104 protein-coding genes and 1 tRNA gene (1 of these 105 running past the window's edge) are annotated in these 115,343 nt (G+C 65.7%); 52 read left to right on the top strand and 53 right to left on the bottom strand.

Annotation, left to right across the window (positions count from 1 at the left end; genetic code table 11):
- From iolE to JAO75_RS07340, 3 genes are all read left to right on the top strand, one after another.
- On the top strand, positions 1-754 hold the 3' portion of the coding sequence (iolE, locus tag JAO75_RS07350) for a myo-inosose-2 dehydratase (RefSeq protein ID WP_199047905.1). Its footprint begins 131 nt before the window's first position; 754 of the gene's 885 nt are visible here — the last part of the coding sequence; its start codon lies off the left edge, out of view; the stop codon is at positions 752-754.
- A gap of 12 nt (positions 755-766) precedes the next feature.
- Positions 767-1,570 (top strand): 5-deoxy-glucuronate isomerase, encoded by an 804-nt coding sequence (gene iolB, locus JAO75_RS07345; protein ID WP_199047904.1) that lies wholly within the window; start codon positions 767-769, stop codon positions 1,568-1,570.
- A gap of 70 nt (positions 1,571-1,640) precedes the next feature.
- Positions 1,641-1,838, top strand: a complete 198-nt coding sequence (locus JAO75_RS07340; RefSeq protein ID WP_199047903.1) for a hypothetical protein — start codon at positions 1,641-1,643, stop codon at positions 1,836-1,838.
- 65 nt (positions 1,839-1,903) lie between these two features.
- Here the strand turns inward: JAO75_RS07340 and JAO75_RS07335 are convergent, their stop codons facing one another.
- The 11 genes from JAO75_RS07335 to JAO75_RS07285 form a co-directional block, all read right to left on the bottom strand.
- Positions 1,904-2,356 (bottom strand): host attachment protein, encoded by a 453-nt coding sequence (locus JAO75_RS07335; protein ID WP_199047902.1) that lies wholly within the window; start codon positions 2,354-2,356, stop codon positions 1,904-1,906.
- An 87-nt stretch (positions 2,357-2,443) separates the two neighbouring features.
- Positions 2,444-3,478 (bottom strand): phosphotransferase, encoded by a 1,035-nt coding sequence (locus JAO75_RS07330; protein WP_199047901.1) that lies wholly within the window; start codon positions 3,476-3,478, stop codon positions 2,444-2,446.
- 5 nt (positions 3,479-3,483) lie between these two features.
- Positions 3,484-3,960, bottom strand: a complete 477-nt coding sequence (locus tag JAO75_RS07325) for a MaoC family dehydratase (protein WP_199047900.1) — start codon at positions 3,958-3,960, stop codon at positions 3,484-3,486.
- Entirely contained in the window at positions 3,957-4,787 is an 831-nt protein-coding gene (locus JAO75_RS07320; protein ID WP_199047899.1) for an SDR family NAD(P)-dependent oxidoreductase, read from the bottom strand. Before JAO75_RS07320 ends, JAO75_RS07325 begins: the two co-directional genes overlap by 4 nt.
- Positions 4,788-4,794: 7 nt before the next feature.
- Positions 4,795-6,435 carry a long-chain-fatty-acid--CoA ligase gene (locus tag JAO75_RS07315; protein WP_425523164.1) on the bottom strand — a complete coding sequence of 547 codons (1,641 nt, stop codon included), beginning with the start codon at positions 6,433-6,435 and terminating at the stop codon, positions 4,795-4,797.
- 40 nt (positions 6,436-6,475) lie between these two features.
- Positions 6,476-6,955 carry a PaaI family thioesterase gene (locus JAO75_RS07310; protein WP_199047898.1) on the bottom strand — a complete coding sequence of 160 codons (480 nt, stop codon included), beginning with the start codon at positions 6,953-6,955 and terminating at the stop codon, positions 6,476-6,478.
- A gap of 68 nt (positions 6,956-7,023) precedes the next feature.
- Entirely contained in the window at positions 7,024-8,190 is a 1,167-nt protein-coding gene (locus JAO75_RS07305; protein WP_199047897.1) for an ABC transporter substrate-binding protein, read from the bottom strand.
- Positions 8,191-8,305: 115 nt separating this feature from the next.
- Positions 8,306-9,013: an ABC transporter ATP-binding protein gene (locus JAO75_RS07300; protein WP_199047895.1), complete on the bottom strand. Its 708-nt coding sequence runs from the start codon at positions 9,011-9,013 to the stop codon at positions 8,306-8,308.
- Complete coding sequence (locus tag JAO75_RS07295) at positions 9,000-9,764, bottom strand: ABC transporter ATP-binding protein (protein WP_199048098.1); 765 nt, start codon at positions 9,762-9,764, stop codon at positions 9,000-9,002. The genes JAO75_RS07300 and JAO75_RS07295 overlap by 14 nt, the downstream gene beginning before the upstream one ends.
- Positions 9,757-10,773 carry a branched-chain amino acid ABC transporter permease gene (locus JAO75_RS07290; protein WP_199047893.1) on the bottom strand — a complete coding sequence of 339 codons (1,017 nt, stop codon included), beginning with the start codon at positions 10,771-10,773 and terminating at the stop codon, positions 9,757-9,759. The genes JAO75_RS07295 and JAO75_RS07290 overlap by 8 nt, the downstream gene beginning before the upstream one ends.
- Positions 10,770-11,636 (bottom strand): branched-chain amino acid ABC transporter permease, encoded by an 867-nt coding sequence (locus tag JAO75_RS07285; RefSeq protein ID WP_199047890.1) that lies wholly within the window; start codon positions 11,634-11,636, stop codon positions 10,770-10,772. The genes JAO75_RS07290 and JAO75_RS07285 overlap by 4 nt, the downstream gene beginning before the upstream one ends.
- Positions 11,637-12,067: 431 nt before the next feature.
- On the opposite strand from JAO75_RS07285, the gene JAO75_RS07280 reads away from it, so the two are divergent.
- Positions 12,068-13,360, top strand: coding sequence for a TetR/AcrR family transcriptional regulator (locus JAO75_RS07280; RefSeq protein WP_199047888.1), 1,293 nt, complete (start codon positions 12,068-12,070; stop codon positions 13,358-13,360).
- Here JAO75_RS07280 and JAO75_RS07275 read toward each other — a convergent pair.
- The 3 genes from JAO75_RS07275 to JAO75_RS07265 form a co-directional block, all read right to left on the bottom strand.
- Complete coding sequence (locus tag JAO75_RS07275) at positions 13,258-14,256, bottom strand: alpha/beta fold hydrolase (protein WP_199047887.1); 999 nt, start codon at positions 14,254-14,256, stop codon at positions 13,258-13,260. The genes JAO75_RS07280 and JAO75_RS07275 overlap by 103 nt on opposite strands.
- Positions 14,257-14,274: 18 nt before the next feature.
- Positions 14,275-16,344 (bottom strand): 3-hydroxyacyl-CoA dehydrogenase NAD-binding domain-containing protein, encoded by a 2,070-nt coding sequence (locus tag JAO75_RS07270; RefSeq protein ID WP_199048097.1) that lies wholly within the window; start codon positions 16,342-16,344, stop codon positions 14,275-14,277.
- Positions 16,345-16,426: 82 nt separating this feature from the next.
- The gene (locus JAO75_RS07265) at positions 16,427-17,629 is read right to left on the bottom strand and encodes an acetyl-CoA C-acyltransferase (protein ID WP_199047885.1); all 1,203 of its coding nucleotides are present in this window, start codon (positions 17,627-17,629) and stop codon (positions 16,427-16,429) included.
- A 262-nt stretch (positions 17,630-17,891) separates the two neighbouring features.
- On the opposite strand from JAO75_RS07265, the gene JAO75_RS07260 reads away from it, so the two are divergent.
- The 8 genes from JAO75_RS07260 to JAO75_RS07225 all read left to right on the top strand — a co-directional run bounded on the left by JAO75_RS07260 (position 17,892) and on the right by JAO75_RS07225 (position 26,219).
- On the top strand, positions 17,892-18,905 hold the full coding sequence (locus tag JAO75_RS07260) for an NADPH:quinone oxidoreductase family protein (protein ID WP_199047883.1): 1,014 nt from the start codon (positions 17,892-17,894) through the stop codon (positions 18,903-18,905).
- A 5-nt stretch (positions 18,906-18,910) separates the two neighbouring features.
- On the top strand, positions 18,911-20,575 hold the full coding sequence (pimA, locus tag JAO75_RS07255) for a dicarboxylate--CoA ligase PimA (RefSeq protein WP_199048096.1): 1,665 nt from the start codon (positions 18,911-18,913) through the stop codon (positions 20,573-20,575).
- A gap of 47 nt (positions 20,576-20,622) precedes the next feature.
- Positions 20,623-21,819, top strand: a complete 1,197-nt coding sequence (gene pimC / locus JAO75_RS07250) for a pimeloyl-CoA dehydrogenase large subunit (RefSeq protein WP_199047881.1) — start codon at positions 20,623-20,625, stop codon at positions 21,817-21,819.
- A gap of 120 nt (positions 21,820-21,939) precedes the next feature.
- Positions 21,940-23,088 carry an acyl-CoA dehydrogenase family protein gene (locus JAO75_RS07245; protein WP_199047879.1) on the top strand — a complete coding sequence of 383 codons (1,149 nt, stop codon included), beginning with the start codon at positions 21,940-21,942 and terminating at the stop codon, positions 23,086-23,088.
- Between the two features lie 12 nt (positions 23,089-23,100).
- Positions 23,101-24,342, top strand: a complete 1,242-nt coding sequence (locus JAO75_RS07240) for an acyl-CoA dehydrogenase (RefSeq protein ID WP_199047878.1) — start codon at positions 23,101-23,103, stop codon at positions 24,340-24,342.
- The gene (locus tag JAO75_RS07235) at positions 24,339-25,103 is read left to right on the top strand and encodes an SDR family NAD(P)-dependent oxidoreductase (RefSeq protein WP_199047877.1); all 765 of its coding nucleotides are present in this window, start codon (positions 24,339-24,341) and stop codon (positions 25,101-25,103) included. The genes JAO75_RS07240 and JAO75_RS07235 overlap by 4 nt, the downstream gene beginning before the upstream one ends.
- A gap of 69 nt (positions 25,104-25,172) precedes the next feature.
- A complete protein-coding gene (locus JAO75_RS07230; RefSeq protein ID WP_199047876.1) occupies positions 25,173-25,352 on the top strand; it encodes a YqaE/Pmp3 family membrane protein in 180 nt (59 codons plus the stop codon).
- Positions 25,353-25,886: 534 nt separating this feature from the next.
- Positions 25,887-26,219 carry a hypothetical protein gene (locus JAO75_RS07225; RefSeq protein ID WP_210340189.1) on the top strand — a complete coding sequence of 111 codons (333 nt, stop codon included), beginning with the start codon at positions 25,887-25,889 and terminating at the stop codon, positions 26,217-26,219.
- 439 nt (positions 26,220-26,658) lie between these two features.
- On the opposite strand, the gene JAO75_RS07220 is transcribed toward JAO75_RS07225, so the two are convergent.
- Positions 26,659-27,141: a MarR family winged helix-turn-helix transcriptional regulator gene (locus tag JAO75_RS07220; RefSeq protein ID WP_199047874.1), complete on the bottom strand. Its 483-nt coding sequence runs from the start codon at positions 27,139-27,141 to the stop codon at positions 26,659-26,661.
- A 192-nt stretch (positions 27,142-27,333) separates the two neighbouring features.
- Between JAO75_RS07220 and JAO75_RS07215 the strand changes: the two genes are divergently transcribed.
- On the top strand, positions 27,334-27,687 hold the full coding sequence (locus JAO75_RS07215) for a hypothetical protein (protein ID WP_199047873.1): 354 nt from the start codon (positions 27,334-27,336) through the stop codon (positions 27,685-27,687).
- A gap of 3 nt (positions 27,688-27,690) precedes the next feature.
- Here the strand turns inward: JAO75_RS07215 and JAO75_RS07210 are convergent.
- From JAO75_RS07210 to JAO75_RS07195, 4 genes are all read right to left on the bottom strand, one after another.
- Positions 27,691-27,767 (bottom strand) — tRNA-Arg (locus tag JAO75_RS07210).
- Positions 27,768-27,836: 69 nt separating this feature from the next.
- A complete protein-coding gene (locus tag JAO75_RS07205) occupies positions 27,837-28,592 on the bottom strand; it encodes a pseudouridine synthase (RefSeq protein WP_199047872.1) in 756 nt (251 codons plus the stop codon).
- On the bottom strand, positions 28,589-29,503 hold the full coding sequence (locus tag JAO75_RS07200; protein WP_199047871.1) for a class I SAM-dependent methyltransferase: 915 nt from the start codon (positions 29,501-29,503) through the stop codon (positions 28,589-28,591). Before JAO75_RS07200 ends, JAO75_RS07205 begins: the two co-directional genes overlap by 4 nt.
- 69 nt (positions 29,504-29,572) lie before the next feature.
- Positions 29,573-29,929 carry a hypothetical protein gene (locus JAO75_RS07195; RefSeq protein ID WP_199047870.1) on the bottom strand — a complete coding sequence of 119 codons (357 nt, stop codon included), beginning with the start codon at positions 29,927-29,929 and terminating at the stop codon, positions 29,573-29,575.
- A 204-nt stretch (positions 29,930-30,133) separates the two neighbouring features.
- On the opposite strand from JAO75_RS07195, the gene JAO75_RS07190 reads away from it, so the two are divergent.
- Entirely contained in the window at positions 30,134-30,418 is a 285-nt protein-coding gene (locus JAO75_RS07190; protein WP_199047869.1) for a hypothetical protein, read from the top strand.
- Positions 30,419-30,438: 20 nt separating this feature from the next.
- Here JAO75_RS07190 and JAO75_RS07185 read toward each other — a convergent pair whose 3' ends face one another.
- Positions 30,439-31,368: a DMT family transporter gene (locus tag JAO75_RS07185; RefSeq protein WP_199047868.1), complete on the bottom strand. Its 930-nt coding sequence runs from the start codon at positions 31,366-31,368 to the stop codon at positions 30,439-30,441.
- A gap of 260 nt (positions 31,369-31,628) precedes the next feature.
- Here JAO75_RS07185 and JAO75_RS07180 point away from each other — a divergent pair, with 260 nt between their 5' ends.
- The 4 genes from JAO75_RS07180 (at position 31,629) to JAO75_RS07165 (ending at position 35,567) form a co-directional block, all read left to right on the top strand.
- Positions 31,629-32,864, top strand: coding sequence for an MFS transporter (locus JAO75_RS07180; protein ID WP_199047867.1), 1,236 nt, complete (start codon positions 31,629-31,631; stop codon positions 32,862-32,864).
- 205 nt (positions 32,865-33,069) lie between these two features.
- On the top strand, positions 33,070-33,459 hold the full coding sequence (locus JAO75_RS07175; protein WP_199047865.1) for a septal ring lytic transglycosylase RlpA family protein: 390 nt from the start codon (positions 33,070-33,072) through the stop codon (positions 33,457-33,459).
- A gap of 151 nt (positions 33,460-33,610) precedes the next feature.
- Positions 33,611-34,429, top strand: coding sequence for a hypothetical protein (locus JAO75_RS07170; RefSeq protein WP_199047863.1), 819 nt, complete (start codon positions 33,611-33,613; stop codon positions 34,427-34,429).
- Positions 34,419-35,567, top strand: coding sequence for a hypothetical protein (locus JAO75_RS07165; protein WP_199047861.1), 1,149 nt, complete (start codon positions 34,419-34,421; stop codon positions 35,565-35,567). Before JAO75_RS07170 ends, JAO75_RS07165 begins: the two co-directional genes overlap by 11 nt.
- 49 nt (positions 35,568-35,616) lie before the next feature.
- Here JAO75_RS07165 and minE read toward each other — a convergent pair whose 3' ends face one another.
- The 3 genes from minE to minC are packed head-to-tail and all read right to left on the bottom strand — an operon-like array spanning position 35,617 to position 37,378.
- Positions 35,617-35,880: a cell division topological specificity factor MinE gene (gene minE, locus JAO75_RS07160; protein WP_036354060.1), complete on the bottom strand. Its 264-nt coding sequence runs from the start codon at positions 35,878-35,880 to the stop codon at positions 35,617-35,619.
- Positions 35,877-36,692 (bottom strand): septum site-determining protein MinD, encoded by an 816-nt coding sequence (minD, locus tag JAO75_RS07155; protein WP_190845117.1) that lies wholly within the window; start codon positions 36,690-36,692, stop codon positions 35,877-35,879. The genes minE and minD overlap by 4 nt, the downstream gene beginning before the upstream one ends.
- Before the next feature lie 17 nt (positions 36,693-36,709).
- Positions 36,710-37,378, bottom strand: a complete 669-nt coding sequence (gene minC / locus JAO75_RS07150; protein WP_210340188.1) for a septum site-determining protein MinC — start codon at positions 37,376-37,378, stop codon at positions 36,710-36,712.
- 442 nt (positions 37,379-37,820) lie between these two features.
- Between minC and JAO75_RS07145 the strand changes: the two genes are divergently transcribed.
- Positions 37,821-38,987 (top strand): TAXI family TRAP transporter solute-binding subunit, encoded by a 1,167-nt coding sequence (locus tag JAO75_RS07145; protein WP_199047857.1) that lies wholly within the window; start codon positions 37,821-37,823, stop codon positions 38,985-38,987.
- Between the two features lie 70 nt (positions 38,988-39,057).
- Entirely contained in the window at positions 39,058-40,560 is a 1,503-nt protein-coding gene (locus JAO75_RS07140) for a hypothetical protein (RefSeq protein WP_199047855.1), read from the top strand.
- 27 nt (positions 40,561-40,587) lie between these two features.
- Here JAO75_RS07140 and JAO75_RS07135 read toward each other — a convergent pair whose 3' ends face one another.
- Entirely contained in the window at positions 40,588-40,845 is a 258-nt protein-coding gene (locus JAO75_RS07135; protein WP_199047853.1) for a hypothetical protein, read from the bottom strand.
- Positions 40,846-41,026: 181 nt separating this feature from the next.
- Here JAO75_RS07135 and JAO75_RS07130 point away from each other — a divergent pair, with 181 nt between their 5' ends.
- The 4 genes from JAO75_RS07130 to JAO75_RS07115 all read left to right on the top strand — a co-directional run bounded on the left by JAO75_RS07130 (position 41,027) and on the right by JAO75_RS07115 (position 43,621).
- A complete protein-coding gene (locus JAO75_RS07130; protein WP_199047851.1) occupies positions 41,027-41,620 on the top strand; it encodes a helix-turn-helix domain-containing protein in 594 nt (197 codons plus the stop codon).
- Positions 41,621-41,630: 10 nt separating this feature from the next.
- A complete protein-coding gene (locus JAO75_RS07125) occupies positions 41,631-42,170 on the top strand; it encodes a GNAT family N-acetyltransferase (RefSeq protein ID WP_199047849.1) in 540 nt (179 codons plus the stop codon).
- A gap of 103 nt (positions 42,171-42,273) precedes the next feature.
- Positions 42,274-43,041, top strand: coding sequence for a sulfite exporter TauE/SafE family protein (locus tag JAO75_RS07120; RefSeq protein ID WP_199047847.1), 768 nt, complete (start codon positions 42,274-42,276; stop codon positions 43,039-43,041).
- A 127-nt stretch (positions 43,042-43,168) separates the two neighbouring features.
- Positions 43,169-43,621, top strand: a complete 453-nt coding sequence (locus tag JAO75_RS07115; protein WP_199047845.1) for a hypothetical protein — start codon at positions 43,169-43,171, stop codon at positions 43,619-43,621.
- Between the two features lie 61 nt (positions 43,622-43,682).
- Here JAO75_RS07115 and JAO75_RS07110 read toward each other — a convergent pair whose 3' ends face one another.
- The 3 genes from JAO75_RS07110 to JAO75_RS07100 form a co-directional block, all read right to left on the bottom strand.
- Positions 43,683-44,714 (bottom strand): cysteine synthase A, encoded by a 1,032-nt coding sequence (locus JAO75_RS07110; RefSeq protein ID WP_199047843.1) that lies wholly within the window; start codon positions 44,712-44,714, stop codon positions 43,683-43,685.
- 113 nt (positions 44,715-44,827) lie between these two features.
- The gene (locus tag JAO75_RS07105; protein ID WP_199047841.1) at positions 44,828-45,463 is read right to left on the bottom strand and encodes a DsbA family oxidoreductase; all 636 of its coding nucleotides are present in this window, start codon (positions 45,461-45,463) and stop codon (positions 44,828-44,830) included.
- Between the two features lie 46 nt (positions 45,464-45,509).
- Positions 45,510-46,430 (bottom strand): hydrogen peroxide-inducible genes activator, encoded by a 921-nt coding sequence (locus tag JAO75_RS07100; protein WP_199047839.1) that lies wholly within the window; start codon positions 46,428-46,430, stop codon positions 45,510-45,512.
- Between the two features lie 91 nt (positions 46,431-46,521).
- Here JAO75_RS07100 and JAO75_RS07095 point away from each other — a divergent pair, with 91 nt between their 5' ends.
- The gene (locus tag JAO75_RS07095; RefSeq protein WP_199047838.1) at positions 46,522-47,988 is read left to right on the top strand and encodes a catalase; all 1,467 of its coding nucleotides are present in this window, start codon (positions 46,522-46,524) and stop codon (positions 47,986-47,988) included.
- A 174-nt stretch (positions 47,989-48,162) separates the two neighbouring features.
- On the opposite strand, the gene JAO75_RS07090 is transcribed toward JAO75_RS07095, so the two are convergent.
- Complete coding sequence (locus JAO75_RS07090) at positions 48,163-48,813, bottom strand: MBL fold metallo-hydrolase (RefSeq protein ID WP_425523161.1); 651 nt, start codon at positions 48,811-48,813, stop codon at positions 48,163-48,165.
- 142 nt (positions 48,814-48,955) lie between these two features.
- Here JAO75_RS07090 and JAO75_RS07085 point away from each other — a divergent pair, with 142 nt between their 5' ends.
- Positions 48,956-50,068 (top strand): S-(hydroxymethyl)glutathione dehydrogenase/class III alcohol dehydrogenase, encoded by a 1,113-nt coding sequence (locus JAO75_RS07085; RefSeq protein ID WP_199047837.1) that lies wholly within the window; start codon positions 48,956-48,958, stop codon positions 50,066-50,068.
- Between the two features lie 14 nt (positions 50,069-50,082).
- Entirely contained in the window at positions 50,083-50,928 is an 846-nt protein-coding gene (gene fghA, locus JAO75_RS07080; protein WP_281433491.1) for an S-formylglutathione hydrolase, read from the top strand.
- 12 nt (positions 50,929-50,940) lie between these two features.
- Here the strand turns inward: fghA and JAO75_RS07075 are convergent, their stop codons facing one another.
- Positions 50,941-51,510, bottom strand: a complete 570-nt coding sequence (locus JAO75_RS07075; RefSeq protein ID WP_343234568.1) for an NUDIX domain-containing protein — start codon at positions 51,508-51,510, stop codon at positions 50,941-50,943.
- A 248-nt stretch (positions 51,511-51,758) separates the two neighbouring features.
- Between JAO75_RS07075 and JAO75_RS07070 the strand changes: the two genes are divergently transcribed.
- Both JAO75_RS07070 and JAO75_RS07065 read left to right on the top strand, forming a co-directional pair.
- On the top strand, positions 51,759-52,583 hold the full coding sequence (locus JAO75_RS07070; RefSeq protein WP_199047835.1) for an SIR2 family protein: 825 nt from the start codon (positions 51,759-51,761) through the stop codon (positions 52,581-52,583).
- 59 nt (positions 52,584-52,642) lie between these two features.
- Positions 52,643-53,968: an AmpG family muropeptide MFS transporter gene (locus tag JAO75_RS07065; protein ID WP_246742407.1), complete on the top strand. Its 1,326-nt coding sequence runs from the start codon at positions 52,643-52,645 to the stop codon at positions 53,966-53,968.
- A gap of 123 nt (positions 53,969-54,091) precedes the next feature.
- On the opposite strand, the gene JAO75_RS07060 is transcribed toward JAO75_RS07065, so the two are convergent.
- From JAO75_RS07060 to xylF, 4 genes are all read right to left on the bottom strand, one after another.
- The gene (locus JAO75_RS07060) at positions 54,092-54,844 is read right to left on the bottom strand and encodes an SDR family NAD(P)-dependent oxidoreductase (protein ID WP_199047834.1); all 753 of its coding nucleotides are present in this window, start codon (positions 54,842-54,844) and stop codon (positions 54,092-54,094) included.
- 137 nt (positions 54,845-54,981) lie between these two features.
- Positions 54,982-55,761 (bottom strand): ATP-binding cassette domain-containing protein, encoded by a 780-nt coding sequence (locus tag JAO75_RS07055; RefSeq protein ID WP_199047832.1) that lies wholly within the window; start codon positions 55,759-55,761, stop codon positions 54,982-54,984.
- 12 nt (positions 55,762-55,773) lie between these two features.
- Positions 55,774-57,072, bottom strand: coding sequence for a sugar ABC transporter permease (locus JAO75_RS07050; protein ID WP_199047830.1), 1,299 nt, complete (start codon positions 57,070-57,072; stop codon positions 55,774-55,776).
- Between the two features lie 156 nt (positions 57,073-57,228).
- Positions 57,229-58,275 (bottom strand): D-xylose ABC transporter substrate-binding protein, encoded by a 1,047-nt coding sequence (gene xylF, locus JAO75_RS07045; protein WP_199047828.1) that lies wholly within the window; start codon positions 58,273-58,275, stop codon positions 57,229-57,231.
- A gap of 226 nt (positions 58,276-58,501) precedes the next feature.
- On the opposite strand from xylF, the gene JAO75_RS07040 reads away from it, so the two are divergent.
- A complete protein-coding gene (locus JAO75_RS07040) occupies positions 58,502-59,710 on the top strand; it encodes an ROK family protein (RefSeq protein WP_199047826.1) in 1,209 nt (402 codons plus the stop codon).
- Positions 59,711-59,953: 243 nt separating this feature from the next.
- On the opposite strand, the gene JAO75_RS07035 is transcribed toward JAO75_RS07040, so the two are convergent.
- A complete protein-coding gene (locus tag JAO75_RS07035) occupies positions 59,954-62,776 on the bottom strand; it encodes a calcium-binding protein (protein ID WP_199047824.1) in 2,823 nt (940 codons plus the stop codon).
- 1,102 nt (positions 62,777-63,878) lie between these two features.
- Between JAO75_RS07035 and polA the strand changes: the two genes are divergently transcribed.
- Positions 63,879-66,932 (top strand): DNA polymerase I, encoded by a 3,054-nt coding sequence (polA, locus tag JAO75_RS07030; protein ID WP_199047822.1) that lies wholly within the window; start codon positions 63,879-63,881, stop codon positions 66,930-66,932.
- 24 nt (positions 66,933-66,956) lie between these two features.
- Here the strand turns inward: polA and JAO75_RS07025 are convergent, their stop codons facing one another.
- Positions 66,957-67,658, bottom strand: a complete 702-nt coding sequence (locus tag JAO75_RS07025) for a CPBP family intramembrane glutamic endopeptidase (RefSeq protein WP_199047821.1) — start codon at positions 67,656-67,658, stop codon at positions 66,957-66,959.
- Positions 67,659-67,806: 148 nt separating this feature from the next.
- Between JAO75_RS07025 and JAO75_RS07020 the strand changes: the two genes are divergently transcribed.
- From JAO75_RS07020 to JAO75_RS07005, 4 genes are all read left to right on the top strand, one after another.
- Positions 67,807-68,286, top strand: coding sequence for a GNAT family N-acetyltransferase (locus JAO75_RS07020; RefSeq protein WP_199047820.1), 480 nt, complete (start codon positions 67,807-67,809; stop codon positions 68,284-68,286).
- Positions 68,287-68,345: 59 nt separating this feature from the next.
- The gene (locus JAO75_RS07015; RefSeq protein ID WP_199047819.1) at positions 68,346-69,056 is read left to right on the top strand and encodes a glutathione S-transferase; all 711 of its coding nucleotides are present in this window, start codon (positions 68,346-68,348) and stop codon (positions 69,054-69,056) included.
- A gap of 170 nt (positions 69,057-69,226) precedes the next feature.
- Entirely contained in the window at positions 69,227-70,543 is a 1,317-nt protein-coding gene (locus JAO75_RS07010; RefSeq protein ID WP_343234567.1) for an adenylate/guanylate cyclase domain-containing protein, read from the top strand.
- Between the two features lie 169 nt (positions 70,544-70,712).
- Positions 70,713-70,997 (top strand): hypothetical protein, encoded by a 285-nt coding sequence (locus tag JAO75_RS07005; protein ID WP_199047817.1) that lies wholly within the window; start codon positions 70,713-70,715, stop codon positions 70,995-70,997.
- Between the two features lie 7 nt (positions 70,998-71,004).
- Here JAO75_RS07005 and JAO75_RS07000 read toward each other — a convergent pair whose 3' ends face one another.
- Complete coding sequence (locus JAO75_RS07000; RefSeq protein ID WP_199047815.1) at positions 71,005-71,793, bottom strand: class II glutamine amidotransferase; 789 nt, start codon at positions 71,791-71,793, stop codon at positions 71,005-71,007.
- A 174-nt stretch (positions 71,794-71,967) separates the two neighbouring features.
- On the opposite strand from JAO75_RS07000, the gene JAO75_RS06995 reads away from it, so the two are divergent.
- Complete coding sequence (locus JAO75_RS06995) at positions 71,968-73,374, top strand: sodium:proton antiporter (RefSeq protein ID WP_199047814.1); 1,407 nt, start codon at positions 71,968-71,970, stop codon at positions 73,372-73,374.
- A gap of 9 nt (positions 73,375-73,383) precedes the next feature.
- On the opposite strand, the gene JAO75_RS06990 is transcribed toward JAO75_RS06995, so the two are convergent.
- The 4 genes from JAO75_RS06990 to JAO75_RS06975 all read right to left on the bottom strand — a co-directional run bounded on the left by JAO75_RS06990 (position 73,384) and on the right by JAO75_RS06975 (position 78,757).
- On the bottom strand, positions 73,384-74,478 hold the full coding sequence (locus tag JAO75_RS06990) for an FAD-dependent oxidoreductase (RefSeq protein ID WP_199048091.1): 1,095 nt from the start codon (positions 74,476-74,478) through the stop codon (positions 73,384-73,386).
- A 19-nt stretch (positions 74,479-74,497) separates the two neighbouring features.
- A complete protein-coding gene (locus JAO75_RS06985; RefSeq protein WP_199047813.1) occupies positions 74,498-75,553 on the bottom strand; it encodes a sn-glycerol-3-phosphate ABC transporter ATP-binding protein UgpC in 1,056 nt (351 codons plus the stop codon).
- 77 nt (positions 75,554-75,630) lie between these two features.
- The gene (locus JAO75_RS06980) at positions 75,631-77,073 is read right to left on the bottom strand and encodes an FAD-binding oxidoreductase (protein WP_199047812.1); all 1,443 of its coding nucleotides are present in this window, start codon (positions 77,071-77,073) and stop codon (positions 75,631-75,633) included.
- 73 nt (positions 77,074-77,146) lie between these two features.
- Positions 77,147-78,757 (bottom strand): phosphoenolpyruvate carboxykinase, encoded by a 1,611-nt coding sequence (locus tag JAO75_RS06975; RefSeq protein ID WP_199047811.1) that lies wholly within the window; start codon positions 78,755-78,757, stop codon positions 77,147-77,149.
- A 527-nt stretch (positions 78,758-79,284) separates the two neighbouring features.
- Between JAO75_RS06975 and JAO75_RS06970 the strand changes: the two genes are divergently transcribed.
- The 13 genes from JAO75_RS06970 (at position 79,285) to JAO75_RS06910 (ending at position 98,028) form a co-directional block, all read left to right on the top strand.
- A complete protein-coding gene (locus tag JAO75_RS06970) occupies positions 79,285-79,983 on the top strand; it encodes a response regulator transcription factor (protein ID WP_199047810.1) in 699 nt (232 codons plus the stop codon).
- 72 nt (positions 79,984-80,055) lie between these two features.
- Positions 80,056-81,909, top strand: coding sequence for a sensor histidine kinase (locus JAO75_RS06965; protein WP_199047809.1), 1,854 nt, complete (start codon positions 80,056-80,058; stop codon positions 81,907-81,909).
- Entirely contained in the window at positions 81,906-82,361 is a 456-nt protein-coding gene (locus JAO75_RS06960; RefSeq protein ID WP_199047808.1) for an HPr kinase/phosphorylase, read from the top strand. Before JAO75_RS06965 ends, JAO75_RS06960 begins: the two co-directional genes overlap by 4 nt.
- Before the next feature lie 88 nt (positions 82,362-82,449).
- Entirely contained in the window at positions 82,450-82,851 is a 402-nt protein-coding gene (locus JAO75_RS06955) for a PTS sugar transporter subunit IIA (RefSeq protein ID WP_161721201.1), read from the top strand.
- A gap of 5 nt (positions 82,852-82,856) precedes the next feature.
- The gene (locus JAO75_RS06950; RefSeq protein WP_199047806.1) at positions 82,857-83,177 is read left to right on the top strand and encodes an HPr family phosphocarrier protein; all 321 of its coding nucleotides are present in this window, start codon (positions 82,857-82,859) and stop codon (positions 83,175-83,177) included.
- Between the two features lie 276 nt (positions 83,178-83,453).
- Entirely contained in the window at positions 83,454-84,854 is a 1,401-nt protein-coding gene (gene ahcY / locus JAO75_RS06945) for an adenosylhomocysteinase (protein ID WP_246742406.1), read from the top strand.
- A gap of 381 nt (positions 84,855-85,235) precedes the next feature.
- A complete protein-coding gene (locus tag JAO75_RS06940; protein ID WP_246742414.1) occupies positions 85,236-87,803 on the top strand; it encodes a sensor histidine kinase in 2,568 nt (855 codons plus the stop codon).
- A gap of 8 nt (positions 87,804-87,811) precedes the next feature.
- Positions 87,812-89,398, top strand: coding sequence for a tRNA (adenosine(37)-N6)-threonylcarbamoyltransferase complex ATPase subunit type 1 TsaE (tsaE, locus tag JAO75_RS06935; RefSeq protein ID WP_199047802.1), 1,587 nt, complete (start codon positions 87,812-87,814; stop codon positions 89,396-89,398).
- 9 nt (positions 89,399-89,407) lie between these two features.
- Complete coding sequence (locus JAO75_RS06930) at positions 89,408-90,142, top strand: nucleotidyltransferase family protein (RefSeq protein ID WP_199047799.1); 735 nt, start codon at positions 89,408-89,410, stop codon at positions 90,140-90,142.
- Between the two features lie 10 nt (positions 90,143-90,152).
- The gene (gene addB, locus JAO75_RS06925; protein WP_199047797.1) at positions 90,153-93,320 is read left to right on the top strand and encodes a double-strand break repair protein AddB; all 3,168 of its coding nucleotides are present in this window, start codon (positions 90,153-90,155) and stop codon (positions 93,318-93,320) included.
- Entirely contained in the window at positions 93,317-96,754 is a 3,438-nt protein-coding gene (gene addA, locus JAO75_RS06920) for a double-strand break repair helicase AddA (protein ID WP_199047795.1), read from the top strand. The genes addB and addA overlap by 4 nt, the downstream gene beginning before the upstream one ends.
- Before the next feature lie 106 nt (positions 96,755-96,860).
- Entirely contained in the window at positions 96,861-97,181 is a 321-nt protein-coding gene (gene trxA, locus JAO75_RS06915; protein WP_036360939.1) for a thioredoxin, read from the top strand.
- Positions 97,182-97,701: 520 nt separating this feature from the next.
- Positions 97,702-98,028, top strand: coding sequence for a DUF930 domain-containing protein (locus tag JAO75_RS06910; RefSeq protein WP_199047793.1), 327 nt, complete (start codon positions 97,702-97,704; stop codon positions 98,026-98,028).
- A gap of 12 nt (positions 98,029-98,040) precedes the next feature.
- On the opposite strand, the gene JAO75_RS06905 is transcribed toward JAO75_RS06910, so the two are convergent.
- From JAO75_RS06905 to trpA, 3 genes are all read right to left on the bottom strand, one after another.
- Positions 98,041-99,366, bottom strand: a complete 1,326-nt coding sequence (locus tag JAO75_RS06905; RefSeq protein WP_199047792.1) for a bifunctional folylpolyglutamate synthase/dihydrofolate synthase — start codon at positions 99,364-99,366, stop codon at positions 98,041-98,043.
- 14 nt (positions 99,367-99,380) lie between these two features.
- Positions 99,381-100,286, bottom strand: coding sequence for an acetyl-CoA carboxylase, carboxyltransferase subunit beta (gene accD, locus JAO75_RS06900; protein WP_199047791.1), 906 nt, complete (start codon positions 100,284-100,286; stop codon positions 99,381-99,383).
- Positions 100,287-100,388: 102 nt separating this feature from the next.
- On the bottom strand, positions 100,389-101,228 hold the full coding sequence (trpA, locus tag JAO75_RS06895; protein ID WP_199047790.1) for a tryptophan synthase subunit alpha: 840 nt from the start codon (positions 101,226-101,228) through the stop codon (positions 100,389-100,391).
- A 168-nt stretch (positions 101,229-101,396) separates the two neighbouring features.
- Here trpA and JAO75_RS06890 point away from each other — a divergent pair, with 168 nt between their 5' ends.
- Positions 101,397-102,137 (top strand): AAA family ATPase, encoded by a 741-nt coding sequence (locus tag JAO75_RS06890; protein ID WP_210340192.1) that lies wholly within the window; start codon positions 101,397-101,399, stop codon positions 102,135-102,137.
- Between the two features lie 38 nt (positions 102,138-102,175).
- Here the strand turns inward: JAO75_RS06890 and trpB are convergent, their stop codons facing one another.
- The 9 genes from trpB to JAO75_RS06845 form a co-directional block, all read right to left on the bottom strand.
- Positions 102,176-103,426: a tryptophan synthase subunit beta gene (gene trpB, locus JAO75_RS06885; protein WP_199047788.1), complete on the bottom strand. Its 1,251-nt coding sequence runs from the start codon at positions 103,424-103,426 to the stop codon at positions 102,176-102,178.
- A 58-nt stretch (positions 103,427-103,484) separates the two neighbouring features.
- Positions 103,485-104,147 (bottom strand): phosphoribosylanthranilate isomerase, encoded by a 663-nt coding sequence (locus JAO75_RS06880; RefSeq protein ID WP_199047787.1) that lies wholly within the window; start codon positions 104,145-104,147, stop codon positions 103,485-103,487.
- An 11-nt stretch (positions 104,148-104,158) separates the two neighbouring features.
- Positions 104,159-105,106, bottom strand: coding sequence for a bifunctional Delta(1)-pyrroline-2-carboxylate/Delta(1)-piperideine-2-carboxylate reductase (gene lhpI, locus JAO75_RS06875; RefSeq protein ID WP_199047786.1), 948 nt, complete (start codon positions 105,104-105,106; stop codon positions 104,159-104,161).
- A gap of 13 nt (positions 105,107-105,119) precedes the next feature.
- The gene (locus tag JAO75_RS06870) at positions 105,120-105,473 is read right to left on the bottom strand and encodes a lipopolysaccharide assembly protein LapA domain-containing protein (RefSeq protein ID WP_199047784.1); all 354 of its coding nucleotides are present in this window, start codon (positions 105,471-105,473) and stop codon (positions 105,120-105,122) included.
- Between the two features lie 16 nt (positions 105,474-105,489).
- Entirely contained in the window at positions 105,490-105,804 is a 315-nt protein-coding gene (gene ihfB, locus JAO75_RS06865) for an integration host factor subunit beta (RefSeq protein ID WP_199047782.1), read from the bottom strand.
- Between the two features lie 26 nt (positions 105,805-105,830).
- The gene (gene sppA, locus JAO75_RS06860) at positions 105,831-106,796 is read right to left on the bottom strand and encodes a signal peptide peptidase SppA (RefSeq protein WP_199047780.1); all 966 of its coding nucleotides are present in this window, start codon (positions 106,794-106,796) and stop codon (positions 105,831-105,833) included.
- Positions 106,797-106,938: 142 nt separating this feature from the next.
- Positions 106,939-107,340 (bottom strand): YkvA family protein, encoded by a 402-nt coding sequence (locus JAO75_RS06855; protein ID WP_199047778.1) that lies wholly within the window; start codon positions 107,338-107,340, stop codon positions 106,939-106,941.
- 164 nt (positions 107,341-107,504) lie between these two features.
- Entirely contained in the window at positions 107,505-109,202 is a 1,698-nt protein-coding gene (gene rpsA / locus JAO75_RS06850; RefSeq protein WP_199047776.1) for a 30S ribosomal protein S1, read from the bottom strand.
- A 308-nt stretch (positions 109,203-109,510) separates the two neighbouring features.
- A complete protein-coding gene (locus JAO75_RS06845) occupies positions 109,511-110,140 on the bottom strand; it encodes a 2-hydroxychromene-2-carboxylate isomerase (RefSeq protein ID WP_199047774.1) in 630 nt (209 codons plus the stop codon).
- Between the two features lie 217 nt (positions 110,141-110,357).
- Here JAO75_RS06845 and JAO75_RS06840 point away from each other — a divergent pair, with 217 nt between their 5' ends.
- Complete coding sequence (locus tag JAO75_RS06840) at positions 110,358-111,590, top strand: argininosuccinate synthase (protein WP_199047773.1); 1,233 nt, start codon at positions 110,358-110,360, stop codon at positions 111,588-111,590.
- 123 nt (positions 111,591-111,713) lie between these two features.
- Entirely contained in the window at positions 111,714-112,274 is a 561-nt protein-coding gene (locus tag JAO75_RS06835) for a hypothetical protein (RefSeq protein WP_199047772.1), read from the top strand.
- A gap of 55 nt (positions 112,275-112,329) precedes the next feature.
- Here the strand turns inward: JAO75_RS06835 and JAO75_RS06830 are convergent, their stop codons facing one another.
- Positions 112,330-114,666, bottom strand: coding sequence for a PAS domain S-box protein (locus tag JAO75_RS06830; RefSeq protein WP_199047771.1), 2,337 nt, complete (start codon positions 114,664-114,666; stop codon positions 112,330-112,332).
- Positions 114,667-115,343 lie beyond the last annotated feature (677 nt).

The following is a 115,343-nucleotide window of genomic DNA, read 5'->3' as shown; positions in this document are numbered from 1 at the left end:
CAACAAATTCCCGCGCGAACCTGAGGCCCTGAAGAAGGCGCTCGCGCCCTTCGACATGGCCTGCGTGTCGGGCTGGTACTCCGCCGAGCTTCTCACGCGCGACGCCGATGCGGAAATGAAGGCGCTGCGCCCGCATCTCGATCTTCTGAAAGCCATGGGCTCGAACGTGCTCGTCTTCGCCGAGACGTCGAATGCGATCCATGGCGACCGTTCCAAGCCCCTCTCGCAGCGCCCGGTGATGAAGGATGGCGACTGGACCGAGTTCGGCCGCCGCATTACGCAGGTGGCCGAGCGCACCCTGCAGGAAGGCGTGCGCGTGGTCTATCACCACCACATGGGCACCATCGTCGAGTCGGAAGCCGACATCGACGCCTTCATGCGCTCGACCGGCGAAGCCGTTCATCTCCTCCTCGACACGGGCCACGCGACCTGGGGCGGTGCGGATCCCGCGGCGCTTGCCCGCCGCTACCGTAATCGCATCAGCCACGTGCACACGAAGGATGTGCGGAAAAGCGTGATGGAGAAGTCGCGCGCGGAAGGCTGGAGCTTCCTCGATTCCGTCATCGAAGGCGTCTACACCGTGCCGGGTGACGGGATGGTGGATTTCGTCTCCGTGTTCAAGGAACTGCCGGGCTATAGCGGCTGGGTGGTGATCGAGGCGGAGCAGGATCCCAAGAAGGCGCATCCGCTCACCTATGCCAAGATGGGCTATGCCAATCTCACCCGGTACCTCAAGGAAGCCGGCCTTCGGTAAGGAGTGCTCACGATGTCCAAGCTTCTCGTCAAGCCGTCGACGCCCGGTGCCAATGGGCGCATCCACGCCATCACGCCGGAATCGGCGGGCTGGACCTATGTGGGCTTCGAGGTCTACCAGCTCAAAAGCGGTCAGAACCTGAATCAGGCGACGGGGGATCGGGAAGTTTGCATCGTCATGCTGTCGGGACGCGCGCATGTTGGCGCAGCCGGACAGGACTTCGGCACCATCGGCGGGCGCAGCTCGCCGTTCGAGCCGGATCCATGGTCCCTCTATGCCCCGGCCTGCTCAGAGTGGTCGCTAACAGCAGAGACAGACTGCGAGGTGGCCATCTGCACCGCGCCCGCCGAAGGCAAGCTGCCGGCGCGCGTGATCGGCCCGGATCAGGTCGGCCAGGAGACGCGGGGCAAAGGCACCAACACGCGCCACGTGCGCAACATCCTGCCGGAGACTGAAGCAGCGGAGAGCCTGCTGGTGGTCGAGGTCATCACGCCCTCCGGTCACTGGTCGAGCTATCCGCCCCATAAGCACGACCGGGACATGCTGCCCCATGAGTCGCTGCTGGAGGAGACCTATTACCACCGCCTGAACCCGCCCACGGGCTTTGCCCTGCAGCGGGTCTACACGGACGACCGCTCCCTCGACGAGACGCTGGCGGCCGCCAACGGCGACGTGGTGCTGGTGCCGAAGGGCTATCACCCGGTCGGCGCACCGCACGGCTACGAGCTTTATTATCTCAACGTGATGGCCGGCCCGAAACGGGTTTGGAAGTTCCACAACGACCCGGACCACGAGTGGATGCTGAAGCAAGCCTGAGGTCTTCTGTCGCTTGATCTGCCCGGACCTTTCGGGCATGAGGCGAACATCGTTTCCCTAAAGAGGCCTCATGACCTGGTCCGATCTCGCCTCGCGCGCCCTCAAGACCGTAATCGCACTCGTCAGCGCGATTGTGATGGACTATGCGTTCCTGAACGGGCGCATGACGCGCCAGGCCGTTGCGGGCATCGAGCGCATGGCCGCAGATGCGCCGGTCCTCGTCGACCGTCTCGTGACGAGCGCGCTCAACATCAAGTGGGACCGCTGAGGAGAGGCGGGCAACACCGCCTCTCCTGCCTGCATTGTGCAGGCTTGGCGCCGCATCTGAGGGCCTCAGGCATTAGCCATCAAGTGCTGCTCGATCTCATAGACCGGATGCTTGGTGAGTTCCTTGTTCACCTCGACCAGGATCCGCTGCTTCACCGCATCCGAGAAGCAATGGCGCAGTTCGGCCAAGGTGCGCGGGGGCGCCGCCACGATGATGTGCTTCACGCCTCCGCTTGAGCAGGCCGTGTTGACCGCGTCCGCAACCTCTCCGGCAAACTTCCGCTCTGCGAGGTCATGCCAGTCGGTCTGCTCGATGGCGCTGCGACGGCCTGCCGATCCAGCCTGTCCCTGCTTGTCCGTGCCCTGATGGCGGGTTGCCAGATAATCCGGAGCTTCGAGAACGCGCTCCACCTGGAGATTCGGATATAGATCGTCCCCCTTGTTCTTCATGAAGAGGGCTTTCCGACCATCGCTGACGAGAACCAGTCCGTCGTGAGGAAGCTTGAGGTCTTTGTTCATGGTCGTGCTCCTTGTTACGGGAGCCATTCTTCCGCAGGCGCGCCGACCGTACTTTGATCCAGATCATACTGTCGCGCTTTCGCGCACTCAGCGTGCACCGACGACTTCCAGGGCCATGCCGGCCATCATCGGCACGGCCTCGCCCATGCGGCGGGCGCGCTCCGGGTTGGAGGCGTTGCCGTCTAGGGAGCGCTTGTAGACACCCTGGAGAATGGCCGCGAGGCGGAAGAAGCTGAAGGCGAGATAGAAAGGCCAGTTGCCGACCATCTCGAACCCAGTTCGCCGGCAATAGAGCTCGACATACTCCGCCTCTGTGGGGATGCCATGGGCCTTCCGCTCGATTCCGCCCAAGCCACGGAACGCCCCCTCGGAGGGCAGCCGCCACTGCATGCACTGATAGGCGAGATCGGCCAGGGGGTGGCCCAGGGTGGACAGTTCCCAATCCAGCACCGCCAGGATGCGCGTTCCGGTCGGCTCGAAGATCATGTTGTCGAGCCGGTAGTCGCCATGTACGAGGCTCACCCGCCCGTCATCCTCTGGCGTATGGCGTTCCAGCCATGTGATGAGTTCGTCCATCTCGGGGATCGGATGGATCTCCGACGCGCGATACTGGCCCGTCCAGCGGGCGATCTGGCGCTCGAAATAGCTGCCCGGCTTGCCGTAATCGGCAAGGCCGACCGCCGCGGGATCGACCTTGTGCAAAGCGGCAAGCGCCGCGTTCATGGAATCGTAGATCGCGCTGCGCTCTTCAAGGCTGAGATCGGGCAGCCTGCCGTCCCAGAAGATGCGCCCCTCCACATAATCCATGACGTAGAACATGGAGCCGATGATCGTCTCGTCCTCGCACAGATGCAGGACGCGCGGAACGGGCACGTCCGTCTTCGCCAGGGCTGCCATGATCCGGTATTCGCGGTCGACTGCATGGGCCGATTTCAGCAGCGTTCCGGGCGGCTTGCGCCGCAGCACGAAGCGGCCTTGCGTCGACGTGATCAGGAAGGTTGGATTCGATTGGCCTCCGGAAAACTTTTCCGCGCCAACGAGGCGGCCAAAGCCCGGAACGTGCGCGGTGAGATAGGGGCCAAGGCGCTCCGTATCGAGATGGGCTGCTGCCTGCGCTGTCATGAGGCTTACCCGAGCACCGCGAGGGTGATCCATTCGGCCGCAAGCGCCGGCTTCTCCGCGCCCTCGATCTCGACAGTCACCTGATAGCGCAGCATGGCCTGCGTGGCGGAGCGCATAGAGACCTCGGACAAGGTGAACCGTCCTCTCACCCGTGCGCCCACCGGCACCGGCGAGAGAAAACGGACACGCTCCAAACCGTAGTTAATGCCCATGGTCCGGCTCCTGATCGTCGGCAACGCCTCCTGCCCCATAGTGGACAGGAGCGACAGAGTGAGAAAGCCATGCGCGATGGTGCCGCCGAAGGGCGTCTCCGCGAGGGCGCGCTCTGGCTCCACGTGGATGAACTGCAGGTCTTCCGTCACCGCCGCGAAGCGGTCGATCCGGTCCTGATCGATCACTTTCCAGGACGAGACCCCGACCTCCTGTCCGACCCGCTTCTTCAGGTCGTCGATGGAGGCCGACAGGGGCGCATGCAGGTTCATAAAGCCGCCTCGCCGAACATCTTGTGCCCGGTCTCCACCCCGATGCCGCCGTCGAGCGGGATGATGGCTCCCGTCGTATAGGCGCCTCCGCGACCGCAGAGGAACAGGAGCGCGCCTGCGATATCGTCCGGCCGGCCGATGCGGCCAAAGGGGATGCTGGCGGCGACCAGCGCGCGCTTGTGCTCATCGCCTGTGGCAAAGGCTGTCATACGGCTCTGGAAAGGTCCCGGCGCGAAGGCATTCACCGTGATCCGACGAGCGGCGAACTCCTTCGCCAGGATTCGGGTGAGGTGGTGCACGGCGGCCTTGGACGCCGCATAGGAATAGGCATTGTCGCCGATGGGCGCTGCGCCCATGACGGAGCCGAGATTGACGACGCGGGCGGGATCGTCGTCGCTGGCCGCGACCTCAAGCAAAGGCAGCAGCTGCTGGGTCAGCGTGAAGAGGCCCGCGACATTGACCGAGAACACCCCGTCCCAGGCTTTGTGCGGAAAAGTCTCCAGCGGCTCGCCCCATGTCTTGCCGGCATTGTTGACCAAGATGTGAAGGCGCGCCGTGCGTTCCTTCACCTCGGAAGCCAGCGCCATCACGCCGGCCTCCGTCCCCACATCGCCAGCGAAGCCTTCCGCCGTGCCGCCGGCATCGAGCGCATTGAGCTCCCGCGCCACGGCCTCGCAGGCTTCACCCTTGCGCGAGGCGATCAACACCCGCGCGCCGGCCCGCACGAGAGCCTCGGCGATCATGCGGCCGATGCCCGTAGCGCCCCCGGTCACGAGCGCCGTCTTGCCCGCGACCGAGAACAACGAGTTCAGGTAGGCTTCCGTCATCGGCCGCTCACGCGGCCGTGGGAAGGACATAGTCCTTCAGGATCTTGCGCAGCTCCAGCTTGGAGATCTTGCCTGTTGCCGTCAGCGGAATGCTCTCGACGAAAAGTACGTCGTCCGGCACCTGCCAGCTCGCGACCTTGGTGGTGAGATAGGCCAGGATATCCTCCTTGGCGGGCTTCGCATCGGGCTTCGGCACCACCACGAGGAGAGGCCGCTCGCCCCAGCGCGGATGCGGCATGGCGAGCACGGCGCAATTGGCGACACCCGGCGCACCCAGGGCCGCGTTCTCCAGATCGATGGAGGAGATCCATTCGCCGCCGGACTTCACCAGATCCTTGGTGCGGTCCACGATCTGGAGGAACCCGTCCGGCGTGATCTTGGCGACGTCGCCCGTCTTGAACCAGCCTTCGGCATCGAGAGCCTGTGCCGTGGCAGCCTCGTTGTTGTAGTAGCCCGAGGCAACCGCAGGGCCGCGCACGCAAAGCTCGCCGAAGACCTCGCCGTCCTTCGGCAATTCCTTGCCGTTCTCGTCGACGATCTTCATGTCGACCGTGAAAAGGCGGCGGCCCTGGCGCACCTTGATCGCAACCTTCTCGTCGAGCGGCAGCTGCTCCATATCCGGTCCCAGCATGCCGAACGTGCCGATGGGGCTCATCTCGGTCATGCCCCAGCCGTGGCAGACGCTGATGCCGTAATCCCGCTCGAAGGCTTCGATCATCGGCTGCGGCGCTGCCGAGCCGCCGATGATCACATCGGTCAGGCCCTCGGGCTTGCGGCCTCTCTGCTTCATCTCGTGCAGAAGCCCGAGCCATACGGTGGGCACGCCCCAGCTGTTGTCGACCTTCTCGGCATCCATGAGGTTGAAGAGGCTCGCGCCATCGAGCTTCGCGCCGGGGAAGATCAGCGAGGTGCCGGAGATGGGCGCCGAATAGGGCAGCGCCCAGGCGTTGACGTGGAAGAGCGGCACAACGGGAAGGATCTTCTTGCCCATGCCGAAATAGCGCGAGGCGCCGATCACGGACGTCATGGCGTGGATCACCTGCGACCGGTGCGAGTAGAGCACGCCCTTGGGCTCGCCCGTGGTGCCGGAGGTGTAGCTCAAAGCCGCGGCGGTGTTCTCGTCGAGGTCCGGCCAGGTGATCGTGTCAGGCTGTCCCGTCAGCAGATCCTCGTAGCACAGGAGGCCGTCGAGCCCCTCCTGCGCCGGCATGGTCTCACGGCCGGTCATCGCCACGAAGGTGATGTTCTGGGGCAGCTTCGGCCGCAGGGCGGCGACGAGTGGCGCGAAGGTGATGTCGAAGAAGAACGCCGTGTCCTGCGCGTGATTGATGATATAGACGAGTTGCTCGGGGAACAGGCGCGGATTGACCGTGTGGCACACGGCTCCGATGCCTGAGATCGCGTAGTAGAGCTCGAAATGCCGGTAGCCGTTCCAGGCAAGCGTTGCGACGCGGTCGCCCGGTTTGACGCCGAGCGCGCGCAGGCCATGCGCCAGCCGGGCGATGCGCTTGTGGATGTCCTTGTAGGTGGTGCGGTGAATGCCGCCCTCGGTCGCCACCGAAACGATCTCGGTGTCGGCGTGCACCTCCGCGGCCAGATCGATGATCGCCGGGATCGACAGCTGTCGATCCATCATCATTCCCTTCAACATCGTTTCTTCCCTCCGGTTTTTGCTTATTGTCAGGAATTTATCGGTCGCTCGAAACTTGTCCAGCCTGCCGCAGGGGCGGCATCGAGGCCTGATCCAGAACCGCGATGGTGGCGAGCGCAACCGCCGTCTGCTTCTCGCGCCCATCCTTTTCGGTGAAGACATCCGCCGCCACGATGATCATGCGGCTGCCCGGCTTGACCACCCGGGAGCGGCAGATGAGCCGGTCCCCATCGGCCGGCGAGAACAGGTTGAGCTTGTATTCGGCCGTGAGGACGCCCTGCCTAGGCTTGAGAACGGTCGCGGCCGCAATGGTCGTGCCGTTGTCGATCAGGAAAGCCGTGACGCCGCCGTGAAACAGGCTGTGCTGCTGAAGCAGATCATCGCGGCGGGCCACGGAGATCGTCGCGGAGCCGGGCGCCAGTTCGTCGATCTGCGCCCCGACGAGACGCATGAATCCCTGCAGGGCCACCCGCTCCCGGATGCCGGCAGCGCGGGTATCGAATGGGATTGCATCCATGTGGATCGCCTGCCCGTCTGCGAAAGAAGCAGGGCCGGCTTCGGGGCTGGCCCTGCTCATCAAGGGTCTTATTGGCCGAGGCTCGCCGCCTCGACGCTTTCGACTTTGCCGTCCTTGACCACGCCGACGACGATGTTGGCATTCGTGCCGCCGCGCTCGTCCACGCTGGTGATGCGAGCCGGGTTCTTCTCCGGCGGCAGCTTGCCATAGGCTTCGCTTAGCTTGGCGTGGATCGCCTTCGGGTCGGAAACGGTGCCGGCGAGCTTCATGGCCTCAGCCACTGCGTTAAGGGTCGAGTAGTGGTAGGAGGCTTCCGTGCCGGGGTTGCGGTCGTACTGCTTCTTGAACTTCGCGATGAAGTTTTCCGTGCCGGGACGCTTGTCGTAGATCAGCGGCAGAACGCCGACGGCGCCCTCCAGCATATCCATGCCGCCGATGACGGCGGCCATCTCGTCGAGCTTGGCTTGATCCATCACGGCGAAACCGCCCTTGAAGCCGAGCTCCCGGGCCTGCTTGGCGACCAGCGCCGTCGGCTCGGAAGCGCCACCGATGAACAGCACGTCGGGGTTGGCGGCCAGCACACGGCTCACGCCGCTGTAGAAGTCCGTATCCTTGTTGTAGGACATCGGGTTCTCAGCCACGATCTGGCCTCCGGCCTTGGTCCAGGCGGGACCGAAGAGCTGCGCCCAAGCCTTGGCGTAGTCATGGTCACCGCCGGCCATGGCGAGCTTCTTGCCGAAGTTCTTCATCTGCACATTGATGAAGGGCTGCACGTAGCCCGCGAAGGACGGCGGAATGCGCAGGGTGAGCTTGTTGCCGCGCTCCGTCATGTTCGGCACGCTGGTGTAGGCGCCGAGAATGAAGTTGTCCTGCTCGTTGAAAGCCTGGATCGCGAAGGCACCGCCGGAATGCGGCGTGAAGATCATGGGCGTGTTGTTCTGCGCCTTGAGGCGCTTGGCGTTCACGGCCGCCTCGCTCGGCGAGTACTTGTCGTCGAGCGCCACGATGTTGAACTTGTATTTCTTGCCGCCGACATCGAAGCCGCCGGCATCGTTGATCTCCTTCGCGGCCATCTCGAGGCCGACCAGGGTGTTCTTGCCATAGAGCGCGGCGCCGCCGCTGAGCGGGCCGGTATAGCCGATATTGACGGTCTCCTGAGCCGATGCGACGGACGCGAAGCCGGCCGCGAGCGTCACTGCGCCTGCGGTGTGAACCAGGTGTTTCCAAAGAGCCATTTGTTTTCCTCTCCTCTTGTTCTTTCTTCATGGGGCGGGAGTTCGACCGTGATCGGCTCCCGTCTCTCTCTTGGCGAGCCTTTGGGGCTCGCAGGCTTCCACAACCGGCGCCGGGTCAGGCGCCGATATAGGCTTTTCGAACACGCTCGTCGTTGAGCAGGGTGTCCCGGTCGCCCTCCATGACGATCCGGCCGCTCTCGATGACATAGGCGCGGTGGGCGATCTGCAGAGCCGCATAGGCGTTCTGCTCGGCGAGCAGCACCGTGGTGCCCTTGTCGTTGATCGCCTTGATGACGCCGAGCACCTGCTTGACCACGAGCGGCGCAAGACCGAGCGACGGCTCGTCCAACAGCAGAACCTGCGGCCGCCCCATCAGGGCGCGGCCGATGGCCACCATCTGCTGCTGGCCGCCGCTCAAGGAGCCGGCCATGTCATGGCGCTTCTCGTACAGAATCGGGAACATCTCGAAGACCTGATCGAGGATCTTCTCGGATTCCTTCTTGTCCTGGCGATGCACATAGGCGCCGAGAAGCAGGTTCTTGCGCACGGACATCTCGGGGAAGAGCTTGCGCCCCTCCGGGCAATGCACAACGCCGGACTGGACGATCTGGGACGGCTTGCGGCCGGCGATGTTCTGATCCTTGAACCAGATGTTGCCACGGCTGAGCTTGCGCAATCCGCTGATGGCGAGGAACAGGGAGCTCTTGCCGGCGCCGTTGGCGCCGAGCATCACCACGAGTTCCCCTGGCTCAGCGTGGATCGAGATTCCGTCGAGTGCCCGGAAGCTGCCGTAATTGAGTTGCGCTCCCTCAAGCCGCAGCATAGTCCGCTCCCAGATAGGCTTCGATCACGCGCTGGTCGGACCGGATCTGCGCGGGTGTTCCCTCGGCAATCATCTCGCCATGGTCGAGCACCACGATCTTGTCGGCAAGGCTCATGATCATATCCATCTTGTGCTCGATCAGGCACACGGTCAGCCCCTTGCGGATCATCTTCCTGATGAGTTCGGCGAGCCCCAGGGTCTCCTCGGGATTGACGCCGCCGGCCGGCTCATCGAGCAGCACGATCTTCGGATCGGTGGCGAGCGCCAGGGCGAAGGCGACGCGCTTGCGCTCTTCCTGCGAGATGTCCGCCGCCAGATGGTGCGCCACGGAGGAGAGCCCGACGAAATCAAGCACCTCTTCGGCCTTGGCCCGGCAGCGATGCTCGTCTTCCCGTAAGCGGCTCGTGTTGAGCACCACGTCCCAGAAAGTCGATGTGGTGCGCAAGCGGTGCCCGACGATGAGGTTGTCGAGCACCGTCGCCTTGTCGAACAGGGTGGTCGACTGGAAGGTGCGAGCGACGCCGAGCTTCGCGACCTGATCGGGCCGCAGGCCAGTCACGTCCTGCCCGTCGAAGATGATGCGACCGGATGTTGGCTTGTGATAGCCGCTCACCAGATTGAAGAAGGTGGTCTTGCCGGCGCCGTTCGGGCCGATGATCGCGTTGATGCGGCCCTTGTCGAAGGTGGTGGTCACATCGCGAACCGCCGTCAGGCCACCGAACCGCTTGGTCAGACCCTGGATCTCAAGCATTGGTGCCGACCTCCTGCTGCGGGCCCACCACGGAACGCTGGAGGCGCCGGTCCTGCACGGAGGCCGCAGCCCGACGTGCCTGCCTCTCGCGCCAGTAGCCGATCAGGCCCTGCGGAAAGAACATGACGAGGAGAATCAGGAGGGGACCGAACACGATCATCCGGAAATCCTGCAAGAACTGCAGGGACTGGGTGAGCCAGGTGAGCAGAATGGCCCCGAGCAGCGGCCCGAACAGGGTGCCGATGCCACCGACGAGGATGAAGGCGATCATGTCGAAGGTGTGGCTCTCCAGCGCCATGGCTGGACCGATGAAGCGCACGAAGCCGGCATAAAGCGCACCGGCCATGCCGGCGTAGAACGTGGAGAGCACGAAGGCGAGAACCTTGGTGCGCATCAGGTTGATGCCAAGCGTCTCGGCAAGATCCTCACCGTTGCGGATGGCGATGAAGGCGCGTCCGAGCAGCGAATTCACGATCCGGCTCATGAGCCAGAGGCTCACCACCAGGAAGAACAGCACGAGGTAGTACTGCGCCCAGGTGTTGTCGAAGCGGATCGGTCCGACGCCCGTGGGGGCCGGAATGTCGATGATGCCAACTGTTCCATGCGTCAAGGCATCCCACTTCTCGATGATGAGATAGATCATGAAGCCGACGCAGAGGGTGAAGATCGAGAAGAAGTGCCCTTTCAGCCGCAGCGAGAGCAGACCGGCGAAGAATCCGATGATGGCGCTCAAGGCTCCGGCGACCACGAAGGCGACCCAATAGGGCACGCCATAATCGACGGTGAGGATGCCAACCGTGTAGGCGCCAATGGCCATGAAGCCCGCATGGGCCAGGTTGAGCTGGCCCGTATAGCCCAGGATGAGGTTGAGGCCCACCGCGGCGATCGCCATGATGTAGGCGAGCGACATCACGTAGATGTAGTAGTCGTTCGCGGCGAGCATCGGGAAGACGATGGCCAACACCAGCAGGACGGCGAGAAGAGGCTTTTGCCAGGTCTTCGACATCATGCCCGGGCTCCGCTGGGAAAGAGGCCCTGGGGCCGGAATGACAGGATCAGGACGAGCAGCGCGAAGGCGATGATGTCCTTGTAGTTCGTGGAGACGTAGAAAGCCCCGAAACTTTCGGCGAACCCTATCACCAACCCACCCACGATGGCGCCCGGGATGCTGCCCATGCCGCCCAGGATGATGATCACGAAGGCTTTCATGATCACGAGGTGTCCCATGGACGGATAGATCAGGTTGATGGGCGCAAAGAGTGTCGCGGCCACAGCCGCGAGTGCGCCGGAGATCGCGAAGGTGATGACCGACACCTTCGTGGCATCGATGCCGACGAGAGAGGCTCCCTCACGGTTCTGCGCCATGGCGATGATCGTGGAGCCGGTGAGCGTGCGGGTCAGGAAGAGATGGAGCACGAACATCAGCCCGAACGCCGCCGCGATGATGATCAGGCGCTGCGCGGGGGCGACGAGATCAAAGAGGCGCACAATCTGCGGATAAGGCGGTGCGAGACGGTGGAACTCCGCACCCCAGATCGCCTGAATGCCCGCCTCCAGAAACAGGAGAAGGCCGATCGCCGCGATCATGTCATGCAGTGGCGGCGCGTTGCGCAGGCGATGGAAGATGAAGCGGTCCGACAGAACCGCGAGAAGGGCCACGACGAGCGCCGCTCCGGCCATGGCGACCCAGTAGTTCGCACCCAGCGAGCCGACGAGGTAAAAGGCCATGTAGGCGCCCACCATGTACAGGGCGCCGTGGGCGAAGTTAGGGATATGGAGGATCCCGTAGACGAGCGTCAGGCCGAGGGCCACAAGGGCATACACGCTCCCGAGCGTCAGCCCGTTCAGAACCTGCTGAAAAAAGATATTCAAGGAGCCGCGTCCTCCTCCTGGGCTCCGGGCTCCCGTGCTCGACCGCGATTTCCCGCCTGGCTGGGGCAGGAACGGAGGACCTGTGACTTGCGGCACCGGACCCTCAAACCGGACGAACCGGGCTCCTCGGATCGTTTCCTCTCGAATGAACGGTACGGTCCTTTTCAGGGTCGTATCGCCGGCAGAGCTTCATTGGCCCTGTCCTGTGTCTGGAAGGAGACTGACACGAGACCATGGCCTCGTCAACGGATCATGGAAGCAGAATTGCACCGATTTCCGGCAGTCCCGAATTCGGTCTCGACACCCTCTTAGAATAACCGGTACAGTCGGAGTGTTGCACGCGCGGCATCGCTCCGGTCACCAATTCGTGTTAGGAGCTCAACCACGGGCGGCCTTGAGCCTGCCCTCGGGCCAGGAGCCACGAAACTGCCATGACGCCGACCTCCAACGCTCTTCCGCGCCAGACCAAGCGGTACGAGCAGAAGCGACAGGCCATCCTCGATGGGGCCGTCCAGCTCTTCAACCAAAAGGGATTGAAGGGGACGACCTTGGCCGATGTGGCCCAGAGCGTCGGACTGATCACCAACAGCGTCACCTATTATTACCGCAAGAAGGAGGAACTGGCGACGGCCTGCCTCCTGCGCTCCATCGAAGCGCTGGATGCACTCATCGCCACCGCCCTGCAACGGAAGACGCCGGAGGAGCGCCTGCGGTCGATCCTGCAGCTCTATTGCGAGAGGCTCGCGGAAAGCGCCTCGGGAGATCGGCCGCCGCTCATGAGCTTCAGCGACATGCGGTCCCTGACCAGCCCGCACATGGAGCTGGTGTTCGACACCTACAACCAGTTGTTCCGACACCTGCGCAGCCTGTACGATCTCGAGGGCGCGCCGCCCTTAAGCCGCGCCGAGAAGAATGCGCGGGCCCACCTGCTGATCTCCGTCATGCACGGTGTCCGGCACTGGATCGACCATTACGAGCCTCAGGATTACCGGCGCGTTGCCGACAGAATCAGCGATATCCTGATCCACGGGCTCGCCACGCCGCAATCGGCATGGCACCCTACGGTGCTGCCGCAGATGACCTGGCCCTCGGCCGAGGAGGTTTCGCCCGAGGCCTTCCTGCGTTCGGCCACCATCCTGATCAACGAGCAGGGCTACCGCGGGGCTTCCGTGGAGAAGATCTCGGCCCGGCTGAACGTGACCAAGGGCTCGTTCTACCATCACAACGACAACAAGGACGATCTCGTGACGGCCTGCTTCGAGCGCACCTTCGCGGTGGTGCGGCAGGTCCAGCAGGCGGCGGAAGCGGATGGGGACACGGGCTGGGATCGTCTTTGCACCGCAACGAACGAGCTGATCCGCTACCAGATCTCCGATCAGGGCCCGCTGCTGCGCATCTCCGCCTTCAGCGCCCTGCCGGAAGGCCTGAGGGGCCAGACGAAGCGCACCATGGACCGGCTGGCCCAGCGCTTCGGCAGCTTCGTGGTGGACGGCATGGTGGACGGCTCGATCCGCCCGCTCGATCCTTTCGTGGCGGCCCACGTGGTCGACAGCGCCATCAATGCGGCGGCGGAGCTCGAGCGCTGGATTTCAGGCGTCACGCGGGAGACGGCGGCGGATATCTATGCCCGACCCCTGTTCGTCGGGGTGTTCTCGCCGGAGGCGGAAGCCGAGGCCCAGCCGGCCAGCACGGCGCGCAGCGCCGCGACTAGCGCGAGAGGCTGATCGATCGGCACATGGTGGTAGGCTTCGGGGATGTCGATCACCGGGGTGCCGGGCGGCAGAATGGTCCGCATGCGCGCGATGTCTGCCTCCTGCATCAGTGTCGAGCGGGCGCCCAGCAGAACCGCGAGCGGACATTTGGGAGCCGCCAGGGCCGGAGCCGGATCCTCCCATTCGTAGTCGCGCCACAGATATGGATCGAAACGCCATGTCCAGCCGGACCCTTCCGGCGTCTCGACCTGGGTCAGCGACGTCCGGGCAATGAAATCCCCGATGAACAGATTCTCGCACGGTTGCGCAGGCACGAGCCGGAAGCGCTGAAGGGCATCCTCGAGGGTCGAGTAGATCTTGTGGGGGCGCATCTCCCAGGCGGCCCCCTTCTCCTTGCGCTCCTTGCGACGCTCGGGGGAGAAGATCGGCGTATCGATGATGATCCCGCCGCCCAGGCGCTCCCCGTGCCGCGCGGCGGCCTCGATGATGGGAAAGCCCCCGAAGGAGTGGCCGATGAAAACGGGCTTGATCTCGCTGTCGAACAAGCCGGTGGCACCGGCAACCGTCATCGCCTCCTGGACGAAGATATCGAAGGAATAGCGCTCCCGTCGGTCCGACCCGCCCATGCCCGACCAGGAGAGGGCCGTGCAGCGATACGCGCTTGAGAAGAACGGCGCGATGAAGCTCCACCAATCGGCATGGGCCCCGTTGCCGTGCAGGAGCAGGAGACCGGGCCTGCCGCGCTCGCCCCAGGTGAGCGTTTCGATCCTGACGCCTGCCGCCTCGGTGAAGCCCCGCTCCGGCGCATGGGCGAGAGCCTGCCTGAACCAGTCCGGCGCGCTCGGGCGCGCGCCGGCCAGCGGTGCAAGCAGCGTCTGACGCCGCGGTTCGGGAGCCGTGTCGTTCATGTCAGGAGCGACCCTCGTTCAGAGATCGCGAAAGCCCTTGCCCTCGGCAACGAGGCGCTCGAGCAACGCAGCCGGCTTGAAGTCCGCTCCGTATTGCGCCTCATAGGCGCGCAGCCGGTCGAGCACTTTGCCCAAGCCTACCTGCTCGCCGTAGAACATCGGGCCGCCGCGATAGACTGGCCAGCCATAGCCGTTGATCCACACGATATCGATGTCGGAGGACCGGATGGCGATGCCCTCCTCCAGGATCTTCGCGCCCTCGTTGATCATCGTGTAGACGCAGCGCTCCAGGATTTCCTGATCGGAAATCTCCCGGCGCGTGATGCCCTTCCTGGCCGAGAGATCGAGGATGATCTGCTCCACCAGCTTCGACGGCTTGGCGTTGCGGTTCTCGTCGTAATCGTAGAAGCCCGCGCCAGTCTTCTGACCACGGCGATCCTGCTCGCACAGGATCTCGCGCGCGGTCTCGCCCTTCGAGGTCTCGCGCGACCAGCCGATGTCGAGGCCGGCAAGGTCCGCCATGGCGAAGGGGCCCATGGGGAAGCCGAACTCGTAGAGCACCCGGTCCACATCCCACGGCATCGCGCCTTCAAGAATCAGGCGGTTGGCCTCGCGCTGGCGCGGCTCGAGCATGCGGTTGCCGACGAAGCCGTGGCACACGCCCACCAGCACGGCGATCTTGCCGATCTGTCGGCCGAGCTGCATGGCGGTGGCGACCACCCGCTTGTCGGTCTTCTCGCCGCGCACCACCTCCAGCAGCCGCATGATGTTGGCCGGCGAGAAGAAGTGCATGCCGAGCACGTGTTCCGGCCGCTTCGTCATCGCGGCGATTTCGTTCACGTTGAGATAGGACGTGTTGCTGGCGAGAATCGCCCCGGGCTTGGCGATGGCATCGAGCTTGGAGAAGATCTCCTTCTTGATCGCCATGTTCTCGAACACGGCCTCGATGATGAGGTCGCAATCGGCGAGATCCTCCAGCTTGAGGCTGCCGGTGAGGAGCCCCATGCGGCGCTCCACGTCGTCCATGCTCATGCGGCCCTTCTTGGCCGTACTCTCATAGTTGCGGCGAATGACGCCGAGACCCCGCTCCAGGGCTTCAGGCTTGGCCTCGACGATGGTCACGGGCAGCCCCGCATTGGCGAAGTTCATCGAGATGCCGCCGCCCATGGTGCCGGCACCGATCACGCCGACCTTCTTCACCGGCAGGGTCGGCGTGTCGTCGGAGATATCCGGAATCTTCCAGACCTGGCGCTCGGCGAAGAACACGTGACGCTGGGCCGCCGATTGCTCGCCGCTCACCAGTTCCTGAAAGAGCTGGCGCTCCAGCTTGATGCCCTCGTCGAAGGGCCGATTCACGGCCGCCTCGATGCAGCGGATGTTGTATTCCGGCGCCTGGAAGCCCCGGAACTTGCGGGCATTCGCCTTGCGGAAAGCCTCGAAGATTTCGGGCTTGCCGCGGGCTGCCGCGATCTTGTCGTCGAGGTCGCGCACCCTCTTCAGGGGCCGATTTTCGGCAACCACTTTGCGCGCAAAGGCGATGGCGCTGGCGAGCAGGTCGCTCTCATCCACGAGTTCGTCGACGATGCCCATCTCCTTGGCGGCCTTCGCCGAGATCGGGCTGCCGGACGTGACCATCTCCATGGCACGCTCCGGGCCCACGAGACGCGGCAGGCGCTGCGTGCCACCGGCGCCTGGCAGCAATCCGAGCTTCACTTCCGGAAAGCCGCATTTCGCTGAAGGCACCGCCACGCGGTAATGGCAGGCGAGCGCCGTCTCCAGTCCGCCGCCGAGCGCCGTACCGTGGAGGGCGGCGACCACCGGCTTTGTAGAGGCTTCGATGAAGTCCACCACCTCGGGCAGCATCGGCTGCTTCGGCGGCTTGCCGAACTCGCTGATGTCGGCACCGGCGAAGAAGGTGCGGCCCTCGCAATGGAGCACCACGGCCTTGACGCTCGCATCCGCTCCGGCTTGCCGGATGCCTTCCACGATGCCTTCGCGCACCTGTGCGGAGAGCGCGTTTACGGGAGGCGAGTTGACGGCGAGCACGGCGATCTCGCCATCGCGTCTCAGTTCGACGACGGGATTGATGCGGGTTGCGGAACTCGTCTCGGCCGCGCTGCTCATGCTGCTCTCCTCCCCTGATTCGGTGCGTTTGTCTTGAAGACGTGTCTTAGTAGATCTCGAAGAGACCGGCAGCCCCCATGCCGCCGCCCACGCACATGGTGACGACGCCGTACTTCGCGCCGCGGCGCTTGCCCTCGATGAGGAGGTGCCCGGTCATGCGCGCGCCCGACATGCCATAGGGATGGCCGATGGAGATGGCGCCGCCGCTCACGTTGAGCTTCTCGTTGGGAATGCCGAGCCGGTCGCGGCAATAGAGCACCTGGCAGGCGAAGGCCTCGTTCAGTTCCCAGATGTCGATGTCGTCCACCGTCAGGCCATGCTGCTTGAGCAGTTTCGGCACCGCGAAAACCGGACCGATGCCCATCTCGTCCGGATCGCACCCGGCCACCGCCATGCCGCGATAGGCGCCGAGCGGCTGCAGGCCGCGCCGCTCCGCCTCTTTCGCCTCCATCAGGACGGCCGCCGAAGCGCCGTCCGACAGTTGCGAGGCGTTGCCCGCCGTGATGAAGCGCCCTTCCTTCACGCGCAGCCCGTCCTTGAACACCGGGTTCAGCGCCTGCAGGTCCTCAAGCCGCGTCTGCGGGCGGTTGCCCTCGTCCTGCGAGAGCGTGATCTCCCGATGGGAGGTGGCACCTGTGGACTTGTCGACCACGACCATGCTGGTCGTCATGGGAACGATCTCGGTGGCAAAGCGCCCTTCGGCCTGCGCCTGAGCGGTGCGCTGCTGCGATTGCAGGGCGTATTCGTCCTGCGCTTCGCGGGAGATGCCGTAGCGGTCGGCCACGGTCTCGGCCGTCTCGAGCATGGTCATGTAAAGCGCCGGAACCGTCTCCACGAGGGCGGGATCCTTGGCGCGGTAGCGATTCGCATGCTCGTTCTGGACGAGGGAAATCGACTCGAGGCCGCCGCCCACCGCAATGCCGATCCCGTCGACGACGATCTCTTTTGCCGCCGTGGCGATGGCCATGAGGCCGGAGGCGCATTGCCGGTCCATGCTCATGCCGGCAACGCCGGTCGGCAGGCCCGCGCGCAGGGCGGCCTGACGGGCAATATTCGACCCGGTCGAGCCCTGCTGCAGCGCTGCCCCTATGACGACATCACCGATCTCGCCCGGATCGATCCCGGCGCGCTTCACCGCCTCGGCGATGGCATGGCCGCCCAGCGCCTGAGCCTGGGTGTCATTGAAGGCGCCGCGATAGGCCTTTCCGATGGGGGTGCGGGCCGTGGAAACGATGACAGCTTCACGCATCTTGGGATCCTCCCTGGATCGCTGGGGCCGTTGCAGCCCTTCATTCCAAGCGACCCGACGCCGGCGGCGGCGAGCGCTCCTTAACGTTATCTGGCGTTATTAATGACAAAAGCGGTATGTTTTTGTCTAGCCCAAATCCTTTTGAAAATATGAGGAAAATTCACGCCGCTAAAGTTTTTCGAAAAATCGGCTTGCATCTGGAAACGGCAGAGATACCCTACCTCCAATAAATATTAGGCGCTTTCCGGGGAGGAAGCGAAGGATGCTGGCCCTACTCAGCAAACAGCCGGGCGGACCCGAGACGCTCGTGCTGGAATCCGTGGCCGAGCCCAGCCTGAAGCCGGGCGAAATCCTGCTGGCCGTCAAGGCCTGCGGGGTGAACTATCCCGACGCGCTGATCATCGAAGACCGCTATCAGTTCAAGCCCGAGCGCCCCTTCGCGCCGGGCAGCGAGGTCTCCGGCATCGTCGAGGCGGTGGGCGAAGGCGTGTCCTTCCTGAAAGCCGGCGACCGGGTGATCGGCTCCTGCGGCTGGGGCGGCATGGCCGAGAAGCTGGCCCTCCCGGCGGACCGCTGCATCCCGATGCCGGACCCCATGCCCTTCGACGACGCGGCCGCCTTCGTCATGACCTATGGCACTTCCTACCATGCCCTCAAGGACCGGGCCGGGCTGAAAGCAGGCGAGACCCTGCTGGTGCTGGGCGCGGCGGGAGGCGTGGGGCTCGCGGCCGTGGAACTCGGCAAGGCGATGGGGGCCAGGGTGATCGCCGCCGTCTCCTCGGATGAGAAAGCGGCGCTTGCGAGAAAGCACGGTGCCGATGAGAGCATCGTCTATGCGTCCGGCCCCTTCGACAAGGACGGCCTCAAGGCTCTGGCAGAGCAGTTCAAGAGCGTGTGCGGCCCAGAGGGCGCCGAGGTGATCTATGACCCCGTCGGCGGTGATTATTCCGAAGCGGCCCTGCGCGCCATCGCCTGGGAAGGGCGCTTCCTCGTCGTCGGCTTTCCGGCCGGGATCCCGAAGCTTCCCCTCAACCTGCCGCTGCTGAAATCCTGCCAAATCGTCGGCGTGTTCTGGGGCGCCTTCGCCAGACGCGACCCGAAGGCCAACGCGACGAACCTCCAGGAGCTTCTTGATCTCTACGCAGGCGGGAAAATCAGGCCGGTGATCTCCGAGCGCGTGCCCCTGGCCCGCGCCGGCGAGGCCATCGCGGCCTTGAGCGCGCGCAAGGCTCTTGGCAAGATCGTCGTCACCATGGACGGAGCGGACGCATCATGAGCCGGATGGCCTTTCCCTGGGAGCGCTCCTATCCGCCCGGCGTCCGCTGGGATGCTCCCATCGTGCCGTCGACGCTGCCGCAGCTCCTCGATGACGCGGTGACGGCCTATGGCAGCAGGCCCGCCATCGAATATCGGGACCGGCCCATCAGCTACACCGAGATCGGCCGTCAGGCCGATGCGTTCGCCGCTGCCCTCCTCCGCTCAGCAGTCGACCCGACGGGAGCGGTCGCGCTCTATCTGCCGAACACCCCCTATCATCCTTATGCTTTCTTCGGCGCCGCCAAGGCCGGGATCCGTCTCGCTCACCTGAGCCCGCTCGATGCCGAACGGGAGCTGGCGCACAAGCTGCACGACAGCGGCGCACGCGTTCTCGTGACGACCAATCTCGCCAACATGCTGTCCATGGCGCTCAAGCTCCTGGACGCCGGCCATGTGGACCGGCTGATCGTCGGCGAGGATGCCGTCTGGGGACCGTGCCCGGCGCCTGTGATGCCGATCCCGGAGCGGCCCGACGTCATCACCTTCGAGGCTTTCACGCGCGATGCGGCTGCGCCCCAGCAATGGCCGGAGATCAAGCCGGACGACATTGCGCTGCTGCAATATACCGGCGGCACCACCGGCACGCCGAAGGGCGCCATTCTCACCCACGGCAATCTCACCGCGGCGGTCGCCATGTACGAGGCGTGGTTCGGCCCGCAGCTGAACACACGCCCCGGTGAGCAGAAAGTGATCTGCACCCTGCCACTGTTCCACATCTTCGCCCTGACCACGATCCTGCTGCGACAGATCAAGAACGGCAACGAGATCCTGCTGCGCCTGCGCTTCGATCCCGAGACGACGCTCCGCGACATCGAGGTGAAGCGGGCGACCGCCTTTCCGGGCGTTCCCACCATGTGGATCGCACTGGCCAATTATCCGGGCATCGAGAACCGCGATTTCTCCTCGGTGATTCATTTAAGCTCCGGTGGGGCGCCCCTGCCGGTCGAGGTCGGGGAGCGCTTTCATCGTCTCACGGGACAGCGGCTTCTCGGCGGCTGGGGCATGACGGAGACGTCTCCCGCCGGCACGAACCTGCCGCTCAAAGGGCCGCCGAAGCCGGGCTCCATCGGCATTCCCATGCCGGGAGTCGAGCTCGACATCGTGTCCCTCGACGAGCCCCGCCGGGTGCTCGGGGTGCGCGAGACCGGCGAGCTTCGCGTCCGCGGTCTCAACGTCAGCCGCGGCTACTGGAACAAGCCTCAGGAGACGGCCGAGGCCTTCACCCCCGAGGGATTTCTCACAGGCGACATCGGCTATCGCGACGAGGACGGCTACTTCTTCATCGTCGACCGGCGCAAGGACATGATCATCTCCGGCGGCTTCAACGTTTACCCGCAGATGATCGAGCAGGCGGTCTACGAGCACCCGCAGGTCGAAGAAGCTCTCGTGATTGGCATTCCGGACACCTATCGGGGCGAGGCCGCCAAGGTGTTCGTGAAGCTGAAGAACGGCGCGCCCGGTTTCACCCTGGAAGAGCTGCAGGCGTTTCTCGCCGACAAGATCGGCAAGCATGAGATGCCGGCGGCACTCGAAATCCGCGACGCCCTTCCACGCACCTCGGTCGGCAAGCTGTCGAAGATCGAGCTGCGCGATGACGAGCGACGCAGGGCGGAGAACGCCGCCCCATGACCAGCCATCCCCGTTTCACTCATTTCTCTGTCTAGAGGATATCGCCCATGGATCTGCGCTTCACCGATGAGGAGCTCGCCTTCCGCGACGAAGTTCGCGAATTCTTCCGCACCGCCCTGCCCGACTCAATCCGCCGGAAAATGATCGAGGACCATCATCCGAGCAAGGACGACCTTGTCACCTGGAGCCGCATTCTCAACGCCAAGGGCTGGGCCGTGCCGCATTGGCCGGTGGAATGGGGCGGCACCGGCTGGAGCCCGGTGAAGCAGTACATCTTCCGTGACGAGCTGCAGCAGGCTCCCGCCCCTGAGCCGCTCGCCTTCGGCGTCAGCATGGTCGGCCCGGTGATCTACACCTTCGGCAACGAGGATCAGAAGCGCCGCTTCCTGCCGCGCATCGCCAATCTGGACGATTGGTGGTGCCAGGGCTTCTCGGAGCCCGGCGCCGGCTCCGACCTCGCGTCGCTCAAGACCACGGCGAAACGCGAGGGCGATCACTACGTCGTCAATGGCCAGAAAACCTGGACCACGCTGGCCCAGCATGCGGACTGGATCTTCTGCCTGGTGCGCACGGATTCCGCCGTGAAGAAGCAGGAGGGCATCTCCTTCCTGCTCATCGACATGAAGACGCCGGGGATCACCGTGCGTCCGATCCAGACCATCGACGGCGGACACGAGGTCAACGAGGTGTTCCTGGACGACGTGCGCGTGCCGGTCGAGAACCTCGTCGGCCAGGAGAACAAGGGCTGGGATTATGCCAAGTTCCTGCTTGGCAACGAGCGTGTCGGCATCGCCCGCATCGGCATCTCGAAGGCGCGCCTCAAGCGCGTACGCGAACTCGCGAGCCTCGAGCGCATCGGGGACGTTCCGCTGATCGAGATCCCGCGTTTCCGCGAGAAACTCGCCGCCGTCGAGGTGGAGCTGAAGGCCCTCGAGATGACGCAGCTGCGCGTGGTCGCCGCCGAGAGCCGGCGCGAGAAGGGCAAGCCCGATCCGGCCTCCTCGATCCTCAAGATCAAGGGGTCCGAGATCCAGCAGGCCACGACCGAGCTGCTGATGGAGGTCGTCGGCCCCTTCGCCATGCCGTACCAGCCGGAGGAAGAGGGCCGCAACGAGCCCACCGACGGACCGGATTGGGCGAGCACCGCCGCGCCGACCTATTTCAACTGGCGCAAGATCTCGATCTACGGCGGCTCGAACGAAATCCAGAAGAATATCATCGCCAAGGCGATCCTGGGGTTCTGACGATGAATGTCATCCCCGGCGGTCCGAAAGGACCGGGAAGGGGATCCACCCGCACACTCGAATTGATGGATTCCCTTCCCCTCCGCTGCGCTCCGGCCGGGAATGACAAGGAGACACAACATGGACTTTGATCTCAGCGAAGAACAGCGCCTTCTGAAGGACAGCGTCGATCGCCTGATGGCGGACCGCTACGACTTCGAGAGCCGCCAGCTTTATGCCAAGGAGCCGGAGGGCTGGAGCCGGGCACTGTGGAGCGCCTATGCGGAGCTGGGCCTTCTCGCCCTGCCCTTCGACGAAGCCCATGGCGGCTTCGGCGGCGGCCCGGTGGAAACCATGACGATCATGGAGGCGTTCGGGCGCTCGCTGGCGCTCGAGCCCTACCTCGCCACCGTCATCCTCGGCGGCGGCCTGCTGCAGCACGGCGGCAGCGAGGAGCAGAAATCCACCTACCTGCCGCAGATCGCATCGGGCGATCTCCGCCTCGCCTTCGCGCATACGGAACGGCAATCGCGCTACGATCTCTTCGATGTCGGCACGACGGCACAACGTGACGGCGGCAGTTTCGTTCTCAATGGTCAGAAGAACGTCGTTCTCCATGGCGACAGCGCCGACAAGATCCTGGTGACCGCCCGCGTCGCAGGCTCACGTCGCGACCGTGACGGCATTGGCCTGTTCCTCGTCGATGCCAATGCGCCCGGCGTCTCCCGACGCGGTTATCCCACACAGGACGGACAGCGCGCCGCCGAGGTGACGCTGGAATCCGTGCGCGTCGATGCCGAGAATGTCATCGGCAACCCGGAAGGCGCCTTGCCGGTCGTGGAAAAGGTCACCGACATCGCCATTGCGGCGCTTGCGGCCGAGGCCATCGGCGCCATGGACGAGATGCTGAAGCTCACGGTCGACTACCTCAAGACCCGGAAGCAGTTCAACACCACCATCGGGTCGTTCCAGGTGCTGCAGCACCGCTCCTCCGAGATGTTTATCGCCGTCGAGCAGGGGCGCAGCATGGCCATGTTCGCCGCCATGATGGCCCAGGAGCAGAATCCGGAAGAGCGGCGCAAGGCAATCTCGGCCGCGAAAGTGCAGATCGGCCGCTCCGGCCGCTTCGTCGGACAGCAGGCGGTCCAGCTGCACGGCGGCGTCGGCATGACCATGGAATACAAGGTCGGGCATCTCTTCAAGCGCGTGACGATGATCGACACCCTGTTCGGCGATGCCGATCACCATCTCTCCAAGCTTGCAGAAACCGGCGGCCTCATCGCAGCCTGACAGGAGACGTCGATGCTGTTTCCCATAAGCCCACGGGCTCAAGAACTGCGCCACCGCGTCACGGAATTCATGGAGGCCCACGTCTATCCGGCCGAGGAGGTGTTTGAGCAGCAGCTCAACGCCATGCCCAACCGCTGGGGCGTGGCGCCGGTCATGGAGGATCTGAAGGAGCGCGCCAAGGCTCAAGGGTTGTGGAACCTGTTTCTCCCTAAGCGCCACTATCCGGACTCCCTGTCGAACCTCGAATACGCCATGGTCTGCGAGATCATGGGGCGCTCCCCCATCGGGGCGGAACCATTCAATTGCTCCGCGCCCGATACGGGAAACATGGAAACCCTGATCCTCTATGGCACAGAGGAGCACAAGGAGCGCTGGCTCAAGCCCTTGATGGACGGCGAGATCCGCTCGTGCTTTGCCATGACCGAGCCGGAGGTGGCTTCATCGGACGCCACCAACATCCGCACCGAGATCCGCCGCGAGGGCGACGAATACGTGATCAACGGGCGCAAGTGGTGGACCTCCGGCGCCATGGACCCGCGCTGCAAGATCGCCATCGTCATGGGCAAGACGAGCCCGGATGCACCCAAGCACCAGCAGCAATCGATGATCCTGGTGCCCATGGACACGCCCGGCGTGACAGTGGTCCGCCCGCTTACTGTCTTCGGCTATGATGACGCGCCGCACGGCCATGCGGAGGTTCTGTTCGAGAACGTGCGCGTGCCCGCCTCCAACATCCTGCTCGGAGAAGGGCGCGGCTTCGAGATCGCACAAGGCCGCTTAGGGCCTGGCCGCATCCACCACTGTATGCGCTCCATCGGCTTGGCCGAGCGTGCGCTGGAGGCGATGTGCAAGCGGGCCCTCTCGCGCAGCACCTTCGGCAGGCAAGTGGCCGATCATGGCGTAACGCGCCATTGGATCGCCGAATCGCGCATGGAGATCGATCAGGCCCGCCTGCTGACGCTCCAGGCCGCCCGCATGATGGACGAGGTCGGCAACAAGGCGGCCCGTGCCGAGATCGCCATGATCAAGGTGGTGGCGCCGAACGTGGCGCAGAAGGTCGTGGACCGGGCGATCCAGGTCTGCGGCGGCGGCGGCGTATCCCAGGATTTCCACTTGGCTTACGCCTATGCGCGCGCCCGCGTGCTGAGGCTGGCGGACGGCCCCGACGAGGTGCATCGCGAGACTGTCGCCAAGATCGAACTCGCCAAATACAAGTCGGCCGACCGGCCGCACAATGCAGGGCCTGCCGCATGACCAACCCCTTCGATCTCACCGGAAAGGTCGCCATCATCACCGGCTCGAGCCGCGGCATCGGCCGCTCCATCGCGGAAACCATGGCATCGCTTGGCGCGAAGGTCGTGGTGTCGAGCCGCAAGATCGAGGCTTGCGAGCCTGTGGTCGAGGGCATCTGCGCAAAAGGCGGCGAGGCCATCGCCATTGCCTGCAACATCTCGCGCAAAGCGGAAGTCGAAGCGCTCGTCGCCGAGACGCGGGAGCGGCTCGGGCCGGTCGACATCCTGGTCTGCAACGCCGCCGTCAATCCCGTCTACGGCCCCATGAGCGGCCTGACAGACGAGGCCTTCGACAAGATCATGGGCGCGAACGTGAAGAGCAATCTCTGGCTCTGCAACCTCGTCATTCCGGAGATGGCCGAGCGGGGCGGCGGCGCGGTCGTGATCGTGTCGTCGATCGCGGGCCTGCGCGGCACCGGCGTCATCGGCGGCTACGGCATCTCCAAGGCGGCGGACTTCGCGCTCGCGCGCAATCTTGCGGTGGAATGGGGTCCGCACAACGTGCGCATCAACTGCATTGCGCCCGGCCTGGTCAAGACGGATTTCGCCCGCGCCTTGTGGGAAGACGAGCAGGCCCTGGAGCAGCGCAACAGCCAGACGCCCCTGCGCCGGATCGGCACGCCCGACGAGATCGGCCCCGTGGCGGCCTTCCTGGCCTCGTCGGCGTCAAGCTTCATGACGGGCCAGACAGTCATCGTGGACGGTGGCGTGACGATCGCATGATGGGCCGGGGATGGAACAGGAGGGGCACGATCCCGTTCCCCTCCTGATCTCAACCAGCGATCCGAGCCCATGGGAAACCTGCTTCGCATCATTCTTGCCATCGTCCTGCCGCCCGTCGGGGTGTTCTTCACCGTAGGCCTGGGCGGACAGTTCTGGCTCAACATCCTGCTGACGATCCTGGGCTACATCCCGGGCATCATCCACGCGGTCTGGATCATCGCGCGCCGGAACCCTCAGCTCTCCCGCTGAAGCTCTCGCCCCTCCTTGTGCTGGAGCGCACACCGCGGGACCCGTAGTTCGAACGGAGCCCAGGTTCAGTCGTTTCTCTTCCGCAGGTGCCGAGATCCTCGCGCCGCGACGAGAGAAAACCTTTCATGACGATCCTCGATCCCATCTCCGGCCGCCAGATCACGCTCGATCCCTGGAGAAGCCAGACCGGCGGGAATGCTTACACCGGGAAAGAGCACCAGGTGCTAGCAGGCGAGACACCCTGCGTTGGAGAGCGGTCCAAGTCCTCCGCCCACACATCCCCCATCCACTCGCCCCAGCCTTCCGTCCGTGATCGCGCGAAAGCCTGACTCACTGAGTGACTTGCCGCGCGTGTCGCGATCCAACCCTGGGATTTCCTCCTCAGGCTCAAAGACCATGTTCTCAGAGAACTCTTAGAGGGCAGATCCCGCGCATTTTCTCACGTGTGAGGCAAGGTGCCGCGATGCGGCCATGGGCTGGAACCCTCCTTGGCGAGCGGGCGTTCATCGCGATTGTTCATAAGGGATTGAACCCATGAGAAAGATTGCTCTTTTGGTTGCGGCCACGATTGGCTCCGGTCTTGTTGCAAGCACACCCTCGATGGCTCAGCCGACGATCCAGTTCGGCCTCGGCCCCGATGGCCGGCCTCAGATCGGCGTTCGCGATCCTCAGCAGGAGGAACGCGAGCGGCGTGAGCGGTGGCGCGACCGCCGGGAGGCCGAGCGTGCTTACGAGCAGGGCCGGCGTGACGCTCGCCGCGACGAGCGGCGCTATGGCGCTTACGAAGAAAACTGCAGGAATGTCACGATCGTGGATCAGGACCGCTGGGGTGGTTCGGTCACGCGCCGGGTCCGTCGCTGCGACTGACCACTTCCAAAGCCCCCGCGTGCAGGCCTGTCGTTCGGCACATGCGGGGGCTTTCCGCTCCCTGCCGTTTTCTCTGCCAAGGTTAGTCTGAGGTTAACTTTAACGCTCCTAGGATCGGGACTCCAAGGTGAAGGAGCCCCACGATGCGTACCCTCAAGAACTCGCTTGTCCTGCTTGTGTCGGCTTCCGTGCTGGGCCCGTTCTTCGTGATCTCAGCCTACGCCACGACGATCCTGGCCTCCGCCTTCATCGGTCAGTAGTAGGATTATTGGAGAGACAGGAACCGCCCGGGCAGTGACGGGCCGTTGTGACAAGGCAAGGTCCACGCTACCGGGGAACCACTATGAGCGGTGTTGAACGACAGGCTCAGGGATTCTTGCATTGCAAGCTGAAGGCAGGAGGCGCCGATCTTCGGCGGCGGTCGTTCTGTCCCTAAGGTCTAGCCATCGATCTCCGTAGATTGGTGAGCATCCAGGTTCTCGCGGAGTCTGTCGAGTTGATCCTTCAGGGCGCTCAGTTCGTGGGCCGGTAGACCCGTCGCGCAGAGTAGCTCATTCCAGAGATTCATTGCCGGCGTTCTCAGATCATGGCCTCGTTTGGTCAGGCTCACCCGTACCTGACGCTCATCCTGAGGGTCTCGCGTTCGCTGGGCGATTCCGGCGCTCTCAAGTCTCTTCAGCAACGGCGTGAGAGTTCCAGAGTCGAGGTGGAGGGGCTGACCCACCTCTTTGACGGTCAGATTATCTTTCTCCCAAAGGACGAGCAGCACCAGATATTGCGGGTACGTCAACCCAAGCGGGTCCAGCAGTGGCTTGTAGACTCGGTTGAAAGCGTGCGCTGTCGCGTAAGTGGCGAAGCATATATGGCTTGCAAGCCTCTGGATTGTACTTTGGTTGCCCAAAGGCGGCCTCTTCCCTGACATGCCTATCCTCACATTGACCTATCACCACTATTATATCGTGCGCTATCTAATTGTTCAATAGTCGAATTGTGCGCAATTTAATATTACACTATCAAAACCCAGCTGGTTGCGTTTTGCCTTTGATCGCTGCCCTCCAAAGCTCCCCTTGGTCAACCCGGGCTGTGAGGCGCCATTTCGATTATGGAGAATTTTATGTCGCAGCCCTTCGCGGCGTCTGGCTATGCCGAGGCGCCAATTGCCCCCTGTCACGATTGGATCGAGGAGCAGATCATTAGGGCCTATGTCCGGCTCGTCTTCGCTCTGGACCCGCAGAATGGCTACCGCACGATTACTATCATGCTGGTTGGTGATGTCGAGGTACGGCTTACTGAGCTTTGCCAGGACTACGACATGCCAACTTTCCCGCCGTTTTGGGTGGAGCTTTACTGTCGTACGAGCAAGTCAGTCGTTGCTTACTGCAACGGCTATGAGTTTGACGAAGACGAGATTGCTGCTGCTGTAGAGCTTATTATCTCAGCTTACCAACGTCTTTCCAACTTGCACTAAGAATGGCGCACCCGACACGATTCGAACGTGTGACCTTTGCCTTCGGAGGGCAACGCTCTATCCAGCTGAGCTACGGGTGCTTGCGGCGATGGGCCTGGACTTTCCCTACCCGATTACGGCCCTGAGGGCAACCTCTCCGCTCACGAGGCTTACCGAGAGGCGGCTCCGGCTGGCGGAAGGATCAGGGCGAGGTCGGCCTCGCTCATGAGCCGGAACTGCCCGGGCTCCAGATCCGCCGGCAGGTCCAGGGCGGCAATCCGGTTGCGGTGGAGGGCGGTGACGTGGTTGCCCACGGCCGCGAACATGCGGCGCACCTGATGGTAGCGCCCTTCGGTCACCGTGACATGGGCATTCAATGGGGACAGCGCCTCCATCTGCGCCGGCAGGAGCGGCCGGTCCTCGCCTTCCAGCATCAGGGTCCCGGACGCGAAGATCTCTGCCTCGTCGCCCCGCAAGGGGCGGTCGAGGGTCACGTGATAGCGCTTGGAGACATTGGCGCGGGGCGAGATGATGCGGTGGAGCAGGCTGCCGTCGTCAGTCATCAGCAGCAGCCCCGACGTTTCCTTGTCGAGGCGCCCAACGGTCGAGAGGGCCGGGTCGCGCCGGCGCCAGCGGTCGGGCAGCAGGCTGTAGACCAGGGGGCCTGCCTCCTTGTGCGAGCAGGTGACGCCCAGGGGCTTGTGCAGCATCAGGATCAGTCCCGGCGGCGGATCGAGGGGCTTGCCCTGGACGCGCATCCGCTCCGACAGGTCGCGGGTCACGGCGATGCGCTGATCGGAATCCTCGATCACCTCGCCATCGAGCACGACCAGGCCGGCCCGGACGAGCTGCTGCACCTCCCGGCGCGAACCGTAGCCCAGATTGGCGAGGAGCCGGTCGAGGCGAAGGGTCGGGGTCTTGCTCATTTGAGCGCCTCGTAGATCTTGTATCCGCCGGCCTCGACCTTGGGGGTCACGCGCCGGAACAGGGGCTTCAGAACCCCCTCATAGGGCAGGTGGCGGTTGGCGACGAGCCAGAGGACGCCGCCGGGCCGCAGCGCCTCGGCCGCACGGCGGATGAAGCTCTGACCGAGGGACTGGTCCTCGGCGCCGCCATCGTGGAACGGCGGGTTCATGACCACGAAGTTGAGGCCCTGGAGCCCGCTGCCGCTGCGGACATCCCCCCAGCGGATTTCAGCTCGCGGATCGACGACGTTGCGCTGTGCCATCTCGACGGCGCGGCGGTCGATGTCGAGCATCGCAAGATGTTCCACCGCGGGAGAGGCCAGGATCGCGCGGGCGAGAATGCCGATGCCGCAGCCGAAATCCGCGCCCCTGCCGCTCAGCGCGGGCAGGCTCTGCTCCAGGAGAGCGCTGCCGGGGTCGAGCCGGTTCCAGCTGAACACGCCGGGCCAGGTCCACAGGCCCAGCGCCTCGTCGAGCCGCGGCCCACCCTCGGCCAGCGCCTCGTCGATGTCGGCCAGGCGCGCGGGCCGCTCGCAGGTGCAGATGCGATGGTGCCGCCGGGAGGTCTCGGAGACGGCGCAGCCGAATGCCTTGAGCTCCTTGGCGATCCGCGAGCCGCCCTTGTCCTTGGGCGCCAGGATCGTCAGGGCGCCGCCGGGGGCAAGCGCCCGCAGCGCCAGCGCGGTGGTGTAGCGCCGCTCCACGGTGCCGGGCGGCGCCAGCACGAGCACGTCGCTCAAGGAGCCTTCGGGCTGATCCTCGAGCTTTGCCGAGCCGGGAATCAGGGGCGAGAACTGAATGGCGCCTTCCGGTGCCTCGCCCAGTTCGGCCGGAGGCGTTCCGTAGACGCCGCTTCGTGTCGTGTGGTGCAATCTGGTGGCCTGTCGGTGAACGATGGCCTTCTAGTCCACCGCGGCCCGCGCGGCAAACCTCCAGGCCGTTCAGTATTTCAGGCGCAGCGCCCCCACCTCCTGCGCGCCGCCCGCGCAGGCGATGCGGGCCCGAGGACAGACGGAGACATAGACCGGAGTCGGGCAATAGGTCTGCGTGAAGCTCTCGTCGATGGCGCAGGTCACGTGCACGCGATAGGCCCGCTGCGGAACGCCCGGCACGTCATGAAGCACCGAATAGCCGAGGCCCTGGTCGGCGAGCCTCGCGATGGGACGTGTGACCTGGATGGGACGTGTGACCTGGACCTGGCTGGCCCGAACCCCGACAACCGTCGTCACGTCCGCCGCCAGGGCCGTCGACGCCACAAACCCTGTGGCGAATGCCATTCCCACCAAAAGCTGCTTCATGTTGCGCCTCATTGCATCGCCTGCCGCCCCTGCAGCAGGAGGGATCCTGCAGGGTAAATGCAAAGCCCAGCTTCAAGATCAACCCTGCACGAACGATTAACCACGCCTCGAGCGCCCTGGGGCCATCCTGCCTGCTTTAAGCAACCGGTAGGATTTTTGGCCCGATAAACACCGCCCGACAGGACGTGAACGGACCAGGATCCCATGCACCACATCCATCTCGCTGAGGGTATGCGGCTTCGTTTTCCGGCGCGCAGCGCCGATTTCGACCAGGGCGTCGAGATCGGAATCGTGGCCGCGCTCATGAGCCAAGATCTGATGGAATTCACCCGCAGGATCTCGCGCGACAACCTGGGCCAGGTGCGGGCCCTGGTGGAACAGTTCGGCTACCGACTCGTCGAGGGCTCCGAGGACGGGGATTTCGTCGAGATCAACTTCCTCAGCCGGACGGCACGCCCGCGCCTGCGCGTCGTTCATTCCGGTGCCTGAAGCATTGCCCGGCTCCCGGCTCAGGCCGGGAACTTCTTCTCCATCGCCCGCACCCGCTCGCGATAGGCCGCGTAGAGGCCACTGAGAGCGATGATCCCCGCGCCGGTGATCGTCCACGCATCGGGAACCGTGCCGAACACCAGATAGCCGAGACTGCCGGCCCAGATGAGCTGGACATAGGAAAACGGCGCGATCATCGACGCATTGCCATGCCGGTAGGCGAGGACGATGAACCAGTGCCCGATGGCGAACAGCACGCCCATGCTGAGGCCCAGGCCGATCTCCGTGGCGTCCGGCGTGACCCAGTTGAACGGCATCAGCGCGCTCAGCACGACAGTGCCGACGAGGGCCGAATAAGCCAATGTCGTGAAGGCATGGTCGCCGACGATCTTGCGGGTCACGACGGCACCCACCGCCCAGCTTGATGCGGCCATCATCGGCAGGAGCGCGGCGAACTGGAAGGCTCCCGTTCCGGGCCGGACAACGATCATGACACCGATGAAGCCGAAAGCCGCTGCACTCCAGCGCCGCCAGCCCACGGTCTCGCCGAGGAAGAAAACCGACAGGGCCATGATCAGGATGGGCGAGACGAAGAAGATCGCGGTGGCGTCCGCCACCGGCAGGGAAGGCAGGCTCGCAATGAACAGGAGCGACGAGCCCACCATGCCACAGCCCCTGAGAACCTGCAGTTTCGGACGTCGGGAGCGCAGGAGCCCAGGCCCTCCCTTGAGGAGCACGACCGGGATGATCACGAGCGCGAACGTGACGTAGCGCATCCACGCCACCTCCGGCGGCGGCAGGGTGGAGGCGAGCTGCTTGGTGATCACGTCCGCCACCGAGAACACGACCGTAGACGCGATCAGGAACAGGATGCCCCGCAGCGGGGAGGAAGCCGGCAGGCCGGAGGGCTCCGGGGAAGAAGCCTTCGTCCGAGCGGGAGAGGAGGTCATGCGCGCTCAAAAAATGAGGCTCGCGCGGGGCCGCGACGAGCCTGAGGGTCTCGAGTCCGGAGGATGTTGCCGTTCATACACTACTGTTTTCGCCGGTGGAGAAGTGCAAACTCGGCACGACCTGCATGCTTTCGGCGAATGGATCGGGTGTTGTGCGCCCTTACGCTTGCGCCAAGAACATGGGACAACCGATGCAGCGGATTCCCGAGCCCGGCGGCACCGGCGAACAGGGGCTGGCATGACGGGCGTGGGACGATCACATGGAAGATGATGTGCAGGAGATGCCAAGCCGCCTGGTAGGCGGAACGCCCGCCTTCCACCGCATGAACCTGGCGCTCTTCGCCTCCGGCTTCTCGACCTTCGCCATCCTCTACTGCGTCCAGCCCCTGCTGCCGGAATTCTCGCGGGAGTTCGGGGTGAGCGCCGCCGTGAGCAGCCTGTCCCTATCGCTCTCCACCGGCCTTTTGGCGGTCGCCATGCTGGTGGCCGGATCCCTGTCGGAGGTGTGGGGGCGAAAGCCTATCATGGTGGCCTCGCTCCTGCTCTCGGCGCTCCTGGCCATCCTGTCTGCCCTGGCGCCCAACTGGACGAGCTTTCTCGTGGCCCGCATGCTGATCGGCATCACCTTAAGCGGGCTGCCGGCGGTCGCCATGGCCTATGTGAGCGAGGAGGTCGATCCGAAGTCCATCGGCTTGGCCATGGGGCTGTTCATCGGCGGCAACGCGGTCGGGGGCATGTCCGGGCGGATCGTCGGCGGCGTGCTGACGGATCTGGGCTCCTGGCGGCTGGCCGTCGGCCTCATCGGATTCATCGGTCTTGCGTCGGCCTTCGCGGCCTGGCGCAGCCTGCCGGCCTCGGCGCATTTCCGGCCGCGCCGGGCCCGGCCGGTGGAGCTGCTGCGGTCCTTTGGCGAGCACCTGCGGGATCCGGGCCTGCGCGGCCTGTTCGCCGAGGCCTTCCTGCTCATGGGCGGCTTCGTGACCCTCTACAACTATCTCGGCTACCGCCTGAGCGAGCCGCCCTATTCCCTGAGCCAGAGCGCCATCGGGGCGGTCTTCGCGGCCTACCTCATCGGCACCTGGAGCTCGGCCTGGATCGGCGCCCTGGCCGACCGGCTCGGGCGGCAACGGGTGCTGTGGGCGATGATCGTCATCATGCTGGCCGGCGTGGCGCTGACCCTCTTCGATCATCTCCTGCCGATCATCGCGGGGATCGTGGCCGTGACCTTCGGGTTCTTCGGCGGCCATTCCATCGCCAGCAGCTGGGTCGGCAGCCGGGCCGTGACCGCGAAGGCGCAGGCCTCGGCGCTCTACCTGTTCTGCTACTACCTCGGATCGAGCGCCGTCGGCACCCTGGGCGGCCTGTTCTGGGCCCGCGCCGCATGGCCGGGCGTTGCCGGTCTCGTGGCCGCCCTGCTGCTCGCGGCTCTCGCGCTCGCCCTGTGGCTGACGGCCCTTCCGCCCGGCCGGACGGGCAAGGACCCCGCGGCTCCGTAGCGCCGAGAGGCGGCTCCGTTCTCCAGAAATTTGCGGATCGTCGAGGCTATATCTGCAAATCGTTATAATATACAAAGCAGCAAAGTCATACCTGCTTGCGCCAGCCCAGGCTATAACAATCGTCGTTCTACCATGTAGAACGTCTTATTGTTGCCCCATTAGTCTTCATTTTGCACGACCTGCATAACAAACAAGGGAATGCATTGTGGATCAACGCAAGGTAACGCTCACACTCGCCAGCTTGTTCATCGCCGGATCGGCTTTCATCTCGGTCCCCGTAGCGCAGGCCGAACCTGACGCCACCTCCGGCAAGGTCATTCAGAGCGGTCCCGCCTCCTGGTACGGACCGGGCTTCCACGGGCGCAAGACGGCGAGCGGCGAGACCTTCAACACCAACGCCCTGACTGCCGCCCACCGCACCCTGCCCTTCGGCACGAAGGTGAAGGTGGTGAACAAGAAGACCGGCAAGTCGGTGGTGGTGCGCATCAACGACCGCGGTCCTTACGCCCATGGCCGCGTCATCGACCTCTCGAAAGCCTCCGCGCAGGCCATCGGGATCTCGGGCGTGGGTTCCGTTACGCTGGCCCAGCTCTGAACGGGCACTTTTTCAGACACCTTCATTTCATCACCTAGTCATTGCGAATCATCCTGGCCGGGGTTTCCGGCCAGGATGATCATGGAACCGGGATGCCGTTCACCCGCTTTTCCCCAGTCACCTTTTCTTGAGAAGAGGCCTTAGGAAACGCATGCAGATCGGCTGGCCCCTCGCAACTAAATCCGCTCTCCTGACCCTGCTGATGGCCGCCGGTTCCGTGGCTGTCGGCTCCGTGGCCGCCGCGCAGACGGGACGCCCCTGGGTCGATCCGCCCGCGGAGGGCACGACGTCGCCGTCCCCCGCCCCTGAAACCGTCAGGCCGGCTCCTCCTGCGGCGGCTGCGCCGGAAGTCGCCTCACCGCCTCCGGCGGCCACACCGGCCCCGCCGCAAACGGCTCAGCCGCAGACTCCCATCGTCCGGCCCGATGCGCCTGCGACCCGCCAGGCGCAGGAGCCCGCAGCCGCTCCGCCCGCCGCGCCACCTGTGACGACCGCTCAGCCGAAACAGGACCCTGCCGAGGACAAGCGGGAGGCCCGGGCCGACACGGCCAAGCGATTCGCCATCGACTATCTCGATTCATGGTCGGCGCCCAACGACACCGCTCTCGAATCGACCGCCGCCTTCTATGCGCCGCGCGTGCTCTTTCACGGGCGCGAGGTGACGATGAAGCGGCTGTTCGACGAGAAGCGCCGCTTCGTGAAGCGCTGGCCGGAGCGGGACTATCGCCCGCGCGAGGACGGGATCGGCACGACCTGCAACTCGGCAGGCGAGATCTGCACGGTGCATGCGGTGTTCGACTACACGGCCTCCCATCCCAAGCGCCGTCGGGTCTCGCAGGGCACCGGCGCCCTGCAGCTCGTCGTCCACTTCATCGGCGACAGGCCCGTGATCGTCGCGGAGCACAGCACGCTGCTCGGTCAGGAGCGCAGGCGAAATCTTGCCCTGGAGGGTGCCTCGAATGATCGATGAAACCACGACCCACGATCCGTCCGCGGATCCGCGCCGCAACTGGGCCATGATGCGCGAGAGAATGCACGAGGCCATCCGGGCGGAACTCGACACCATCAATCCCACCGACGATGGGAGGCGGGCGCTCGAACTCATCATCGAATCCTCCGTCCGCCCGTCCGAGGTCGACGGCGAGCTGAAGCTCACCATCATCGATCAGGACGGCAAGCCGCGCACGATCGAGAGAGACGGGCAGCAGGCGGCATTCACGCTGCACGATCTGCTGGAGGAGCTGCGCGTGCGCTATCCGGTGCTGTTCAGGCCCGCGAAGCAGGACGAGAATGCCGCGATGCGGGAGGCAGACCCGCCGCAGAAGCGCGAGAAGCCGCAGCGCGACTGGATCAAGCTGGAATCGTCGGCGGCGGCCACCGAAGCCGAAGCGCCCCGGCCGTCGCCCGCTTTCGCATCGATGCAGGCGCCGGCCGGCGGCATGAATGGCCTTCGCGACTGGTCCCGCAAAGCCCTCGCCTCTCCGAGAGCCGCCGCGCTGCTCGGTCTCGGACCACGGGTCTGGTCGGCGGACGATCCCGCTCCAGCCGGGCAGGAGCGACATGCCTTCGGGTCGCCGACACGCTCCTGGGCGCGTCCCAGCATCGCCCTGGGGGCCGTTGCGCTGCTGGCTCTTCTGGGCGTCGGCGCATTCCTGTTCCAGGGCGAAGAGCCGGCCGCTCCCGCGCCTCAGGCCAATGCGGCGGAGACGGTCGTGGCCGGCGCTGAGGGAGCCACCCCCCTCCAGGATCCCGAGCCGTCGACCACCGGCTCGACCACGTCGTCGGCTTCGCTTCGCGGGGTGCCGGACGTGATCGACACGGCAACCCTGTCCCTGAAGGGCGAGGTGGTGCGCCTGTTCGGCGTCGAATGGGCGCCCGGCGGCGGCAAGCCGGAGGACCTGACCGGCTATCTCAACGGCCGCGAGGTGGCCTGCGAGCCGGCGGGTTCGAACGATGTCTATCGATGCCAGGTCGGCAACCAGGACCTGTCGCGGGTCGTGCTGTTCAATGGCGGCGGGCGACCGACGAGCGATGCGACGCCGGAGCTGAAGGCCGCGGCCGAAAAGGCCCGCGAGGCCAAGATCGGCGTGTGGGGCAAGCAGCCATGACAAAGCGGCCCGGCATGACCGGGCCGCTCAGACGTCGTAACGCTGCATCTCAGGCGCGTGCGGCGACAGGCGCGGGAATCTCGATCTCGATCTCGAGGGTCGAGATGTCCGAGTCGCGGTTCATCTTCACCTGAACGTTGTCCTGCTCCACCATCACGTGACGGCGCACGACGGCCAGGATCTCCTCGCGCAGCTGGGCGACGAGGTCGGGCTTGCCCCCGACGATGCCGCGTTCGTGCGCCAGCAGGATCTGCAGGCGCTCGCGCGCCACGGGCGCGGAGGTGCGCCGGTTGAAGAAGCTCAGAAGGTTCATGCAGCCCTCCGTCCGAACAGCTTGCCGAACAGGCCCTTCTTGTCGGTCGGGATGGTGAGTTCGACGGTCTCGCCCTTGAGGCGGCGCACGGCGTCGAAATAGGCCCGGCCCGGCGCGCTGGCAGGATTGTTGAGCGTCACCGGCGAGCCGACGTTCGAGGCGCGCAGAACCTCTTCGCTCTCCGGGATGATGCCGATGAGCGGGATGGAGAGGATCTCCAGCACGTCGTCGACCTTCAGCATCTCGCCGCGCTCGGCGCGCACGGGATCGTAGCGGGTGAGCAGCAGGTGCTTCTCGATGCGCCCGCCCTTCTCGGCCAGCTCCGTCTTGGAATCGAGGAGGCCGATGATGCGGTCGGAGTCGCGCACGGATGACACTTCCGGGTTCGTCACGACCACGGCCACGTCCGCGTGGCGCATGGCCATCGTGGCGCCGCGCTCGATGCCGGCCGGGCTGTCGCAGATGATCCAGTCGAACTTCTGGCGAAGCTCGTCGAGCACGCGGGCGACGCCCTCTTCCGTCAGCGCGTCCTTGTCGCGGGTCTGCGAGGCGGGCAGCAGCGACAGGTTCTCCAGCCGCTTGTCGCGGATGAGCGCCTGGTTGAGCTTCGCATCGCCCTGCACCACGTTGATGAGATCGAACACCACGCGGCGCTCGGCTCCCATCACCAGATCCAGGTTGCGCAGGCCGACATCGAAGTCGATGACCACGACCTTGTCGCCGCCATGCGCCAGCGCCGCGCCCAGAGCTGCCGAAGACGTTGTCTTGCCAACGCCACCCTTGCCGGAAGTTACGACCAAGACTTTGGCCATTGTCGTCTCTCTTTCTCTCAATCCATTGTTTTCAGGATGATGGAATCGCCATCCAGGTTCACTTGCACGGGCTGACCGAGGAACTTGCCGCCCAGATCGTCGGCGGTCTTGTAGAGTCCATCGATCGCAATCAATTCGGCTTCGAATTTGCGGCAGAAGATGCGGGCCTTGCCATTGCCCGTGCATCCGGCAATGGCGCGGCCGCGCAAGGAGCCGTAGACGTGAATCGAGCCGCCGGCGACGATCTCGGAGCCCGAAGCGACGGAGCCCAGAACCGTCACGTCGCCTTCCGGGTGCAGGATAGACTGCCCCGAGCGCACAGAGCCCTCGATCAGCAGCGACTTCTCCGGCACGGGAGCATCGGCGAAGGGCGAGCCCGCGGCGGCCATGGCGGCATCGGCCGCATCCGGCACGCCGATCTCGCCCGCAGGCTTGCCGCCGCTGATCTGCGGCGGCATGTCGGCATCCACGTTCTCGGGCGCGGCGCCCTCGAGCCCGATGACGCGGATGTTGCGCATCTTGAAGGCCGCCAGCAGAAATTTCAGCTCGGATTTCGACGGCTTCAGGGAGGAGACATCGGCAATGATGGGACGCCCGGTGAAAAATCCGGGGGAGCGCTCGGAGACGGCGTCGAGATCCTCGAGCCAGTCCCTCAGCGGCACTTCCGGCGCGAGAACCAGGGCCATGAAGGACCTGCCGCGGAAGCGAAGAGACGGACGATTTCGAACGGCAATGGTCACGGGAGTTCAGATTCCTTTAATGCCCTACGATTTCGACCGCTTATGGTTAACGGACGGTTAAAGGAGGGGCCGGGCGCCCATAAATTTCTTAATGCCGCACCCGATCCGGCACGGAGCCTCCTGTCCCAGGCGGCAGGACGATAAGAAATTCAGCCCTTACAAGGAATATAAAGATAAATCTTATCTCTTTTTGATTATTCTCTAGCACTTCATGAGTACTAATCCAGACGCCAAGCGCGATTGACCATAGGTTACATAAGCATACGATGGCCGTTCTTTCGTTTCGTTTTTTCATTGCCTCGAATTTATTCTGCCACTTCATCAGTCTTGGAAAAACGAACCGATCGAATCGACGAACAGCCACAAGGCTCCTGCGGGGAGAACAAGAATGTCGGGTCGGGTTTCCGTTTTCTCTTCCATGCGCGACTGTCTCAGCCGTCCCCTGGTCTGGGCGGCCGCCATTGCCGGCCTGCTCGCATCGGGCCTGGCGCCCGCCGCGGCCCAGACGGCACCGGCCTTCAATCCGTCCCGGGCCAACACGGGCACGCTCGGGGTGATCTCCGGCGGCGCGGACGGCACCTACATCCGCATCGCCGCCGACCTCGCCAACGTGCTCGACGGCGAGGACTTGCGCGTGCTGCCGATGATCGGCCGCGGCTCGCTGCAGAACCTGCGCGACATCATGTTCCTGCGCGGCGTCGACATCGGCATCGTGCAGATGGATGCCCGCGAGCAGCTCAAAGCGGAGAAGCTCCAGGACAGCGCCGTGCGGCGCCTGCGCTTCATCACGCGCCTCTACAACGAGGAGGTCCACATCATCGCAAACCGCGAGATCACGGACATCCGCCAGCTCGACGGCAAGAAGGTGAATATCGACAAGGCGGGCAGCGGCACCAACCTGACCTCGCGCCTCATCTTCGAGAAGCTCGGCATCAAGCCCGAGGTCACCACCTTCGATCAGGCCTCGTCCTATGCGAAGCTCAAGTCCGGCGAGATCCAGGCGGCCGTCTACGTGGCCGGGCGGCCGGTGCGCGCCATCGCGGAGTTCCAGACCGACGGGCGCTTCCATCTCCTGCCGATTCCGTTCGAGGGCGAGATCGCCGAGAGCTACTTCCCGGCGCGCTTTGCGAACGCCGACTATCCCCGGCTCGTCGACGCGGACAAGCCCGTCGAGACCCTGGCGGTCGGCAGCCTGCTCGCGGTGTTCAACTGGCCCGAGAACTCCGACCGCTACAACCGCGTGAAGCGCTTCGTGGACGCGTTCTTCTCCCGCTTCGACGAGTTCCTGCAGCCGGGACGGCACCCGAAGTGGAAGGAGGTCAATCTGGCCGCCGACGTGCCCGGCTGGGAGCGCGTGAAGCCGGCGCAGGACTGGCTCGATCGCGCCGCCTCGGCCCGCACGTCCTCGCCTCAGGTTCAGAGCTTCGAGTCCTTCATGAACAACCGGGGGATCAACGTCTCGGCCCAGGAGCGCGAGGTTCTGTTCCGGGAATTCCTGGCCTGGCAGGGCAACCGGGAGCGGGCGCTGCGGAAGACCACGACCCGGCAGGACTGACATCCCAGGCAGGACCCGAAGCCGAAGGCTGTTCCTCAAGCCTTCGGCCGCCACAAAAAGGAGGTCCGACGTGATTGCGTATACATCATCTGGATCAAGACTTTTCATCACGGCATTGCTGACCACGACATGTCTCGGCCTCACGCTTCTCGGTCCTGCGGCCGCACAGGATGCGCCCCGGATCGCCCCGGACGTGGAGGCGCTGGCCGCCCCGAAGGACCTGCAGACAATCCTCCCCCTGCTGCTGACCTCCTCGGACCGGCGCCAGCTTGCAGCCGATCTCGAATCCGCCATCCGCAAAGGCGACCTGAAGGCGGCGGAGACCGGCCTCAACAGGGCCATCGAGGTCGGCACCCTCGCCATCGTGCTCTCCGACTACCTGAGCAATCCGGACCTGCTCAAGGCGCTGCAGGATCTCAACGTTCAGGCGTCCGCCGAGGCACCGAGTCCAATGCCCGCCCCTGCGGCCGGCCTGCCGGACGCCTGCACGACAGCGGCCGAGATCGGCAGCGCCAACCTGGCCGGGCTTCAGGAGGCCCTGGAGCAGGAGCGGTCCTACAGCGGCATGGTCTCGCAGACCATGACGGCCCTGATGCAGGAGCACAACGCCCTTGCATCCCGGGTGGAGTCGGACACCTCCTCCCGGGAGGTCCAGACGGCGGAGATGCAGCAGGCCCTCCAGCGGGAGCAGGAGCGCAGCACAACGCTCGAACAGGAGCTGCAGAGGCTCCAGGAGGAATACCGGATTCTGCAGGCCGCGCAGGAGCAGGCCTCCGCCCCGGCGGACATCGCGGCATCGGAGGATCGGCTGCGGCGGGAACGCGAGCGGGCCGATCTGACGGAGCGCCAGCTCGCCGGCACGCTCAAGGACCTGCGCGAGCTGCAGGGTCTCAAGGACGAGATCGTGGCATCGTCGACGTCCCGGATGGCCGAGCTGGAGAAGGCCATGGCGCGGGCCCAGATGCGCGGCGATCTGCTGACGCAGGAGCTGGCTGCGGCGGCCGGCGAATTGCAGGCCCTCAAGGAGCCGCGTCAGCCGGGCCCCGCTCCCGTGATGTTCCGGCTCGCCTCGACGGGCGCGGAGCCTCCCCTGGCTCCGCCGCAGCCGGAGACCGCGCCGGCTCAGGACGCCACCTCGGCCCTGCCCGTCAGGACTCCTGGCGCGGTGGTCGTGGCAGCCCTGCCGCAGGGCATCCAGCCTCTGCCCACGACACCTCTGTCCATCACGCCTCTGTCCATCACTCCTCTCCCCATGACGAGCGCGCCGCCGCTCAGCAACGAAGCCCCGGCCGCGACGGACTCCGCCAAGGCCGACGACCGGCTCGTCTCCCGCGCCGAGGAGCTCTTGCGTCAGGGCGACGTGAGCGGCGCACGGCTCGTCCTGGAGCACGCGCTTGCCGGCGGCCATGCCCGCGCGGCCTTCCTGCTGGCCGAGACCTTCGACCCGAACACGCTCGCGAAGCTCGGCGCGCTGGGCCTCAAGGGCGATGCGGCGAAGGCGCGGGAGTTCTACGCGCGGGCCCAGAGCCTGGGCATGGCCCAGGCCCGGGAGCGGCTGGAGGCTCTACGATAGCCCTTGAAGGCGCTGGGTGCCCGGATTCTAGAACGGCACCCACTCGCCGCCTTCGGTGAGCGAATCCACCGCCCGCTCGAGGGCGGTGCCGGCATCGAGCAGCTGCTGGGCGGTCTGCTGGATCTGCAACGGAGGGCCGGGCAGGCCGGCGACGTGTTCCGTCAGCTCCCGCACCCGCTCGATCAGGTCGATGAGGTCGGCGGCGAGCGCAGCCCTTTCCTCCGCTTCCGCAGGAGCGGACCGGCCCGGCTTCAGGCGGGGAGCAAGGGGGATCACGTTCGACATGGGTTGAAAATCTTCTTTTGTTCTGCCGAGGGCAATGGACTGCCCCTGCGTGATCCACAGCAAACCGATGCCATAGGGCCTGCAACGCCGCTTGGCGATCCTTTTTCTGCACGCAGCCGCCACCGGACGTGGTTCGGTCCGTCGGCTTGACTCCATTATTCTGGAGTTCCATTCTAATTTAATGGATGAAACTTCGGACATCAGCGCGCATCTGGCGGCGCGCCTGCGCGACCTGCGGGCCGGATCGGGCATGACCCTCGAGGGTCTGGCCGAGCGCACCGGCGTCAGCCGCTCCATGATCTCCCTCATCGAGCGTGGTGAGAGCAGCCCGACCGCCGCCGTTCTCGACAAGCTGGCCGCGGGGCTCGGCGTCACGCTGGCGTCGCTCTTCGCGGACCGGGACAGCGCCGCCGCCCACCCGCTGTCGCGGCGGGACGACCAGCGGGTCTGGCGCGATCCGGGGAGCGGCTACATCCGGCGCAACCTGTCCGCCCCCGGCTTCCCCTCGCCGATCGAGCTGGTGGAGTCGGTGCTCCCGCCCGGCGCCCGCGTGGCCTATGACACGGGGCACCGCGCCGCCGCCGTCCATCAGCAGATCTGGATCGTCGAGGGCGCCGTCGAGATCACGCTCGACGAGGAGACGCACCGCCTCGCCACCGGTGACTGCCTCTCCATGCGGCTCGACCGGCCCATCGTCTTCCGCAACCCGACCGATCATCCCGCCCGCTATGTGGTGGCGCTCGCCACCGATCCGCGCCCAGTTCCCTCCCGATGAGACAGCGCCCATGACAGAACCCGTCACCATCCGCCAGCTCACGCCCCGGGAGGCCCGGGAGCAGGTCCGCGCCCTCTCGGCCGTCCTGATCGATTGCGTCGAAGGCGGCGCCTCGGTCAGCTTCATGCTGCCCCTGACGCAGGAGAGGGCCGATGCCTTCTGGCAGGGGGTGGCCGAAGGCGTGGCCGCGGGCGAACGGATCCTGCTCGTCGCGCAGGACCCGTCCAGCGGCGCCATCGTCGGCACCGTCCAGGTGATCCTCAGTCAGCCGGAGAACCAGCCGCACCGGGCCGACATCGCCAAGATGCTCGTCCACCGGAGCGCCCGCCGCCGCGGGGTCGGCGCCGCCCTGATGCTGGCCGCCGAGAAGGCAGCCGCAAGCGCCGGCAAGACCGTGCTCGTGCTCGACACCGTGACCGGCGGGGATGCCGAGCGCCTCTACGAGCGGATCGGATGGATCAGGTCCGGCGTCATCCCGAACTACGCGCTCTGGCCCAAGGGGGGCTTCTGCGACACGACCGTGTTCTACAGGCAGATTTCCGCCGCCTGACATCCGCGCCGGGCAAGCCCCTCGATTGCGCTCGCCCGACGACCGTCCTATGGCTAGAGCATCGAACCATCCCGCCCTGCTCTCACCATCAGACTGACCGATCATGGAATTGTCCACTGCGGCGCTGCTTGCCGCCTCGGGCCTTGCGGCCGGCCTCGTCAACGCGATTGCGGGCGGCGGCACCTTCTTCACCTTCTCGGCCCTCGTCGCCGCCGGACTTCCGCCGGTCGTCGCCAACGCCACCAGCGCGGTGGCGGTCACGCCGGCGAACCTGGCGAGCGCCTGGGCCTATCGGCGCGAGCTTGCCGCCAACGCGCGGCGCTTCGCGGCCCTGGGCATCGTCAGCCTCATCGGCGGCCTGGGCGGCGCCTACATCCTCACAATCACCAACAACGACGCGTTCCGGCAGCTCGTGCCGTGGCTCCTGCTGTTCGCCACCCTGCTCTTTGCCGCAAGCCCGAAGATCGTGGCGCTGGCGCGCGCCATCGGCAAGCACGAGGGCGACCATCCCTCCACGAAAGCCTGGGCCGCTGGCCTCGCGTTCCAGACGGGTGTCGCGGTCTATGGCGGCTTCTTCGGCGCCGGCATGGGCATCGTCATGCTGGCGGCGCTCGCCATCACCGAGGGCGACGACTTCCACCTGATCAATTCCGCCAAGCATCTGTGCTCGACGCTGATCCAGCTCGTCGCCGTGGTGCTGTTCATCATTGCAGGGCTCGTGAGCTGGCCGGAGACGCTCGTCGTCGGCGCGGCCTCGGTGATCGGCGGCTATCTCGGCGTCGTGTTCGGCCGTCGCCTGCCGGCGAGCGCCATCCGCTGGCTCGTGATCGCCGTCGGCGCCACGTTGACACTGTATTTCTTTATTCGCTGAATTCAGTAACCATACGCGAAATAGCCCGCACGCAAGCGGCTTTTCGCCGGCGGCTGCCCGATTCACGCCACAACCATGCTCCTTCCTGCATCACTCGATTCTGAGTTTTCGCGAAAAGGAAATGATCGTGGCCGAATCCCAAAACATGTCAGGACTCGACGGAACGCAATCGGTGAGCGCCCTCGGCCTGCGATGGGCTGCCCTGCGCGGCATGCTGAACTCGCCGCTGATCACGGTCGAGGAACAGCGGCCGCTGCGGGACGAGCTGCTGCGCGAGCTTGCGACCATCGAGCAGGATTTCAGCGACCTGCCGTCCCGCAACACCATGGAGATCTCGGCGAAGCTCGACATCGCGAAGTCGGCCTTGCGCGAGCGCATCCAGAATGGGGAAACCTGGCTCGTCGACCTGATCGACAGCGTCCAGGCCGATCTGCACTCCCTTCATGCGAAAACGCCCGCTGCGACAACACACGCGACAGGCCGCTCGCCCGCCAATCTCAGCCGTCCCCAGCAGCAGCGCACGGACGAGACGGCCAACACGCCCTCGACCGCAGAGACGGCGACGTCCTCGGCCGCCTGATGAAAGACGCCGCGCCTGATCCGTTCAGGCGCGGCGCATGACCGGGCGCGACGTTCCTGCGTTACACGAGACCCGGATCGATCCTGCTGCTCGTCTCGAGCCATGCGGGAACAGGCAGGTTCCTGTCGCGCAGGAAATCCGGATTGAAGAGCTTCGACTGGTAGCGCGTGCCATAATCGCAGAGCACCGTGACGATAGTGTGCCCGGGTCCAAGCTGCCTGGCGAGCCGGATCGCCCCCGCAACATTGATGCCCGACGATCCGCCGAGGCACAGCCCTTCGTGCTCCAGAAGATCGAAGACGATGGGCAGCGCCTCCGCGTCCGGGATCTGGAACGCCGCGTCGACAGGCGCGCCTTCGAGATTGGCCGTGATGCGGCCCTGGCCGATGCCCTCCGTGATCGACGTGCCCGACGATTTCAGTTCCCCGGCCGTGTAATAGCTGTAGAGCGCCGCTCCCATGGGATCGGCAAGAGCGATCGTGATCTTCGGGTTGCGCTCCTTCAGCGCCATGCCGACGCCGGCCAGCGTGCCACCCGTGCCAACCGCGCTGACGAAGCCGTCGACCCTGCCGTCCGTCTGCTCCCAGATTTCCGGTCCCGTGGTCTCGATATGCGCCTGCCGGTTGGCCACGTTGTCGAACTGGTTGGCCCAAATGGCACCGTTCGGCTCTTCTTGCGCCAAACGCTCCGCCAGACGGCCCGAGACCTTCACGTAGTTGTTGGGATTGGCGTAAGGCACCGCCGGCACTTCGATCAGCTCGGCACCCGCGAGCCGCAGCATGTCCTTCTTCTCTTGGCTTTGCGTTTCCGGGATCACGATCACGGTCCTGAAGCCCATGGCATTGGCGACGAGCGCCAGGCCGATGCCGGTATTGCCCGCCGTGCCCTCGACGATGACACCGCCCGGTCGGAGCGCGCCGCGCCGGACCGCATCGCGGATGATGAAGAGCGCCGCCCGGTCCTTCACCGACTGGCCGGGATTCATGAACTCGGCCTTGCCGAGGATGGTGCAGCCGGTGAGCTCGGATGCGCGGCGGAGCCTGATGAGAGGCGTGTTGCCGATGGCGGCGGGAACGTCGGGCTTGATCGTCATCGGGTGATACCTCGTTGGCCGGGCAGGAAGTTTCGTACCTTGTTGACCGGCCTCGCCGGAAAAGCCCAGACCTCTTCGTCACATTTGTGCCGAGGTTCCACCATCGTTTGCGATCAGCTTGCCGCCTTGGCGTCGGAGAGCGCCCGGTCGATCACATCCTTCACCGTCTCATAGGGCTGGGCTCCAGACACGAGATAGGCCTGCGCGCCGGCGGTGACGATGAGGGCGGGAACGCCGGAGATGCCGATCTGCCGCGCCAGCTGCTCGTCCTCCAGCACCCTTTCCGTGTGGCGTCCTTGGTCCAGGGCTTCACGCAAGCCATCCGGGTCGAGCCCGACGGATTGCCCGAGGTCGAGCAGAACCTCGAGGTCGGCGAGGTCTCGCCCCTCCTCGAAGAAGGCCTTGAACAAGGCGTGATTCATCGCATCGAGCAGGCCTGCCTCGCGGGCGAACTCGGCCGCCTCATGTGCCTTGCGGCTGCGGGGCTGGACCGGCGGCAGCTTCATCCTGTCGAGGCCGCGGTCCTGAGCCATCGGGTAGACCGACTGGTTCCAGACCCGGTGCAGGTATTCCGCATTCGGGTCGAGGGTCGGCTCCGGCTCGGGACGCAGCTCGAAGGAGCGCCAGTCGATCTCGACCCTGGCGCCGCGTTCGGCCTTGATGCGCTCCAGCACCGGCCGTTCGAGATAGCAGAACGGGCAGACATAGTCGCTCCAGACCAGGATCCGGACAGGATTGTCGTTCGGCATGGCATGCTCCCTTCCCGAGCCCGGCTCCAGCTTGCGTCACAACGCATCAGATGTCCGCCGGTTTTTGCGCCCCCGCCTCATCACACTTGAGAGACCGGATCAATTCTCCGAGCGCCTTGAAATCGCTCTTGCGGGTAGAGCTGCGGCGCCAGGCGAGCCCGACGACGCGCATGGGCGGCTCCTCGGGAAACGGGATGAGCGCCACCCGCTGCCGGTCGACCTCCGTCCTGGCGCAGAGCTCAGGCAGCAATGTGATTCCGTGACCCGCCGCCACCATCTGCATGATGGTCGTGAGCGAGGCGGCGCCCAGCGCCCGGCGGGCCTGCATGTTGGCGATCTGGCAGAACTGCAGCGCCTGATCGCGCAGGCAATGCCCCTCCTCCAGCAGCAGCAGGCGCTCCTGCCCGATGCGGGTGCGCAGGTCGCCCGCCTTCCACTCGCGAGCCGCCTGGCTCTGGACGGCGATGAGGAAGCGGTCCTCGAACAGCGCCATGGTTTCGAGCTGCGGCTGCTGCACGGGCAGGGCGACCAGCACCGCGTCCAGTTCGCCCCGGACCAGTTCCTCCACGAGGGCATTCGTCTGCGTCTCACGGATCTGCAGGTCGAGGTGCGGATAGTGCTTCATAGCCTCGGTCAGGATGTCCGGCAGCAGGTAAGGCGCGATGGACGGAATGATGCCGAGACGGAGGGAGCCCGTGAGGACGCCGTGGTGCTGGCGCGCAAAATCGGAAAGCTCCCGCACCTGGCTGAGGATTGCCTCGGCCCGCGTGGCGATCTCCTGCCCGGCCGGCGTCACCGCAATGGCGCCGCCCCGGCGCTCCACAAGCTCCACGCCGAGCTCCCGCTCCAGCTCCTTGATCTGCATGGACAGGGCCGGCTGCGTGACGGAGCACTGATCGGCCGCCATGCCGAAATGCTTCGTCCGGGCCAATGTTTCGAAATAACGGAGCTGCCTGAGCGTGACCATGCGATAAGAATATCTGATCGCTCCTTGCAATCAATACAATTGGACCTGATCGCGGGGCCGAGGCATGGTCCGCCCGCTCAAAGGGACGACCATGACAAAAACAACCACAATGACCACCACGGCCGGGGCGCCGATCGCCGACAACCAGAACAGCCTGTCCGCCGGCTCCCGCGGCCCGCTGCTGCTGCAGGATTACCAGCTCATCGAAAAGCTCGCGCATCAGAACCGCGAGCGCATTCCGGAGCGCGTGGTGCATGCCAAGGGCTCGGCCGCCTACGGCACGCTGACGGTCACCAACGACATCTCGCGCTATTCCAAGGCGAAGGTCTTCTCCGAGGTCGGCAAGCAGACGGAAGTGTTCCTGCGCTTCTCCACCGTGGCCGGCGAACGCGGCGCCGCGGATGCCGAGCGCGACGTGCGCGGCTTTGCGCTTAAAGTTTATACGGAAGAGGGCAACTGGGACATCGTCGGCAACAATACGCCGGTGTTCTTCGTCCGCGACCCGGTGAAGTTCCCCGACTTCATCCGCACGCAGAAGCGCCACCCCGCCACGAACCTGCGCTCGCCCACCGCCATGTGGGACTTCTGGTCGCTCAGCCCCGAGACGCTGCACCAGGTGACGATCCTGTTCTCGGATCGCGGCCTGCCGCAGGGCTACCGCTTCATGCACGGCTTCGGCTCGCACACCTATTCGTTCATCAACGAGGCCGGTGAGCGATTCTGGGTGAAGTTCCACTTCAAGTCCATGCAGGGCATCAAGACCTGGTCGAACCGCGAGGCCGAGGCCGTTGTCGCCAAGGACCGCGAGAGCGCCCAGCGCGATCTCTACGAAGCCATCGAGGGCGGCGACTTCCCGCGCTGGAAGTTCTGCGTGCAGATCATGCCCGAGACGGATGCGGAGAAGACCTCCTACAACCCGTTCGACGTCACCAAGGTGTGGCCGCATGCGGAGTATCCGCTGATCGAGGTCGGCGTGCTCGAGCTCAACCGCAACGCCCAGCACTATTTCGCGGAAGTGGAGCAGTCCTCGTTCTCGCCGTCGAACATCGTGCCCGGCATCGGCTTCTCGCCGGACAAGATGCTGCAGGGCCGCATCTTCGCCTATGCGGATGCGCACCGCTACCGCGTCGGCACCCATTACGAGGCGCTCCCCGTCAACCGCCCGCGCTGCCCGGTGCACCACTACCACGCGGATGGCGGCATGCTGTTCGACGTGCCCAACCGGGGTGACGCGTACTACGAGCCGAACTCCTTCAACGGTCCGGTGCAGACGCCCCGCGCCGCGGAGCCGCCGCTCAAGATCTCGGGCGATGCCGACCGCTACGACCACCGCGCCGGCAACGACGACTACAAGCAGCCGGGCGACCTGTTCCGCCTCATGACGCCGGACGAGCAGGGCCGGCTCATGGACAACATCGCGGAAGCGATGCAGGGCGTGCCCGAGGACATCGTGCGCCGCCAGATCGTGCACTTCTACCTCGCCGATAAGGCCTATGGCCTCGGCGTGGCGGACCGCATGGGCCTCAAGGGCGCCGTGATGATCCAGGCTGCCGAATAAGACAAACGCCGTAGGGGCAAAGAGAGCGGCTCGGGAAAGATCCCGGGCCGTTTTTTAGTAAGGGCTTCGGTGTCATTCCCGGCCGGAGCGCAGCGGAGGGGAAGGGAACCCATGGCGTTGCGCCTGATCGTGGATCCCCTTCCCGCACTTCGTGCGCCGGGGATGACAACCGCGTTAGAGCAACCCCTCGCCCTGAAGGAACGGATTCGTCTGCCGCTCCTGGCCGATGGTGCTCATGGGGCCGTGGCCGCATATAAAAGTAATGTCGTCGCCGAGGGGCAGGAGCTTGTCCTTGATCGAGCGGATCAGCGCCTTGCCGTCGCCGCCGGGAAGATCCACGCGTCCGACTGAGCCCTGGAACAGCACGTCGCCGACGAGCGCAAAGCGCTGATCCTTCGACACGAGCACGACGCTGCCGGGTGAGTGGCCGGGGCAATGCAGAACATCGAGGACGAGGTCGCCGACCGTGACCGTATCGCCCTCGTTCAGCCAGCGGTCCGGCGTGACGGCACGCGCCTCGAAGCCGTAGGCCTGTCCCTGCTCGGCGAGCCGGTCCAGCAGGAAGCGATCCGCCTCGTGCGGTCCCTCCACCGGAACGCCGAGGTCCTCGCGCAATTCGGCGGCACCACCGGCGTGATCGATATGGCCATGGGTGAGGATGATCTTCTCGACGGTCACGCCGCTCTGCGCGATGGCCTGCTTGATGTGGTCGAGATCGCCGCCGGGATCGACCACGGCGGCCTTTTTGGTCTTCTCGCACCACAGCAGGGTGCAGTTCTGCTGGAACGGCGTCACGGGAATGATGGCGGCGCGGACGTCTGGCACGATGAAATCCTCACATGATCGGACACAGACATAGGACCTGGGCGGGCCCGTGGGAAGGCGCGCGATCACGGGCGCTTCACTTGACCTTCCGACACCCGGGTTCGCATAGTCCCCTCACCGAATCACAAGCGAGGACACGAGCATGGAAACCAGGGCCGCCGTGGCGTGGGAGGCTGGCAAGCCGCTCACCATCGAGACCATCCGCATCGAAGGCCCGAAAGCCGGCGAGGTGCTCGTGGAGGTGATGGCCACCGGCGTGTGCCACACGGACGCCTATACCCTGTCGGGCCTCGATTCCGAGGGCAAGTTCCCGGCGATCCTCGGCCACGAGGGTGCGGGCATCGTGCGCGAGGTCGGAGCCGGCGTGACAACGCTCAAACCCGGCGATCACGTGATTCCGCTCTACACGCCCGAGTGCCGCAGCTGCAAATCCTGCCTGTCGCGCCGCACCAATCTCTGCACGGCGATCCGCTCGACTCAAGGGCAGGGCGTGATGCCGGATGGCACCTCGCGCTTCCGCTGCGACGGCGAGACCGTGTTCCACTACATGGGCTGCTCGACGTTTGCGAACTTCACCGTGCTGCCGGAGATCGCGCTCGCCAAGGTGCGCGAGGACGCGCCCTTCGACAAGATCTGCTACATCGGCTGCGGCGTCACCACGGGCATCGGCGCGGTGCTCTACACCGCCAAGGTGTGGCCGGGCGCGAACGTGGTGGTGTTCGGCCTCGGCGGCATCGGACTCAACGTGATCCAGGGTGCGCGCATGGTGGGCGCCGACAAGATCATCGGCGTCGACATCAACCCGGCCAAGGTCGAGATGGCCAGAAAATTCGGCATGACCGACTTCATCAACCCGAAGGAGGTCGGCAACGACAAGGTCGTGCAGGCCATCATCGATCTCACGGGCGGCGGCGCGGATTTCTCGTTCGACGCCACGGGCAACACGGACGTGATGCGCCAGGCGCTGGAATGCTGCCACCGCGGCTGGGGCGAGAGCATCATCATCGGCGTGGCGGAGGCAGGCCGAGAGATCGCCACCCGGCCGTTCCAGCTCGTCACCGGCCGCGTCTGGAAGGGCACGGCCTTCGGCGGCGCACGCGGCCGCACGGACGTGCCGAAGATCGTGGACTGGTACATGGAGGGCAAGATCAACATCGACGACCTGATCACCCACACCATGCCGCTCGACGAGATCAACACCGCCTTCGACCTCATGCACGAGGGCAAGTCGATCCGCTCCGTCGTGATCTACTGATCGGGAGAGGGATGTTGAGCTTCGAGACCGTCTCGCAGGCGCGCTGCTTCAACGGCACGCAATTCGTCTATCGCCATGCCTCGCAGGAGACCGGCACGCCCATGCGCGTAGCGGTCTATGTTCCGCCGCAGGCGAAGACCGCGAAAGTGCCCGTGGTGTGGTTCCTCTCCGGGCTCACCTGCACGGAGGAGAATTTTACCGTGAAGGCCGGCGCGCAGCGGGCCGCCTCGGAGCTCGGCCTGATGCTGATCGCGCCGGACACCAGCCCGCGCGGCGAGGGCGTGCCCGACGATGCGCAGGGCGCGTACGATTTCGGCCTCGGGGCCGGCTTCTACGTGGATGCCGTGCAGGAGCCGTGGGCGAAGAACTACCGCATGCGCTCCTACATCGAGCGCGAGCTTCCGGAGCTCATCGCTCAAAATCTCCCGGCGGACATGAGCCGCCAGGGCATCACCGGCCATTCCATGGGCGGGCACGGGGCGCTCACCATCGCGTTGCGCAACCCCGAGCGCTTCAAGGCCGTCTCGGCCTTCGCGCCCATCGCCTCGCCCCTGAACTGTCCCTGGGGCGAGAAGGCCCTGTCGAACTATATCGGGCCCGACCGCTCGGCCTGGCGCGACTACGATGCCTGCGCGCTGATCGAGGGCGGGGCCCGCCTGCCCGACCTGCTGGTCGACCAGGGCACCGCCGACAGCTTTCTCGAAAGCCAGCTCAAGCCGGGGCTGCTGGAGGGGGCCTGCGCCAAGGCCGGCCAGCCCCTGACCCTGCGGATGCAGGACGGCTACGACCATTCCTATTTCTTCATCGCGACCTTCATCGAGGACCACTTGCGCTGGCATGCGCAGCGTCTCGGCGTCTGAGGGCGTTCAGGCTTAGCCGAACAGCTCCGGATGCCGGAGCTGCAGAGCCTGCACGAGGGCGATGGTCTTGAGGTCCGCGATGGCGCCCTGCTGGAGCATCTCCACAACCTGATCGAGGCCGATCTCCAGCACCTCGATCTCCTCGTGCTCGTCCGCAAGCCCTCCGCCCTCACCAACCCGGTCGGCCGCCGTGTAGGGCGCCAGAAACAGATGCAGGCGCTCCGTGGTGAAGCCGGGGGCCGACCAGGCGATCCCCACCGGCTCCAGCGTCCGCACCCGCAGGCCCGCCTCCTCCATGGTCTCGCGCCTGGCGCAGGCTTCAGGCTCGTCCTCGTCGAGCAGGCCCGCCACCGCCTCAAGGAAATCCTGCCGCCCTTCCACATGCATGACGGGCGCCCGGAACTGGCGGATCAGGATCGCCTTGCGGGTCTCCGGATCGTAGGGCAGCACGGCCGCCGCATCGGCGCTGTTCAGGATCTCCCGCGCCATGGCCCGGCCGTCGGGCATCCGGATTGTCAGCTTGAGAAGCCTGCGCCAGCCCTCGTAGAGGGTTTCGGTCTGCTCGATCTTGTAGTCTGCCACGTCCCGCTCTCTCCTGCTTGACGGTTTGCACCCTATGACAACACGCGAAACGCTCAAGTTATCCCTGATCCCGCCATGAAGCCTGAGGGCAGGTTCGCGCGTTAGAGCATCGTGCAGAAAAAGTGGACCCGGTTTTTCGCGCCCAACGATGCTCTCACTTATGGGGGAAGCATCGGGTGGATCCCAAAAGTGCAAATCCACTTTTGGGTCCGATGCTTTAAGGGCAGGACAGCGTGAAGGAGAGTGGCGTGCTCGAGGATCTGGTTTCCGCCATCAGGACGAAGCAGGCGATCCTGTTTGCCGGAGCGGGCGTCTCCATGACGGTGGGCCTGCCCTCCTGGAGCACCCTGATCGAGCATATCGCCGACGAACTCGAGATCGACCTGTCCGATTTCAGGGGAACCGACCTGAACTACCTGACGCTGGCGGAATATTACCGGCTCAAGCAGGGCAGCATCGGGCCCCTGCGCAGCTGGATGGACCGGAACTGGACCATTCCCGAGGAGATTCTGAAGAAATCCCGGGTCCACAAGCTGATCTGCAAGCTCGACTTTCCGATCGTCTACACCACGAATTTCGACCGGAACCTCGAGACTGCCTACAACCTGCACGGCAAGGATTACGTGAAGATCGTCAACGCCAAGGACATCGCCCGTATCCGCGAGGGCGTGCCGCAGATCGTCAAGTACCATGGCGATTTCGACGACGACGGCTCCATCGTGATCGCCGAGACCGACTACCTGGAGCGCCTGTCCTTCGAGTCGCCCCTCGACATCAAGTTCCGCTCCGATTCGATGGGCAAGACCATCCTGTTCATCGGCTACAGCATGACGGATCTCAACATCCGCTTCCTGATGCACCGGCTCTGGCGAACCTGGGCCGGATCGGGCTACGAGCGCGACCGGCCGCAATCCTACGTGTTCATGCTGCGCGCCAACCCGGTGGAGCAGGCCGTTCTCGAGCAATGGGGCCTGCAGGTGCTGATGGAGAAGGAATGCCCGCCGGAACAGGCGCTCGACAAGTTCCTGACCAAGCTCAGCGAGGCCGTCGGGAAGGACGAGGGCGGTGTCTGATTGGCACCGGCACCGCCCTGTGCGAAGGTGGCCGCCTTTCCCGTATCCAAGATGAACCCATGGCTGCCGCACAAAAACGCCGTCTTTCGCTCCGCGACATCCTGACCGACGGGCGCATCGCGCTCATGCTCCCCCTCGGGTTCTCGTCGGGCCTGCCTTTCCTGCTCGTCTTCAGCACCCTGTCGGCCTGGCTGCGGGAGGCAGGGATTTCCCGCACCGAGATCGGCATGCTGAGCTGGGTCGCCCTGGCCTATTCCTTCAAGTTCCTCTGGGCGCCCATCGTCGACCGCTACGACGTGCCGGGTCTGGCAAGCCTTCTCGGGCGGCGGCGCGGGTGGATGGCGTTCGCCCAGATCGTCACCGCGCTCGGGCTCGTGGGCATCGGCTTGAGCGATCCGCAGACCAGCCTTCCGCTCACCATCGCGTCGGCGCTCCTCGTCGCCTTCGCCTCGGCGACGCAGGATGTGGTGATCGACGGCTGGCGCATCGACGTGGCCTCAACCGAGCGCCAGGGCATGATGGCGGCCTCCTACCAGCTCGGCTATCGGCTCGCTCTCATCTGCGCGGGCGCGGGCGCGCTCTACATCGCGGAGTTCGTGGACTGGCGCAGCGCCTATCTGGCCATGGCCGTTCTCATGGGCGTCGGTCTTGTCGGCACCCTGCTGGCGCCGCGCGGCAACGAGAGCGCCCTGCGCGAGCACCTTCCCTTCACTGCGGCCATCGTCGAGCCGCTTGCCGATCTCTTCCGGCGCAAGGGCCTGATCCTCATCCCGATTCTCATCCTCATCGCCTGCTTCCGCCTGCCGGATTTCGTGGCCGGCGTCATGGCGAATCCGCTCTATATCGATCTCGGATTCTCCAAGACCGACATCGCCAACGTGTCGAAGCTCTATGGGGTGTGGGTCGGCATCATCGGAGCTTTCGCAGGCGGCTTGGCCCTGACGCGGCTCGGCCTGTGGTGGACGCTGCTGATCGGCGCCTTCATCGCCGCGTCCTCGAACTTGATGTTTGCTTGGCTGGCGTCAGGAAACGCCACCCTGCCCGCCCTGACTCTGACCATCAGCTTCGACAACTTCGCCGCAGGTTTCGCGGGCTCTGCCCTGATCGCCTACATGTCGGGCCTGACCTCGCCGGGCTTTGCCGCCACGCAATACGCGCTCCTGAGCTCGCTCTACGCACTGCCGGGCAAGCTCATCGGCGGCGCATCCGGCGCGGTGGTGGACGCCTACGGTTATCCTCTCCTCTTCACCGCCACGGCCAGCATCGGCATCCCGCTGGTGATCCTGTGCTTCGTGATCAGGCGGGATACGATGAAGACGGTTGCCGAAAAGGATGAGGTAATCGAGGATGCAACGCCCGCCGTCAGTGCCGGGTCGCGAGCATAAGTTCAGACGTCATCCCGGGGCCGCGCAGCGGAACCCGGAATCGTTCGACGAGAAGTGCGCCTCATCCTGATGACGATCCCGGATCGCCTGCGGCGTCCGGGATGACGCATCATGAGGCTGGGATCAGACCCAGCCGCCATCCACCAGATAGGTCTGCGCCGACATGGCGCTGGAATCGTCGGAGCCGAGGAACAGCGCGAAGTTGGCGATATCCTGGGGCACGAGCTTGCGCTTCACGCATTGACGCTTGAGCAGTTCCTGCTCGCCTTCGGGCGTGAGCCACAGGTCGATCTGGCGCTGGGTCATGATCCAGCCCGGCACGAGGCAGTTGACGCGGATGTTCTTAGGCCCGAGCTCGCGCGCCAGGGCGCGGGTGAGCCCGACTGAAGCGGACTTCGCGGTCTTGTAGGCCGCAAAGGAATCGTCGCTCACCATGTAGCTCGTGGAGCCCATGTTGATGATCGAGCCGCCGCCCGCCTTCTCCATGTCCGGCAGCACGGCCTGGGCTGCGAAGAACTGGTGGTCGAGATTGGTGGCGAAGCGCTCGCGCCAGTATTCCGGCGTCACCTGATCGATGGTGTGGCGGTCGTCGCGGGCCGCGTTGTTGACCAGGATCGTGATCGGCCCGATGGCATCGCTCGCGCGCCGGATCGCGGCCTGAAAGGCGGGGATGTCGCGCACGTCGCTGTGCTCGAAATGCACGCCCGCGCCGAGTTCCTTCGCCAGCGCCTGCCCTGCCTCGGCATTGTAGTCGAGGATCGCCACCTTGCTGCCCTGAGCATGGAACGAACGCGCGATGCTCTCGCCGATGCCGCTGGCGCCGCCGGTGATGAGAACGGACTTGCCCTTCAGCGAGCCGTAGATGGTCTGGGTCATGAATCCTCACACATTTCAAAAGATAAAGTCGTCATCCCGGGGCTGCGGAGCAGAACCCGGGATCGCATGACGAGTATGGCGCCTTATCCTGCAACCGATCCCGGATCGGCTTACGCCGTCCGGGATGCCGCGGACTATTAACTCGCGCCCGGCCCCGGCGTTGCGCCCGGCGGGCATTTGCCCAGGATGATCATGCCGAGCACCTCGTCCTGGGTGACGTCCTGCACGCTGGCCGAGCCCACGAGCTTGCCGTTCTTCATCACGCTCACCCGGTCGGCGAGGCCGAACACGTCGTGGATATCGTGGCTGATGAGGAAGATGCCGATGCCCTCCTTCTTCAGCTGCAGCACCAGATCGGCGACCTGCTGGGTCTCGGCGGGGCCGAGGGCCGCGGTCGGCTCGTCCATGATGAGCACGCGGGCATTGAAGTAGATCGCGCGCGCGATCGCCACCGATTGCCGCTGTCCGCCGGAGAGCGCCTTCACGGGCTCCTTGAAGCGGCGGAAATGCGGGTTGAGGCGCGCCATCACCTTGCGGGTCTCGGCCTCCATGGTGGCATCGTCGAGGGTGCCGTAGGGGGTGAGAACCTCGCGTCCGAGGAAGATGTTGCCGGCCGCATCGATGTTGTCGGCGAGCGCAAGCGTCTGATAGATCGTCTCGATGCCGTAGCGCTTGGCATCGCGCGGCGTCGCGATGTCGGCATGCTGGCCGTTCACGTAGATCTCGCCCGCATCCGGCCTGTAGGCGCCGGACAGGATCTTGATCAGCGTCGACTTGCCGGCGCCGTTGTGGCCGAGCAGGCCCACCACCTCGCCGGGGCGCAGATCGACCGACACGCCGTCCACGGCCTTGATGCCGCCGAAGGCGATGGAGATGTTGCGCATCTCGACGAGAGGCGTCGTTCCATTCGTAGACATGATGCGGCCTTCTTACTTGATGCGGCGGCGATAGAGGCTGTCGACCCACACCGCCAGGACGAGCACGGCGCCGACGACGATGTTCTGAAGCGGCGTGTCGACGCCGAGCAGCACCATGCCCGATTGCAGCGACTGCATGACCAGGGCGCCGAGCATCGCGCCCGCGATGGTGCCGATGCCGCCGGCGAGCGACGTGCCGCCGATGACCGCGGAGGCGATCACGTAGAGCTCGTCGAGGCTGCCGGCCGCATTCGTCGCCGCGTTGAGACGCGCGGTCGAGATGCAGGCGGAGATGCCGCAGAGCAGGCCCATGAGGCCGAACACCTTCATCAGCGTCCAGCGGGTGTTGATGCCCGACAGCTCCGCCGCCTCCGGGTTGCCGCCGATGGCGAAGACGTAGCGGCCGAAGCGCCGGCGCGTGGCGATGAAGGTCATCACCAGGCCGACCAGGACGGCGATGACCACCGGCAGCGCGATCCCGTGCGAAATGAAAAGACCTCCTTCGGGCCAAGCGATGCCGTTGGCCTCGGCCCAGCGCCGGGCGGTGCGCGCCGGCAGAGGATAGGCGTTGAAGATCCAGGCCGTGCCCAGAACGGCCCCGCAGGCGAACGCGGCGATCACCGCATCGGCCCAGCCGGGCCGAACCGGAAAGCCGAAGCTCAGGCGGCGACGGCGGGACAGCCCAAGCGCCACGATGATGATGCCGCAGGCCGCTGCCGCGATGATCCAGGTGGCATTGGCGCCGAGCGCACCCTCCACGCCGCCGCCGAGGGCTTTGAAGTTGGCGTCCATGGGCGCGATCGTCTGGCCTGTCGTGACCCACCAGGCCGCGCCGCGCCAGACCAGCAGGCCGCCGAGCGTGACGATGAAGGAGGGAATGCCGAGATAGGCGATCAGCCATCCCTGGAAGAGACCGATCAGGCCGCCGACCGCGATGGCGACCAGAACGGCGATGGGGGCCGTCAGCCAGTGCTCGAAACCGAGATAGGCGGGCAGCCACTGCACCTGCACCACGCCGATGATCATGCCGGTGACGCCGAGGATCGCGCCGACGGACAGATCGATGTTGCGCGTGACGATCACCAGCACCATGCCGGTCGCCATGATCGCCACGGAGGCGGTCTGGACCGACAGGTTCCAGAGGTTGCGCGGCGTGAGAAAGATGCCGCCCGACAGAAGATCGAACCCGACCCAGATCACGGCGAGCGCCGCCAGCATGCCGAGCATGCGCGCATCGATCTCGAGCTTCGACAGGAGCGAGCCGGACGCGGCGCTCGACGGAGGGGCGGTGCTGGCAACGGGTGCGGTCATGACGTCACGCTGAAAGACGAATGAAGGTATCCATGAAAACTGTCATCCCCGGCCGGAGCGCAGCGGAGGGGAAGGGGATCCACTTGCACACGCGGCGCACTGGATCCCCTTCCCTCGCCTAAAGGCTCGCCAGGGATGACAAGGAGCAGGCTCCGATCAGTTGCAGGCCTTGACCGTGCCGGCCTTCACGCCCTGGCAGACCACGTCCTTGGAGGCCCAGCCGGCATCGATGACCACGTTCAGGTTGTCCTTCGTGATCGCCACCGGGCGGAGGAAGAGAGCCGTCATGTTCTGCTTCTTCGGGCCCTGGTTCCAGGTCGTCGCGCCCTTGATCTCGCTGAGCTTCTTGCCGTCGGCAAGCTGCAGGGCGACCTCCGCCGCATTGCGGCCGAGTTCACGGGCATCCTTGAAGACCGTCACGGTCTGCGTGCCCTGGGCAACGCGGTTGAGGGCAGCCTTGTCGGCATCCTGTCCGGAAACCGGCACGGAGCCTGCCATGCCCTGGGCGGCCAGGGCCGCGATGGCGCCGCCGGCGGTGCCGTCATTGGCTGCGATCACCGCATCGACCTTGTTGTTGTTCTTGGTGAGGAACTGCTCCATGTTCCGCTGCGCATTGGCAGGGAGCCAGCCATCCGTGTAGGCCTCGCCGACATTCTTGATCTTGCCAGAATCGATGGCGGGCTTGAGCACCTCCATCGAGCCCTTGAACAGGAAGTCGGCATTCGGATCGGAGCCCGAGCCCTTGATGAAGACGTAATTGCCTTCGGGCTTCACCTTCATGACCTCGCGGGCCTGAAGGCGGCCCACCTCGACGTTGTCGAAGGTGAGGTAGAAGACCTGCGGGATTTCGATGAGACGGTCGTAGCCGACGACCGGAATGCCCTCCGCCACAGCCTTCTCGACGGCCGGGCGCACCGCGTCCGCATCCTGGGCGAGGACGATGAGCGCATCGGCGCCGCGGGCGATCAGGCTCTCGATGTCGGTGAGCTGCTTGGCGGGCGACGACTGGGCATCGGCCGACACGTAGGTGCCGCCGGCCTTCTCGATGGCGGCCTTGATGGCGGCTTCGTCGGTCTTCCAGCGCTCTTCCTGGAAGTTCGACCAGCTGACGCCGACCACGGGTCCCTTGCCCTGAGCGAAGGCGGCGCCGGCGGACAGGGCCAGAGCGGCAAGCGAGATGAGAGCGTGTTTCTTCGAAAGCATCGGTTTTCCTCCTGGGCGGCGCTTCCCTGGAAAGCGCCGCGCTCATGGCAGCTGTCGGGCTGAGGTAGCGCCGACGGACGTGGCTCAACCTGCCATGCGTTATTGTTCGAGCGCGAAAATAATTATACGAGCCTCCGCCGCCTTCAAGCGCCCCGCTCCTAATAATTTGGTCTGATATCCCCAGCCTGCAGTTTTGATTTATTCAAACCGCGAATAAAGTGCCTTCATGCTCATGCTGCCTCTCTCCCCTCGCGAATCCGCCCGCCGGCGCCTGCTCGATGCCCTGCGCCGGGAAGGCCCCATGGCCAGGGTGGAGATCGGCCAGCATCTCGGCATGAGCCCGGCCAGCGTGTCCGAACTCGCAGCAAACCTCCTCGACGAGGGAATCCTGGTGGCGGAGGACAGCCCGGACCAGAGCCCGGGGCTGCTGCGGGGCCGGCCCAAGACCCGCCTCTACTTCGCCGAGACCCTGGGCTCCGTGGTCGGCGTCTGGACCGGCTTCAACCGCATCGAGCTGCGGCTCGTGGACAGCGCCGGGCGCACCCGGGCGAGCCGCCATGTGGAGCGCCCCTTGCGCAACCTCGAGGCCGAGGAGCTGATGGACGTGCTGGCCCGCACCATCGCGGCCTTCGCCGAGGAGAGCGGCGCCCGGGACGTGAAGGCGGTGGGCCTCGCCTGCCAGGGCTATGTGGACACCCGCGACGGGATCGTGGCCTGGAGCCCGGTGCTCGGCACCCGCGACCTCCCGCTCGCCTCGGGCCTCGGCCAGCGTCTCGGCAAGCCCGTGCTCATGGAGAACGACGCCAGCGCCATGGCCTTCGCCATCGCGCAGCGCCATGCGGGCCTGCGCTCGGGCCGTACCGCCTGCCTGATGGTGGGCGACGGCGTGGGCTTAGGGTTTCTCATCCAGGGCGAGCTCTATCGCGGCGCCCGCTTCGGCGGCTCCGAGTTCGGCCATGTGCGCCTGCGCCGGAGCGGTCCGCAATGCCGCTGCGGCGGGCGCGGCTGCATCGAGGCCTATCTCGCCGACTACGCCCTGCACCGCGACGCGCAGCTCATCGACCACCGCCCCGCCCCGACCCTGCTGCTGCCGGGCGAGGAGGCCATGGGGGCCGTCGTGGAGCAGGCGCGCGCGGGCAACCCTGCCCTGCTCAACCTGTTCCACGCCGCCGGCGAAGTTTTGGGCGATGCGGTCGGCATCCTGATCCAGACGCTGGAGCCCGACCACATCGTGATCTGCGGCCCCGGCACCCGGGCCATGGACCTGCTGCGCCCCTCCTTCGAGGCGGCGCTCGAATCCCAGACGATCCCGGAGTTGCGTGCGCTCGCCACAATCCACGTGATGGAATCCTCCATGGATCTTCTCACCGAGGGCGTGGTGATGCAGGCCCTGCGCGAACTCGACCTCGATCTGGCGCGTCTGAAGGCGGCGTGAGCGTTTCGTCACGGCGCAAGCCTCATCCAGAGGAGGCCGTCAGGCCGTCTCGAAGCCCCGGATTGTGTCCGGGCACGAGGGCGTCTCCAGCGCTCTCTGGATCCTCCTTCGAGACGCCGCTCTGCGGCTCCTCAGAATGAGGTCGAGAGAAACGAACCGGCAAAAAGGCCTCAAAACTCCACACAACAAAAATGCCGCCCGGCGATGAGCCGGGCGGCATCAGTTCAAGGATTCGACTTCCGATCAGATCACGAAGAAGTCGTGATACTTGAGGGTGGTCTTGTTGGTGATGGTGGCGATCTTCACCTGGGCCTTGGAGCCGGTGCCGTCCTGGTCATAGTAGAGCGCGCCGGTCTTCTTGTCGTAGACGATGCGATCCTCCCGGTCCTGCGCCTTCTTGCCCTCGGTGAACATGTCCGACTTGAACTTCTTGCCCTTGGACGAGCCGGAGCCCAGCTTGGTGAAGTACTTGTTCTCCAAGTGGAAGCTGTCGTCCCTGGACTTGAAGTCATAGATCTTGTCCACGTTGGAGCGTTTGTTCGGCCGGGTGTCGAACACGAACACGTCCTTGCCCGATCCACCCCGCAGCAGGTCGTTGCCGAGCCCGCCATAGACCTTGTCGTTGCCGGAATCGCCATAGAGACGGTCGTTGCCCGCATCGCCATAGACCGCATCTTTGCCCGAGCCGCCATAGAGACGGTCGTTGCCCTGCAGGCCGTAGATCTTGTCGTGGCCGCCGTTGCCCTTCAGGGTGTTGGCGAACCTGTTGCCCATGAGCACGTTGTCGCCGTTCGTGCCCTCCACGTTGAAGGAGTAGCCTTCCGCCACCGTGATGTTCACGAACGAGCCGCGCACGTTGTTCGGGTTGAGTTGCACCGAGGTGACGATGGTGTTGTTGCCGCTGTAATCCTCGACCACGTCCCCGGCATTGTCGATGACGTAGATGTCGTCGCCCGCCCCGCCCATCATCGTATCGGCGCCGATGCCGCCATCGATCCAGTTGCCGGCGTCATTGCCGATGATCGTGTTGTTCAGCGCGTTGCCGGTGAGAGCGAGCGCGCCGGCGCCGGTGCCCTCAAGGACTTCGATGTTGGCCCCGAGGGTGTAATTCGCGCTGGTGACGACCTTGTCGTTGCCCGAGTTAGCGTTCTCGATGACGATATCGCCGGCGCCGACGTAATACACGTCGTCGCCTGCCCCGCCCTGGAAGACGTTGACCGCCCCGTTGCCGACGAACACGTCCGCGAAGTTGGAGCCGATCACGTTCTCGATGCTGGCATAGGTATCGCCCTGGGTGTCGCTGCCGGCGCCCTTGCCGCTGGCGAGGTTGACCGTCACGCCGGCACCGGCGGTGGCGTAGCTCGCCGTGTCGATCCCGGCGCCGCCGTCCAGTTGGTCGGCTCCGGCCCGGCCGACGAGCACGTCGTTGCCGCCCATGCCGCGCAGGATGTTGGCTCCTTCGTTGCCGTAAAGCGTGTCGCCGTACGCAGAGCCGATCAGGCCTTCGATGCTCCTGTACCTGTCGCCCGATGCATCCCCAGTGCCTGCAACGGCAGCACCGAGTCCAGGTGCTAAGTCAGCCATGACCTCATTGGAGAGGTCGGCCGTTACGCCCGTAAGTGCTCTTTCATAGCTGGCGTAGTCCCACACTGCATCGCCGTCGCCGCCATCAAGAGCATCCTTCCCGGCTCCGCCTTCCAGAGTGTCGGAACCTCCGCCGCCGAAGAGTTTGTCATCTCCTCCCATGCCCCGAAGTTCATTTGCGGCCTCGTCGCCTTCAAGAGTGTCTATAAAAGAGGAGCCGATGAGGCCTTCGATGCTTTCGTACGTGTCGCCTTCCGCTTCTATACTCCTGACAGATGCAGAGAGTGACGTTACGACTCCCTGCTGGGCGTCTTCATAAGAGGCAAAGTCGTTCCCCTCCCAACCGAAGAAAGTATCCGCTCCGAGCCCGCCGTTGAGGGTGTCGCTGCCCTCCCCGCCGTTGAGGTAATCGTTGCCCCGGCCGCCGGTCAGGCTGTCCTGACCGCTGCCGCCGAAGAGCGAGTCGGTCCTGTTCGGATCGTCGTAACCGCTCAGCGTGTCGTTCCAGATCGTTCCGATCACGGCCTCGATGTTGGTGTATGAGTCGCCTTTGGCCTCGCCTGAGTTCTTGCTCGGATCCTGGAGATCGACGACGACGCCGACACGCGCTTCCGTGAACTCGTAGGTGACGGTATCGGTGCCTGCGCCGCCGTCGAACGAATCGGCGCCGAGGCCGCCGTAGAGCAGGTCGTCATTGTTGCCGCCGAGCAGGGTGTCGTTGCCCGCGCCGCCCTTGAGGGTGTCGCTGCCGTCCCCGCCCTCGAGGGAGTTGTTGCTGGCATTGCCCGTCAGGCTGTCGGCGAAGCCACTCCCCCTGAGGCCCTCGATGAGGTCATAACGGTCGTTGAGAGCTTCGCCGCTGTTCTTCGTCGGGTCGGCAAGGTTGGCCTCAACCCCGGCGGTGGCGTCGTAATAGGAGGCGATGTCGAAGCCCTCGCCGCCGTTGAGGCTGTCCGCGCCGGTACCGCCGTTCAGCACATCGTTGCCGGCGCCGCCCAGAAGCGTGTCGTTACCTTCATAGCCGCGCAGGATGTCGACGCCATACTCCGATCCAACATAGAAATCATTCCGCGCCGTACCCTCGACAGTCACGGCTGTAAGACGAGGATCGACGATCACCGAAGAGACATCGCTTTGACCGCGTGTTGTGTCATGCCAAGCGACAGCCAGACGCCCATCTGTCATCTCGGTGATCGTAGGCGTGAACTGGTTATCTGTATTGTCAATGACCATGGTATCAGGCTCGCTGATACCATCTGCGCCTTTGCCGTTTACATCGAGGACCTTCAGGACGATGTTACCGTTGATCAGAGCATCGCCTGAATACGTGACCGCAATCCGCCCGCCCCGAATGGCGGTGACATCGAAGAAGTAGCCATTGTTCCAGGCGTCGTTCGTGAGCAGCACTCCTTCGGCAGCGCCGATGCGCAGACCATCCGCATCGTAGAATTTGGCGTAGAGGTTCGCCCCGTTGTCGAACACGATGGCAAATCGACCGTCGGGAAAGCCATTCTCGCCCTTTAAGGCGACAACCTGCGATTTTCCTCCGGTGCCGATCCCGGTGTTTGGTGACCCTATCTCGGTCCAATTCGCCGTATTTCCATTGAACGTCACAATCTGGGCGCGAATGTTGTCTCCAAAGCCAAAGGATACAACGAATTTGTCAGGAGCGACCTGGACCGCTCTTGCGTAATCGGGTGAGGAGGTACCAGCCGTAAAGACGGATGCATTACCGTTCTTGGTTCCATCGGCGTTATGTCTCTGAAGGTAAACACGCGTTCCATTCGTATAGATGCTGACGAAGCCGCCATTCATGTCCGGTGAGACCGAAGCGAGTTCTGCAGCGCCGGCGCTTCCCGTTTGCATGGTTTCAATATTGCCGCCGGTGTAATTACCGTCTCCGTTGTGGGTGAAAACACGAATCTTTTGATCGCCGCTGGTTGTCACACCTGAATTCCAACTGACCGCAAAGCTGCCATTCGGTCCGATGGCTTGGAATTCCAGGTTGTTTTGGCTACCTCCGCTGGAGTCGACGGAGTACACTTTATCGGTGCCGTCAGGGTTCTTCTGGCTGTCACCAGCACCGTTGTAGATTTTGAACTTCAGCTGATTGTTCTCACGCCACCCCACGACATAGCCGCCATTCGGCAGATAAGCGATGGAAGGCCGATCAGCATATGAGTTCGTTGCCTCACCAAGGCGCACATCCTGCTCGGCTCTCCAAATATCGAATGTCATGATCACTCCTCCAATTGTTTAGTCTTGAACTGTTATTTGCAACAGAATCACACTGGAACCTGGAATGGCGCTAGTAAACGATCTATCGTTCTATTTCAGGTTTATAACGTTGTGCAATGAAGTGCAGGTGTTCTGGCGCACATCCTCACCGCCAAGCAGAATTTCTCATTGTTACCTTTAAGTTAGCAGGGAGAAGGCATCTCGCAGCCGAGGTTCATACCTGTCCATTTCAAAGGGACGCAACGGGGCTCTGGCTACCAGCTGGCTCGTGACCCTACCCATAGCCATCCGCCCCCGGACCCGCTATTTCTTCCCCTAAGAGCAGCCCACCAGCCCCCGAGACCCGATGCCCTCCTCCCGTCCCGTCCAAGCCGGCGATCATGTGTTTCTCGTCGACGGCTCGTCCTTCATCTTCCGGGCCTACTTCCAGTCCATGAACCAGGACCAGAAGTACAATTCCCGCACCTCGGACGGGATGCCCACGGGGGCCGTGCGGCTTTTCGTGTCCAAGCTCCTGCAGTTCATGCGCGACGGGGCGGCGGGGTTGAAGCCCACGCATCTGGCCATCGTGCTCGACAAGTCCGAGGGATCGTTCCGCAAGGAGCTCTACGAGGATTACAAGGGCCATAGGCCGGATGCGCCGGACGACCTGAAGGTCCAGATGCCGATCATGCGCGAGGCGATCCGCGCCTTCGGGCTCGAGCCCGTGGAGCTGCAGCGCTACGAGGCGGACGATCTCATCGCCACCTACACCCAGCAGGCCAAGGAGCGCGGGGCCGACGTGCTCATCATCTCGTCCGACAAGGACCTGATGCAGCTCGTGGGGCCCAAGGTCTGCTTCTACGATTTCGAGTCGGGCTCCAAGGGCAAGCCCGGCTACCGGCCCGAGCGGAATCTCGATGAAGCCGCCGTCATCGAGAAATGGGAGGGCATCCCGCCGGAAAAAATCGGCGACGTGCTGGCGCTGATGGGCGACACCTCGGACAACGTGCCGGGCGTGCCGGGCATCGGGTTGAAAACGGCAGCCCAGCTCATCAAGGAATACGGCGATCTCGAAACGCTGCTGGAGCGCGCGCCCGAGATCAAGCAGCCCAAGCGCCGCGAGAGCCTGATCGCCAATGCCGACATCGCGCGCCTGTCCAAGAAGCTCGTGACGCTCGATTGCGAGGCGCCCGTTCCGGTGCCGCTGGACGACCTGACCCTGCCCCAGCCCGACCCGAAGACGCTGGTCGGCTTCCTCAAGGCCATGGAATTCTCGACCCTCACGCGCCGGGTGGCGGAGCTCTACGAGGCCGATCCGTCCGCAATCCCGCCCGACCCGCGCCTCATGCCCGGCGGCGAGGCGATCCGCTGGACCGGCAACGGCACCGGCGTGACGGCGCCCACGGACGATGCGGTGCCCTTCTTCGACAAGGCCGGCGCAGCCTCGGGCGAGATCGACCCGTTCGCGGGCCTCGACCTGCCGGAGACCGCCGCCTTGCGCAAGCCCGTCGAGGGCCTCGGCACGCCCTCGCAGCTTGCGGGAAAGCGCGCCACGGAAGCCTCCTCGGCGCCCATCGACGTCACGGCCTACGAGACCGTCACCAGCCTGGAACGCCTGAAGGAATGGGTCGCCGAGGCTTGCGCGCAGGGCCATGTGGCGGTCGATACCGAGACCAGCGATCTCGATGCGAACCGCGCCGACCTCGTCGGCTTCTCCCTGGCGCTGGCGCCCGGCAAGGCCTGCTACGTGCCGCTGCAGCACCGGGACGAATCCGATCTCTTCGGCGGCGGGCTCGTGAAGGGGCAGATCCCCGTCACCGATGCGCTCGATGCGATCCGTTCGATGCTGGAGGACTCATCAATCCTCAAGATCGGCCAGAACATGAAATACGACTGGGTCGTGTTCAAGCGCCACGGGATCGAGGTGCATCCCTACGACGACACGATGCTGATCTCCTACGTGCTCGATGCCGGAAAAGGCTCGCACGGCATGGACGAGCTCTCGCGCCGCCATCTCGGCCACTCGCCCATCACCTTCTCGGACGTGGCCGGCACGGGCCGGAACAAGGTGACCTTCGACAAGGTGGAGATCGGCAAGGCCACGGCCTATGCGGCCGAGGATGCGGACGTCACCCTGCGCCTGTGGCATGTGTTGAAGCCCCGCCTCGTGGCCGAGCGCCGCGCCACCGTCTACGAGACGCTGGAGCGCCCGATGGTCGACACGCTGGCCCGCATGGAGATGCGCGGCATCCTGGTCGACCGGCAGATCCTGAGCCGCCTGTCCGGCGATTTCGCCCAGACGCTCGCGCGTCTGGAGGACGAGATCCACGAGATGGCGGGCGAGAAGTTCTCGCTCGGCTCGCCGAAGCAGATCGGCGACATCCTGTTCGGCCGCATGGGCCTGCCCGGCGCGAAGAAGACGCCGTCCGGCCAATGGGCGACGCCTGCGACGCTCCTCGACGAGCTGGCGCAGGCCGGGCACGAGCTGCCGGCCAAGATTCTGGAATGGCGCCAGCTCTCGAAGCTGAAATCCACCTATACGGACACGCTGCAGGAGCACATGCACCCCGAGACCAAGCGGGTGCACACCTCGTTCTCGCTGGCCTCCACCACCACGGGGCGCCTGTCCTCGTCCGATCCCAACCTGCAGAACATCCCGATCCGCACGGAAGCCGGCCGCAAGATCCGCAAGGCCTTCGTGGCGCAGGAAGGCCACAAGATTCTCTCGGCGGATTACAGCCAGATCGAGCTGCGCCTGCTCGCGCACATCGCCGACATTCCGCAATTGCAGGAAGCCTTCGCCAACGGCGTCGATATTCACGCGGCCACCGCATCCGCCATGTTCGGCGTGCCCCTCGACCAGATGACGTCGGATCTGCGCCGCCAGGCCAAGACCATCAATTTCGGCATCATCTACGGCATCTCGGCCTTCGGCCTCGCCGTGCGCCTCGGCATCGGCAACCAGGAAGCCTCCGCCTTCATCAAGCAGTATTTCGAGCGCTTCCCGGGCATCCGCACTTATATCGACGAGACGAAGAAATTCGTGCGCGAGAAATCCTATGTGACCACCCTGTTCGGGCGCATCTGCCACTATCCGCAGATCAGGTCCGGCAATCCGTCCGAGCGGGCGGGCGTGGAGCGCCAGGCGATCAATGCGCCGATCCAGGGCACCGCCGCCGACATCATCCGCCGTGCCATGATCCGCATGGAGGATGCGCTTAAAAGCGAGCGCCTCTCCGCCCGCATGCTGCTGCAGGTGCACGACGAACTGGTGTTCGAGGTGCCGGACGACGAGGTCGAGGCGAGCCTGCCGGTGATCTCCCGCGTGATGACGGAAGCGCCCTTCCCGGCCGTGTCGCTCAAGGTGCCGCTGGCGGTGGACGCGCGCGCCGCGCAGAACTGGGACGAGGCGCATTGATCGGGCGCAGGCCGCTGCGAAATCCTATGCAGGCATCAGGCCCAGGCTGATGGCGATAAAGCTCGGGCCGTTGGCGAGGCCATGGATCACGAGGCCGATGGTCGTGTTCCGGCGCCGCTGCACGGCCCAGCACACGGCAAGGATCACCGGGGCCGTGACGATCATGAGCTGCCATCCGAAAGCCATGTGGAAGAGCAGCCACCCGCAGGCGTTCACGAGCCAGCCGTAGCGCCCGGCCGCCAGTTCGTTGCGCGGCAGGAGATAGCCTCGCCCGAAGATCTCTTCACAGCCGATGTTGAGAGCGAACATCGGAAGCCACGCCAGGAGCACCCAGTATTCGGTGGATTGGAGCGGCGTGATTTGCAGAAACGGCGGGTGAGGCGAGAAATCCGGATCAAGCGCCTTGAACGCCAGGAAGGCGGCACCCGAGCCGATCAGCATGAAGGCGATCCCCGCGAGAGCGGTTCTCCAGTCCTCCCCGGACATGGGCTTGATCCGAAGCCGCCTGTGCCATTCGCGACGGGTTTCACGCCCCTCGAGAGCCAGCAGGATGAGGGTGGCGAGCCCGAAGGCAGCGAACACCACTCCCGCAACGATGAACCAGGAGATATCCGGCCGGATTCCACGGGCTTGCAGCGCCGGCATGCCCCAGGCCGTCCCGGCGAGGAGCATCAGGCCGAACGCGCCATAGACGGAAAGCGTCGCCAACAGACCGAGCGGCCGCATACAGAACCTCCACCGGGGACCGTTACTACATGACACCCTTTGCTTGAAGCAATCATGAAAGATAAGCATGGGAATGCCAGGCGTGACTCCCGCACCCGGCACGCATGAGGTCGGGACGGTACGTCGACGGCAGTCTTGAAGGTGCATCATGAGTTTGCTCATACGTCCCGCCGTCTCCTCGGACTCTGAGACGATTTTCCGCTTCGTGTCCGGCCTGGTCGACGATCATCTGCCCGGCCAGACGCCCTGGACATCGGCCGAGAGGATCGAGGCCGACGGCTTCGGCCCCGATCCGCTCTTCGAGGCGCTCATCGCCGAGCGCGACGGCAGGCCGGTCGGCTTCGTGTCGTTCTTCCGCGGCTATGCCGGGTGGCGCGGCAAGCCCATGGGCATCGTTCATGCGCTTTACGTTCTGCCGGAGGAGCGGCGCACGGGAGCCGCGCGGGCGCTGATGGCCGCAGTGGCAAAGGCGGCTGTGGATCGGGGTTGGGTGCGCGTGGAGCTCTTCGTCGAAGAGGAGCGGCCCGCCATCCGTTTCTACGAGGCCATCGGCATGCGCGATCTTCATCATCGGCACATGCGGCTGGAGGGCGAGGCGCTCGCCTGTCTGGCCGGCAGCGCCCTTTGACTTCCCGCCCCCACGCTCCACCCTCTTGGCAGCATCGCCGATGAGATCCGGAGCACTCCATGGCCTACGAGCTCTATTACTGGCCCTCGATCCAGGGACGCGGCGAGTTCGTGCGGCTTGCTTTGGAAGAGGCGGGCGCCGACTACATCGACGCGGCCAGGGAGGCTGAGGGCGTCGCCGTGATGCTGCGGATGATGAAGCATGCGGAGCACCCGCCCTTCGCGCCGCCGTTCCTGAAGGATGGCGAGACCGTCATCGGCCAGACGGCGGCGATCCTGCTCTATCTCGGGGCCCGGCACGGGCTCGCACCCAAGGACCCGGCCGGCGGTCTCTGGACGCACCAGATCCAGCTCACCCTGGGCGATTTCGTGGCCGAGGCGCACGACACCCATCACCCGGTGGGCGTCAGCCTCTATTATGAGGACCAGAAGGACGAGGCGCTCCGGCGCGCGCAGGACTTCCGGGACAGCCGCATCCCGAAATTCCTGAATTGGTTCGAGGCGATCCTCGCCCGCAACCCTTCGGGCGGCGGGCATCTCGTCGGCAAGACGCTCACCTATGCCGACCTGTCTCTCTTCCAGGCCGTCGAAGGCCTCTCCTATGCGTTCCCCAAGGCCACGGCCCGCGCCCTGACGAAAACGCCGCTCGTGGCAGCCCTGCACGATGCCGTAACGGAACGACCGCGCATCAAGGCCTACCTGGCAAGCCCCCGGCGTATTCCCTTCAACCAGGAGGGCATCTTCCGGCGCTATCCCGAACTGGACGGCTGAGCTGCGAGCGTCGGGAAGACCGGACAGGGAAGAATTCCGCAGAAGCCTCTTTCATTCCTTTTCGGAAAGCGCTATATTGTAACATGTAAACAACAAGGCCTCATCTTGCCGGGATGTGGGGTGCCATCGCAGCTTCGCCGTGAAGCCTTCAAATGCCGCGGAGCCCGCCCGTGAAGCGGAGAGTGGCCGCCATCCTTGCTGCGGATATCGTGGGCTTCTCCCGGCTCATTGCGGAGGATGAGGACGGAACGCTGCAGCAACTCGCGGCCTACCGCAACGTTCTGGACGATTTCGTGGCCCATCATGGCGGGCGCGTCTTCAACACGGCCGGCAACTCGATCATGTGCGAGTTCGCCAGCGCCGTGGAAGCCACCCGCGCGGCCATCGACATCCAGGACTACATGCGGACGCAGAACCTCGCCTCCCCGCACAACAGGCGGGTGCAGTTCCGCATCGGCATCTCGGTGGGCGAGGTGGTCGAGCGCCAGAACGATCTTTTAGGAATGGCCGTCAACATTGCGGCCCGGCTGGAGACCCTGGCTTCGCCGGGAGGCATCTGCCTGTCGCGCGCCGTGCATGAGGCCGTCTCCGGGCAGATCGCCGTGCCCTTCATCGATATCGGCGAGCGGCAGGTGAAGAACATTCCGTTCCCGGTGCATGCCTTTACGATTGCCGGCCCGGATGCTGGCATCCCGGCGGAGCCGCGTCGCTCCTCCCTGCGCCCCTGGGCCATGTCCTCCCTGGCGGTGACGGGTGCCTGCCTGATCGTCCTCGTCGGCGCGGGAGGGCTCGTCTCCTATGGCGGCCCTTCGGGCCCAATGGAGCAGCCGGCGGCAGAGGCCGGTATCCTGTCCCCGGCTCAGACGTTCCTGCTGCCGGTCGATCCCGTCGAGGCGTTCTCGGGGCTCGTGCAAAGGGGAGGACAGATCGACGATCCGCACTCCGCGCCGGGCCTGTATCACAACGCCCTGCTCCTGGAGGCGAAGGGCGAGGCCATCGGCGCACACCGCGCTTACTATACTCTGGCCCGGATGGGCCTGGACTTTGTCGATCCGCATCTGCGCTACGCGGCGCTGGTGCGCGCCCATGAGGGGCGGTTCATCGCCCGGCAGGTCTATGCCGAGCTGAACGAGGACGCTCCGACCCGCGCCACGGCCCTCGTCCATGCCCTGCAGTTCGACGGCGCGGAGCGCAGGGCGAGGCTCGACGCCGTGATCGAGACGCATCCCGATTACGCACCGGCCTATTTCCTCCTGGCCGAGGAGCATTCCGAGGATCGAGTCGGCAGCCTGCAGACCGCGCACGAGCGGCGCGTCGAGCAGGCGGCCCTGGCCGAGTTCCTGAAGGCGCATGAAGAGGGCCGCCTGATGCCGTTCTTCCTCGACCAATCCGTCGCGGCCGATTGGGTCGAGCGGGCTCACAAGCGCCATGCGAGGCTGTCCCTGTCGGGCGAGAGCGCCTCGGCCCTGCCGGGTTTCGATCCTTAAAGCATCGGACGGATCCCAAAAAGTGGACTTGCACTTTTGGGATCCGTCCGATGCTTTCTTCTTGAATGAGAGCATCGTGCGGACCCAGCGGGCCGCCAACGATCGGTTAAGACCTCGCCCCTAGGATCGCGCTCCCGCAACACCCCATCGACTCTGTGAGGAGCCGTCCATGAGTGATGAAGCAGGCAGCGTCGCCGTCCGCCTCTGGCGCGACCGGGCGCAGCTGCGCGAGGAGGAGCGCAACGACGCCCAGGTCCGCCTTCGCATTGCCCTGGAGAAGGTGGCGATCCTCATGGCTGAGACCGAACGGCTCGAGGCCGAGAATGCGCGCCTGCGCGCCCTTCAGGCGCCGGACGAGAGCATCATTCAGGCAGAGACTGACCTGCAGATGGAAGCGCTCAGAGGCGCGCTCCAGTCGCTGATTGCCCAGCCCTCGGGCCGGCTCAACGCCTGAAGACCGCTCAGGCCGCCAGGCGGCTCATGGCCTCGTTGAGGCATTCGACCGCGATGATGCCGTCCTTCGCAACGAGGCTGCAGCCCTTGGGCACCTCGCGCCAGCCCTTGGTCTTGTCGTCGATGGGCTCGGAGACGATCAGCAGGTTGCCATTGTCCTCGCGGAAATACAGGGTCGGCGGCTTGGCATCGCAGGACCAGCGATAGGCCCAGAGGTTCTCGCCGTCCGTGAAGGCGGCGGTGAAGCGCAGGGGCTCCTCGATGCCGGCCTCGGTCATCAGGCCGCGCACGGTCTTGAGCGTCCTGGCCATGGCCGTCACGGGCTCCTCCGCCAGGCCGTTGGCGAGCGCCATGAGGAAAATCGCCTCCGAATCCGTGGTGCCGAGGCGCCGGTCGTAGAGCTCGTCCGGGATCAGGGATTCGAGACGCCGCTTGATGCGCCCATAGCCGCCGATCTGACCGTTATGCATGAACAGGTAGCGGCCATGGGTGAAGGGATGGCAGTTCGCCCGCGTGGTTGAGGTGCCCGTGGAGGCGCGCACATGGGCGAAGAAGAGCTTGGAGCGCACCTGCTCGCACAGGCTGCGCAGGTTCTCGTCGGACCAGGCGGGGCGCACCTCCCGGTAGACGCCGGGCTCCGGGCGTTCCCCGTACCAGCCGATGCCGAACCCGTCGCCGTTCGTCCCGGTCTTGGCCTCGACCGCGTGCAGCGACTGGTGCACCAGCGAATGGGCCGGGGCGCAGACGAGTTCGTCGAGGAAGATCGGCTCCCCCCGGTAGGCGAGAAAGCGGCACATCGGTCAAAAAATCCCAGCACGGCAAGGCTTTGTAACGATGTTGTACTATCTTTGACTTATGGTGAACAGCCGGTTAACGGCCCTGCCGTTGCGGCCTCGAATCCCTTCCCTTAAAAGCTGCTCTCAATCGTTGAAGAACGGGCCGGTCGAACCGGCCCGTGGGGACCCACACGCATGCTCCGCCCTCTGACCGTGGTGCTCGCCGCCATCCCGATTCTCATGCCGCAGGCGGCCTTCGCGGCGGAGTTCGACGGGGCGAGCCTCGGCCTCGCCTGGGCCCTGCCCTTCGCGGGCATCCTCCTGTCCATCGCCCTGTTCCCCTTGCTGGCCCTGCACTTCTGGGAGCATCACCAGGGCAAGATCGCGGCCGTCTGGGGCCTGCTGGTGCTGGTTCCCATGGCGCTGGCCTTCGGGCCGATGGCAGCGATCCACGCGCTGGCCCACACGGCGCTGCTGGAATACATCCCGTTCATCCTGCTCCTGCTCGCCCTGTTCACGGTGGCGGGCGGCATTCTCGTGCGCGGCAACATCCATGGCGCGCCGGGCACCAACACGATCCTGCTCGGCATCGGCACGGTGCTGGCGAGCTTCATCGGCACCACCGGCGCCTCCATGGTGATGATCCGCCCGGTGATGCGCGCCAACGACGACCGGCGGCACAACGTGCACGTGATCGTGTTCTTCATCTTCCTGGTGTCGAATATCGGCGGTTCGCTCACGCCGCTCGGCGATCCGCCGCTCTTCCTCGGCTTCCTGCGCGGCGTCGACTTCTTCTGGACGACCACGCACCTGTTCATGGAAACCCTGGTGGCAGCAGGCCTTCTGCTCGCCCTGTTCTTCATGGTCGATCTGGCGATCTACCGCCGGGAAGGCCGCGTGCGGCCGGATCCGACTCCCGACAATCCGGTGCGCGTCGTGGGCGGCTTCAACTTCTTTCTGATCTTCATCATCATCGCGGCGATCCTCATGAGCGCCACCACGGATCTGGGGCGCGTCACCGTGCTCGGCACGGAGGTCGAGCTGGCGAATGCCCTGCGCGACCTCATCATGGTGGCCGTCACGGTCATCTCGCTGAAAGTGACCCCGAAGGCGAACCGGATCGAGAACGGCTTCTCCTGGGGGCCGATCAAGGAAGTGGCGAAGCTCTTCGCCGGCATCTTCATCGCCATCATTCCCGTGCTCGCCATGCTGCGGGCCGGCGCCGACGGCGCCTTCGCGCCGCTCGTGGCGCTCGTGTCGAACCCGGACGGCAGCCCCGACAACGCCGCCTATTTCTGGCTCACCGGCGGCCTGTCGTCGTTCCTCGATAACGCTCCGACCTATCTGGTGTTCTTCGAACTCGGCGGCGGCAACCCGCAGCAGCTGATGACGGCAGGCGCCATGACGTTGGCTGCGATCTCGGCGGGCGCCGTGTTCATGGGCGCCAACTCCTATATCGGCAACGCGCCCAACTTCATGGTCTATGCCATTGCCCGCGAAGGCGGCGTGAAGATGCCGAGCTTCTTCGGCTACCTGCTCTGGTCGGGCGCCATCCTGATCCCGACCTTCCTGCTGATCACGCTGCTGTTCTTCAGGGGGTGACGCTAGTGCCTAGGCGCCCAGCCTCTCCGCCACATCCTCAGCGATGGACAGGCACGAGGTCAGCCCCGGGCTCTCGATGCCGAAGAGGTGGACGAGCCCGGGGAGCCCATGCTCCGCCGGGTCGTCGATCATGAAGTCGGCGGCTTTCTCGCCCGGTCCGGTGAGCTTCGGGCGGATGCCGGAATAGTCGGGAACAAGCGCACCGTCCGGCAGGCCCGGCCAGTAGCGGCGGATGGAGGCATAGAAGCTCTCCGCCCGCTGAGGATCGACCTCGTATTCCTCCCTGTCGACCCATTCCACGTCCGGCCCAAAGCGCATGCGCCCGGCGAGATCCAGCGTCACGTGAGTGCCGAGGCCGCCGTCGACGGGCGCCGGATAGATCAGGCGCGAGAAGGCAGGCTTGCCGAGGCAGCCGAAATAGTTGCCCTTGGCCAGCACGAGCGGCGGCACGCGCTGCATCGGATAGTCCTCGGTCGCGCGGGCGAGCGCCTGCGCACCAAGGCCCGCCGCGTTGATCACGGCGTCGACCGTAATCTCGGTCGGCTCCGCGCCACCCACATGCACGTTCCAGCCCGCGCCGCTGCGTGCGATGCGCTCGACCGGCGCATGGAAGGCGATGGCGCCGCCCGCATCCTCCAGATCGCCCTGGAGCGCGAGCATCAGCGCATGGCTGTCGACGATGCCGGTCTCGACCGACAGCACCGCGCCGGTGCAGGAGAGGTTCGGCTCGAGCGCCCGCGCCTCTTTGCCCGTGAGGTAGGAGAGGCCCTCGACGCCGTTCGCCAGCCCCTGTTCGTAGATGCCCTCGATCTTGGCCTGTTCGAGATCGTTCGTGGCGACGATGAGCTTGCCACATTGGGCATGCGGCACCCCATGGCTTTCGCAGAAGGCGTAGAGCAGGCGGCGCCCCTCGACGCAGTGGCGGGCCCGGAGCGAACCTGAGGGATAATACATGCCGGCATGGATCACCTCGCTGTTGCGCGAGGAGACGCCGTTGCCGATGCCGCCGGTGGATTCCGCCACGATCACGCTGTGCCCGCGCAGGCCGAGCGCGCGCGCAACGGCGAGGCCCACCACACCGGCTCCGATCACCAGAACGTCGATAGCTGCCTCCTGTTGCGGATCAGAGGCGCTGGCCGGTCCGATCGTCGAAGAGATGCACGAGCTTCGGGTCCGGGGCGATGCGGATCTGCTGGCCGGGCTTGGCATCGACCCGCTCACGGAACACGCCGACCACATCCGTGCCGGCGAGCTTCGCGAAGACCTGGGTTTCCGATCCGGTGGGTTCGACGACGGAAACTTCCGCCGGCAGGCCGTTGGTGTCGTCGAGCATGAAGTGCTCCGGCCGGATGCCGTAGACGACCGGCTGCCCGTCCGAGGCAGCCGGCGCATGGCCGAGCGGCAGGACGGTGCCGTCCTGCGCCACGAAGCGGCCACCCTGCAGATGGCCTTTCAGGAAATTCATGGCGGGCGAACCGATGAAGCCTGCCACGAAGAGATTGGCCGGCCGGTCGTAGAGCTCGAGCGGCGCACCGATCTGCTCGACCACGCCGTCGTGCATCACCACGATCTTGTCGGCCATGGTCATGGCCTCGATCTGGTCGTGGGTGACGTAGATCGTGGTGGTCTTGAGCCGCTGGTGCAGGGCCTTGATCTCCGTGCGCATGGCCACGCGCAGCTTGGCGTCGAGGTTGGAGAGCGGCTCGTCGAAGAGGAACACCTGCGGATCGCGCACGATGGCGCGGCCCATGGCAACGCGCTGGCGCTGGCCGCCTGAGAGCTGGCGCGGAAAGCGGTCGAGGAGCTTGGTCAGCCCGAGGATATCGGCCGCGCGGTCGACCCGCTGCTTGATCTCGGCCTTCGACGCGCCTTTCAGCTTGAGGGAGAAGCCCATGTTGTCCGCTACCGTCATGTGCGGATAGAGCGCGTAGTTCTGGAACACCATGGCGATGTCGCGCTCTTTGGGCGGCACGTCATTGACCACCCGCGGGCCGATGCGCAGCTCGCCGCCGGAGATGTTCTCCAGCCCGGCGATCATGCGCAGCAAGGTGGACTTGCCGCAGCCGGAAGGCCCGACGAGGGTGACGAACTCCCCGTCCTCGATGTCGAAGGACACGCCCTGGATGACCGACACGGGGCCGAAGTTCTTCTGGATGTTGCGAATCTCGACCGAGGCCACGGGGCTTCCTTCTCTATCGTCGTTGTCCGGCGCTCTTCAGGCCTGGCCGCGCCATCCTAGGCATGGGCATGAGCGGGTCAAGGCAGGGAGGGCGGCAATTCGGATTCGAGCGCCAGGACCTTGCCGGGGTTGAGGATGTTTTTCGGATCGAGCGTTCGTTTGAGCGTCCGCATCAGGTCGAGGGCCACCGGATCCTTGTACAGCACCAGCTCGTCGCGCTTGATGAGGCCGACCCCATGCTCGGCGGAGATCGAGCCGTTCATCGCGTGCACGATGTCGTGGACGATGCGGTTGAACCGCTCCCATTGGGCGAGAAACGCTGCCTTTTCCATGGCGACCGGCTGGCTCAGGTTGAAGTGGATGTTGCCGTCGCCGAAATGCCCGAAGGCGCAGACGCGCACGCCGGGCAGCGCGGCCTCGCAGGCCTGTGTTGCGGTGACGATGAAATCCGCCACCTTCGAGACCGGCACGGCGACATCGTGCTTGATCGACCCGCCCTCGAACCTCTGCACGTGGGCCAGGCTTTCGCGCAGATGCCAGAGCGCATCGTTCTGAGTCTCGCTCGCCGCAATGGCGGCATCCTCGACGATGCCTGCCTCCAGAGCCTCGCCCAGGACCCGTTCGAGCCGCTCGCGCAGGTCGATCTCGGGATCGGGCGACGACAGTTCGATCAGGGCATAAGCCTCGTGCTCGCCCGCCAGCGGAGGAACGGCGCCGGCCGCGTGCTTGAGCACGATCTGAAGCGCGAAGCGCGGCATGAACTCGAAGGCCGTCAGCTGATCGCCCGCGCGCCGGCGAAAGGCGTCGAAGAGATCGAGCGCCGCATGGGGCGACGGGCAGCCGATGAAGGCCACCGTGCGGCTCTTCGGGCGCGGAAACAGCTTCAGCACCGCCGCCGTGACGATGCCCAGCGTTCCCTCCGACCCGACGAAGAGGTTCTTCAGGTCGTAGCCCGTGTTGTCCTTGCGCAGGCCTTTCAGCCCGTTCCAGACACGCCCGTCGGCGAGCACGACCTCGAGCCCGAGAACGAGGTCGCGGGTATTTCCGTAGCGCAGCACGTTCAAGCCGCCAGCATTGGTGGCGATGTTGCCGCCGATCCGGCACGACCCCCCGGAAGCGAGCGACAGGGGAAACAGGCAATCGGCCTTCTCGGCCTCGTCCTGCACGGTCTTGAGAATGCAGCCGGCCTCGACCGTGATGGTAGCGTTGAACGGATCGACCTCACGGATGCGGTCGAGGCGCGCGAGCGACAGGACCAGCCCCGAGTGCGGCACGCCGCCGCCCACGAGGCCCGTGTTGCCGCCCTGCGGCACGATGGGGACACCGGCCCTCGCGCATTCGCGGACGACGAAGGCCACCTCTTCCGTGCTGCCGGGGCGGACGACCGCCAGGGCGGTGCCGCGATAGAGCTTCCGCTCCTCGACGAGATAGCCTTCCATGGAAGCGGCATCGCGGATGACATGCTGGCTGCCCAGGCGGGTGGACAGGAGATCCAGCAGTTCGGGATCGGCGTCGGTCATCGGAAGCACCAAACGGAAAAGGCGGCCATCGGCCGCCTTTTACACGTTTTCAGGGGAGAGATAACCTTATCTCTCAGGCCGCGATCGAGGTCTGCGGCGCGGCCGAGCGGACATCCGAGTCCACGTGAGCCTCGAAGCGCTTGAAGTTCTCGTTGAACATGTCGATGAGGCGCTTGGCGGTCTCGGCGAACTCCGCCTTGTTCTGCCAGGTTTTCACCGGGTACAGGATGTGCGGCTCGACGCCGGGCACCGAGGTCGGCACCGCGAAGCCGAAATACGGGTCACGGCGGAAATCGGCGCGGGAGAGCGAGCCGTCGAGCGCTGCCGTGAGCAGGCGGCGGGTGACGCGGATCGGCATGCGCCGGCCCACCCCGTACTTGCCGCCGGTCCAGCCCGTGTTCACGAGCCAGCAATCCACGTGGTGCTTGGCGATCAGATCGCGCAGCAGGTTGCCGTACACCGACGGATGGCGCGGCATGAACGGCGCGCCGAAGCAGGTGGAGAAGGTGGCCTCCGGGTCCTTCACGCCCTTCTCGGTGCCGGCCACCTTGGCGGTGTAGCCGGAGAGGAAGTGGTACATGGCCTCGGCCGGCGTCAGCTTCGCGATGGGGGGCAGCACGCCGAAGGCGTCGCAGGTGAGCATCACGATGTTCTTCGGAATGCCGGCGCGGCCCGTGGCGCTCGCGTTGGGGATGAAGTCGAGCGGATAGGCGCAGCGCGTGTTCTCCGTGCGCGACGCATCATCGAAATTGGGAACGCGGGTGACCGGATCGACGATCACGTTCTCCAGCACTGTGCCGAAGCGCTCGGTGGTGGCGAAGATCTCGGGCTCGGCCTCGCGGGAGAGGCGGATGGTCTTGGCGTAGCACCCGCCCTCGAAGTTGAAGACGCCGTTCGGGGCCCAGCCGTGCTCGTCGTCGCCGAGCAGAATGCGGTTCGGATCGTTGGACAGCGTGGTCTTGCCGGTGCCCGAGAGGCCGAAGAACACGGCCACGTCGCCCTCCTTGCCCACATTGGCGGAGCAGTGCATGGGCATGACGTTCTGCGAGGGCAGCACGTAGTTGAGATAGGTGAAGACCGACTTCTTCATCTCGCCCGCATAGGACGTGCCGCCGATGAGCACGATCTTGCGCTTGAAGTCGCAGGCGATGACGGTTTCCGTGCGGCAGCCGTGGCGGGCGGGATCGGCCTTGAAGGACGGCAGGTCGATGATGGTGAGGCCGGGCACGTAATCGGCGAGCTCGCCCTGCTCGGGGCGGATCAGGAGATTGCGGATGAAGAGGGAGTGCCAGGCGAATTCCGTGAAGACGCGGGCCTTGACCCGGTAGGCCGGATCGGCGCCGCCGTAGAGGTCCTGGGCGAACAGCTCCTTGCCCTCGGCATGGGCGAGGAAGTCCTCCAGCAGGGTGTCGAAATGGCCCGGCGTGATGGAGCCGTTGTTGTCCCACCAGACGGTGCTTTCGGTGGTGTCGTCGCGCACCACGAACTTGTCCTTGGGCGAGCGGCCCGTGTGGATGCCGGTTTCGGCCAGGAGCGCGCCGCCCTTCACGAGCTTGGTCTCAGCCCTCGTCAGGGACTGCTCGTAGAGTGCGGGCGCCTCGAGATTCCAGTAAACCCGTTTGAGATTGCGGAGGCCAAAGGCCTCAGCGCCCTGCGCGCTGTTGAAGACGCCGATATTTTCCACGGAAGATGTCTCCTGATCGCCAGTCGCCGCGCAGCCGATTGTGCCGCCGTCCGATGGCCGTCACATGGGGGTGGTCAAACAATGCGGCCGAAACTTTGCCGTCTCGCCTGAACATAGAACCTTCTTTAGGTCAGCTGACGTGACCGTCAACTCAAGCCGTTTCATTGCATTCTATTTTTGCCAGAACCAGACGCCTGACAGCCCCATTTTCGCGAATTCTCGGGCTTTTGGGGAGTTCTTTCGTATGATTGACACCCTGCCCGAGCGGAAACCCGGCCTTTCCGCCCCTGAAGCAGCGCTCCGCGCCGGGACCGCGTAGGAAACCTGTCCGATCCGCCCTGCGCCGCTCATCCCCGGTTGCAGCGGCTCTTCCTAGACCCCACTATCAGGACCTCCCTGGTCATCGCCTGGGGGAAAACCATATTTATGCCACGAGAAAGGCGCAGTTGGGGACGTTTTAGGGCCTTCTGCGTTGTTACACGGGGCAAAAAGCCGACATTCGTCCGTGCCAAGCTAAGGAAGAGTTCATGCCAACGATCGCCCTTGTCGATGACGATCGCAACATCCTGACCTCTGTTTCCATCGCCCTCGAGGCGGAGGGCTACCGAATCCAGACCTATACGGATGGAGCGTCCGCCCTGGACGGGCTGAAGCACGCACCCCCGGACCTGGCCATCTTCGACATCAAGATGCCGCGCATGGACGGCATGGAGCTGCTGCGCCGCCTGCGGCAGAAATCGGACCTTCCCGTGATCTTCCTGACCTCGAAGGACGAGGAGATCGACGAATTGTTCGGCCTCAAGATGGGCGCCGACGACTTCATCCGGAAGCCGTTCTCCCAGCGTCTCCTGGTCGAGCGCGTGAAGGCGGTGCTGCGCCGCTTCGCACCCAAGGACCAGAGCACCCCCAAGGAGGCCGACCCGAAGGCCCTGGAGCGCGGCCAGCTCAAGATGGACCCGGAGCGCCACGCCTGCACCTGGAAGGGCGAGCCGGTGACCCTGACCGTGACGGAATTCCTCATCCTGCAGGCGCTCGCCACCCGCCCCGGAGTGGTGAAAAGCCGCAACGCGCTCATGGATGCGGCCTATGACGATCAGGTCTATGTGGACGACCGGACCATCGACAGCCACATCAAGCGCCTGCGCAAGAAGTTCAAGTCGGTTGACCAGAGTTTCGAAATGATCGAGACCCTCTACGGCGTGGGCTACCGCTTCAAGGAAGCCTGACGCCGAAAGCGCGAGCAACCTGAAAACAGCATGCTCCGGTTCATCCGATCGGGCCGTGCGTAAGCGAGTGGCATGAAGGCTGACCCCATCCACGCCGAGGCGGGATTCGACGATCCGCCCGCTCCTCAGAGCGCCCTGGGGCGCCTGAGGCAGTTCGGCCGCATGCTCGTGCAGCGCGCCTCGTCGAGCCTGACGCGCCGGATCGTCATGCTCAACCTGGCCGGCCTCGTGGCCCTGCTCGTGGGTTTCCTCTACCTCAACCAGTTCCGCGAGGGCCTCATCGAGGCCCGGGTGCAGAGCCTGCTCACCCAGGGCGAGATCATCGCCGGGGCGATTGCCAGCTCGGCCACGGTCGAGACCAACACCATCACCCTCGATCCCGAGCAGCTCCTGCAGATGCAGGCCGGCGAGACCGAGCGGTTCGGCGACGAGTCCTTTCCGGCGCTCGAATTCTCCATCAATCCCGAGCGCGTCGCGCCGCTCCTGCGCCGGCTGGTGACGCCGACCGAGACCCGCGCCCGCATCTTTGATCGGGAAGGCATTCTGCTCCTCGATTCCCGGTCGTTCTACTCGCGCGGCGACATCCTGCGCATGGACATTCCTCCCGTGGCCAACGTGGAGGACACCATGACGGCCGTGGAGCGCACTTGGAACAGCATCCGCAAGATGTTCCGGCGCACTAAGCGGCCCGTGCAGGAGGAGGCCGGACCGATCAACGGCAAGTCCCTGCCGGAGGTGCAGCAAGCCTATGCGGGTCAGCAGGCCAGTGTGGTGCGCGTCAACGCCCGCGGCGAGACCATCGTGTCCGTGGCCGTGCCGATTCAGCGCTTCCGCACGGTTCAAGGTGCGCTCCTGCTCTCCACCCAGGAGGGCGACATCGACGCCATCATCGCGTCCGAGCGCTTCGCCCTGCTCCAGGTCTTCCTCGTGGCCGCAATGGTGATGATCGTGCTGTCGCTGTTCCTCGCCGGCGCCATCGCCGGCCCGGTCAGGCGGCTGGCGGAAGCCGCGGAGCGGGTCCGCTGGGGCACGAAATCGCGCCAGGAGATCCCCGACTTCACCGCCCGGGCCGACGAGATCGGCCACCTGTCCGGCGCCCTGCGGGACATGACCAAGGCGCTCTACAACCGCATCGACGCCATCGAGAGCTTCGCGGCCGATGTGGCGCACGAGCTGAAGAACCCGCTGACCTCCCTGCGCAGCGCGGTGGAGACCCTGCCGCTCGCCCGCAGCGACGAGTCCCGCCAGCGCCTCCTGTCGATCATCCAGCACGACGTGAAGCGCCTCGACCGGCTGATCAGCGACATCTCCGATGCCTCGCGCCTCGATGCGGAGCTCGCCCGCGCCGATGCGGAGCCCGTGGACATGGTGCGCCTGCTCGAAGCGGTGGTGTCGGTGGCCAACGAGCGCCGGCAGGAGCACGATCCGCTGATTACCCTGACGATCGAGAAGAACGAACGGGGCAGCGATGCCTTCCTGGTGCTCGGCCACGACAGCCGCCTGGGCCAGATCTTCAACAACCTGCTCGACAATGCCCGCTCCTTCTCGCCTCCCGACGAGGCGGTGAGGGTCTCGATGCGCCGGCGCCGCAACGAGGTCGAGGTCCTGGTGGAGGACAGCGGCCCCGGCATCGAGCCCGATGCGCTCGACCGGATCTTCGAGCGCTTCTACACCGATCGGCCCGAGCAGGGCTTCGGCCAGAACTCAGGGTTAGGCCTGTCCATCTCCCGCCAGATCATCGAGGCGCACCGGGGCACGATCCGGGCCGAGAACCGGCTCGGCGCCCCCGACGAGAACGGCGAGCCCCGGCGGCTCGGCGCCCGCTTCGTCATCCGCCTGCCGGTGGAAGGCGCCAAGGCCAAGAAGGAGCAGGCCCGCAAGGACAAGGCCCGCTCCAAGCGCGAACCGGAGAAGAAAGACCCTTGAGCGGCCAGGAGACGATCCACGCCGGCTGCGTGCTCATCGGCGAGGCGGGGCTCCTGATCCGGGGCGCATCGGGCTCCGGCAAGTCGACTCTCGCCCGCGAGGTGGTGTCCCGCGCGCTCCAGGCCGGCCGCTTCGGGCGCCTCGTCAGCGACGACCGGACCCGGATCGAGGCGCGGCACGGCCGTCTCGTCGCCTCTCCGGTCCAGCCGCTGGGCGGATGCATCGAGGTCTTCGGCCTCGGAATCGTCCGGCAATCGTACGAACCCGCCGCCATCGTCCGGCTGGTGATCGATCTGTGCGAGGATGTCGCCCGCTATCCGGACGACCGGGACCGGCACGTTACCCTGTGCGGCGTCATGGTCCCTCGCATCCGCATGCAGGCCGGGGCAATCTCGGCGGAGATCGCCCTGGGCGGCCTGAGTGGTGTTTGCGACACGGTCGTGACACTGTGATGAACTTTTGCTCTCATTGCTCTTGCGCTCCGCTTCGCGGTGCACAAAATAGCGGCTCCGCTCTCGGAGCGTTCGGACCTGTAACACTATGATTGGAATGGTGCTCGTCACCCACGGGCAGCTCGCGACGGAATTCAAGGCAGCGCTCGAGCATGTGGTGGGACCCCAAGAGCAGCTTGAAACGATCACGATCGGCCCCGACGACGATATGGAAACACGGCGCAAGGACATCATGGATGCCGTGTGCCGGGTCAATTCGGGCCAGGGGGTTGTCGTTCTGACCGACATGTTCGGAGGCACTCCCTCGAACCTGGCCCTGTCCTGCATGAATGGCGGCTCCGTCGAAGTGGTGGCCGGCATCAACCTGCCCATGCTCATCAAGCTCGCCAGCGTACGCGACGAGGAACCCCTGGCCGATGCGGTGTCCCACGCACAGGAGGCGGGGCGCAAATACATCAACATCGCCTCGCGCGTTCTCTCGGGAAAGTAACCAGCATGGACCGGCTCAGCGACGAGGATTGCCCCCCTGCTCCTGTGCCCGACGGGGCCGAGGTCCGTGAGCTGCCCATCATCAACCGCCGCGGTCTTCATGCCCGCGCCTCCGCCAAGTTCGTCCAGACCGTCGAGCGCTTCGACGCCGACGTGACCGTGACCCGCTGCGGCGAGACCGTGGGCGGACGCTCTATCATGGGCCTCCTCACCCTCGCGGCCGCCCAGGGCACCACCATCACCGTCACGGCCAAGGGGACCGATGCGACAGCCTGCCTCCAGGCCATCGACGCTCTCCTCGCCAACAGGTTCGGCGAGGACGAGTAGGCTCCAAGACGCTTTCTCAGTCCGAAGCACTCTGCGCCACCCCCTGCTCCACCCGTCATCACCGGCCTTGTGCCGGCGATCCCGATTGATCGAGGCACGGGGTTTCTCCGTATCGGGATGGCCGGGACAGGCCCGGCCATGACGGGAAGGTTGCTGGAGCTGGCTCAGCCCTCCGCAAAACATATAAAGACATCTTTATATCTTGATTGCCTCTGCCGCGCCTCTCTGGTAGAGACGGCGCCAATTCACTCGGAACGGATGCAAAGAGAGGCCATCATGGCACAGGATTACATCGTCAAAGACATCGGCTTGGCCGAGTTCGGCCGCAAGGAAATCTCCATCGCCGAGACCGAGATGCCGGGCCTCATGGCCGTGCGCGAGGAATACGGCGCGAAGCAGCCGCTCAAGGGCGCCCGCATCGCCGGCTCGCTCCACATGACCATCCAGACCGCGGTGCTGATCGAGACCCTGAAGGCTCTCGGCGCCGACATCCGCTGGGTGTCGTGCAACATCTACTCCACCCAGGACCACGCCGCCGCCGCCATCGCGGCCGCGGGGATTCCGGTCTTCGCCTACAAGGGCGAGACCCTGGCGGAGTACTGGGACTACACCGCGAAGCTGTTCGACTGGCACGACGGCGGCATGCCGAACATGATCCTCGACGACGGCGGCGACGCCACCATGCTGGTGCATCTCGGCCTGCGCGCCGAGCAGGGCGACACCGCCTTCCTCGACAAGCCGGGCTCCGAGGAAGAGGAAGTGTTCTTCGCGCTCATCAAGCGCCTGCTCAACGAGAAGCCGAAGGGCTGGTTCGCAGGCCTCGCCGAGTCGATCAAGGGCGTGTCGGAAGAGACCACCACGGGCGTGCACCGCCTCTACATCATGGAGAAGGAGGGCAAGCTCCTCTTCCCGGCGATCAACGTCAACGACTCGGTCACCAAGTCGAAGTTCGACAACCTCTACGGCTGCCGCGAGTCGCTCGTCGACGGCATCCGCCGCGGCACGGACGTGATGATGGCCGGCAAGGTCGCCATGGTGGCGGGCTTCGGCGACGTGGGCAAGGGCTCGGCCGCCTCATTGCGCCAGGCCGGCTGCCGCGTGCTGGTGTCGGAAGTCGACCCGATCTGCGCGCTCCAGGCCGCCATGGAAGGCTATGAGGTCACGACGATGGAAGACGCGGCTCCCCGCGCCGACATCTTCGTCACCGCCACCGGCAACAAGGACGTCATCACCCTCGACCACATGCGGGCGATGAAGGACCGGGCGATCGTCTGCAACATCGGCCACTTCGACAACGAGATCCAGGTCGCGGGCCTCAAGAACCTCAAGTGGAACAACGTGAAGCCGCAGGTGGACGAGATCGAGTTCCCCGACGGGCACCGCATCATCCTGCTGTCCGAAGGCCGCCTTGTGAACCTGGGCAACGCCATGGGCCACCCGTCCTTCGTGATGTCGGCGTCCTTCACCAACCAGACGCTCGCCCAGATCGAGCTCTTCGCCAACCAGGGCAAGTACGAGCGCAAGGTCTACACCCTGCCCAAGCACCTGGACGAGAAGGTCGCCGCCCTGCATCTCGAAAAGATCGGCGTGAAGCTCACCAAGCTGCGCCCCGATCAGGCCTCCTATATCGGCGTGTCGGAGAAGGGCCCGTTCAAGCCGGATCACTACCGCTACTGATCGGCCAACCCGCCGAGACACGAAAAGCCCGGCTCCGCCGGGCTTTTTTTCTTGGGGCGCACGATGTGCAAGCGATGGATCGAGCACCGAATCGACAAAGTGCCGCACCGGCACGTGTGTGACCCGATTGCAATATGGTTCGACCAATTGCGCACAGGTTCTCCAAAGGAAGTTTAAGTGGGTGTTAACCCTCTTCCTGGCGGAGTCGACGGTGGTCTAGAGTGAACGCGAATCGACCGGCTGCGCTTCGGCATCGAACCTGCGCCGGCAGTTCCGTTCATGCGGAGACGGTTGACCTCGGCGGCGTTGGACAGCGCAGCCGGGGATCGATCCAGCTTGGCCCGGTTGTCGGGCCGCCAGCAAGGGAAGGGCAGCAACGGCATGGCCGGGCACGGGGAGCGTCACGACAGCAGCCAGGATGGGAGAGGCCGTCTCGTCGGCCTGGCCCACGTGCCTCTGTCCCTGATGCTGCTCGCCGGCACCTCCAAGGCGGCGCTCGCCAACGACCTGCTGCATCCGCTGTCCGAAAAAGCCTCCGATCTCCTCGGCTTCCTGCACAGCTTCGACCTGCACAACACCGTTTATCTCAGCCTGTCCATGGGGCTCGTCGCGACGACGACCGTCGTGTCCCTCCTGTTCAGGCAGGAACGCAAGCGCGCCGCCCGGGTGGAATGGGCCCTGCGCAACGAGCTCGACGCCCTGCGGGGCGCCGACGATCTGGCGGCTCTCCTCATGGGCTCCGAGCGCCAGCTGCTCGTCAGCTGGAACGGACGCGACGGGGAACCGCGCTTTCAGGGCGATCCGTCCATCATCGGCGAGAACGCCCCGGCCCAGCGGGCGCTCGCCTTCGGCACCTGGCTCGCCCCGGCCGACGCGGCCGCCGTGGAGAGCTCCCTTGAGCAGCTCAAGGACCGGGGACAGGTCTTCCGCCTGACCGCGCGGGGCCTCGGCAACCGCTTCATCGACGTGGAAGGCCGCACCATCGGCGGCCGGGCGATCCTGCGCCTGCGGGACGTGACCGGAGACCGGTCCGAACTCCTGAAGGTCCAGGGCCAGCTCGCGACCGCGCGCAGCGACCTGCGCTCCATGACGATGCTGCTCGACGACGTCGCCTATCCGCTCTGGATCCGCGATTCGGACGACAAGCTGCTCTGGGCGAACCAGGCCTATCTGCGGTCGGTCGAGGCCCGCGACCTCGACGATGCCATCGGCCGCTCCCTCGAGCTGCTCAGCGCACCCACCCGCGATGAGACACGGCGCAAGCGCCAGACCGGCGCCACCTATTCCGGCCGCGTGACCGCCGTGGTGGCCGGTCACCGGGCGGTTCTCGACGTGATCGAACGCCCCACCGCCGGCGGCAGCGCAGGCATCGCGGTCGACGTGTCGGAGCTGGAGGCGGTGCGCACCGATCTGCAGCGCCAGATGGACGCCCATGTGCGCACCCTCGACCAGCTGCCGACCGCGGTGGCGATCTTCGACGGCGCGCAGAACCTCCTCTTCAGCAACGCCGCCTATCAGCAGCTCTGGGGCCTCGACGCGGCGTTTCTTGCCTCGCGCCCGACGGACAGCGAGGTGCTCGACAGGCTGCGTGCGGGCCGCAAGCTTCCCGAGCAGGCGGATTTCCGCGCCTGGAAGGCCGACTTCCTGCAGGGCTACCGCTCCGTGGAGCAGCAGGAGACCTGGTGGCACCTGCCCGACCGGCGCACGCTGCGCGTGGTCATCAATCCGAACCCGCAGGGCGGCGTGACCTATCTCTTCGACGACGTGAGCGAACGCTTCGAGCTCGCCTCGCAGGTCCACTCGCTCACCCGCGTGCAGAGCGAGACCCTCGACACCCTGAAGGAGGGCGTTGCGGTGTTCGGCTCGGACGGCCGCCTCAAGCTGCACAACCGCGCCTTTGCCGACATGTGGAATCTCGCGGCCGAAATGACGGCGGCGAACCCGCATATCGACACGGTGATCAAGGCCTGCCGTCCGCTGGCGCCGCGCGACGAGCCCTGGATCGACATCCGCGGCGCCGTGGCGGGCCTCGCCGACATGCGCATGGGCCTCACCTGCCGCATCGAGCGGCACGACGGGTCGGCGCTCGACTGCACGGCGCAGCCCCTGCCCGACGGCGCGACGTTGCTCAGCTTCACCGACGTGACCGCGAGCGTGAACGTGGAGCGCGCCCTCACCGAGCGCAACGACGCCCTGGAGCGCGCCTCGCGCCTGCGCGACGAATTCGTGCATCACGTGTCCTACGAGCTGCGCTCGCCGCTCACCAACATCATCGGCTTCACGCAGCTTCTCGGCGACGAGACGGTGGGCGCGCTCAATCCGCGCCAGCGCGATTACGCCGATCACATCATGCGCTCCTCGGCGGCGCTGCTGGCGATCCTCAACGACATTCTCGATCTCGCCTCCATCGACACGGGCTCACTCGAACTGTCTCCTGAGATCGTCGACATCCGCTCCACCATCGAGGCCGCCATGCGGGGCCTCGAGGATCGTCTCGCCGAGTCCTCGCTGAACCTCGTCATCGACGCGCCGGACGACATCGGCACGTTCGTCGCCGACGGCAAGCGCGTGCGCCAGATCCTGTTCAACCTGCTGTCCAACGCGGTCGGCTTCTCCTCCCCCGGCCAGACCATCCGGGTCTCGGCGCGCAAGCGCGGCGGCGAAGTGATCTTCGAGGTGAAGGACCAGGGCCGCGGCATCCCGCCGGAGATCAAGGCCAAGATCTTCGAGCGCTTCGAGAGCCACACGCTCGGCACACGCCATCGCGGCGTGGGGCTGGGCCTGTCCATCGTGCGCTCCTTCGTGGAGCTGCATGGCGGGCGCATCGACATTTCGTCCGCACCGGGCCAGGGCACCACGGTGACCTGCATCTTCCCGAACGAGCGGCATGAGGCCCCGTCCGATGGCCGATCCGCGCAATCTGCGCTAACTCCCATCGCAGCCGAGTAGGAACAGCGATGGTGAATGGACCGGCCCTCATGCCCGAGCAGGACCTTTTGCAGGCCGCATGGATCGTAACGCTTCCCGACCATGAGGCGACGGAGCGCTTCGCCAAAATCCTGGCCGAGGAGCTCAGGCCCGGCGATCTCGTGACCCTCTCGGGCGGCCTCGGGGCCGGCAAGACCACGCTCGCCCGCGCCCTCGTGCGCATCCTGGCCGGCGATCCGGAGCTGGAAGTCCCGAGCCCCACCTTCACCCTGATGCAGGTCTATGACGGCCCGCGCAGCCCCATCGTCCACGCGGATTTCTACCGCCTCTCCGGCGGCTACGAGCTGGTGGAGCTGGGCTGGGACGAGACGACCGAGAACGCGATCTCCCTCGTGGAGTGGCCGGAGCGCGCCGAGGATGCGCTGAAGCCCGAGCATCTCGACATCCGCCTCGACTTCGCCCCCGGCGGCCAGGGCAAGGGCCGGCTCGTCATGCTCACCGGCACAGGCGCCTTCGCGTCGCGGCTCCAGCGCATGAAGGCCTACCGCAACCTCGTGGAGCGCTGCGGCTGGGGCGATGCCAGGCGCCAGCCCATGCCGGGCGACGCCTCGGTGATCCGCTCCTACGAGCGCCTCGTGAAGCCCGACGGCTCGACCGCGCTCCTGATGATCTCGCCGCCGCGGCCCGTCGGCCCCGCCGTGCGGCGCGGCAAGCCCTACACCACCATCGCCAAGCTTGCCGAGACGGTGAATGCCTTCGTCGCCATGGACAAGGGCCTGCGGGCCCTCGGCTTCAGCGCGCCCTACATATACGGCGAGGACCTGGAGGCGGGCCTTCTCCTCATCGAGGATCTCGGCGCCGAGCCCGTCGCCGACCAGAATGGCCCGATCCCGGAGCGCTATGCGGAGGCCACCCGCGTTCTCGCCCAGCTCCACGGCCAGACCCTGCCGCAGGTGCTGCCCGTCACGGACGGCATCGACCACACGATCCCGGCTTACGACCTGGAGGCTCTCCTCATCGAGGTGGAACTGCTGCTCGACTGGTACGTGCCGCACATCATCGGCACGCAGCTTTCGGGCTCCGCCCGGGCGGAGTTCGTCAATCTCTGGACCGAGACCCTGGGCGAGGTTCTCTCCGCGCCCGTCAGCTGGACCCTGCGCGACTACCATTCGCCGAACCTGATCTGGCTGCCGGGGCGCGAAGGCCTGCAGCGCGTCGGCATGATCGACTTCCAGGACGCGGTGCTGGGCTCGCCCGCCTACGACGTCGCCTCGCTGCTGCAGGATGCGCGCGTGACCGTGCCGCCGGAGCTGGAACTCAAGCTCATCGGCCTCTATGCCCGCGACCGCAGGGCCGTCGATCCAAGCTTCGACGTGTCGGCCTTCGCCCGCGCCTATGCCATCATGGCGGGCCAGCGCGCCACCAAGATCCTCGGCATCTTCGCCCGCCTCGACCGGCGGGACGGCAAGCCGCACTACCTCAAGCACCTGCCGCGGATCGAATCCTACCTCGTCCGCAACCTCGCCCATCCGGCCCTGGGGAAGCTCAAGGGCTGGTACGAGACCTATCTGCCGCGGCTCATTCCGCCCGCGGACGAAGCCCCTCCCGAATCCTGAGCCAGATCCTTGCCCCAGACCTCGCCGCGCGCACCCCATACAGCCATCGTTCTCGCCGCAGGTCTGGGCAAGCGCATGCTGCCGATCACGGCCACCATGCCGAAGCCGCTGGTCAAGGTGGCGGGCCGGAGCCTGATCGACTTCGCCCTCGACAAGCTGCACGAGGCAGGAATCGGCACGGTGGTGGTGAACGTTCACCATTTCGCCGACATGCTGGAGGCGCATCTGCGTACGCGCGAGACGCCCCGCATCGTGATCTCGGACGAACGCGCCGAGCTTCTCGAAACGGGCGGAGGCGTGAAGAAGGCGCTGCCGCTGTTAGGGACCGAGCCCTTCATCACCTTCAATTCCGACTCGCTCTGGATCGAAGGCAAAGAGCCGAATCTGCTACGCTTGGTGCAGGCCTGGGACCCGGACAGGATGGACATCCTGATGCTCGTGGCGCCGTTATCCACAAGCATCGGTTTCGAGGGACGCGGCGATTTTCACCAGGATCCCGACGGCCGCCTGCGCCGCCGCGGAACCGACGACAGCGCCCCGTTCGCCTACGCGGGTGTGGCCATCGTGAAGCCGGAACTCGTCCACGGCACGCCGGACGGAGCGTTCTCCGCCAACGCCTTCTACGACCGCGCCATCGCAAAGGAGCGCCTCTACGGCTTGTGCCTGGAGGGGCAGTGGCTGCATGTTGGAGAGCCGCAGGCCATTGCCGAGGCCGAACGATGCCTCGCCGCCAGCAAGCGATGAGGTCCAAGGAGTGTCGAGCGTACCGCGCGTTTTCTCAATTCCTCCGGGTTGCGCCTTCCTGCCGACCCTGGTGGATGCGCTGTTCGACGGCCGCCTCGTCGGCGCCCTCCCCGATGATCCCGCGGCCCTTGCCGACATCACGATCTACGTTCCCAACCGCCGTGCCACCCGGGCGCTGATCGCGCTGCTGGCCGAGCGCGGCGACGGCCGGGCGCAGCTCCTGCCGCGCATCGTGCCGCTCGGCGAAACCGACGAGGCCGAATTCGAGCTGACCGGCCTTGAGGGCACGCCGCTGCAGGAGGCCGCGAGCCTGAAGCCCCCGATCCCGCCCCTGGAGCGCCGCCTCATCCTCACGCGCCTCGTGCAGCGCTGGTCGGCGGAAGTGGACCGGGCGCTGCTGCAGATCGGCCCCGAGGTGCCCTTCATGGTGCCGGCCTCGCCGGCCGATGCGGTGAACCTCGCGGGCGATCTCGAGACCCTGATGGATGCCTTCACCACCGAGGGCATCGACTGGCACGCCCTGGAACTCGCGGTGGATGCCGACTACTCGAAATATTTCGAGATCACCCGTCACTTCGTGCAGATCGCAAGCGAGAACTGGCCGAAGATCTTGGGTGAGCGGCAGGCGAGCGACCCGGCACAGCGGCGTAACGCCCTGTTGGAGGCGGAAGCGAAGCGTCTCACCCGCGAACGTCCGGAGCATCCGATCGTCGTTGCCGGCTCGACAGGTTCGGTGCCGGCCACCGCGAACCTGATGGGCGTGATCGCGCGGCTCCCGAAGGGCGCCATCGTGCTGCCCGGCCTCGACACGGATCTCGACGAGGAGAGCTGGGCGACCATCGGCGGACACGGAGACGACGAGAGCGATCCGGTGCACAGCCACCCACAGGCCTCGCTCCGCCGCCTTCTCGACAAGCACCTGCGCCTGCCGCGCTCCGCCGTCACCGTGCTGGGCGACGTGCCGGAATCGGCCAGAGCCCGCAATCATCTGCTCTCGGAAGGCCTGCGCCCAGCCGACACCACGGATCGCTGGTCGCTGATCTCGTCAGAGGAGCGCGTCGCCCTGAGCCGCAGCGGCTGCGAGGGCCTCGCCATCGTCGAGGCGGCGGACGAGCGCGAAGAAGCGCTATCCATCGCCATCGCATTGCGCGAAACCATCGCACATCCGGGACAAACGGCCGCCCTCGTCACGCCCGACCGCGCGCTCGCCGCGCGGGTGACGGCGGAACTCGCCCGCTGGGGCCTGAGCGTCGAGGACTCCGCCGGCATTCCCCTCTCCGACACGCCCGCCGGGCGCCTCGCGCGGCTGGCCGCCGAAGCGGCGGCCGATGACCTGAGGCCCGTGCGACTGCTCGCGCTCCTGGCGCATCCGCTGGTGCGTCTGGGCCTTGCGCGTGAAACCGTGGAGCACGCGGCAAGCGTGCTCGAAATCGGGGTGCTGCGCGGGCCTGCGCCGGCGCTCGGCATCGACGGCATCCGCGCGGCGCTCGCCAGCCGCCGCGCCGAGAACGACCGGCGCGCGCCGCGCCCGCGCAAACGCCTGACGGAGGCCGAGTGGAACCTCGCCGACGAACTGCTGCAACGACTCGGCGTCGCCTTCGATGCCTTCACGCCCGCCATTCACGGCGAGGGCAAGCTCGACCTCATGGCCCTGGTGGAGCATCATCGCCGGGCCGTCGAGCTGCTCTGGGCCGGTCCCGAGGATGGCCCGGAGGAGCAGGAGGACGCGTCCTCCAAGGAGGCGCTCGCGGCGCTCTTCGACGACCTGGAACACTCGGACATCCGCGAGGAGGAAGGCCATCCGCTTACAGGCCGCTTTGTCGATTACCCCACCTTCTTCACGGCGCTCGCCAAGCAGCGCAGTTTAAGCCCCTCGCCGCGCTCGACTCATCGCCGCCTGAAGATCCTCGGCCTTCTCGAAGCGCGCCTGTTGTCCGTCGACCGCGTGGTGCTCGGCGGGCTGGACGAGGGCACCTGGCCGCCGCGCACCGTGACGGACGCGTTCCTCAACCGGCCCATGCGCTCGCGCGTCGGTCTGATGCCGCCGGAGCGGCGCATCGGCCAGACCGCGCACGACTTCGTGCAGGCGCTCGGCACCCATGACGTGGTCATCACCCGCGCGCAGAAGCGCGACGGCTCGCCCATGGTGCCCTCGCGCTTCCTGCAGCGCCTGAAGGCGTTCACCGGCAAGGACACCTGGGAGCGCATGACGAAGGCGGGCGAATATTACCGCCGCCTTGCGCGCACCCTCGACACGCCTGAGCCCGCGCCGCCGCTGCCGCGCCCGAAGCCCAGGCCCGATCCGGCGCTCTTCCCGCGTTCCTTGAGCGTCACGGAAATTGAGACGCTGGTGCGCGACCCCTACTCGATCTTCGCCCGCCACGTCCTCAAGCTCGATGCGCTCGACGCCATCGCGGTGACGCCAAGCGCGGCCGAACGCGGCACGATCATCCACGACGTGGTCGGGACCTTCGCAGAGAAATACCCGAAGGCGATTCCCGCCCACGCGCTGGAGGAACTGCTCACCCTCGGCACGGACGCCTTCGCCGACATCGCGGAGGCCTATCCCGAACTTTATGCCGAGTGGTGGCCGCGCTTCACGCGGCTCGCCACCGAGTTCGTGGTGTGGGAGCAGGCGCGCCGCGCCTCCCTCGTCGAGGTCTATGCGGAGCGCTCCGGCTCCCTGTCGATCCCGCTGCCGGACGGTTCGGTGTTCACCTTGCGCGCCCGCGCCGACCGCATCGAGCACCGCCGCGACGGCGGCTTCGCGATCATCGACTTCAAGACCGGCCAGCCGCCGGGCATACGCGAAGTATATGCCGGCTTCTCGCCGCAGCTGACGCTGGAAGCCATGATGCTGATGAAGGGCGCCTTCAAGGGCCTGCCCAAGGCGAAGGATACGCCGGATCTCATCTACGTGCATACGACCGGCGGACGCACGCCGCTCGATCCGCGCGAGATCAAGCCCGGACGCGGAGAGGAGCGCTCCGTCCCGGAGATCGTCGAGGAGCATCGCCGCCGCTTCGAGGGCATGATCGTGCGTTTCGCCAAGGGCGAGGCGGCATACGTGTCGCGGCCCTTCCCGAAATACGCGCGCCGCTTCTCCGAATACGACCATCTGGCCCGCGTGAAGGAATGGTCGCTGGCGAGCGCCGGCGGAGGCGAGGGATCCGAATGAGCACCGATCTCGTCATTCCGGACTACACCAAGGACGCGCAGCGCCGCGCCGCCAACCCGCGCGCCTCCGCTTGGGTGTCGGCCAATGCGGGCGCCGGCAAAACCAAGGTGCTCACGGATCGCGTCGTGCGGCTGCTGCTCGCAGGCTCGCTGCCGGGCCGCATCCTGTGCCTCACCTTCACCAAGGCGGCCGCCGCCAACATGGCGATCCGCGTCTTCGAGCGCTTGGGTCGCTGGGTGACGCTCGACGACGAGAGCCTCGTCAAGGAACTGACGGAACTCGAGGGCGAGAAGCCGACGCGTAAACAGGTGAAGCTCGCGCGCACGCTCTTCGCCCGCGCGGTGGAAACGCCGGGCGGATTGAAGATCGACACCATCCACGCCTTCTGCGAACGGCTGCTGCATCTCGTGCCCTTCGAGGCGAACGTGCCGGCGCGCTTCGCCGTGCTCGACGAGAGCCAGACCGACGAGATGCTGGCGCAGGCCACCGCCAACGTGATGGCCGACGCGGCAAGCGGCAACTTCCCGGCACTGGCCGAGGCCCTCGACATCATCAGCGTCGATGCAGTGGGCGATGCGCTGGCCTCCGCTATCAACGCGGCCCTGAAGTGCAAGGCGTTCCTGCACGATCCCACAGGTCCTATGCGACTGCGCAAGGAACTCGGATTGGGTGCAGACGAGACGCTCGAATCCATCGAGCGTACCATGCTGGAGGGCGGCATCGGACCGGGTGAATGGGCTGCCATCGCGCAGGAATTGCTGCAGGGCAAGGCCACCGATCAGGAGCGCGCTGCCTCCTTCATCGCCGCGGCCGAGGCCCAGGATTCGGACGAGAAGCTCAAGCACTACCTTGCGGTCTTCCTGAAGGAATCCGATTGGACGCCACGGGCGGAATCGCGCCTCGTCACGAAATCCGTCGATCCTGCCCTGAAGCAGCGTCTTCTCGACGAGCAGGGCCGGATCTGGACTCTCATCGACAAGCGCAGGGCGGCGCGCGCCGCTGAACGCACGACGGCGCTGTTCACGCTCGCGGCCGAAATTCATACCCGCGTCGAGCAGGCGAAGATGCGCCTCGGCGCCCTCGACTTCCAGGACCTCATCGACAAGACCCTGGCGCTGCTCTCCCGCGGCGACACCGCCTGGGTGCTCTACAAACTCGATCGCGGCATCGACCACGTGCTCATCGACGAGGCGCAGGACACGAACCCGGAGCAATGGGAGATCCTGCGCAAGATCACGGAGGATTTCACCGCGGGCGCCGGTGCGGCGGGCGGACGCGTACGCACGCTCTTTGCGGTGGGCGATCCCAAGCAGTCGATCTACGGCTTCCAGGGCGCAGCCCCGCAGGAATTCGAGACGACCCGCCGCAGCTGGTCGCAGAAGGTGCGCGAAGCGGAGCTCGCCTTCGAGGACGTGTCGCTCACCATGTCGTTCCGCTCAGGCAAGGCGGTGCTCTCGGCCGTGGACGCGACGTTTGCGGTCGACCGGCACTTCAAGGGCCTGTCCTTCGAAGACAAGGCGGTCGGGACGGTGCACGAGAGCGCGCGTCCGCATGCGCCGGGCCTCGTGGAGCTGTGGCCCGTCGAGGCCCCGGCCGAGGAGGAGGAACCCGAGGCCTGGGTGCTGCCCATCGACGAGCCCGAACAGCAATCCCCGCCGGTCGTGGTGGCGCGGCGCATCGCGCAGGCCGTGAAATGCTGGACCACCAAGGGCGACGAGATGGGCCGCCTGTGGAAGGCCGGCGACGTTCTCGTGCTGGTGCGAAAGCGCGGCGCGGCCTTCGAGGCGGTGATCCGCGCACTGAAAGAGGCGGGCGTTCCGGTGGCGGGCGCGGACCGTCTCAACATCGGCGAGCACATCGCCGTGCTCGATCTCGTGGCGGCGGGCCGCGCAGCTCTGCTGCCCGACGACGACCTCACGCTCGCAACAGCGTTGAAATCGCCGCTCGTGGGGCTCAACGACGACGATCTCATTCGCATTGTGGCCGACCGCCCGGACGAGGAATCGCTTTACGCGGCGCTGACGCGCCACGCGGCAACAGGCGATGCCAAGGCGAGGCGCGGATGCGAGGCACTCAGCGCATGGCGCGAGCTCGCCCGCATCCACGGCCCCTTCGGCTTCTTCGCCACCCTGCTCGGGCCGCGCGGCGGGCGCTCGCTGCTCGTGGCGCGGCTGGGGAGCGAGGCGGGCGATGCCATCGACGCTTTCCTGTGCTTCGCGCATCAGTCGGAGATGACGGAGACGCCCTCGCTCGCCTATTTCATCAGCCGGTTCGAGTCCGCCGATCACACGATCAAGCGCGACCTCGATTCCGTGAACGACGAAGTGCGCGTGATGACCGTGCACGGGGCGAAAGGCCTGGAAGCGCCCGTCGTGGTGCTCATCGACGGCTGCGAGGTGCTGGGCCGCGATCCGCCGCTGCTGCAGCTGCTGACGAAGTCGGGCGACAAGATCCCCGTCTGGGCTCCGGGCAAGAACTCCGATTCCGGCGTGATGGCGCAGGCCCGCGAGATCCTGCACGCCAAGGGTCACGAGGAGCACAACCGCCTGCTCTATGTGGCCATGACCCGCGCCAAGGACCGGCTGGTGATTGCCCCCTACCTCACGGGCAGGAAGGAATCGCCGCAGGAGGCCTGGTGCGAGATGATCCGCCATGGCCTCGTCGAGAAGGCCGGCGGCCTGGAGCGCGACGAGGCGCCCTACGGCCCGATCTCCGTCTGGCGCGAGGGCTCGCCGCTGGCCCGCACGCTCGCGGCCGAATCGGATGTCGCGCCCCTCGATCCCATCGCCGTGCCGGACTGGCTGACCACGGCGGCGACACCGGAGCCCGAGCCCCTGCCGCCGATCCGCCCGTCGAGCGCGCTCGGCGCCGCCGACCGCATGACGCGTCCCGGCGACGGGCCCTATGCCCCCGAGGCGCGCTTACGCGGCACACTGGTCCATGCCCTGCTGGAGCGACTGCCGGCCTTGGGCCCGGAGCACCGGGAGAGCATGGCGCGCTCCTACGTGAAGGCCCGCGCGCCGCGTCTGGCAGGCGAGCTGCGGGAATCGATCCTGGCCAACGCCCTAGGCGTCCTCGACCACCCGGACCTGAAGCCCCTGTTCGGCAGGAACTCGCGGGCCGAGGCGCCCATTGCCGGGCGGGTGATGACGGATCAGGGCGGGATCATGGTCTCGGGCCAGATCGACCGCCTCGCCGTTCTGGACGAGGAGGTGCTGGTGGCCGACTTCAAGACCACCGCGCGGGCGCCGAAACCGGGCCAGCCGCCTCCGGCGTCCTATGTGGCCCAGCTTGCCCTCTACCGAACGCTGCTCGCCGAGATCTATCCGGGGAGGCGCATCCGCACCTTCCTGGTCTGGACCGCCGGGCCGGTGATCCAGGAGCTCATGGAACCGGACCTGGAATCGGCACTTACCCTCATCAAAGCGGCGTGAGGGCCGGCGCCCTTGCTTGATTCCCTCAAGCGCGGTTCTTACCTTGGCCCTATAGCCGAGCGGCTTGAGAGACCGAGTCGCGCTTTTACAGTTCAAAGGTGATGTGATGGCGACCGTGAAGGTAACCGATTCCAGCTTCGCGCAGGACGTCCTGCAGTCCTCCGAGCCCGTCGTGGTCGATTTCTGGGCCGAGTGGTGCGGCCCCTGCCGCATGATCGGCCCGGCTCTCGAAGAGATTTCCGACGAGATGGCCGGCAAGGTGAAGATCGCCAAGCTCAACGTGGACGAGAACCCGCAGATCTCCTCCCAGCTCGGCATCCGGTCGATCCCGGCGCTCATGATGTTCAAGGACGGCAAGGTCGTCGCCCAGAAGGTCGGCGCCGCCCCCAAGGGCGAGCTCTCCCGCTGGATCCAGGCTTCGGCTTAAGGCTGCCGCTACAATCAAATTCGACGTCATGGCCGGGCTTGTCCCGGCCATCCACGTTTTGGGACCTGAAGACGTGGATCCCCGGAACAAGTCCGGGGATGATGGGGATCCTTCCGCAAGCGTGCACCTGCCGCACTCTTGCTACAATGTCTCTCGATAAGGCCAAGCTCGGCCATGGCGGGAGGGCATTCTGGAGCAGGCGTCGTACACAACGACCGTACGGCGTTCGACGACATGGATGCCTCTGCCCGATGCCAGGACATACGGGATCATCGTCTCGTCGGCCGTCCATGCTCTCCTGCTTCTGATCGTTACCTTTCCCTCGAGTCCAAAACGCCTGCCCCCGCCTCTGCAGGAAGGCCTTGCAGTCGAGGTTTGGACGCCTGAACAGGTTGAGGCTCTCACCAACCCCGCTGGATTTGGCGGTCAGGCTCCGGCTCGGCCGGGAACCACGATCCGAGCCACGAGGATCCTCTCGGGGGACGCTCTCGCTCATCCTCTCAGCCGCAAGATGCGGGAGATGCTGCCTCTCTTCGAGGAGGAAACCCGGCTTGAGCAGCTCTGCAATCTCGAGGCGATGGCCCAGATCGCGGCATCGCTCAGGCAGCATCACCCGGACCGGGTCGTCGCTTACGCGAAGGCGGAGGTGAGGATTGACGGCAGCAGGCTCCTGGCCGAGGGAGCCGCGTTTCGCAGCCATCGGCGATGGTATGGCCTGACGTTCAGATGCGGCCTCAGCCCGGGCCGTCAGGCGGTGCAGGACTTCGAATTCACCGTCGGCAAGGCAATCCCGAAGCGCCTTTGGGAACGGTACAATCTGCCCGATCCGACGCTGGATACGGATTAACCGGACCCAGGCCTATTCCGGCAGCGTCCCGTTCGCCGCCAGCACCTCGCCGGCGAGATACAGCGAGCCGCAGATCAGCACGCGGGGCGGGCGGTCCCAGACGTAGTTGTGGAGCGAGGCGAGCGCGGATTCGACGCTCGATGCCGTCGAGGTGGTGAGCCCCACGCTGCCGGCGATGGCCGCGACCTCCTCGGCCGGGCGGGCGCCGATCTGGCCGGCAATCGGCACTGCGATCACCTCGCGCGCCAGCCCCGAGAAGTTCTTGAAGAAGGCTTGGCTGTCCTTGGTGCCGAGCATGCCGGCGATGAGAACCAAGGGTGCATCCGAGCGCTCGCTCTGGTCGGCCATGGCGGCGGCGAGCACCCGGCCGCCATCGAGGTTGTGGCCGCCGTCGAGCCAGATCTCGCAGCCTGTCGGCGCGATCTCCGGCAGGCGGCCCCGGTTGATGCGCTGGAGGCGGCCCGGCCATTCGGCCCGGGTGACGCCCGCCTCGAAGGCGGATGTCTCGAAGCCCTCGAAGCCGGCGGCGCGCAGGGCCGCGATCGCCGTGCCGGCGTTGATGAACTGGTGGCGGCCGATGAGCCTGGGCCGGGGCAGGTCGAGAAGGCCCTTCTCGTCCTGGTACACGAGGCGGCCGCCCTCCTCATGGACGGAGAAATCCTGCTGGCCGACGAGAATGGGCGAGGCGCCGATGCGCTCGGCCGCATCGCGCAAGGTCTGGTCGGCTTCCTGGTAATCCTGCGGGGCGATCACGGCCGGGCAGCCGCGCTTGAAGATGCCGGCCTTCTCGCCGGCAATGGCCGTCAGCGTCGTGCCGAGATATTCCGCGTGGTCGTGGCCGATGGACGTGACCACGGCCGCAGCCGGCCGGTCGATCACGTTGGTGGCGTCGAAGCGCCCGCCCAAGCCCACCTCCAGCAGGAGCACGTCGGCAGGCTCCTCGGAGAAGACCAGCAGGGCCGCCGCGGTGGTGATCTCGAACACGGTGATGGGCTCGCCCGCATTCACCGCCTCGCAGCGCCGGAAGGCCTCCACCAGCCGGTCCTCGGTCACGTACTGCCCGCCGCCGAACTTGCCCAGCCGGATGCGCTCGTGGAAGCGCACGAGATGGGGCGAGGTATAGACGTGGACGGCCAGCCCCGCGCTCTCCAGGATCGCCCGCATGAACGCGATGGTCGAGCCCTTGCCGTTGGTGCCCGCCACATGGATCACCGGCGGCAGGCGGCGCTCGGGATGGCCGAGCTGCGCCAGCAGCCGCTGGATGCGCCCGAGCGACAGGTCGATGGTCTTGGGGTGCAGGGCGAGAAAGCGCGCGATCAGCGCATCGGAGGATTCCATCGCCCTGGTCTCGCTTACTCGGCCGCAGCCGCCGTCACTTCAGGGGCGGCCGCATTGGCCGGTGCGCTCGCGGCCGGCGCCTTCATGAAGAGGCGGGACAGGCGGGCCACGGTGGATTTGAGGTCGTGGCGATGCACGACCGCGTCCACCATGCCGTGCTCCTTCAGGTATTCGGCGCGCTGGAATCCGTCGGGCAGCTTCTCGCGGATGGTCTGCTCGATCACGCGCGGGCCGGCAAAGCCGATGAGCGCGCCGGGCTCGGCGAGATGCACATCGCCCAGCATGGCATAAGAGGCCGTCACGCCGCCCGTGGTCGGGTTCGTGAGCACGACGATGTAGGGCAGGCGCGCATCGCGCAGGCGGCGGATCGCCACCGTGGTGCGGGGCATCTGCATGAGGGACAGGATGCCCTCCTGCATGCGCGCGCCGCCGGAGCCCGCAAAGAGAACGTAAGGGGTCTTCTTTTCGAGCGCCGTCTCGGCGCCTTTGACGAAAGCCTCGCCCGCCGCCATGCCGAGCGAGCCGCCCATGAAGCCGAAATCCTGCACGGCGACGGTCATCGGCAGGTCCTCGACCCGGCCGAATCCGACCTTGAACGCGTCCTGCTGGCCGGTCTTGGCGCGGGCGTCCTTCAGGCGGTCGATGTAGCGCTTCTCGTCACGGAACTTCAGGGGGTCGACAGGCACTTCCGGCACGGCCACGTCGAGCCAGGTCGCGCCGTCGAACATGAGTTGCAGGCGCTGGGTGGCCGAGATGCGCATGTGGTGGTTGGAGCCGGGGATCACCCACTGGTTGGCCTCCACGTCCTTATGGAACACCACCTGGCCCGTCTCCGGGCACTTGATCCAGAGATTGTCCGGCGTCTCGCGCTTGAAGAGCGTCTTGATCTTCGGACGGACGACTTCGGAAATCCAGTTCATCGGTTCAATCCTCTCGTCATGGACGGGGCTTGCCCGGCCATCTACGCGGACCACGCCGGAGGCGTGGATGCCTGCACAGCGGCAGGGCGTGCTCTGTATGTATTAGGCCGCGGCGCGTTTTGCCACCGAGCGCACGCCTTCGCTCAATTCCTTCACCAGCTTCGTGACCGCCTCGACCGAGCCTGCCGTTGCGCGACCCTCCGCATCGAGGGTGCCCTTCAGGGCGTCGATCAGCGCCGAGCCCACCACGACCCCGTCGGCGCCTTGGGCCACCGCGGCCGCATGCGCCCCGCTCTTCACGCCGAAGCCCACCACCACGGGCAGGGGCGTATGCCGCTTGATCCGCTCGACCGCCGAGGCGACCTTGCCGAAATCCGGGGTCGCGGCACCGGTGATGCCGGTGATCGACACGTAATAGACGAAACCCGCCGTGTTCGTGAGCACCGCCGGCAGGCGCCTGTCGTCGGTGGTCGGGGTGGCAAGGCGGATGAAGGCCAAGCCTGCCTTCAGGGCCGGCAGGCACAGCTCGTCGTCCTCCTCGGGCGGCAGATCCACCACGATCAGGCCGTCGACGCCGGCCGCCTTGGCGTCGGCGAGGAAGCGGTCGACCCCGTAGACGTAGATCGGGTTGAAATAGCCCATGAGGATCACGGGCGTGTCCTGGTCCTCGGCCCGGAAGCGGCGGATGAGGTCCAGCGTCTTGACCGTATCCTGCCCCACCTTCAGCGCCCTCAAGCCCGCCGCCTGGATCGCCGGGCCGTCGGCCATGGGATCGGTGAACGGCAGGCCGAACTCGACGATGTCGGCCCCGGCCCTGGGCAGGCTCTTCAGGATCGCGAGCGAGGTCTCGGGATCCGGGTCGCCGGCCATCACATAGGTGACGAGAGCCGCGCGGCCTTCCTGGCGGCACTTCTGGAAACGGGCTTCGATGCGCTTTGTCATGGGCGGGGTCTTTAGCATGGGATTTGCGAGATGTGGACAGGGATATCGCATTTCCGCAAAGCCCCATGTCATCGTGTCCCGGCTCTGTGGTAAGGCTGGGCTCGATCCAGTTCCTGACGCGTCACCTGAGGGAGCCCGCGCGTGGCGAGAACCGCCCAAACGACCAGGATGCGTGCCCCTTACCTCAGGCGTGTATGGCTCGATGGGAACCGCATTCCCGATCGGGAGATCTATCCCTTCTGCCTGCCGATCTTCAGCCGAGACGAGTTCTCGCTGGAATTCGACTGTCCCGTCACGATCATCGTGGGCGAGAACGGTGTCGGAAAATCAACCATTCTCGAGGGGATTGCGGCCTTGGCCGGATACGATGAGGCCGGTGGCGGGAAAGGATATAGGCCCGTCGATCACTCCCGCGCGGTGGAAGCGATGGGCGGAGCCCTGAGCCAGTCCTTGCGCGCGAGCTGGCTGCCGAAAGTGACGCAAGGCTGGTTCTTCAGAGCCGAGAGCTTCTTCTCGGTCTCCCGCTATCTCGATCAGGCCGCAATGGATGCGGCATCGGCTCCGCCGGATTTTCTCTCCCATTCCCATGGCGAGGGCTTTCTGCGCTTCTTCGAGGAGCGCTGCAGGCGTCAGGGAATCTACATCTTCGATGAGCCCGAATCGGCTTTGTCCCCATCGCGGCAGGTGCAGTTCCTTAAGCTGTTGCGCCGCATGGACGAGACAGGGTTCTGCCAGGTCATCATGGCAACGCACTCGCCCATCCTGATGGCCTATCCTGGCGCAAGGCTGCTCGGGCTTTCCAAACATGGATTGGAGCCGATCAAGCTGGAGCAGACGCAGCATTTCCGGCTGCTGCGAGAGTTCTGTCTCGATCCCGAGCTTTTCATCCAGATGATGCTGGATGATTGAGAGGCCATGGCAGGCATGGCCCTCTCACGCTTGAGGCTTCAGACGATCTGATTGCCCAGATGCTCGGCGATCTGGAACAGGTCCTTGTCGCCGCGGCCTGAGATGTTGATCACCATCAGGTGGTCCTTGGGCTTGGTCGGCGCGATCTCGATCACCTTGGCGAGCGCATGGCTGGGCTCGAGGGCGGGCAGGATGCCCTCCAGGCGCGAGCAGAGCTGGAAGGCGTCCAGCGCCTCCTGGTCGGTAGCGGAGATGTACTTGACCCGGCCCATCTCGTGCAGCCAGGCATGCTCCGGCCCGATGCCCGGATAGTCGAGGCCGGCCGAGATGGAATGCGCATCGGCGATCTGGCCGTCGCGGTCCATGAGCAGGTAGGTGCGGTTGCCGTGCAGCACGCCGGGGCGCCCGCCCGTGAGCGAGGCCGCGTGGAGCTGGTCGAGGCCGTGGCCGGCCGCCTCCACGCCGTAGATCTCGACCTCCTTGTCGTCGAGGAACGGGTGGAATAGCCCGATGGCGTTGGAGCCGCCGCCGATGCAGGCGACGAGCGAGTCCGGCAGGCGGCCTTCCGCCTGCATCATCTGCTCGCGGGTCTCGTTGCCGATCACGCACTGGAAGTCGCGCACCATGGCCGGATAGGGATGCGGGCCCGCGACCGTGCCGATGCAGTAGAAGGTGCTTTCCACATTGGTGACCCAGTCGCGCAGGGCCTCGTTCATGGCATCCTTGAGGGTGCGGGTGCCGGACTGCACCGGCACCACCTTGGCGCCGAGCATGTTCATGCGGAACACGTTGGGCTTCTGCCGCTCCACGTCGACCGCACCCATGTAGACGATGCATTCGAGCCCGAAGCGCGCGCAGAGCGTGGCCGTGGCGACGCCGTGCTGGCCTGCGCCGGTCTCGGCGATGATGCGCTTCTTGCCCATGCGCAGCGCCAGCAGGATCTGGCCCAGCACGTTGTTCACCTTGTGCGCGCCGGTGTGGTTCAGCTCTTCGCGCTTGAAGTAGATCTTCGCGCCGCCCGAGCGGCCAGAGGCCGCAGAAACATCACGAAGATGGTCGGTCATGCGCTCGGCGAAATAGAGCGGGCTCGGGCGGCCGATGTAATGGGTCGAGTAGTTCGCCATGTCGGCGTGGAAGGACGGGTCGTTCCGCGCATCCTCGTAGGCCTTTTCCAGCTCGAGGATGTTCGGCATCAGGGTTTCGGCGACGAAACGTCCGCCGAACTGGCCGAAATGCCCGCGCTCGTCGGGGCCGGTGCGGAAGGAATTGGGTTGGGCTTGAGCTGACACGGCCTGTCCTGCCTTCGGATTTCAAGGCACGCCCGGAACGGAACGTGCCGTCAACATTCTAGTGGTGGGCAGCGGCGAATGCTGTCCGGGCGGCCCTGATGAAGGCCTCGATCCTGGCCGGATCCTTGCGGCCCGGTCCGACTTCCACCCCGGACGATACGTCGACCGCCCCTGGCTTCGTGAGCCGGATCGCCTCCGCCACGTTGTCGGGGTCGAGGCCTCCTGACAGCATGAAGGAAACCTTGCGGTCAAGCCCGTTCAGCAGGCGCCAGTCGAAGGCGACCCCGTTGCCGCCGGGCAGGGCCTCGGCCGTGCGGGGCGGCTTGGCATCGAGCAGGATGTGGTCGACGCCGCCCGCATAGGGGGTGAGCGCCTGGAGGTCGGACGGCTCCGCCACGCCGAGAGCCTTCATGACCGGCCGCCGGACCATGGAGCGGATCTCGGCCACCCGTGCGGGGCTCTCGCTCCCGTGCAGCTGGATCAGGTCGGGATTGAGGGCCTCCACGGCCTGGGCGAGGTCCTCGTCGCCGGGATCGACCAGCAGGACGACGCGCTGCGCCCGCCCCTTGGCCTGGAGAGAGAGCTTATGGCCCAGGTTGAGGCTCACATGGCGGGGGCTCTTGGGAAACCGCACGAAGCCGACCATGTCCGCGCCTGCGTTCAGGGCGGCATCGAGGGTCTCGGGCGTGGAGAGCCCGCAGATTTTCACCAGGTTGTCCATGGAGAGCGCTTTTACACCGCTTTTGCCAGGGAGCGCCACACCAGCATCGCCGCAGCCAGATCCTCCAGGGCGGTTCCCACCGATTTGAAGGCGGTGACGACGGCGTGCCCCCGGTGCGGCGGGTTGCGGCACAGGTCCGTGAGGGTGCCGCGGATGTGATCGTCCGTGATCGCGCCCCGGTGCAGGGCCAGGGCCACGTCGCCGCCCTCCGACTTGGCGGCCGGGGTGTCGATATACACCTGCGCCCGGCGCAGGGCCTCGTCGTCGGCCTCACGCATCTTGAGATTGAACGCGCCCACGAGATCGAGATGCGCGCCCTCCTTGAGCCAGGCGCCCTTGACGACGGGCGCGGTCGAGAGCGTCGCGCAGGAGACGAGGTCGGCCTCGCGCACGGCCGCCTCCAGATCGGTCACAGCCGTGACCGGCAGGCCCTCGCGGGCAAGCTCGGCCGCCAGGGCCTCGGCCTTCTCGGGCCGGTGATTCCAGAGCGCCACCTCGTGGATCGGTCGCTGGCTCATATGGGCGCGGATGAGGAAGGGCGCCAGCGCCCCGGCCCCCACCATCACCATGCGGCCTGCATCCTCGCGGGCGAGAATGCGGGCCGCGAGTGCCGAGGCCGCGGCCGTGCGCCAGACGGTGAGCCGCGCGCCGTTGAGCACGCAGACCGGCTCGCCCGTGGTGCCGTCCATGAGCAGGTAGGAGCCCATCACGCTGGGCAGGCTTTTGGTGCCGTTCTCAGGGAAGACGGTGACGACCTTCACGCCGAGGAAGCCGTCCTGCACGGCAGGCCCGGTCCAGGACGGCATGAGCAGCAGGGTGCCGTGGGCGCCGGGACGCTCGACCTCGTGGTGGTGGCGGACCGGCGTGACCATGCTGCCGCGAAAGGCCTCGGCCAGGGCATCGATCAGGGCCGGAAAGGTGAGAACCCGATCGATCTCGGCGGAGGTGACGACGCGCATGATCCGGCTGGTCTCAGAAGCCGCGGGCTGGCGCGGGCGAAACGGTGGCCGGCAGGGTCGTGGTGGCGGGCGTCTGCGCCTTCAGGCGCTCGGTCTCGTGGCGCAGCTGCCGCGTCTCGCGGCGGAGCCGCCGGCGGGACTTGCGGTACTTGCCTTGCGCGAGCCAGCTCGCCGTGCCGCCGATCAGCACGCCCAGCATGACGGCGGCGAAGATCACGGCGAACAGAGGCAGCTGGAACGCGAATTCCGGCGCCTCCTGCGAAAACGGGTCGAGGGACAGGGTCACCGGAGCCCGGTTCGCCACCGCGAGCAGGACGATCAGGATGGCGACCGGCAGGAGAATGAGCGCCTTCAGAAAGCGAATCACGAACACCTCTCGAAATTTATTGGGCAGCCGCCGCCTTCATCATCTTCGGAGCCGGGGCATTGAGACGCTGACGCATTTCCTTGCCCGTCTTGAAGACCGGGACGACCTTCTCGGAGATGGAAACGGATTCGCCCGTGCGCGGGTTGCGGCCCGTGCGGGCATCGCGCTTCTTGACCGAAAAAGCCCCGAAGCCGCGCAGCTCCACCCGGTCGCCTCGGGCCAGCGCATCCGCGATCGTGTCGAGGATCGCGTTCACGATCTTCTCCACGTCGCGCTGGTAGAGATGCGGGTTCTGCTCAGCGATCTTGAGCACGAGTTCGGATTTTATCATGGATGAGCTATATCTTTGACGTTGCTTTATTTTTCCAAAGGTTGCCAGACAGCCAGGAGGCCGTCAAGCCGCGCGATCTCCGCATGCGCCGATGTCCGGCGCAAGGTCTCGGCCACCCTCTCGAAACCGAAGAGATCCGCCACGGTCGCTCCCATGGCGAAGATCGAGATGTCCCGATCCGACCGGGGCTCCCAGTCGCGAATCGGCAGGTCCTTGGCCACGCCCTTCTCCCTCTCGAGCCAGGCCACCGCATCGCGCTCGCTGCCGATCCGGTCGACGAGCTTGAGGGGCACGCCCTGGCGGCCGCTGAAGATCCGGCCGGTGGACACGATGGCCATGTCGGCCTCGGTGAGGCGGCGGCGCTCGCGCACCAGGTTCTTGAACCATTCGAAGGTGTCGTTGACCACCGCCTGCATGGCGGCCTGCGCCTCGGGCGTGGTCGGCGTGAAGGGGTTCGGCTCCGCCTTGAGCGGGGCGGACTTCACCGCCTCCACCTTCACGCCGATCTGGTCCATGAGGCCCGTGAGGTTGGGATACTGGAACAGCACGCCGACGGAGCCCACGATCGAGGTCTCGCGGGCCACGATGTAGTCGGTGGCCATGGCCGTGATGTAGCCGCCGGAGGCCGCCGTCCCGTCCACGAAGGTGACCACCGGTTTCTTCTCGGCGAGCCGGCGGATGTTGCGGAAGAGCTCCTCCGATCCCGTCGTGGTGCCGCCGGGACTGTTGATGGAGATCACCACGCCGGAGACGGCGCTCGACTCGCCCACCCGCCGCATCAGGTCGGCCATGCGCGTGTCGCCGGTGATCACGCCGTCGACGGAGATGCGGGCGATCTGGTTCTGGATCGCGCTGTAGCCCGCCCGGTCGGCGGCGGCATAGCCGATGGCGGCAACGGCGACGATCAGCGCCAGGAAGCCCGCCACCCGCCAGAAGGAGAGCTTGCGGCGCAGGCGACGGCGGTCGGCAATGGCTTCGGCATCGATGGACATCTGGTCGTCTCTTGCTTCGTGCTTGTCTTGGGTTTCGTGCTTGTCTTGGGTGATGTGGGCTGCACCCTATTGCGAAGACAGATAGGGCAGCAAGGGATCAGACCAACAAAAACCTGGGCCGAGCGGCAGGATCGCCGGGCCGCTACGCGCGGAGACCGGGCCAGAAGGCCCAGAGCAGCAGAGCCGCGGCGATCCAGAGAGCCACGATGAACAGGGCGCCCCCGCGGCTGACCGGCCGCTCCGCGATGGCCCGCGCCCTGTCCCGAAGCTCCCCCATCAGGGGGCGCGGGATCAGGCTGACCGCCAGCAGAATGCCCAGGGGAACGAGGACGACGTCGTCGAGATAGCCGAGAACCGGGATGAAATCCGGAATGAGGTCGATGGGACTGAGGGCGTAGGCCGCCACCAGGGCGGCCACCAGCTTGGCGTACCAGGGGACGCGCGGATCCCGGACAGCGAGGGTCAGGGCCACGACATCGGCCTTGATGCTCCGGGCCCAGCCGCGCATGCGGGCGAGCCAGCCCTTGGAGCGGTCTTCATTCATGGCTCGATGCTCCGGCGGTTCACGTTCCATCGGCACCCGAACGGCCCATCGTGGCAACCGTCCTGCCCTAGAGAACCCGCACGATCTCTCGAACGGGCAATTCGACACAAAAAAATCCCCGGGCTTTCGGCCCGGGGATTCCATCAAGGTTCTGTCGAACCCGATTACTTCTTGCCGGCCTTGTTCAGGGCTGCGCCGAGGATGTCGCCGAGCGACGCACCCGAATCGGCCGAGCCGTACTGAGCCATGGCTTCCTTCTCCTCAGCGACCTCGAGGGCCTTGATGGAGACGGTGACGCGACGGGCCTTGCGGTCGAACTGCGTGACGCGGGCATCGAGCTTCTCGCCGGTGGCGAAGCGCTCGGGGCGCTGGTCGGCGCGGTCACGAGCAAGCTCGTTGCGCTTGATGAAGGTGGAGAGGTCGGTGTCGACGATCTTCACTTCCAGGCCGCCGTCCTTCACCTCGAGAACCTCGCAGGTGACGATCTGGCCCTTCTTCAGCTCGCCGGCCTCGGCGAAGGGATCGCCGGCCAGCTGCTTGATGCCGAGCGAGATGCGCTCCTTCTCGACGTCCACGTCGAGAACCTGGGCACGCACCATGTCGCCCTTCTTGAAGTCGTCGATGACCTGCTCGCCCGGGCGGTTCCAGTCGAGGTCCGAGAGGTGGACCATGCCGTCGACGTCGTTCTCGAGGCCGATGAACAGACCGAACTCGGTCTTGTTCTTCACCTCGCCCTCGACCTCGGTGCCGACAGGGTGCTTCTCGGCGAAGGCCTCCCACGGGTTCTGGAGCGTCTGCTTCAGGCCCAGCGAGATGCGGCGCTTCACCTGGTCGACCTCGAGGATCACGACCTCAACCTCCTGCGAGGTGGAGATGATCTTGCCGGGGTGGACGTTCTTCTTCGTCCAGGACATCTCGGAGACGTGGATCAGGCCTTCGATGCCAGGCTCGAGCTCAACGAACGCGCCGTAATCGGTGATGTTCGTGACGCGGCCCTTCAGCTTCGCCTGGACCGGGTAGCGGGCGGCGATGCCCTCCCACGGATCGGCCAGCAGCTGCTTGATGCCCAGCGAGATGCGGTGCGTCTCGTGGTTGATCTTGATGATCTTCACCTTCACCGTCTGGCCGATGGTTACGACCTCGGACGGATGGTTGACGCGGCGCCATGCCATGTCGGTGACGTGCAGCAGGCCGTCGATGCCGCCGAGATCAACGAACGCACCGTATTCGGTGATGTTCTTGACCACGCCGTCGATGACCTGACCCTCTTCGAGGTTCGCCACGAGCTCGGAACGCTGCTCGGCGCGGCTCTCTTCGAGGACCGTGCGGCGCGACACGACGATGTTGCCGCGGCGGCGATCCATCTTGAGGATCTGGAACGGCTGGGCCACGCCCATGAGCGGGGTGACGTCGCGCACCGGGCGGATGTCGACCTGGGAGCGCGGCAGGAACGCCACGGCGCCGTCGAGGTCGACGGTGTAGCCGCCCTTCACCTGGTTGAAGATGGTGCCGTTGACGCGCTCGCCGGCCTCGAAAGCCTTCTCGAGCTTCACCCACGACTCTTCGCGGCGGGCCTTGTCACGGGAGATGACGGCCTCGCCCAGCGCATTCTCGATGCGCTCGACATAGACCTCGACCTCGTCGCCGACGACCACGGTCTGGTCGCGGTTCGGGCCGGCAAATTCCTTGAGAGCGACGCGACCTTCGGTCTTGGCGCCGATATCGATGACCGCGACGTCCTTTTCGATCGCGACCACCTTGCCCTTCACGACCGAGCCTTCGCTGATCTCGTTCGTGCGGAAGGATTCTTCGAGCAGGGCCGCGAAATCTTCACGGCTCGGCTGTTGCAAAGCTGCAGACATAGGTTCTCCTGAATGGCCCTCGTTCAAGGGGCAACGCCGGCGGCTCGTGTTAACGGGCCGTTTCCAGCCGCCGCTGCCTTGAGACGCCCCTTCAGGGCCATGTCCGAGGCATACTGCTCCGCAGAGCAGGCCGGCGTATCACCGACGGATGGAAACGCTTTATCCGACAGGGTTTTTCGGAACGCCGCGAGGGCGCGGAACACGCACCCTGACAATCGAAACCGTCACTGTCCTGTCGGATGGGGGTTGTCTTAACCCAATTGGCCCCGGATCACAAGGCTTTCAAGGTTTTAACCGCATCGGGGCCTTCAGCCCGGCCACTGCCCGCGCCGGGCCTGGGTGACGGCCCAGTCGAGGGCCTGGTCGAGCCGGTCGTTGCCCCAGAACATCTCGCCGTCCTCGGCGAAGAACGTGGGGGCGCCGAAGAGGCCTCGCGACTGCACCTCCTCGTTCATCCGGCGCAGACGCAGCTTGTTGGCCTCGGCCTGCGCCTCGGCGAGAACGGTCTCGGCGTCGAGGCTCAAGGCGGCCAGGATGTCCGTGATCACCTGCGGGTCGGCGATGTCGCGGCATTCCGCGAACTGGGCCGTGTAGACCGCCCGGGTGAAGGCCGGGGTCCAGCCCCGGTCGGAACCGAGAAGCGCGACCCGCGCGGCCAGGAGCCCGTTCTGCGGGAAGGTTTTCGGCCGGTAGAAGGGCAGCCCGAGCCGCGCCGCCTCCCGCTCCATGTCCCGCCACATGTAGCGGCCCTTGGCCGGGTAGAGGCTGAAAGGGGTGGTCTCCCACCCCTGCGCCTTGAAGACCGGCCCCAGCAGAAACGGCCGCCACACGAGCTCCACCCCGGCCGCCTCCGCCGCCGCCTCGATGCGCATGGCGGCGAGATAGGAATAGGTCGAGGCGAACTCGTACCAGAACTCGAGAACCGGCTGACGGTGCATGGGCGTCCTTCGCAACCAAAAACCCGGAGGAACCAGGCCAACTCCCGAGGCCGGCCTTTCGCTCCACCACAGACCTAGTCCATTCCGCTGGGTTACGGCAGGCTTCGGCCTTCCGGGCAGGATTGCAGGGGAAGCATGCCGGTTCGCGAATTGCCCGTTGCGTGAATTGGGGTTCCGTTTTAAGTCGCCAGCACCCTTTCTCTCTGGAACCTTTGCCATGGCCGACAAGCGCGTGAACAAGGTCGTGCTCGCCTATTCGGGCGGCCTCGACACCTCCATCATCCTCAAGTGGCTGCAGACCACCTATGGCTGCGAGGTGGTGACGTTTACCGCCGATCTCGGCCAGGGCGAGGAGCTGGAGCCCGCCCGCAAGAAAGCCGAGCTTCTTGGCATCAAGCCGGAGAACATCTTCATCGAGGACCTGCGCGACGAGTTCGTGCGCGATTACGTGTTCCCGATGTTCCGGGCCAACGCCCAGTATGAGGGGCTCTATCTGCTCGGCACCTCCATCGCCCGCCCGCTGATCGCCAAGAAGCAGATCGAGATCGCCGAGAAGGTCGGCGCCGACGCCGTCTCCCACGGGGCCACCGGCAAGGGCAACGACCAGGTGCGCTTCGAGCTCGGCTATTATGCGCTCAAGCCCGACGTCACCGTGATCGCCCCCTGGCGCGAGTGGGACCTGCGCTCCCGCGAGCAGCTCATCGCCTTCGCCGAGCAGCACCAGATCCCGATCGCCAAGGACAAGCGCGGCGAGGCTCCCTTCTCCGTCGACGCCAACCTCCTGCACGCCTCCTCCGAGGGCAAGGTGCTGGAGGACCCGGCCATGGAAGTGCCGGACTACGTCTATTCGCGCACCGACGGACCTGAATCCGCGCCCGACAAGCCGACCGTCATCAAGATCGAGTTCCAGAAGGGCGACCCGGTCGCCATCGACGGCAAGAAGATGGGCCCGGCCGACCTGCTGGCGAAGCTCAACGAGCTGGGCAAGATCAACGGCATCGGCCGCCTCGACCTCGTCGAGAACCGTTTTGTGGGCATGAAGAGCCGCGGCATGTACGAGACCCCGGGCGGCACGATCCTGCATCTCGCCCATCGCGGCATCGAGTCGATCACCCTCGACCGGGGTGCCGCGCACCTCAAGGACGAGCTCATGCCGAAATACGCCGAGCTCATCTACAACGGCTTCTGGTTCTCGCCGGAGCGCGAGATGCTGCAGGCCATGATCGACAAGAGCCAGGACTTCGTCACCGGCGAAGTCACGCTCAAGCTCTACAAGGGCGGCGTCCACCTCATCGGCCGCCAGAGCCCCTACACCCTCTACGACCAGGACCTCGTGACCTTCGAGGAAGGCGCCGTCGCCTACGACCACCGCGACGCCGCCGGCTTCATCAAGCTCAACGCATTGCGGTTGCGGACACTGGCGCAGCGCAAGAAGAAGCTGGGGCTGTAAGAGGCTACTGACCATAGGGCCCGGGACGCGGCGGGTCACACCGCCGCATCCCGGGCTACTTTTTTTCCTGGCCGAAGCAATGTTATCTCGACTGAGTTCAAGATACTTTCCAAGGCCATTTAGATGCGTTTCCTTCTCCCTGCAGCCATTCTCCTTCTCCTCTCCGCATGCCAGGGCACCGGCACAGGTTCCGGAGCGTTGAACGATCCGGTCGATCTTCCGCCCGACTATCGCATGAAGGCAGCGCCTCACCTTGTGGCGGATTATGTACGGGATTCCATCGGCCCGGCCGAAATCTCGTCCGAGGTCCGGTCAGGCCGAGGTCTTCTCGGCGCCTCAAGCAGTGTTCTCGTGCGCTATCCGGTTCGCACCCACAGCCTGGGACAAAGGCTGATCGCCAAGGACTGGCTTCTCGACAGCATGGAAAAGGCAGAAACGGGGATGCGCTGCGTCACGATTTCCATCGGGCGGAGCATCAACACCGGCGGTGAGACCAAATTCGTCGCATCGCGTCCGAAGGTGGACGAAAGCAGCTGCGGTGAAGGACGAAGCTATGTTCCTTATACGGAACTCGAGAACGTTGCGCAGCGGCTGAAGGCATGTCGCGCGAAGGGCGAGGAGCGCTGCCTGCTTTCCTCCAATATGCCCGAGAGGGAAGCCAGGAAGCTCATGAACCGGCCCTGACAAGCCTTAGTCGCGGTTTGAACCGGATCGTTACGGATCCGGGGCTGGACTTTCCCTACTGACGTGAAGGGTGATCCGCGGCCCCGCCCTCGTCGCTCAGCGGAACGTTCATCACGCACACGACTCCGGCAGGCTCGTAGGTCAGGCGGACGTCTCCGCCCACGTCGGTGGCCAAGCTCCGCTCGATCAGCCGGGTGCCGAAACCCCGGCGGGTCGGGGCGACGACCGGCGGGCCGTCCCGCTCCTGCCAGCGCAGCTCCAGACGCGGGATCTCGTCCGACGTGATCGTCCAGGTGATGAAGACGCATCCGGACGGGACGGAGAGCGCCCCGTATTTCGCAGCGTTCGTGGCCAGCTCGTGGGTCGCCATGGCGATGGCGAGCGCCGTGCGTGGGATCAGGCGCAGGCGCGGCCCCTCGATCTCGATGTGCTTCGTCTTCTGCCGGAGATAGGGCTCGACCACCTCCTTGATGATCTCTCGGAGCTCCGCCCCTTCCCAGTTCTCGCGGGTGAGCACGTCATGGGCGCGGGCCAGGGCGAACAGGCGGTCCTCGAAGGCCTTGGCCTGCGGGCGGTTCTCCTCGCTCACCTGCCTCAGGCTTTGCGACGCCATCGACTGCACGATGGCGAGCGTGTTCTTCACCCGGTGGTTCAGCTCGTTGATGAGAAGCTCCCGGTGCTCGTCCCATTGCTTGCGCTCGTGGATGTCCACGCTCAGGCCGAACCACTTCTCGATGGCCCCGTCCGGGCCCGCATGCGGCAGGGCGCGGAACGTATGCCAGCGGTATTCCCCGTCCCGGCGGCGGTAGCGAGCCTCGCCCTCATAGGTCTCGCCGGTCTCGCGGCAATGCTGCCAGTAGGGCAGGATCCGCTTTGCATCCTCGGGATGCATCATGGCGGTCCAGCCGAATCCGATCGCGTCCTCGACCCTCTGGCCGGTATATTCGTGCCAGCGCTCGTTCATGTAGATGATGCTGCCGTCGTTCGCGGAGGCCCAGACCAGCGCGGGCGCGGCATTGGTCAGGGTGCGGAACTCCGCCGCGCTCGCGCTCAGGCGGTCCTCGATCTCCTTGCGATCCGTGATGTCGAGCACGGAGCCCACATAGCCCAGATAGGTGCCGTCCTCGCTGAAGCGCGGCGCCGCGGCATCGATCGCCCAGCGGTAGGTGCCGTCGGCCCGGCGGAGCCGGTATTCCACGCGGAACGGCTCATGGGCGGCATTGGAGGCCCGAAAAGCCTCGCCCGACCAGCCGCTATCGTCCGGGTGGACGGCATTGAGCCAGCCGAAGCCGAGGCCGGTTTCCGGCGTCTGGCCGGTGAACTCGTACCAGGAGCGGGAGAGATAGATGCAGGTGCCGTCCGGCTCCGTCACCCAAACCATGACGGGCGCATTGTCGGCGAGGTTGCGGAACCGGGCCTCGCTCTCGCGCAGGCTCTCCTCGGCCTGAACCCGCTCCGTGACATCGTAGCCCTCCGCGAAGATGCCGGTGACCTGCCCGCCCTTGTCGGTGACGGGCTGGTAGATCACGTCCACGAAGCGCTCTTCGGCGGGGGTTCCCGGCTTGCGTTGAAGCCCGACGCGAAGGCTGCGCCCGAGAAACGGCTCGCCGGACGAATAAACCTGATCGAGCAGCTCGAAGAACCCCTGGCCCTGGACCTCGGGCAGGGCTTCGCGGGCTGGCTTGCCGACGATGTCGCGGCGGTGGCCCACGAGCTGAAGATAGGCGTCGTTCGCCAGCTCGAACACATGCTCCCGGCCGCGCAGCATCGCCATGAAGCCGGGGGCCTGCTGGAAGAGCTCGCGAAGCCGGTCCTGCTCAGCCTTGAGGGTCGCGCGGGATTTCACCTCCTGCGTCGTCTCCGTGCAGGCACAGAACATGCCCGCGATCTCGCCGGTCTCGTCGCGCACGGGCGAGTAGGAGAAGGTGTACCAAGTGTCTTCCGGGTAGCCGTTGCGCTCCATCACGAGGTGGAGGTCTTCGTGAAACGATGCCTCGCCCGCCAGCGCCTTGGTGACCAGCGGCTCGATGTCGGTCCAGATGTCCGACCAAACCTCGCGGAACGGCAGCCCGAGGGCATGCGGGTGCTTGGCCCCGAAGATCGGCACATAGCCGTCGTTGTACAGGAAGGCGAGCTGCGGCCCCCAGGCGACGAACATGGGGAACTTGGAGGTGAGCATCAGGCTCACCACGGTCCTGAGGCTCTGCGGCCAGTATTCGGGCGGGCCGAGGGGCGAGGAGGACCAGTCATGGGCCCGCATGAGCGCGCCCATCTCACCGCCTCCGGTGAGGAAGCTCGAAGGAGGCGCCACCTTATCGTGCATCGGCCCGGCCCCTCCCGTCGGCAGGCCGGTAGCCGGGGTCCTGGGTTTCACCGCCGGGGCGGCGGGCATGCGCCTCCCCTGAAGCTGCTGCAAGACCGTCAAGCCCGAGCATGCGAGGTGCGTACGAATGTGTGTTGACGGGCATGCTGAGCTTCGGGATGGCAGGGGCTGTCAGCCATGTAGGCCTTGGCCGAATGACTTCAATCATTGCGTAGACCATATCGCAGCCGGAATCGACGGCCTTCTCGGCGCTCGGGGGCAACCGGGCGGGACCTGAAACCAGCATGGCGCCTCTCCCCTCTCCCATGAGGGAGAGGGCTGGGGTGAGGGAAGGCCGGTGCCGGACAAGATGCTGCGCGTGGCATGCTGCAGTGGGACGACGCCTTGCTGGTGCAGCCACATGCCCTCACCCCTGCCCCTCTCCCGCCCGGGAGAGGGGATGTCCCGGTGTCATCCCTACCATTGTCATCCCGGACGCAGCGCAGCGGCGATCCGGGATCGCGGGCAGGATAGGGCGCAGGAACCCTCTCCCCTCTGCGGGAGAGGGTGGCGAGCGGAGCGAGCCGGGAGAGGGGCAGTCCCAGTCGAGCACGGCCTCTCTCCCGACCTGCTGCGCAGGCCACCCTCTCCCGCTAAAGGGGAGAGGGAAGGTGGCGCATGTTCTCACTATGTTCTTGACAGATGTGCCAAGCTCGGCTATATCGTTGTGCATTCCCGCCCTTCGAGGGGCGCGCTCGCGAGGCGTC

Origin of the sequence: Microvirga splendida (assembly GCF_016427565.1) — a bacterium.
Lineage (GTDB): Bacteria > Pseudomonadota > Alphaproteobacteria > Rhizobiales > Beijerinckiaceae > Microvirga > Microvirga splendida.
Note: the sequence above shows the minus strand (reverse complement) of the source record. Positions and strands in the feature narration are given on the sequence as shown.

Coding starts and splice junctions, on each gene's coding strand:
- JAO75_RS07185 (WP_199047868.1), bottom strand. CDS start 31,368: ATGACCTCCTCTCCCGCTCGGACGAAGGCTTCTTCCCCGGAGCCCTCC.
- JAO75_RS06950 (WP_199047806.1), top strand. CDS start 82,857: ATGGACCGGCTCAGCGACGAGGATTGCCCCCCTGCTCCTGTGCCCGAC.
- JAO75_RS07265 (WP_199047885.1), bottom strand. CDS start 17,629: ATGCGTGAAGCTGTCATCGTTTCCACGGCCCGCACCCCCATCGGAAAG.
- ihfB (WP_199047782.1), bottom strand. CDS start 105,804: ATGATAAAATCCGAACTCGTGCTCAAGATCGCTGAGCAGAACCCGCAT.
- JAO75_RS07235 (WP_199047877.1), top strand. CDS start 24,339: ATGACCAACCCCTTCGATCTCACCGGAAAGGTCGCCATCATCACCGGC.
- JAO75_RS07225 (WP_210340189.1), top strand. CDS start 25,887: ATGAGAAAGATTGCTCTTTTGGTTGCGGCCACGATTGGCTCCGGTCTT.
- JAO75_RS06970 (WP_199047810.1), top strand. CDS start 79,285: ATGCCAACGATCGCCCTTGTCGATGACGATCGCAACATCCTGACCTCT.
- minC (WP_210340188.1), bottom strand. CDS start 37,378: ATGGCCCTGGTTCTCGCGCCGGAAGTGCCGCTGAGGGACTGGCTCGAG.
- JAO75_RS07325 (WP_199047900.1), bottom strand. CDS start 3,960: ATGAACCTGCATGCGCCCCTGTCGGCCTCCATCGACGACCTGAAGAAG.
- JAO75_RS07025 (WP_199047821.1), bottom strand. CDS start 67,658: ATGCGGCCGCTCGGTCTGTTGGCGACGCTTTCCGTCTATGGCGCGTTC.
- JAO75_RS06955 (WP_161721201.1), top strand. CDS start 82,450: ATGATTGGAATGGTGCTCGTCACCCACGGGCAGCTCGCGACGGAATTC.
- JAO75_RS07060 (WP_199047834.1), bottom strand. CDS start 54,844: ATGACCCAGACCATCTACGGCTCGCTGAAGGGCAAGTCCGTTCTCATC.
- JAO75_RS07190 (WP_199047869.1), top strand. CDS start 30,134: ATGCACCACATCCATCTCGCTGAGGGTATGCGGCTTCGTTTTCCGGCG.
- JAO75_RS07020 (WP_199047820.1), top strand. CDS start 67,807: ATGAGTTTGCTCATACGTCCCGCCGTCTCCTCGGACTCTGAGACGATT.
- JAO75_RS07165 (WP_199047861.1), top strand. CDS start 34,419: ATGATCGATGAAACCACGACCCACGATCCGTCCGCGGATCCGCGCCGC.
- JAO75_RS06855 (WP_199047778.1), bottom strand. CDS start 107,340: ATGAATGAAGACCGCTCCAAGGGCTGGCTCGCCCGCATGCGCGGCTGG.
- JAO75_RS06835 (WP_199047772.1), top strand. CDS start 111,714: ATGCGTTTCCTTCTCCCTGCAGCCATTCTCCTTCTCCTCTCCGCATGC.
- trxA (WP_036360939.1), top strand. CDS start 96,861: ATGGCGACCGTGAAGGTAACCGATTCCAGCTTCGCGCAGGACGTCCTG.
- JAO75_RS06840 (WP_199047773.1), top strand. CDS start 110,358: ATGGCCGACAAGCGCGTGAACAAGGTCGTGCTCGCCTATTCGGGCGGC.
- JAO75_RS07050 (WP_199047830.1), bottom strand. CDS start 57,072: ATGACCGCACCCGTTGCCAGCACCGCCCCTCCGTCGAGCGCCGCGTCC.
- JAO75_RS06905 (WP_199047792.1), bottom strand. CDS start 99,366: ATGGAATCCTCCGATGCGCTGATCGCGCGCTTTCTCGCCCTGCACCCC.
- JAO75_RS07125 (WP_199047849.1), top strand. CDS start 41,631: ATGACAGAACCCGTCACCATCCGCCAGCTCACGCCCCGGGAGGCCCGG.
- JAO75_RS07100 (WP_199047839.1), bottom strand. CDS start 46,430: ATGGTCACGCTCAGGCAGCTCCGTTATTTCGAAACATTGGCCCGGACG.
- iolB (WP_199047904.1), top strand. CDS start 767: ATGTCCAAGCTTCTCGTCAAGCCGTCGACGCCCGGTGCCAATGGGCGC.
- JAO75_RS07065 (WP_246742407.1), top strand. CDS start 52,643: ATGGCTGCCGCACAAAAACGCCGTCTTTCGCTCCGCGACATCCTGACC.
- JAO75_RS07295 (WP_199048098.1), bottom strand. CDS start 9,764: ATGCTTGAGATCCAGGGTCTGACCAAGCGGTTCGGTGGCCTGACGGCG.
- JAO75_RS07195 (WP_199047870.1), bottom strand. CDS start 29,929: ATGAAGCAGCTTTTGGTGGGAATGGCATTCGCCACAGGGTTTGTGGCG.
- JAO75_RS06845 (WP_199047774.1), bottom strand. CDS start 110,140: ATGCACCGTCAGCCGGTTCTCGAGTTCTGGTACGAGTTCGCCTCGACC.
- JAO75_RS07170 (WP_199047863.1), top strand. CDS start 33,611: ATGCAGATCGGCTGGCCCCTCGCAACTAAATCCGCTCTCCTGACCCTG.
- JAO75_RS07145 (WP_199047857.1), top strand. CDS start 37,821: ATGTCGGGTCGGGTTTCCGTTTTCTCTTCCATGCGCGACTGTCTCAGC.
- JAO75_RS07040 (WP_199047826.1), top strand. CDS start 58,502: ATGCTCATGCTGCCTCTCTCCCCTCGCGAATCCGCCCGCCGGCGCCTG.
- JAO75_RS07135 (WP_199047853.1), bottom strand. CDS start 40,845: ATGTCGAACGTGATCCCCCTTGCTCCCCGCCTGAAGCCGGGCCGGTCC.
- JAO75_RS07095 (WP_199047838.1), top strand. CDS start 46,522: ATGACAAAAACAACCACAATGACCACCACGGCCGGGGCGCCGATCGCC.
- JAO75_RS07220 (WP_199047874.1), bottom strand. CDS start 27,141: ATGTCAGGGAAGAGGCCGCCTTTGGGCAACCAAAGTACAATCCAGAGG.
- JAO75_RS07215 (WP_199047873.1), top strand. CDS start 27,334: ATGTCGCAGCCCTTCGCGGCGTCTGGCTATGCCGAGGCGCCAATTGCC.
- JAO75_RS06880 (WP_199047787.1), bottom strand. CDS start 104,147: ATGGACAACCTGGTGAAAATCTGCGGGCTCTCCACGCCCGAGACCCTC.
- JAO75_RS06980 (WP_199047812.1), bottom strand. CDS start 77,073: ATGACCGACGCCGATCCCGAACTGCTGGATCTCCTGTCCACCCGCCTG.
- JAO75_RS06890 (WP_210340192.1), top strand. CDS start 101,397: ATGCGTGCCCCTTACCTCAGGCGTGTATGGCTCGATGGGAACCGCATT.
- ahcY (WP_246742406.1), top strand. CDS start 83,454: ATGGCACAGGATTACATCGTCAAAGACATCGGCTTGGCCGAGTTCGGC.
- sppA (WP_199047780.1), bottom strand. CDS start 106,796: ATGTCCATCGATGCCGAAGCCATTGCCGACCGCCGTCGCCTGCGCCGC.
- addA (WP_199047795.1), top strand. CDS start 93,317: ATGAGCACCGATCTCGTCATTCCGGACTACACCAAGGACGCGCAGCGC.
- JAO75_RS07320 (WP_199047899.1), bottom strand. CDS start 4,787: ATGACGGAAGCCTACCTGAACTCGTTGTTCTCGGTCGCGGGCAAGACG.
- JAO75_RS07305 (WP_199047897.1), bottom strand. CDS start 8,190: ATGGCTCTTTGGAAACACCTGGTTCACACCGCAGGCGCAGTGACGCTC.
- JAO75_RS07290 (WP_199047893.1), bottom strand. CDS start 10,773: ATGATGTCGAAGACCTGGCAAAAGCCTCTTCTCGCCGTCCTGCTGGTG.
- JAO75_RS06965 (WP_199047809.1), top strand. CDS start 80,056: ATGAAGGCTGACCCCATCCACGCCGAGGCGGGATTCGACGATCCGCCC.
- JAO75_RS07230 (WP_199047876.1), top strand. CDS start 25,173: ATGGGAAACCTGCTTCGCATCATTCTTGCCATCGTCCTGCCGCCCGTC.
- JAO75_RS07110 (WP_199047843.1), bottom strand. CDS start 44,714: ATGACGATCAAGCCCGACGTTCCCGCCGCCATCGGCAACACGCCTCTC.
- JAO75_RS07130 (WP_199047851.1), top strand. CDS start 41,027: ATGGATGAAACTTCGGACATCAGCGCGCATCTGGCGGCGCGCCTGCGC.
- JAO75_RS07340 (WP_199047903.1), top strand. CDS start 1,641: ATGACCTGGTCCGATCTCGCCTCGCGCGCCCTCAAGACCGTAATCGCA.
- minE (WP_036354060.1), bottom strand. CDS start 35,880: ATGAACCTTCTGAGCTTCTTCAACCGGCGCACCTCCGCGCCCGTGGCG.
- pimC (WP_199047881.1), top strand. CDS start 20,623: ATGGATCTGCGCTTCACCGATGAGGAGCTCGCCTTCCGCGACGAAGTT.
- JAO75_RS06910 (WP_199047793.1), top strand. CDS start 97,702: ATGCTGCCTCTCTTCGAGGAGGAAACCCGGCTTGAGCAGCTCTGCAAT.
- polA (WP_199047822.1), top strand. CDS start 63,879: ATGCCCTCCTCCCGTCCCGTCCAAGCCGGCGATCATGTGTTTCTCGTC.
- JAO75_RS07335 (WP_199047902.1), bottom strand. CDS start 2,356: ATGAACAAAGACCTCAAGCTTCCTCACGACGGACTGGTTCTCGTCAGC.
- JAO75_RS07245 (WP_199047879.1), top strand. CDS start 21,940: ATGGACTTTGATCTCAGCGAAGAACAGCGCCTTCTGAAGGACAGCGTC.
- JAO75_RS07180 (WP_199047867.1), top strand. CDS start 31,629: ATGGAAGATGATGTGCAGGAGATGCCAAGCCGCCTGGTAGGCGGAACG.
- trpA (WP_199047790.1), bottom strand. CDS start 101,228: ATGACAAAGCGCATCGAAGCCCGTTTCCAGAAGTGCCGCCAGGAAGGC.
- JAO75_RS07120 (WP_199047847.1), top strand. CDS start 42,274: ATGGAATTGTCCACTGCGGCGCTGCTTGCCGCCTCGGGCCTTGCGGCC.
- rpsA (WP_199047776.1), bottom strand. CDS start 109,202: ATGTCTGCAGCTTTGCAACAGCCGAGCCGTGAAGATTTCGCGGCCCTG.
- JAO75_RS07055 (WP_199047832.1), bottom strand. CDS start 55,761: ATGTCTACGAATGGAACGACGCCTCTCGTCGAGATGCGCAACATCTCC.
- JAO75_RS07105 (WP_199047841.1), bottom strand. CDS start 45,463: ATGCCGAACGACAATCCTGTCCGGATCCTGGTCTGGAGCGACTATGTC.
- lhpI (WP_199047786.1), bottom strand. CDS start 105,106: ATGCGCGTCGTCACCTCCGCCGAGATCGATCGGGTTCTCACCTTTCCG.
- JAO75_RS07280 (WP_199047888.1), top strand. CDS start 12,068: ATGACGCCGACCTCCAACGCTCTTCCGCGCCAGACCAAGCGGTACGAG.
- JAO75_RS07310 (WP_199047898.1), bottom strand. CDS start 6,955: ATGGATGCAATCCCATTCGATACCCGCGCTGCCGGCATCCGGGAGCGG.
- JAO75_RS06995 (WP_199047814.1), top strand. CDS start 71,968: ATGCTCCGCCCTCTGACCGTGGTGCTCGCCGCCATCCCGATTCTCATG.
- pimA (WP_199048096.1), top strand. CDS start 18,911: ATGGCCTTTCCCTGGGAGCGCTCCTATCCGCCCGGCGTCCGCTGGGAT.
- JAO75_RS07330 (WP_199047901.1), bottom strand. CDS start 3,478: ATGACAGCGCAGGCAGCAGCCCATCTCGATACGGAGCGCCTTGGCCCC.
- JAO75_RS07300 (WP_199047895.1), bottom strand. CDS start 9,013: ATGCTGCGGCTTGAGGGAGCGCAACTCAATTACGGCAGCTTCCGGGCA.
- JAO75_RS07275 (WP_199047887.1), bottom strand. CDS start 14,256: ATGAACGACACGGCTCCCGAACCGCGGCGTCAGACGCTGCTTGCACCG.
- xylF (WP_199047828.1), bottom strand. CDS start 58,275: ATGCTTTCGAAGAAACACGCTCTCATCTCGCTTGCCGCTCTGGCCCTG.
- accD (WP_199047791.1), bottom strand. CDS start 100,286: ATGAACTGGATTTCCGAAGTCGTCCGTCCGAAGATCAAGACGCTCTTC.
- JAO75_RS07205 (WP_199047872.1), bottom strand. CDS start 28,592: ATGAGCAAGACCCCGACCCTTCGCCTCGACCGGCTCCTCGCCAATCTG.
- JAO75_RS07005 (WP_199047817.1), top strand. CDS start 70,713: ATGAGTGATGAAGCAGGCAGCGTCGCCGTCCGCCTCTGGCGCGACCGG.
- JAO75_RS06830 (WP_199047771.1), bottom strand. CDS start 114,666: ATGCCCGCCGCCCCGGCGGTGAAACCCAGGACCCCGGCTACCGGCCTG.
- JAO75_RS07085 (WP_199047837.1), top strand. CDS start 48,956: ATGGAAACCAGGGCCGCCGTGGCGTGGGAGGCTGGCAAGCCGCTCACC.
- JAO75_RS07260 (WP_199047883.1), top strand. CDS start 17,892: ATGCTGGCCCTACTCAGCAAACAGCCGGGCGGACCCGAGACGCTCGTG.
- JAO75_RS06940 (WP_246742414.1), top strand. CDS start 85,236: ATGGCCGGGCACGGGGAGCGTCACGACAGCAGCCAGGATGGGAGAGGC.
- tsaE (WP_199047802.1), top strand. CDS start 87,812: ATGGTGAATGGACCGGCCCTCATGCCCGAGCAGGACCTTTTGCAGGCC.
- JAO75_RS07015 (WP_199047819.1), top strand. CDS start 68,346: ATGGCCTACGAGCTCTATTACTGGCCCTCGATCCAGGGACGCGGCGAG.
- JAO75_RS07000 (WP_199047815.1), bottom strand. CDS start 71,793: ATGTGCCGCTTTCTCGCCTACCGGGGGGAGCCGATCTTCCTCGACGAA.
- JAO75_RS07240 (WP_199047878.1), top strand. CDS start 23,101: ATGCTGTTTCCCATAAGCCCACGGGCTCAAGAACTGCGCCACCGCGTC.
- minD (WP_190845117.1), bottom strand. CDS start 36,692: ATGGCCAAAGTCTTGGTCGTAACTTCCGGCAAGGGTGGCGTTGGCAAG.